This window comes from Leptotrichia sp. SK-5 (assembly GCF_055387215.1).
Genome location: NZ_AP028931.1, coordinates 1,499,460 through 1,614,802, shown reverse-complemented (window position 1 = coordinate 1,614,802; position 115,343 = coordinate 1,499,460). Strand labels below are relative to the sequence as shown.

Genomic DNA, 115,343 nt, shown 5'->3' with positions numbered 1-115,343 from the left:
GAAAGATTTTGTTCAGTTAAATGGAAAAGAATTGTCGTTTAATAATATCAGGGATATGGATATTGCCTGGAAAGTGGCAAATGAATTTGATGAAATTGCCTGCTGTGCTGTAAAACACTCGACTCCTTGCGGTGTGGCAGTTGCAGATGATGTTTTCACAGCTTACAAGAAAGCCCATGATTGTGATCCAGTATCAATTTTTGGTGGTATCGTTGCGATTAATAGAGAAATTGACGCAAAAACTGCACAGGAACTGAATAAAATTTTCCTAGAAATCGTAATTGCCTCAGCATTTACTGATGAAGCTCTGGAAATATTAAAATCCAAGAAAAATTTGAGAGTAATAAAATGCGAAGTTGCAAAACCGCAGGATAAAGTGGAATATGTAAAAGTTGACGGCGGAATATTAGTTCAGCAGACAAATCGAAAAATGATTGACAATATGGAAGTTGTAACGAAAAAACAGCCAACAGAGCAAGAATTAAAAGATATGGAACTTGGAATGAAAGTCGTAAAACACGTAAAATCAAATGCAATTGTAGTCGTAAAAGACGGAGCAGCAACAGGAGTTGGAACAGGACAGACAAACAGAATCTGGGCAACTCAGCACGCACTTGAACATGCCAAAGGGGACTTGGATTCACTAGAAGGAGCAGTTCTGGCATCAGACGCATTTTTCCCATTCAGAGACTGTGTAGACGAAGCTGCAAAATACGGTATCAAAGCATTAGTACAGCCAGGTGGCTCAATTAGAGACAAAGAATCAATCGAAGCCGCCGATGAACACGGAATGACAATGGTATTTACTGGAATCAGACATTTCAAACATTAAAATTAAACAAATACTTGTTTTTATAGATAAACTGTACTTAAAATATATGAAAAGGGGTAACCTATATCAAAATTTAAGAATAGAGGGACAATTAAAATTCAAAAAACTATATAATCCCAATTATATAATGGAGATATAGACCACTCCAATATCGAAGGTGACTGAAACAAAAGACACGAAAAGAAGTTCTTGAGATTGAGAAAGAACTTAATTCATTAACATAAATTATAAAGGAGATTTTTATTATGAGATTTATTTCATCTATATTTTCAATATATTTTTCTATTATGGAGTTTTCTATAATAACAAAAATTATAGTATTATTTGCTGTTGTATTATATATATATTCACTTATTAAATTGCTCCATTTTAAGTTTATTGAACTTATATATAGTTTTATTGGATTTACAGTTGGACTATTAGGAATAGTAATTGTAGGTTCTATATATAGAATTATATATCATATGTTAGTATTTATTATATTTGGTGCTAAACTTGAGGCTTTTTATACAATCCCTTTTGATGATATTGGTTGTGTGATTTTAACTGTGACGTTCCTTATGTTTAGTTATGCAGTTCTTGAAAGATTACTTGACGATGACAGAAATCCCATCGTTATTTCCAAGAACAAAGAATATAGTTCAAATCGGTATACTGGCGGAGGATTACTTGATGAATATAACAGGGGTCATTTTGAGTTTATAAGTTATAGCGAGTTTTTAGAAAGGCGACAAACTAAGTCATTTGATGAATTATATGAAGAAGAGCTTGATTTGATAAGTCGTCGTATTATCGAATTATATGAAGAAGAGATGAAAGAAAAAGAGGAACGTGAAAATTGAGTAACTGTTAATCGTGAATGGGATTATCATACAGGTGATTATGTTGAGGAAACACACTATAAATTTTAAATAAAATAATACTAGAGAGTGTTTATAATTTTGTGTAAACTCAAAATTATAATATATGGTACAGGATGGTAGTTTTATCGTCCTGTTTTTTTTATTCTTCCTTCAAAATAAATGCTTAACTGGGAGTATGTTTCTCCCCATACTTATATTCTTCATACTACAAACATTATAAATGTTTATAGTATTTGTAGTATGATTGCCTACTAATTCCCATGTATCTGCAAAACCCATTTACAGATATTTCCTTATTTTTAACTCGTTCCAACATCTCAGAATCCTCTTTAAATAAATTAATGGACTTAGCAGGCGTTCTACACAATTGCCCGTTTTTCTGCTAAATTTTCTACCTAAATCATTAACAGGCATATTTCTTATACCGTCATTAATTCTTTCAATAAGTGTAGTTCTTTCTCGTTCTGCCAAGTATATTAGAAGTGGAATGATAACTACATTTACAATTTCGTCTTTCTTATCATCAACTCTGTGATTTAAAAGTTCCTGATTAATTACAATGATATTAATGTTCATTTCTTTCAGTTTTGTATAAAGCTCTGTGACTTCTGTAAAGTTTCTTTCAAGTCTGTCAATATCAGTAACAATAAATGTATCATTTTCTCTAATTTTTGAAACAAGTTTTTTAAGTTCGGCACGTTCCATATTTTTTCCACTTTGCACATCGCTTTATATTTGTATGTTAGAATAAAAAGTGGAGAAGTTAAAGAGAGTAAATTTTAATAAAAAATGATATAATAAAAAACTATTAGGAGGATCAATGAAAAATCAAAATTTACTCAGGAATTTAAGGAAGATACTGTAAAATATTATCATTCATCAGGAAAATCAGTTAGAGAAGTTGCTGACGAGATGGGAATTGGGAAATCAACATTAGATGCCTGGATATCAAGGGCAAAGAAAAATGACGGCAAGATAGAAATGCGTGGGGCAGCAAACTATGCTTCAGATAAAGACAAGGAAATCGCAAGACTGAAAAAAGAACTGAAAGATACGCAGGATGAATTAGAAATATTAAAAAAAGCAATGGGCATACTGAGCAATTAATGAAACAGAAAATTTATGAATCAGTTGAAAGCTATGAGAAGGAACGCAAAGTTTCTGTTAACAGTGTGCTCCCAAAATTAGGTGTTTCATCATTGGGATATTATTCATGGAAAAATTGGGAAAATCGAGGCAGGAGATAAAGAGAGAAATAAAAAAAATATATGAAAGGTCAAAAAAAAGTTTACGGAGCCCTCAAGATAATGAAAGAGCTAGAAAAATTGGAGAAAAAGTGAGCCAGAAGACGGTAAGTAAATATATGAGGGAAAGCAATATGGGTAAAGAAATATAGGCTGGAAAAGTATGAAGAAATGGAAAAGGAATTGAAAAATGTATTAAGCAGGAAGTTCAGTCCGCCAGAGTCAAATATGGTCTGGGTAACGGATATAACATATGTCTATACATAGGCTTCGTATATTTATCGAGCATAATGGATCTTTATTCATGGAAAATAATATCATGGGAAGTGTCAGACAGCTTATCAGTAGAAATAGTGTTAAAAACAGTAGCCAAGGCAAAGAGTGCGAGAAAATTAGGAAAAGCATTAATAATCTACAGTGACAGGGGAAGCCAGTATACGAGCAAGGAGGATAAAAATGTGACAAGGCATCCGAAAATTGAAAGAAGCTACTCAAGGAAAGGGAATACATGGGACAATGCGGTAATAGAGTCATTTCATTCGATAATAAAGAGAGAATGGTTAAATCGTTACAGAATAAGGGGTTTACTGGAAGCGAAGTTTTTAATTTTGAATATATAGAAACATTTTACAACAGCAGAAGACCGCACTCCCATTGTAAAATGCTATCGCCGAATGAATTTGAAAAAAAATACTCTGCTTAACTTCTCCTTTTTCTTGACATAAGACCAAATAAGGAAAATGAAGGGCAATGCCAAAGAAAAGCCTAAAAAGCCGCATAAAAGAAAAAAGAAGGCTGAACAGGCGAAGTACCCTGGGGAAAGAGTGCAGATAGACATAAAATATGTTCCGGAAGAATGCATACAGTTTGGCACACGTGACCAGAAGTATTATCAAATAACGGCATTAGATGAATATACAAGAAAAAGAGTGTTGAGGATAGCAGATGAAAAAAGCACCTATCAGACTGCAAAGTTTCTAGAGAACTTGGAAAGGGAGCTGGGATTTGACATAAAGAAAGTTCAGACAGACAACCGGAAAGAGTTCACAAATTCTGAAAGTGATAAGAAAACGCTGTTTGAGGTGAAACTGGAGGAGAAGGGGATAGAGTACGTGACAATCCGTCCATATTCGCCATGGGAGAATGGAAAAGTGGAAAGAAGCCACAGGCTTGACAGCAAGTACTACGCAGACAAGAAATTTAAAAGCAAGGAAGAACTGTTAAGGGCAATAAGGAAATACAATACAAGATACAACAACATATCAAGAAAAGTACTGGGCTTTAAGAGTCCAAATGAAGTATTAAAAGAGTACAAGGAAAATCATTAGGTTAAAGATATATTAGGAAAGAAATATTTTTTTTAATATATTTTTGTAACAAATGTTTGACATCTATACAACTAAATATAAAAGAAATTAAATATTAAATTGACAAATTGAAAAAATTATGTTATTATATTCAAGGATTGTTAAATTAGCTATATAATGGGACTGTAGCTCAACTGGTCAGAGCAACCGACTCTTAATCGGTAGGTTGTGGGTTCGATCCCCACCAGTCCCACCATCATCTTCTATAAAATATTAGTGATAAGAGTTTTTTAGGCTCTTATTTTTTTGTTTTAATATTACAAATTCAGAAATAGAAGAAATATCAAAAAAAAAACAAAATAAAGCCCTTGAATAATTTCAAAAAGTGAAGTACAATTATAGTAAGAAAAAGTTTTTAGAAGATATAAAAATAAATTATAAAATTTAGGAGGTAATGTAATGGGAACACCGCATATTGGAGCAAATAGAGGAGATGTTGCAGAAACTATACTATTGCCAGGAGACCCGCTTAGAGCAAAATATATTGCAGAAACATTTTTGGAAGACGTTGTTCAGTATAATAATGTTAGAGGAATGCTAGGATTTACTGGAACTTATAAAGGGAAAAAAGTATCTGTGCAAGGAACTGGAATGGGAGTGCCTTCAATTGGGATTTATTCATATGAACTGATAACTGAGTTTGGAGTAAAGAATTTGATTAGAATTGGAACAGCTGGTTCTTATCAGGAAGATGTAAAAATTAGGGATGTTGTTATTGCAATGTCAGCTTCAACTGATTCAGCTATTAACAAATTAAGATTTAATGGAGCGGATTATGCGCCTACAGCAAGTTCAGATTTAGTTTTCAAGGCTTATGAAATTGCTAAGGCAAAAGGATTGAATGTAAAGGCTGGAAATGTATTTACAAGTGACACTTTTTATGGAGATGACCCTAACGCTTGGAAAAAATGGGCTGAATTTGGAGTATTATGTGTGGAAATGGAAACAGCACAACTTTATACAACTGCAGCAAAATTAGGGGTAAATGCCTTGACATTGCTTACAATTAGTGATTCATTCATTACTCATGAGGTAACAAGTGCTGAGGAAAGACAAACAACTTTCAATGAAATGATAGAAGTGGCTTTAGAAACGGCATTACAGTTGTAAAAATAATTAAGGAAAATAACTGAGGGAGAAAAAGTAGTGGAATTTTACAAAAGATTAGTTATAAAAATTTTAGAACGTAGTTCAGTTGGTTCTGAAAATAGAATTTTGAAAAAGTTAAAAAGCGGGTATGACTTGACACAGAGAGAAATGTCAGAACTTGAAGAATTACTGGAAAATATTTTATAAATAAAGATATTTAATAAATCTTTATCTTTGAGACAAGGGGATTATCCCCTTGTTGTTAATTTAAACTAAAAGAAAGGAAAATAAAATGAAAATAGAAAATTTATATCCTGAAAAAGTTTTTCACTATTTTAGTGAAATTTCAAAAATACCAAGAGGTTCAAGAAAAGAAAAAAAGATTAGTGACTGGATTGTAGAATTTGCGAAAGAAAGAAATCTGGAAGTTATTCAGGACAAGGCATTAAATGTATTAATAAGAAAGCCTGCAACAGCTGGATACGAGGAATATTCACCACTTATCCTGCAAGGACATATGGATATGGTTTGGGAAAAAAATAAAAATACACAATTTGATTTTGAAAAACAGGGAATTGAACTTGTTGTGGAAGATGGACACTTAAAGGCAAATGGAACAACACTTGGGGCAGATAATGGAATTGCTGTGGCTTATGCACTTGCCATACTTGATAGCAATGACTTGAAACATCCGGCACTTGAAATTATTATCACAACTGACGAAGAAGACGGAATGAGCGGAGTTAATAACCTTGACTTTGGAATTTTTTCTGGAAAGACACTTATAAATTTGGATACTGAAGAATACGGACAAGTTTATGTGAGTAGTGCAGGTGGGGCGAGAATTCTTAATGAGTTTAACTTTGATGCTGAAAAACTAGAAGAAGATGATACTGTAATAAGTGTTGATGTGAAAGGTCTTCTAGGTGGGCATTCAGGTGCTGAAATTCATTTAGGATTAGGAAATTCAAATAAAATTTTGGCAGAAGTTCTGAATCACTTAAATAAAAAATACACTCTTGCAATAATAGATATTGACGGTGGGGAAAAGACTAATGCAATACCGAGAGAGGCTGTGGCATTACTGGCTGTGAAACTTGAGGATGAGAAAGTCAGCGATTTTGAAAAATTAGCAAACCTTGCTTTTGAAAATATAATAAAGGATTTTAAAATTATTGATAAAAATCCAGTTATTGAAGTGAAGGAAGTTAAGAAAGAGGAACTAAAAAATCAAGGGAAATTATCAATTTCCAATACAAATGCCGTTATTTCATTTTTCCACGAATTTCCAAATGGAGTTATCTCAATGAGTAAAGATATCGAGGGACTTGTAGAAACTTCAATAAATCTTGGAGTTATAAAAACTGAAAATAAAGATGGAAAAATTGTTATAAAAATTCAGGCATTACCAAGAAGTTCAGTAAATAAATCACTTGAAAAATTACTAAATGATGTGAAGGAACTTTCAGAAAAATATGGAGTGGCAGTAAAAATAAATTCTCCGTATCCATCTTGGGAATACCGAAAAGGTTCAAAGATTCGTGATATTGTAGTAAATTCATTTAAGAAAATAACAGGAAAAGATCCTGAAATTAAAGCAATTCACGCTGGACTTGAATGCGGAATTTTTGATAACAATATGGAAAATATTGATATTGTTTCAATTGGGCCTAATATTTACGGTGCACACACTCCTGAAGAAAGAATGGAAATAGATTCAGTTGGAAAAACTTGGGAATTATTGCTAAAAGTTATGGAAGATTATAACATTAAATAAAAAATAAAAACAAAAGGAATATTAAATGAAAAAAGAGCCAAATAAACAAAAAGAAAAACTAAAAATAAATGAAATTATAGTGGTTGAAGGGCGAGATGACATAACAGCCATAAAACGAGTTGTAGATGCACATATTATCGCCTTAAACGGTTTCTCCGCATTATCTAAAAAAACAATAAATAAAATGGTTGAGCTATCAAAAAATAACGATTTAATTTTATTTACAGATCCTGATTTTGCAGGAAAAAAAATTCGTGATACATTAAAAAGATATATTCCAAATATAAAGCATGCTTTTGTAAGTCAAAAGGATGCAACTAAAAATGATAATATAGGAGTTGAAAATGCCAATGACAAAGCAATTTTAGAGGCATTAAAAAATGTTATTACAGCTAGTCAAAATATTGAAGATAGATTTAATATCAGCGACTTGATTGATAATGGATTTGTTTCTGGAAGTAATGCAAAAAAACGTAGAATAATGCTCGGAGATATTTTAAAAATTGGCTATTATAATGCAAAACAGCTTTTAAAGGCTCTAAATTCATTTAATATTTCAAAAGAACAGTTTGAGGAAGCTGTTGAAGAGATAAATAAGGCTGGTGTAGAATAAAAAATTTAAAAAAGGCTGTGTTTGAAGTTGTAATTTGTTAATTGAAAAAATACAAGTTAAAAAAAGGATATAAAAAATGTTTAAGATTAATGATGAACTATATGGAGAATGTTATGTAGACGATGTTATCTATGAAATAATAAATACAAGAATTTTTAAAAGATTAAAAAATATCTATCAGTCTGGTGGTGGATATCTGGTTAATGAATTATGGAATGTAAACAGATACGAACATTCAATAGGAACAATGATATTGTCTTTAAAATTTAATGGAAATATTGAAGAACAAATAAAAGCCCTTTTACATGATATTTCACATACAGCTTTTTCCCATGTAATTGATTATGTCTTAAAAAATAAAAGTGAAGATTATCATGAGAAAATTCAAGAAGATTTTCTAAATGATGAAGAACTGTTAAGCATTTTAGAAAAATATAATTTAAATATAAAAAGAATAATGTCAAAAAATTATAGTTTTTTAGATGACGAGTTACCTGAATTATCCTTTGACAGAATAGATTACACTTTGAGAGATCTGTTTAGGCAGAAAAAAATTTCACATAAAGACGTAAGGGAAATAGTTAATAATCTAGCGGTATATCAAAATAAATTATGCTTTAATTCTTTAGAAATTGGAAAATGGTTTCAGAAATTATATTTTCAGGAAGTGGTAGAGTATTTTCAAGATCCGTTAAATATGTATATAAACACGATGTTATGCAATTTACTGACTTCAGCTTTGAATGAAGAAATTATTCAGCTTCAGGATTTTAATTTTACAGATGAATATATAATAAAAAAAATAAATTCTTCGTCCAAAAAGAAAGAATTGGAAGATATAATAAATAAGAAAAAATTTGATGAATTTTTATTATTGAAAGAAAAAATAAAAGTAAAAAAAAGATGTATAGATCCTTATATACTCGTAAATAACGAAATAAAAAGGATCTCTGAAATCAAATAAAATATAAAATTTATTTTACAAAATTTTATAAATAATTATTTAGATGATTTTTTATAAGGACAACTAATTAAATGGTCATCAACTATTCCGATTGCCTGTAAGAAAGAATAAACGATTGTAGATCCAACAAATTTAAAGCCACGTTTTTTCAAATCTTTACTAATTTTATCAGATAACTCTGTAGTAGCAGGTGCTTCTGATATCTCTTTCCAGTTATTGATAATTTGCTTGTTGTCTGTAAAATTCCAAATGTACTTGTCAAATGAACCAAATTCCTTTTGTACTTCCATAAATGCAAGGGCGTTTTTAACAGAAGCGGCTATTTTTAATTTACTTCTCACAATTCCTTCATTTTGAGCCAGTTCAGCCAACTTAGTTTCATCATATTTTGCAATTTTTTTATAATCGAAATTGTCAAAAGCTTTTCTAAAATTTTCTCTTTTATTCAAAATAAGATTCCAGCTAAGTCCTGCTTGAAAGCCTTCTAAAATTAGCATTTCAAAAAGATAATTATCATCGTGGGAAGGTACGCCCCATTCAGTATCATGATACACAATGTCATTTTCAGATTTTGCCCATGGACATCTAGTTTTTTTCATATTCTAATCCTTTCAATTTTTTAGTTATTATAAGTAAAATTATTTTAAATTTTAAACATGTTATTAGGATTTAGCGTATTTTAAATATTCATTTATAAACAAGTCAATGTCTCCATCCATAACCTTTTCAACGTTTCCCTCTTCTGCCTTTGTTCTGTGATCTTTTACCATTTTATAAGGCTGGAAGACATACGAACGGATTTGGCTTCCCCATTCGATTTTTGATTCTGTTCCTTTTAATTCTGCCATTTCTTTCTCACGTTTTTCTAGTTCCAGCTCGAATAATTTAGATTTTAATATTTTCATTGCAGTTTCACGGTTTTTTAGCTGTGAACGCTCGTTTTGGCATGTAACTACGATATTTGTTGGTAGATGAGTAATTCTAACAGCTGAGTCTGTTGTATTTACGTGCTGTCCTCCTGCACCGCTTGCCCTGTAAGTATCAATTTTCAAGTCTTCTGTACGAATATCAATTTCAACATCGTCTTCTATTTCTGGAGTAACATTTACTGCGGCAAATGAAGTATGCCGTCTGGCATTAGAGTCAAATGGAGAAATTCTGACAAGCCTGTGAACGCCTTTTTCCCCTTTTAAATATCCATAAGCGTAATTTCCTTTTATATTTAATGTTACACTTTTTATTCCAGCTTCTTCTCCAGCGAGACTGTCAAGGATTTCAACTTTAAAATCATGCCGATTTGCCCACCTGTCATACATTCTGTAAAGCATTTCAGCCCAGTCACATGCCTCAGTTCCACCAGCCCCCGAATTTATCGTAAGAATTGCATTATTCATGTCGTATTCCTCATCCAGAAGCAATTTTGTCTTAAAATTATCAATTTCGTTCTTCAAATCCTGTGCTTTTTGCTCAAGTTCATTTTCAAACGAATTGTCCCCCATCTCAATAAACTCAATAATGGTAGAAACATCTTCAAAAAGCCCGTTTAAACTGCTGTATTCCTCAAGGAGCTTTTTCTTTGCACTAATAGTCTTTAATATTTCCTGACTGTTCTCGCTATTCCAGAAATCTGCCTCAAACGTCTTTTTCTCCAAATTGTCAATTTCATTTTTTAAATTTTCAATGTCAAAGATGCCTCCTGATTTCTTCAATATTAATTTCATTTATTTCGTTTTGTTTTTTTATTTCAAATAAATCCATATTTTTAAACCTTTCTTTATATTATTTTGCTAACTTTTTTGATTCTAAAGTAAATTTTTTTTTAGAAAAAAAGAAAATAACTATTAAATAAGTTTTCAATACAAAAAATCTTTTAAATTTAGATTTTGTATTTTTTTGGAAAATATTAAAAGAAGCTGCTTTTTAAAACAGCCTCTCATAAGTTTTTAGAAAATAAAAATTTTTTTATATTTTAGGTTATAATTATTTTCTCAAACCTTCAACAACTTTACCAGTTTCTTCGTTGTACCAAACTTCGTTTGTTAATGGTTCTTCTTTTACGTAAGATAAAATATTGTTAAATGTTGCTTCAGCAATATTATCTAATGCTTCTTTTGTTAAGAAGGCCTGGTGAGAAGTCAAAACAACGTTGTTAAATGATAATAATCTAGCTAGTAAATCATCTTCCAGCACGCTTGCTGATTCATCTTCGAAGAAATAGCTGCTTTCATTTTCATAAACATCAAGTCCTGCTCCGCCGATTTTTTTGTCTTTTAATCCTTCAACGAGAGCCTCGGTATCAATTAATCCACCTCTGGCGGCATTGACGATGATAACCCCATCTTTCATTTTAGCAATAGTTTCTTTGTTAATTATATGTCTTGTTTCAGGGAATAATGGGCAATGTAATGAAATCACATCAGAATTTGCAAATATTTCATCTAATGTTACATAAGTGAAGTTTTCTTCTTTTGCGGCTTGTTCATTAGGAAATTTATCATAACCAATAACTTTCATTCCTAGTCCATTTAAAATTTTTATAAAAATTCTTGCGATTCTACCAGTTCCTATAATTCCAGCAGTTTTTCCGTTTAAATCCATTCCAGTTAGTCCTGCTAAACTAAAGTTTCCTTCCCTTGTTCTGTTGTAGGCTTTGTGAGTTTTTCTGTTTACTGACATAAGAAGAGCTAGTGAATGTTCAGCAACGGCAAATGGCGAATAGGCAGGTACTCTTAAAACAGTGATTCTGTTTTCACGTGCAGCTTTTAAGTCAATATTGTTATAACCAGCACATCTTGCAGCAACAACCCTAACTCCATTTTTTGCAAGGATGTTTAATACCTTTGCATTTAAATCATCATTTACAAATGTGCAGACTACATCCTGATATTTTGTAAGCATTACATTTTTTAGACTTAATTTTTCTTCAAAATATGTAATGTTTGCCCCAAATGTTTCATTCCATTTATCAAAAAATTCAATATCATAAGGTTTTGCATCGAAAACTACAATTTTCATTTTACATTCCTCCTAAAATTTATTATCATATTATATTCATTATAGCAAAAAAAATTAGGCTAAGTCAAATGATTTTACAAGATTTTTATTATTTTTAAAAAGTTTTCTATAAAGTGATTCTAAAAAAGTAAAGAAGTAAAAAAATTCAAATTAATTTTTTAAAATAAAAATTTTTTGTAAAATAAAGTAAATAAAATATGTTAAAATGTTTTATGAGAGAGTAAAAATGAAAGGAGAGGTTATCTTTATATGATAAAAAATTGAAAAAAGATAACAAAAATCATGAAAGATTTAATTGAATTATTTTTTGTATTTGCAAAAATAGGATTATTTACCTTTGGTGGTGGATATGCAATGTTACCTATGCTACAAAAAGAAATAGTAGAAAAACATAAATGGGCTAAAGAAGATGAAATTATGGATTATTTCGCAATTGGACAAGTTACACCTGGCATAATAGCTGTAAACACAACTACGTTTGTCGGACATAAGACAAAGGGAATTATAGGAGGAATTGTTGCTACAGCGGGTATGGTGTTTCCGTCAATAATTATTATTACAGTAATTGCTGCATTTTTGAAAAACTTTGCGAATTATAAGCCAGTTCAGTATGCTTTTAATGGAGTTAGAGCCTGTGTTTGTGTATTAATTTTTGAAGCAGTGAGAAAAATGGCAAAAAATTCAGTAGTTGATAAGTTTTGCCTTGTAATTTTTATTATGGTAATTGTGTTATCAGTTACAAATTGGGTATCTCCAGCTTTAATTGTAGTTCTTGCTGGAATTTCTGGTATTTTTATAAAAAATTTTGTAAAAAAGGGGATTAAATAATGAAAATAGAACTAATTAAATTATTTGAGTTATCATATGAATTTTTTAAAACAGGTTTATTTGCAGTAGGTGGAGGACTTGCAACACTTCCATTTTTGTATGATATTGGAAAAAGAACTGGCTGGTACACAGCAGGCGATGTATCAAATATGATTGCAATTTCCCAATCCACTCCAGGTCCAATGGGAATAAATATGGCAACTTATGTTGGCTTTTCGGTATCAGGATTAATCGGTGCATTATTAGCTCCAACAGCAATAGTACTTCCATCAGTGATTATAATAATTGCAATTTCAAAAGCATTGACAAAATTTAAAGAAGCTGCATTAATGCAAAAAATCTTTTATGGATTACGTCCCGCATCAACAGGTCTTATTGTAGCCGCAGGTTTAGGAGTAGCTAAAATAACACTTTTAAATTTACCAAAATATAAAATTACTCAGAATTTAATTGATGTATTAAATTATAAGTCAATAATTCTAGCACTGATTATTTTTGGAATAATGAAAAAATTTGATTTACATCCGATTGTGTTAATTTTAATTGCAGCTATTATTGGAATAGCGTTTAAATTTTAATTAATAATTTTATTTCTATTTTCCTAGTAAAAAAATATAGCAAATTTGAGAAAAATATGATATAAGTATAAATGAAGAAGAAATTAAGTAAATTAAAAATTTAAGATTTAAGAGAGGATTGATTTGATGAACGCAGTAACAGTCAGTACAATTAACTATCAGCAGATGGCTTTTGGATTCCTAGGTGGATTAGGATTGTTCCTATTTTGTATAAAGTACATGGGGGACGGACTGCAAATGGCTGCTGGAGATAGACTTAGATATATTTTGGATAAATATACAACTTCTCCGTTTTTGGGAGTTCTAGTTGGAATTTTTGTAACGGCTTTGATACAGTCAAGTTCAGGAACATCAGTTATTACTATAGGTTTAGTTGGAGCAGGACTTCTAACTTTAAGACAGGCAATCGGAATTATTATGGGAGCAAATATTGGTACAACGATTACAACTTTCATAATTGGATTTAACATTACGCATTATGCATTACCGATATTGTTTTTAGGAGCAGCGTGCCTATTTTTCGTAAAACATAATTTCATAAATAATTTAGGTAGAATTTTATTTGGTTTTGGGGGAATATTTTTTGCATTGACATTGATGTCAAGTGCAATGGAGCCACTTAAACATTTACCAGCATTTACAGAATTAACAATAAAATTAAGTAACAGTCCAGTTTTAGGAGTATTCATCGGTACAATAATTACAATGCTAGTTCAGGCTTCAAGTGCCACAATTAGTATTTTACAAAATGTGTATCAAGAAAATCTTATAACGTTAAAAGCGGCATTGCCTGTACTTTTTGGGGATAATATCGGAACAACTATAACAGCAATAATTGCAGTAATTGGAGCAAATACTTCAGCAAAAAGACTTGCTTTGTCACACACAATGTTCAATATAATAGGAACAATTATTTTTATGATTTTCTTATCGCCATTTTCGATGTTTGTGGAAAAAATGGCTCAGTTTTTTCATTTGAATCCAAAAGTAACAATAGCATTCGCACATGGTTCGTTTAATGCTATGACAACAATTTTGCTGTTTCCGTTTATTGGAGTGCTGGAATACATTGTTGTAAAATTAATCAGAGAAAAAGAAGAGGACAAAGTTGAACATAAGCCAAGATATCTGGATGCTGCATTAATATACACTCCTTCAATCGCATTGGGACAAGTGAAACAGGAAATGCTTTCTATGATTTCAATTGCATTAAAAAGTTTGGAAAGATCAGTTGAATTTTTTCATGATCATAACGAGAAAACTGCAGAAAGAGTTGACAAAACAGAGGAAGCAATAAATAATATCGATCAGGAAATTACAAAATACTTAACTTCATTATCACAGGAACATATAACTGAAAAAGATGGGGAAGAAATCAGCATGTATCTTGATATGTGCCGTGATGTAGAACGTATAGGGGATCATGCAGCTGGAATCGTAAGAGATACCAGATATGAAATTAAGAAAAAATTGGTATTTACAGAGACAGCTCATGAGGAAATACAAAAATTATTCCTAATTTCAAAACAAATTATTGAGACTGCTGAAGAGGCGCTAAGAAATAATGACACAGAAAAAGCCTTCGCAGTAGTAGACTTGCACAACAAACTTTACACAAAGGAAAAAGAAGTGAGAAAAGCGCATATAAGCCGTGTAAGTAAACAGGAATGCGATGTAAAAGCAGGACTTTACTACATAGATGTTGTATCACATTTCACAAGAATTGGAGACCATGCCAGAAACTTAGTTGAAAAAATGATTGAAAATAAGGCAAATTAAGGCAAATTAAAGTATATGAGAATAGGCTAGCGATAGCCTATTTTTTTAAAAGGTTAAATTTTTGGGAAAAATTACAGGATTTTTTAAGGAAAAAGACTAAAATTTTACAAGATTAGAGTGTATAATATAATTGTGGAAGTGTTCAAAAATTATAAATTTAATTAAAATAGTTATGAAAAAGGAGGATGATTAACTATGAGAAAAATTGGAAATATAATACTTGGAGCTCTAATTATGTTAGTTGGACTCGTAATTTTGACAGAAAGTAATGATAATCATATTGATATAAAAATTTCAGATAACGAAAATTTGAGTGTAGATAACATAAAAAATGTAACAGCAGTAACTGAAAAAAAAGGTTCAGGAAAAAAAGTAAAGGCTGTAATTATTGAGTTTGATAAAACAATAAAAAATGAAAAATTATCAAAAAATGCAGTTACTGTTACTCAAAAGAGTATTGCCAAAAAAAATATAGACGATCCAGAGGATGAACCTTTAGCAAATACAACTGAAACAAAAGTAAATAGAGAAGTTTCCAAGATATATGCGAGTGATAAAATTGATGAAAATGGAAAAGAAGGAAATGGGAAATATCTTTACGTAGAATTGGCTGAAGATGGCGAAAATAATAATATTGTTGCACAAACAGACTTGGATAGTGTTAAAATATCTGTTTCGCAAGATAATAATAATTATTTTATAGGTAGTAAAAGCTTTAATGTGAATGGTAAATAAAATTAAGAGGGGAATGACAAGAATGGTAAAAATGAGAAAATTAGTAGTACTAATAAGTTTACTGATGGTAATAATCAGTTGTTCAAATAAAAACGACACACAAGTAAATAAATCTGATTTGACAGAAAATAAAGTTAAAAATGAAGTATCAACAGATACTGGATATTTAAAAAACATAACATATTCAAATTTAGCGGATAAAAAAGTACAAAACGAAGTACAGGAAATATTAAAAAATTCTGGAGTTAATTCTAGCAATATAAATCTTTTTTTTAAAAGTGTAAATTATTATAACGAAGCAACTCAAAATAAAGGGCTTCTAAAAGAAGGTTTTGTTAATTCTGAAAATATAAATCCAATTTATGATGAAGTGGCTATCCAGCAAATCTGGGATAAAAAAAATAAGAATTTTCCAGGCTTTAATTGCCGGATAACAGCATTTACATTTATGAAAGATTACGTAAAAGTAGAAAAACCAGTTGTAAAAACAGGAGAAATGCTTTTTATGGATATGGAGTCACTGAAAAATGTACCATTTGAATTATTTTCACAAAATGAAAAGGATAGATTTGTAAATTTATTTTCAGAAATTCCGACAAAGGCTACTAAAGATGTAAATATTCACGTTGAAAATGTTAAAAATGTGTGGAAAGAGCGAGGAGTTACATTTGATAAAAATAGTAAAATATCAATGATTTCTGTGTTTTTTCATTTTAATGATGAACCTGAAGAAAATATTTTATTTATTGGACATGTTGGAGTTCTTGTTCCAGAAAACAATGGAAAACTTATATTTATTGAAAAACTGGCTTTTCAACAGCCTTACCAAGTATTAAAATTTAATAATCGAACAGAACTGAATGATTATCTTATGAACAAATACGATACTGCATGGGGACAACAGACTGCGAAGCCATTTATTATGGAAAACGATGAATTGCTAAAGGGCTACAGAGGGAATCCAAATAATAATAAATAATTATTTAAAATATTTTAAGAGGAGTATCTAACAATGCTTTTTTTTACAAGAAAAAAATCATGGAAATTATTTGCTGGAATAAGTTTATTGGTAGTTTTTCAATTTGCTTGTAGTAATGAAGTGAAAAATAAGTCTAAAGAAATAAATTCAGAAAATAATATGAAATCTGAAAAATTAATAAATCCAGAGGAAATGACACTGCAAGCAAGATATGGTGTTCCGCAAGGATATAAAAGAGTAGTGGTAGAAAAAGGCAGTTTTGCTGAATTTTTAAGAAACCAGAAATTAAAGCCTTATGGAGAAAAAGTGCAGTATTTTAATGGAAATTATAAACGAAGTGAAGGGATTTATGATAGTGTATTTGATGTAGAAATAGGTGACAGAGATTTACATCAATGTGCTGATGCAATAATGCTTTTACGTGCGGAATATTTTTATGGTAAAAAAGAATATGATAAAATTAATTTTAACTTTGTAATAGGATTTAATGCACAGTATTCTAAATGGATGCAAGGTTATCGGATAAATCCTAGTGGGAAAGGAAGTTACTATAAAAAATCACCTTCATCTAATACATACAAGGATTTTAGAAACTTTATGAATATTGTTTTTGGATATGCAGGAACATTATCCCTTGAAAAGGAAATGACACCGCAAAAAATTGAAAATATGAAAATAGGAGATGTCTTTATTATGGGCGGCAGTCCAGGACACGCTGTTATTGTAGTGGATATGGCAGAAAACGAGAAAGGGGAAAAAATATTTATGCTTGCCCAATCGTACATGCCTGCACAGCAGACTCAAATTTTGATAAATCCTGATAATGATGGAGTATGGTATTCATTGAAAGGGAAAGATGTACTTGTAACACCTGAATGGAAATTTCCAGTAGAAAAATTAAGGAAATTTTAGTTATTATAAAATGCATAGTAAAACTATTTTAAAATGGAACTTAAAGGCTATGAGTATACTTTTAAAATTAAGATTAATTTGAATAAAATTGATAGAATAGTTTGAATATATAAAATAAAAAACTCAGAAGATAAATATTATTTTCCGAGTTTTTTTGTTTAAGAAATTAAATAATTAGATTATTTTTTTACTTTTCTTGTTTTTTTGTCTTTTTTTGTTTTTGAACCCTTTGATGATTTTTTTTCAGAAGATTTTTTTCTTCCTTTTTTATCTTTTCTTATGTCTGATTTTTTACCAGACTTTTCTCCGCTGTTTCTATTTCCAGTAGCTTCTTCAACAAGCGGTTTTGAATCTTTTTTAGAATTTAAGGCTCGCATTATGTATTGGGCTTCTTGTAATGGTACGGTTATGAAAGAGTATTTGTCCATAATTTTAACATCTTTTACTTTTCTTCCTGGTGTTTTTGCTTTTTTGTTTAATAAATCAAGCAATCTTCCCACATTATAACCATCTTTACTTCCAAGAGCAATAAATAATCTTGTTTTATCATCAATTTTAACTTTTACATCTTGAATTTCATTATAATTGTCAGGTAAGAATTCATCTTCATAAACATGTCTTAAAACAGATGCAAGGACTTGTTTTGCATCTCTTCCATCCATTAGTTTTTCAGCCAGTTCTTTATAGGCATCAAAATCATTTTCCTTAATGATTTCATCAACATAAGCCACCAATGCTTCTCTTTTTGCCTCAAGAATTTCTTCTACATTTGGAATGTTTTCCCGTTTTATGTCAGTTTTTGTGATACGTTTAATTTGAGCAAGTTTGCTAGCTTCTCTTGGAGTTACAAATGTTATTGCAACACCTTTTTGTCCAGCACGTCCTGTTCTTCCTATTCTGTGAACATAAGACTCGGCTTCTTGCGGAATAGAGTAATTGATAACGTGCGTCAGGTTGCTTACGTCAATTCCACGTGCAGCAACGTCTGTTGCAACTAATATTGTCAATATTTTTTTCTTGAATAAATCAAGTGCCTTTTGTCTAAGTGCTTGAGTAATATCTCCGTGAATACATTCAGCATCGTAGTTTCTAGCTTTTAATTTGTTTGTAACATCATCTACTTCAGATTTTGTACGGCAAAATACAATTCCATAAAAATCTTGTTCATAGTCAAGAACCCTACATAGAGCTTCAAATTTATCTTCCTGTTTTACTTCATAGTAAATTTGTTCAGTCAAATTAGTAGTAAGTTCTTTTTTTTCAACTTTTAATAATTTATGTTCTGGCATAAATCTTTTGGCAATAGCCATAATCGCTTTAGGAATTGTTGCTGAAAAGAATAACATTTTTTTCTCATCGTTAGTTTTTTCCAGAATAGCTTCAATATCTTCCAAAAATCCCATATTTAGCATTTCATCGGCTTCATCTAGTACAAAATAATCTAAATTGTCAACTTTTAGTACTTTTTTTCTCATTAAATCCATAACACGTCCTGGTGTTCCAACGACAATATCTACTCCAGATTTTAATTTTTTTATTTGATTTTCTATAGAAGCCCCACCATAAACAGCAAGTACTTTTAAATCCTTTGTTCCTTTCAAAGAATAAATTTCATCAGCAACTTGATTGGCAAGTTCTCTTGTTGGTGTTAATATTAAGGCTCTAACTGTTTTATCAGCTTCAATTGTTTCCAAAATTGGGATACCAAATGCTGCAGTTTTACCTGTTCCTGTCTGTGCTTGTCCTATCAAGTGAGTTCTTTCTTTTAATAATTCAGGGACTACCAGTTTTTGTATTTCACTTGGCTCCTCGAATCCTTTTTTGCTTAAAGCGTTAAGCATCTCTGTACTTAATCCAAAATCTTCAAATCTTTGCATTACTTTTTTATTTACCTTCTTTCGTTTTATAATTTAATTTATACTTATTTATTTAAAAAAATTTTTGTATATATTATTATACCACACTTTTGTTATTTTTGTACTTAAATTTATCTAAAAAAATATTTTTTTGTAAAAATATACCATAAAGGCTAAATATAACAAAAAAATACAGAAACAGTAAACGTTCCTGTATTGAAAATATTTTATCTATTAGGATGCCAAGTCGAAAGAACCTCTGCTAGCTCTGCTTGATATTTCGGATAACCTTCTTGAGTTAAAGAATAAAGTTTTCCATTGGCTTTAATAAAGTACATTGCTAATACTGTTCCATCATCAAAAGCAACAATTACTCTCTGTCCATTGTAACCATTTAAAGTAACATCATTCATCTCGATATTTTCTTCAGAGATTCCTGAATTAAGATACTTTGCTACTTTTGATATTGCCATTTGTTCAGGAGTGACACTTTGATTATCAACTATACCCAGAGTAATAATGTTTGTATTATCTATGGATACTTGTTTTGCGGTGGAGGGAGTAGCTGGATTAGAATCGACAAATTCATGCCAATTTGTTGGTACTGTAATAAATCCAACTATTTTGCTTCCAAATCTGATAGTTTCTTGTGAGTTTTCTCTTGCAAAAGAGAATAGTGAAATTGCCAAAAATAACACTAATAAAATTTTTTTTAAATTTTTCATTTTCTTTACCTTACCTTCTTTTTAATTAAATAATGTTTGTTAATCAACTTGTTTCCATTTTAAACATTGTCCAGTATAAGTGTTTTTAACAGCACAATAAGTTTTTAATTCATTATAAGTATGGTTACGTAGTTCGGCATCTGCTTTTTCACTTCCTGCGAGTGCCAGTAAACTTGTACAGCTGTTAAATGCTGACATTACTAAAATAACTGTTAAAAGTTTTAAAAAATTTTTCATAAATAATCATTCCTTTCTAATTTTAAAAACGGTAAATTATTTTCTTTTATTTTCAAAATAATTATACAACAAAAAATTCAAAAAGTCAATACGCTTATAATGAAAAATGTAAAAAAATAATAGTAAACAAAAAACTGTTTAATTTATATTTTAAAAGATAAAAAAGTAAGAAGATAAAAAATATTTAATTTGCAATTTAAAAAATGTGTGATATAATTAATAAAAATTGGGTTATTCTTAAAGTAAACTTGAAAATTTAATTGTAAAAAATATAGAATTAAAGTATTATTTTTAGAATAAAATGAATTATAAAATTTGAAAAATTGAAGATAAAAAGGTGAATGCTTTGAATAGACAAAAATTTAATCAATATGAGAAGATAAAATTGTATATTGCAACTTGTTTTTGGGTATTTTCGCTGTCAATTCTTGCTAATGGAAGTAAAAATTCAATTAATAAGAATAAAGTTGAGGACGAAGCTGTAAAAATTGATATTATTATTAATAAGGATGATATTAATGAGTTTGAAAAAGGTAGCAATGATACAAATGATACTGATGAAGATAAAGATTTGATTTTTTTGGATCAGATTAAGGATGACGAAGAAGAAATAAAACAGAAAAAGTTGGAAAAAACTAATAAGCTTGAACGTTTTATTCAAAAAATAGATGAAAAAGTTAATCCAATAATAAAATTCCAAATTTCAAAAAGCTATGGAACGTGGTACCTATTAAAAACAGAAGATAGTTTAGAAAAGGATTTACGAAATGTACGTTATGATTTTTTGCAGCAGGAAAACGGTTACTTAGTTGTTAAAAGTTATTTTGATTCTAAAACGAATAACTGGAATGAAGAAAGACATAGAGCTTGGATAGAAGAAAAAAAAGGACATGTCTATTTGGATGTTGAAAAAAAATATTTTAAGAATAATAAAAACGAAATTGTTTTTTTTGATAAAAATTACCGTTATATGATTATAAGATATAGTAATGGAGTTACAAAGGTATTTTCACGTTATCCAAATAATGATAAAATTTCTCTTGAAAATGAGGAATTGGAAGAATTTGAGCAAATCGTTGAAAGTAAAAGAAATTTAAAAAATGTTGTTTATGACGTAAAAATAAAAAATATTCGTGAAATAGAAAATGAAAATAGAAAAGCTGAATTAAAAGCTAGAACAGATGAATTGGAAAAACAATTAAGTGAAAACCCTGCGAGTGTATTTCAGATTGATACAATTGGTGCGAGAAAAGAGCTAGAACGAAGAAGAAAAAAAGAACAAATGTTAAAGTTTGAAACAAAAGACGGCACTAAAAACGTAGAAGTCATAGAAATTCAGGATAAAGACTTAAAAAATGAAAATGAAACTAAAAATAATGGTAATGACACAGAAACAAATAAGGAATATTAAGTATAATAATTAATTATCAAATTTTTATGTAATAAAATTTGTAAAGTCATTTTCAAAATAGTATTTAAAATAAAAAAAAGCAAATAACTTTTTTGAATACACTAAAATGACTACAAAATATAAAATACTGAATATTTAGGAGAATAAAATGAAGAATACACTAAGAGTTGTTTATGTTGTAATATTTTTGATATTATTTATGTGTCTAGCACTTTTTTATAATTTTTTTGCTGCAAAAAAAGAGTACAAAAATGTTAATATCAATGTAAAAAAAGGAACTACGTTTACACAAATTTATGATGACTTAAAACTAAATTATGGAATAATAGACAGAATTTATCTAAAATTGAATGGCGGAAATATAAAACTAAAAGTCGGAACTTATAAGTTTAATGGGAAATTTTCCAAATATGAAATTATAAAAAAAATTAAAAATAGTGAAACTAATGGAGTAAAATTGACAATACCAGAAGGATTTACTTCAAAACAATTATTTGCAAGAATGGAAGCATTGGAGTTGGGAACAACTGAAGAAATTAATAAAGTATTGAGTGAAGTTGATTTTCCGTATCCACATGAAAATAATAATTTTGAAGGATATTTTTATCCTGAAACTTATATATTTTCTGAAAATGTAACGACAAAACAAGTTATTCAAACAATTCTTGCTGAATTTTTAAAGAAATTTCCACCTGAAAAATATCCTGACAAACAAAAGTTTTATGATACTTTAAAATTGGCTTCAATTGTAGAGGCAGAAGTTCCAGATGCAGTAGATAAACCAAAAGTTGCAGGAATATTTTTAAAAAGGCTAGAAATTGGAATGAGATTAGAGTCAGATGCTACTTTAAAATATGAGTTAGGTAGACAAGCTACAAGAAATGAATTAAAACAGCAAAATACTCCATATAATTCATACAAAGTAAAAGGTCTTCCACCAACACCAATTGGAAATCCACCAATAGAAACTTTTAAAGCAGTATTAAATGCTGAAAAAACAGATAATTTATTTTTCTTTACACATAAGGGAAAGACCTATTATTCAAAAACACATGAGGAACATTTACAAAAGCGTCGTGAGAGCGGACAGTTAAAATAAATTTGGATGTCTAAAAATAAAAAATAGAATTTGGGAATAAATTTAATGGAAAAAACAAAAAAAATTGAAAAAAAAATATTAAAAAAAATGAAGGAAATATTTGAGAATAAACTGATCTTGGAAAAGGAAAGAATTCTTGTTGCATTTTCAGGAGGACCAGATTCAGTTTTTCTTTATCATTTCTTGAATAATCTAAAAAAGAAGTTTTTACTTGAAATTTCGATAGTTTATATTAATCATAATTTACGTTATGATGTTGAAAATGATTTAAAATTTGTAAAGAAATTCGCACTTGAAAATGATGTTGATTATTATGTTGAAAGTGTAGACGTAAAAAAGTATGCAAAAGAAAATAGGAAGTCGCTAGAACTTGCAGCACGAGAACTTAGATACGAGGCAATTGAACGTGTGAGAAAAAAAATAAACTATAATAAGATTGCAACTGGACATAATTTGGATGACAATGTAGAAACATTTGTTTTTAGGCTTTTGCGAGGAACTTCTTTAACTGGTCTCAAGGGAATTCCTAAAATTCGGGAAAATATAATAAGACCGATATTGGAATTTGAGAAAAAAGAAATTTTATACTTTTTAAAACAAAATAATTTAAAATATATAATTGATTATACAAATAACGAAAATGATTTCACAAGAAACTTTATCCGAAATAAAATTTTTCCTAATTTTGAAAAGGTAAATCCAAATTTTAAACAAAAAGTTTATACATTAATAGAAGAAATTAATGAGAGTGAAAATGAAAAACTTGAAATTTCTGAAGTACTTAAAACTAACAAAAAATTCAAGAGCAACTTAAAAGAAAAAGAAAGATTAGCTCAGTTTTTGAAACAAAATAATGTGGAAATTTCAAGAGATAAAATTAATCAAATTTTTGATAGTTTTTTTTATAAGAATGGAATTTTGAAAAATGAAGGGTCAAAAGAAATTTATTTGGGGAAAGATAAATTTTTACAAAATCAATATGGGAAATTGAAGATAATTGAAAACAGAAATGAAAAGTCCAAAATACAAAATATAAATAATTCATTTGAGAAACTGGAAATTTTAAAGAAAAATCAAAGGATTGAGTGGTATAATTATAAGATAGTGTTGTATGAAAACATTAGGGATTATAAAGCTCATTTTGTAAATGAAAGAGATGTGAATTATACATTTTTTAAATTTGCTGATGATATAGAAAAATACGACAGGATTATTGTTAGAAACCGAAGGGATGGGGATAAGATATTTGTAAAAAATTTGGGGCATAAAAAAGTTAAAAAAATATTGATTGATGCAAAAATTTCAAAATGGGAAAGGGATTTGATACCGATTATTGAAATGGAAACTTCTGAGAATCAAGATTATTTAGGAAATTTTGAAAATACAAAGATAGAAATTGAAAAATCAATTTTTGATTTTCAAAATGGAGCAAAAGAAATTAAAACTAAAGAAATTTTAACTGTTTCAGACATTAAATTTTCAAAATTTTTGGAAAAAATTTATAACAATGAAATTAAAGAACTAGAAAATAATAGTAAATTATTAATAATTGGGAGGAAAAATGGCAGATAGAGATAAAAATGACATAAGAAAGCGACTAGAAGAATTACGAAAAGATAATAATAGGCAAAATAATAGACAAAATAATAATAAGTCTCCTTTTTCAGGTTTTTTATTTTTTGTTTTTGTTTTTTTATTATTTGTGTTTACATTAATATTTCAGCGTGATATACAAACATATTTTTTGGAAAAAAGAGATATTCCGTATACGGAATTTGTAAGTAGAACACAAAAGGGAGATTTCCCAGAAATTAGCGAAAAGGATGATAAATTAATTGCACAAGTAAAAGAAAATGGCAAAGATGTTCTTTACTACACTAAAAAAATAACTGAACGTGTTGGAAATGAGCCTAAGATAATCAATGCAGTTGAACAAAAAAAAGTAAAATTAAATGCATTGCAACCATCAGGTGGAGGATTATTTTTGACACTACTAATTCAATTTTTACCAATGGTTATAATGATTGCACTTATGATTTACTTGGCTAGAAAAATGGTTGGTGGTTCGCAAGGTGGAGGACCTGGAAATATTTTTGGTTTTGGAAAATCGCGAGTTAATAAAATTGATAAAAAGCCAGATGTAAAATTTGATGATGTAGCAGGTGTTGATGGAGCGAAGGAAGAACTGCGAGAAGTTGTAGATTTCTTGAAAAATCCTGAAAAATATACAAAGGCTGGAGCAAGAGTGCCAAAAGGAGTGCTTTTATTAGGAAGACCAGGGACTGGAAAAACTTTACTTGCAAAAGCTGTAGCTGGAGAATCTGGAGCATCGTTTTTTAGTATTTCAGGTTCGGAATTTGTAGAAATGTTTGTTGGAGTTGGAGCATCGCGTGTAAGAGATTTATTTGAAAAAGCAAAGGAATCTAGTCCGTCAATTATCTTTATAGATGAAATTGATGCTATTGGTAGACGAAGAAGTGTTGGAAAAAATAGTGGAAGTAACGATGAAAGAGAACAAACTTTAAACCAATTACTTGTTGAAATGGATGGATTTGAAACTGATACAAAAGTTATTGTACTTGCAGCAACAAATAGAGAAGATGTACTTGATCCAGCATTGTTACGTGCAGGTCGTTTTGATAGACGTGTAACAGTTGATGCCCCTGATTTGCAAGGACGTATTGCTATATTAAAAGTGCATTCAAGAAATAAAAAACTTGCAAATGATGTAAGATTGGAAGATATTGCTAAGATAACACCAGGATTTGTTGGAGCTGATTTGGCAAACTTATTAAATGAAGCTGCAATTTTAGCAGCAAGAAGAGCAAGTGATACAATAAAAATGACTGATTTGGATGAGGCTGTAGATAAAATTGGGATGGGACTAGGGCAAAAAGGTAAAATTATCAAACCAGAAGAGAAAAAACTGTTGGCATATCACGAAGCTGGACATGCAATTATGACTGAATTGACACCAGGAGCTGATCCTGTTCATAAAGTTACAATAATCCCTAGAGGCGATGCAGGTGGATTTATGATGCCACTTCCCGAAGAAAAATTGGTAACTACAAGTAGACAAATGTTGGCTGAAATAAAAGTGTTATTTGGTGGACGTGCAGCTGAAGAAATTGGTTTGGATGATGTAAGTACAGGAGCGTATTCTGATATAAAACGTGCTACAAAAGTAGCAAGAGTCTATGTGGAAAGTGTTGGAATGAGTAAAAAACTAGGACCAATTAACTTTGAAAATTCAGATGATGAATACTCATTTGCTCCAAATAAAAGTGATGAAACAGTTAGGGAAATTGATCTTGAAATAAGAAAAATCTTAACTGAAGAGTATTTTAACACATTGAATACATTACAAGATAACTGGAGTAAATTAGAAGAAGTTGTAGACTTGTTACTGAAAAAGGAAACTATTACTGGAGATGAAGTTAGAAGAATTATTAAAGGTGAAACAGCTGAACATATTTTAAAAGAAAATGATAATTCAGAATCAGAAAATCAAACTGAGAAAACTTTTGAAACAGAGCAAGTTGAAAGAACGGAATCAGTAGAAGAAGTAAAAAAAGAAATAATGTTAGAAGAAAAAATAGAAGAGCAAATTGTAGAAGAAGATAAACAACTAGAAGAAAAAAGTAAAACTGAAAAGTTAGCTGAAGCTGTAAGGGAAATCACTGGAGAAACAGGTGGAATATTAGAAAAATCTACGGAAATAGAAGAAACAAAAGATGAATCTGAAAATGATAATCAGGATGAGAATGATAATAATTCCGATGACTCTTCTGAAAATAATGATAATTCAGATGAACATGATAAGGATTCGAAAGATGAATCTGAAAAAGGTAAAAAACGAAAAAGTAAGTTTAAATTACCTAGCTTTATGGAATAAAGTTTAATTCTATTCTAAAGATATTTAAAATCAAATTATGTTACTTAAAATGAATCAGGTAAAAGATACATCTAAATTTAATATTAATAAAATAGAGAGATAACATATAATTTTTATTATTTCTCTATTTTTATTTAAAACGGTTTTTAATTTACTGTAAAAAATACAAAAAATTATAAAAAAGCTATTGACAAATGAAAAAATATATTGTATACTTATTATGTAAAAAGAAAAGAAAATAATTTACCGTAAAAATACTGGTGTGATAAAATTTTTGAAATATATCAACTTAAAATAAAAAAATAATATTAATTATATTTTTTTAAGAAATTGTATGATATAATATTACAAAATAAACAAGGAGGAAGATTTATATGAAAAAAATGTTATTAATCGCATTATTACTAGTAGGAGCAATAAGTTATGGAGCAGGAGGACTTAATTTAAAATTCAATACAGATGGAAAATTGCATGAAGAAAAATTGTTGAACAGAAGTATAGTTTCTGAAGATACAGAATTAGAAATAAGAAAAATAGGAAAGGGGAAATATGAAATTGTCTATTCTCCTGAAGAGCCTGGGGCTAAAGAATATGTAAGCAAGGCAACTTTGAAAAAAAATACTATATGTGGAGAAAATACTTGTATTGGATATGATGTAAAATTAAAAAAAGCAGTATTTCTAGATCCTGAAGACATGAGAGTTATTTATCCTGAATGGTAAAATAGAGGTGTATTTAAGAAGGAGTGGGAAAATGAACAAGAAGAAAGTAGCAGTATTAACAGTAATAATTGGGGCATTATCGTATGCAGCTTATCAAACTGGAAAAAGCAAAGTTAATGAAAAAAATCAAAGAGCAGTTGAAGTTAATCTTACATCGTCTGTTAAAGATAATGGGAAATTTGATTATTATTCTGAAAATGAAATAAGAAATGAATTGCAAAAGGCGGGGGTGAACAAAAAATCAATAGAGGCATTTTTATCAGCTAATAAAATGGCCTTAAATGCAGATATACCGTTGAAACAGAAAAAAGAGATCTTCATGAAAGCTCTTGAAGAAGATAGTAACAATTATTTGGCAATAGCAGCTTTGGGAAAAATTGCTTATGCACAGGATGACCGTTCTACAGCGATAAATTATTACAAAAAATCAATAGAAGTAAATCCAAAATTCCAAAAAGGATATGAAAATCTCATAAGAAGATACAGAGATTATGAAGATTATGAAAATTTGAAAATAACAGCAGAGCAGTTGATAAAACTTTATCCTGAAAATCCTGTAAGCTATGATGGACTGTATCATTACTTCAAATACAAAAAAAATTACAAGAAAGCAATCGAAGCTGGGAAAAAGGCAATAGAGTTGTATTTGAAAGGGGAACCGAAATACTATAATTATGAATTTACAACTACAGATTTGATTCATAGGATAGCAAAAGATTTGGGACAAAAGCCTGAAGAAACTGAACTGACAAATGACTATGAAGGACGAAATTTTCAATTATATATTCTTGATGCTTATATTGAACAAGGTAATGACGAAGAAACTTTTGATTACTTTTTCAATAATTATCAAAAATTTAAAGATAATATTAAATATATGGGAGATATGGCTTATGAGTACAAAGGATGGATAGACGAATATGTCGTATCGTTGAAGCAATTAAACAATAAGTATAAAAATAAAGATAAGAAATTTTATGAGGAAAATTTGAAAAAGTTTGGGACATTAGGATATTAAGGAGAAGATTTATATGAAAAAAACAATGCTAATAGTAGCAGTATTGATTGCTGGAATTATAGGATGTTCAAAATCTGGACAAGATGATGTGTCTGAATCAAAGGTTGATAATAAACAGGAAGTCTCTAATATTTCTGAAAATAATATGCAAAATCATAATAGCAATGAAAATTACGAAACAAGCCTAAAAAAAAGAATAGAGGATATCCAAAAAGAGGTTCAGCCAGGACTGGATAGCGGTGTAACAGCAGATATGAATAATGCGGTTTCAAAACAGGAAGAACTTTTGGAAGCAGAAATGAAAAAAATTTACAGTTTGATTGAAGCAAAATTATCTGATAGTGAAAAAGAAAAATTGAAAAAAGAGCAGGAAGATTGGAAGAAAGAAGTAGAAAAGAATGCTGATGAAGCTGCCAAAGAAGCAGAAGGTGGAACAATATCAGGAGTTATGGGAGGAAACGCTTGGGTAAGTGAAATGGAGAAAAGAGTTTTGGAACTTGCAAAAAGATATGACCTATTAAATAAAAAGTAATAAAGTTAAAAATTCTCATTTTTCTTTAATAGAATTATGGTATATTAATATTGAGATAAAAAAGAATAGAAAATAGGAATAGGAGGAAACGAAAATGAAAAAAATTATTATGGCATTATTGCTATTAATAGGGATTGTTGGGTTTTCAGAAGAAGAATTTAGTTACAAAGGTTATGATTTGCCTTTTACAAGTGATGGAAAATTACATGAGGAAATATTGCTAAAAAGAACAATAACAGCTGATGATACTTCAATAGAAATTAAAAAATTGAAAAATGGAAAGTATCAGTTTTGGGATTATGCTATGTATGATGCAGACGATACTGAAGCTCCAAGAATAAGTGATGCTGTTGTAGAAAAAAACGTACTTTGTGATGAATATATCTGTGTGGGATATGATACAAAATTAAAAGATCCAGTAATTTTAAATAGAAAGACAAAAAGAATAATTAGTATCGTACGTAAAGAAGGTGATAATCAAATGGATGATCCTGAAACTTTGAGAAGATTCCCTGAGGATAATCCTGAAATGTATAAATTATATCGTGATTATTATAAATTGTACAAATAAATTGTGATTAAAAAATGAAAAAATATAAATATTAAATTTAAATAGAAAGAGCAGGTAAAAATTATGAAAAAAATATTATTTTTAATTATGGCATTAACTGCAATACCAGCGTTTGCAGTAAAGGTTACGACAGATGGAAAACATAATTTGGAGAAGGCAGCGGGTAAATACGAAAATGTTGAAATATTCCAAAAAAATGGAAAATGGTATGCAACACGAACATTTGGGGACTATGAAACAGATACAGCTCCAATACTTTTAGGGAAAAATGGAAAATTTTCAGCAGATTATCAAAATACTGATAAAGAAACTTATGCTTACGATACGAAAATGAAAACTTTGGTAATACTTGCTAAAAATGATACAGATCAGATACTTACTATTCAACTGCCTGAAGGGAAAAAAACAAAAGTGACAGTAGATACAGACTTTAATATGAATAAAGTGAAAGGATATTGGTGTGATCAACTGTTTGAAATTGTTCAAAAAAATGGAAAGTGGTATTTCCAAGGTGAAGATGATGGAGGATGGGAAGCACCTATAACTACTGTAACAAAAAATGGTTTTACTACTGGATCTGGAGATGCTGAACATATTAGAAGATATACATTTGATACAAGATTTCAGACATTAGTGGAATATGACAAGGATGGAAATATAGTTGATACATTTATATTAAAGGATTATTGTCCAACAGGATATAATTAATATCTGAATTTTATTTAAAATTAAGTTTACTAAAAAGGGGTTTGTGATTTAATATAAAAAACAAAAATAGGAGTTGATAAAAAATGAAAAAATTATTATTAATAGCAGGATTATTAGTTATAGGAGCTGTTACATTTGCAGGAAATTATGAAAATGAATTGACAGAAAGAATGAAAGTTTCAGAAGAAAAAGCACAAGCTGGATGGGATAGCGGAGTAAGAGCCGATATGGTTAATGCTTCACTGGATTTGGATACTGAATGGGAAAAAGAATTAAACGATGTGTATAATTTGATTTTGAAAAAATTGCCAGCAAAAGAAAAAACAAAATTTAAAGCTGAACAGAATAAATGGTTAAAGGACAGGGAAGTTAAAGTTCAGAAGGCGTATAATAAATATACAAAGGAAGAAGGAGCTAGAATGGCTGGAGAGCTAGCTGCTAGCGAAAGACTGAGCATAACAAAGGAAAGAGCTTTGGAGCTGGCAAAAAGATACGATAAAATTAATGTAAAAAAATAAAAAGATATTTTAATTTGCGGAGATTACTATGAAAAAAATATTATTATTAGGAATGCTTCTTGCAGGAGCGATTGTGTTTGCAGGGAAATATGAAGATGAAATGACAGAAAGAATGAAAGTTGTAGAAGAAAAAGTTCAGCCAGATTTGGAGTCTGGAAGTACAGATGGCATGCTAAATGCTAGCTATAAATTGACAGGCGAATGGGAAAAGGAATTAAACAAAGTTTATGATTTGATTTTGAAAAAGTTACCAGCAAAAGAAAAGTCAAAATTTAAAGCTGAACAGGAAAAATGGATAAAAAGTAGAAAAGCGGCTATAAAAAAGGCATTAGCTGATGAAGAGGACGGACCTAGAATGGCTTTGTTTGGAGCGGCTGGAACTGAATATGAGATGACAAAGGCAAGGGTTTTGGAACTGGCTAAAAAATATGATAAATTAAATAAGTAAAAATAATTATAGTTATGAAATAAATTAGTTTCATAACTATTTTTATTGACTGAGTTATGAAAGTGTAGAAAATATAAAATTAACTGATAGATACATACTCGAACTCGTTTAAAATAGAACTCCTAAAAATTTAAAAATCTAGGGTTTAAGTAAAATAGTTATAGCTTTTAATTTAGTATTAAGGCAGTTTTACTATAAAATACAATCGTATAACAAAAAACACCTTTCGTTTTAATAGGATTGCTAAATTAACATTAATAAAAGAAAGGTGCTATGTTTTGAGCAAATTCTAAAATATTTCTATTTTAAATCATTTATATATTTTTTCACAAAGTCCTGAATATCAGCCTTATCAATTACATTTGAAAATCTTATTTCTGAATTTCTCACTTCTGTTAATTTTTCTGGGAATTTTACACCAGTAATTTCGGATACTTCATCTAAAATTGCGTAAGGCTCTTTTGTTTCATCAAGTCCCAATGCTTTTGCAATTGGAGTTGGGAATTTAAATGGATGTGCTGTTGACATTATTACTGTGTGAATGTTTTTATCTAAGTTGTTGTTATCTAATTTTTCATAAACAGAATAAGCTACTGCTGTGTGCGGATCCATTAAATAATGATAATTTTCATACACACTCTTAATTGCATTTACAGTTTCATCATCGTTTGCAAATTCTCCATAAAATTCATTTTGAATATTTTTCAATTCTTCTTCATTTACAGACAACTCTCCTCCTGAAAGTAAGTTTGTAATCAATTCGTTTACTCTTTCAGAGTTTTCATTTAATGCGTAATACAGGTATCTTTCAAAGTTTGATGAAAGAAGAATATCCATTGATGGTGAGTTTGTTGCGTAAAAATCTCTATTTTTGTTGTATATTCCAGTTTGGAAGAAGTCAGCTAGAACTTTGTTCTTGTTTGAAGCTGAAATAAATTTTTTGATTGGTATACCAAGTTTTTTGGCAATAAATCCAGCCAAAATATTTCCAAAGTTCCCAGTTGGAACTACCACATTAAATTCCTCATCAGCCTTAATTGTTCCAGCCTTTACCAAATTTACGTAAGTTGATACGTAATATATGATTTGCGGGAATAATCTTCCGATGTTAATTGAATTTGCACTAGAAAACATTACATTATGGTCATTTGCATATTTTTTAAATTCTTCGCTGGAAAAAATGACTTTTATGGCACTTTGGGCATCGTCAAAGTTTCCGTTAATCGCAACTATTTCTACATTGTTTCCAAGCTGTTTTCGCATTTGTTCTTCCTGCATTGGGCTAACTCCATTTTTAGGATAAAAAACGACAATGTTAATTCCATCAACATCTTTAAATCCTTCAAGTGCAGCCTTTCCAGTATCTCCAGAAGTTGCAGCGAGAATCAATATTCTTTTATTCTCTTTTTGTTTTTCTTTACTTAAAAGCAGCAAATATGGAAATAATGAAAGAGCCAAATCTTTAAATGCCAATGTTCTTCCATGAAACAGTTCACCGAAGCTTACTTTTTCATTTAATTTATGTACAGGGACAATGTTTTTATCAGTAAAAGTAGTATCGTTATAAGCATTGTTCACAGCATTTTTTATTTCTTCGTCTGAAAATTCTGTAAAAAAAAGTTTTATAATTTTTTCGGAAAGTTCCTGATAAGACAAGTTCTTTAGTTCATCATAAGTCAATTTAACTTCTGGCAATTTTTCAGGGATATAAAGTCCGCCACCATTTGCAAGGCCATGTAATGTGGCAAAAGTTGAGTTTTGTGTTTCTCCGCCTCTTGTACTTTTATAATTCATAATTACACCTCTTCTTTGATTAATTTATTTATAAAACATTATAACATAAAAAAATACCCCAATCAATTGTAATAAAGTATTTTTCTCATTTTTCTTTAATGGCTATTTTGTATAATATAAGTGAGACATAAGAACTTTATTACAAATAATAAATAGAAGAAATATTCCTGAAAAATTTAAAAGAATATCGGCTTGGAAAAGAAGGTGTGAAAAATAAAGCATTTCAATCAATGGAAGGAAAAGTTCACACAGAGTTGCAAAATTTAATAATAGTTATAAAGAGTTTATAAATAAAATTATAGATAGGCAAGGAGATTATTTGCCCTCCTTGTTTTTTTATTGAATTAGTTTTTGAAAGAGAAAATTAACGGTAAATAATTTAATTTAAAATTCTCTCTTCTCTCTATTGACTTTTTTAAAATATATGGTATAATATTTACTGTAAAAAGGTTTAGTTGATTAAAATATGAAATAATTTTAGGAGGAATAGTTATGAAAAAAATAGGATTGGGATTATTTCTGATGATGTCAATGGCGGCATTTTCAGCACCAAATTTTGTAGATGTGAACAGGATACGTAAGGACGGTTACACGATATATCAAGATATAGACAGTACATTTGCATTTACGCAGGAAACAAACGAAATGAAAGTAGCAGTAACACTTTACTTTTCCAATGAAGGAAGTCCAAAGGCTGTAAAGGATATATTTAAAAAAGTTGCACCAAGTAATTTGAGATTATTAGGTGAAATGGAAAATAGTAGAGCCTATATTCAAAAATTTTATGAAAGTTCAACAGGAAAATATATGTATAATATAATAGCCAAAAGAGAAAAAGTTAAAGGATGCTATGTTACAGCACTGCTGACAGTAAATGGAGAAGTCTCAGAAAAGAAATTATCTAGAATAACTGATATAGTAATAACAAATGTTGAACAGTATTTAAGAAAATAATAGAGAATAAGAGGAGATTTTTATGAAAAAAATATTATTAAGATTATTTCTAGCATCGACAGTCTTGTAGTAGGAAAACATCCTAAAGTAAAAAATTGCTATGTTGTAATAGTGTATTCTACAAGTGAAAATTATACTAATAATTTAGAGCGTAAAGCAAACGAGCTTTTGAGTGAAGCAGAAAGTAATTTAAGATAAAAAATAAAATAATAAAAAATAGGAGGAATTATTATGAAAAAATTAATATTAGGACTATGTTTGGCATTTGGAATCGTAGCGTTTTCAGCACCTAGCTTTGTTAATACGAGGGAGATAGAAAGAAAAAATTATAATATCGTTCTTGATGAAGATGCAGCACTTGTTTATTATGGAAAACTTGGAAAAAATAAAGATGTAATAGTAACATATTTTTATGACGGTATTAGCGGAAAAACTGTTTCTAAACTTCTTGAGAGAGAAATTATAGATAAATTAGGAGTAAAATTACAAGGTAACTTTGAAAATAATAGATATTATGTTAGCAAATACTATGATTCGAATGAAAGAAAATATATTTATCATATAGTGGGGAAAAAATCTAAAACAAGAAACTGCTATATTTCTATTGCTTATCTTACAGATGCTAATCTTAATGAAAACCAGATAGTAAAAGATGCAAATACACTTTTAAATGACGCAGAAAGTAATTTGAGAGGATAAAAAATAATTACAAAGTAAAGGGAGTTTTGAAAGAAGAAATATATAAAATTGGCTATTTCCATTTGGGAATAGCTGTTTTTATTATTTTGCATTGTTTTGATTAAAATGATTTTAAAATCTAGGAAATTAAATAAACCTTGATTTAAAATTAAATAAACATAATAAAAAAATGTAGTTTAAAGCAGTATCAGAATAATAAAAAGAATTTAATTACTTGTATTTTTTTTCTGAAAATGGTATCATACTGATGAAAATATGTAAGGAGGGAAATTTTAAATTGAAAAATAGGGTTGAAGAAAAAAATGGTAGATTAAGGATGGAAAATATAAATTCAGAAAATCTAAAAAGTAAAAATAATGAAATAAATAAAAAAGATTTAAAAACAGAAAACTTGAATAAACAAAAAGAGGAAATACTGAAGAAAATATTAAAAGATATGGATGATGAAGTGAAAAGAGAAGAAATTATTCATATGCTTTTAGAACAAAAGGTTTCAAAAGTTATAAAAGAAGAAGAAATTGATAAAAAAAAGTTATCATATAAATTTTCAAATTTTGTTGGAAGTAGGGGATTTATTGTTTTTATGATAATGTTTATAGCAATATGGGTTGGGATAAATATTGTATTTCTTGTGATTAAGCAGTTTAATCCATATTCATATGTAATATTGAATGTTGTATTGTCTTGTTTTATGCTTATTTTCTGTTCACTTATAGTTTTTAATCAAAATAAAAAGAAAAAAATTGATGAAAAAAAGTCTGAAAATGATTATAAAGTGAATTTGAAAAATGAAATTATAATAGAAGATTTACATTATAAGCTAGATGATTTGATTGAAAAGCAAAATGAAATTGCAAAACGAGTTTCAGAGCTGGAAACTAAGAAGAAAGTACCACCAGTAAAGGAAAAGCGAGAATATAAGTTTATTGATATTTCAGAGCATGATGTTAAAAGAAAGTAAAAAAGAATAAATACAGAAAGAAAAGGGGAAAATGAATATTTTTGATTTGAAGGAATTATCTGAAAAAGAGGAAATTGTTAAAATTTTAGCTGAGAATGAAAATATCAAAATTGAGAAAATTATTTCGACTGGACAGACAACAGATTGGCAGGAATCTAAACAAAATGAATTTGTAATTTTAGTTCAAGGTGAGGCTGAAATTGAGTATTTTAAAGATAAAAAATTTGAAAAAAATGAAAATATAATAAAAAACCAAAGGAATACTAATAATAAGAAACTACAATTGACAAAAGGGGATACAGTATTAATTAATAGAGGTGAGAGACACAGAGTAAGCTATACAAGTAAAAATCCTTGCTGTATATGGATTTGTATCTTTTTTAAATAAAAATTGAAAATAAAAAAGTAGGTGAGAGTAATGTTGTTATTTTTAATATTTGCATTGGTTGTCGTTATTGCGACAGGTATACCATTTGTGAAAAAAGGGATTGAAAATAGAAATTTGATGAAGGAATATATCGAACAGGGCCTTGGAAAACATGAGGCGATTGGGAAAATAAAAGATACTAAAACGACAAATGATAAAGTAGTTGAAGGACTGTTTTACTTATCTTTTATAGCTTTGCTTGGTGGTGGATTTTACAACTTTTATTTGTACGAAAATGAAAATTCTGACAATATGACGGCTCAACAACAGTCAGAAAGAACAATGGCAAAAATTACAACAGATCAGAATCAAAATCCTCAAAATCAGCAAAATCAAGGAACACCAATTATTCAAAATAATATAATTACAGATTCTGGCGATACACAAGTTCAGGAAAACGTAAGAAAAGAGCAGGCAAGAATTGACAAAATGTTTGCTGACAGCCAAAAAAATACAGAAAGTTTATTTGAATCATTGAAAAAAAGTTTTGAAAAGCAAGATACTGATTCTGGAATAAAAAATGGTGAAAAAGCATTGGAAAAAGTAAAAAAATCTAACGATTTATTTAAAAAGGCCAAATGTAATCCAACTGGAGATGCCACTTTTGATAAGGAATGTCCAAAACTTCTTGAAAAAGGAAAAGAGCTGTATTCTGCAAAACAAATTGATGTTGAAAAAATGCTAGGTGTATTAAAAGAAATTGAAAAAGGTATAAATAACGTTAAGAACAGTGAAATAGGACAGCAAGCGATGGAAGAAGGCGGTAAATTGTGGGATAGCCTTATGAAAAAAGTGGATGAAATTCAGAAAAAATAAGAATTTTAAAATTTAGAGAATAAAAAATCGAATAATAAAAAGCAATAAAAAATTGGAAGAAAATCTAAAATATAAATACTTCCAATTTTTTTTGTTATAAGTTTTGTTTTATTTAGTTGGTTTCCAAGTTTCAATAACGTTTGCCATTTCCATCAATGTTTGTCTATTTTGAAGTCCTTCCATAGAGATAAAATAGACTTTACCCTCATGATCAATACAATTTACAATCATTATGGTACCATCATTATACTTTATTGTTAAACTTGTACCTTGATAGCCATTTATATCAACAGGATCTAAAGTAATATTTTCTTTAGGAATTCCTTCGTTAAGATATTTTTGCATAAGTACATAGGCACCTTTTTCTGAATTTGCTTTCCCATCTTTAGAAAGTATGTCTAAAGTTACAATGTTTACAGGATCAATACTTAACTGAACTGCAGTTGGAGACGAATTTGGATCTGTAAATTCAAGCCAATTTTCAGGTTTTGTTACATAACCAACAGTATCATTTCCGTATCTGATACCTTGTATAGTATTTTCAGTTTGACTTTTAGTTTCAGTATTGTTAGAGTTATTTTCTTGTTTTGTAGTTGTAGTATTAGCAGCTGTTGTTGTAGTGTTTTCATTGTCGCTGTTGTCACTTCCGCAAGAAAACAATAATGCCATTATAAATAAAAGTATAGCTAGTTTTTTTGAATTTTTCATTTCAATCCTCCTATTATATTTTGTTTAAATTAAAGGTAACTCATTTTCTGTTTTTTGCATAATAATTATACAATATAAAATTTTAAAAGTCAATGATTTTAATTTTCAACTACTTCAAATTTTTCTCTTTTCCACAGAACAACAATAAGAACCCCAGCAAAAGTACCTAAGTGACTGGCTTCGACATCTGAAAGTAAAAATAATTTTACAATAACTGCAAATATTGGAATTATTAAAAATACAGTAATTAACCTAAAAAAATCATATTTTATTTCTATTAAAATTTCTTTTTTATCTTCAAGATCTATTCCTAATCTTCTATTTTTAGCCATATTTTCTGAAAGGATTACATACTTTTCATCAGTTTCAAAAATAGTTTCAGAATTTGATTTTAATTTTATCTTTTCATTATCAATCCAAAGTATTTTTGGAAATATCCTAAATTTTAATTTATCACGAATTATTATTTTTGCCATTTATCTCTATTTTCCTTTTCAATTTTCTTCTGATTCTCTATATATTCTGTAATGTTTATAAAAATTCCTTTTAATTCAAATAATGTAATGCAATAAAGTGATAGAATGCTTAAACTGTTAATTTCAATATTAAAAATTAACATTAGCAGTAAAAATATTAAAACAGTAATTGAAACTATTGTCCATTCAATTTTAGAAAAAGGATTGATATTATTGTCATCCATTCCAACATCAGTTGTAATAAGAAGATGAAGGATATAAACGCCGATTAATTTTATTGATTGCCAAAAAAATGAAAGATTTTCTAGAATAATCTTGTTTCCAGCCAGATGAAATAAAATAATCATAAGAAATTCAATTATAAAAAATTTTTTCTCGTCATATAAATTTATAATTCCATTAATTAGTGACAAAACAAGCATTATTTCAATAATATGTATTGTAAATCCTTTTTTATCCAACTTTTGGATATCAATATAATCCATAAAAATTGAACTTAATAAAATCATTTTTATTATTTGATACATTTTGTTTCTCCTTTCATAAGCAAAGTGCATTATATAAGTTAAAATAACACACTTCACTTATAAAAAATTCAAAAAATTACATATTAAAATATTTACAGAACGGCTGTGAGAATACAATCGCACTTACCGTAGCTTCTGGATACATCATAAACTCCTCTGTTAGAGAGATTCCGTATCTTTCTGGTTTTAAAAGATTAAACAATTTTCTCTGGTCACTTAAATCTGGGCAGGCTGGGTACCCGAAAGAGTAACGGTTTCCTTGATACTGGGCACTTAAAATTTCGTTTAAAGTAATATCCTTGTCGATAATTCCTACATCCTGACGCATCATCTTGTGAATATATTCTGATGTTGCTTCAGCAAGTTCAAGTCCTACAGAGTTTACAATATGCCCTCTGTAAAATTCACCTTTTTCTTTAAGTTCATTTGAAACAAGTCTTGATTTTTCTCCTGCAGTTGCAACGAAGAATCCGATGTAGTCAATTCCATCTGGGCTTACATAGTCATTTAATGATAAATACTGTCCATATTTTTGTCTTGGGAAATCAAATGTTTCTAAAACAGTTGACAAGTCATCTGATAAAACTTCGATTTTGAAATCTTCCTTTCTTTCTCCAGCTTTTCGACGTACAGGGAAAAACTTGTAGATAGCTTTTATATCAAAGTATTCATCACCATTTTCGATAATATCCAAAATCTCATTGTATAATTTTATTGTTCTAGGGTCTTGCTTTTCAATTAGATTATTTACAATCCATTTCATTCCAAGATGTTTTCCAATTAGCATTTGTAAATTTATGAATGGGAATACATCTTTTGCTTTTATGTTTGTTATAATTTGTTTATTTAATGTTTGTGGCTTATAAATTTTTTCAAAGTCATATTTTGGAAGTTCAACTTTTGAAAAATCAAATGTTCCATCAGCATCCTTAATATCACTTACCGTTGGTTTAACTTTCAGCTGTTCAAGTTTTTTTGCATCTTTAATTGTTACAAGCTCTCTACGCTTTTGTAAATATTCCTTAAACTCTTCAAATTTTTTCTCATCAATCATTTTGTTTAAGTCAGCAAGAGCTGTCATTGCATCTCTTGAGTAAATTACAATATTATTTTTGTAGGCAGGCTCAATTTTATTTACAGTAAATTTTTCCGTAAGTGCAGCACCTCCTACAAATATTGGAATATCAATACCAGCTTCATGCAGAACGCCCATAGTATTTACCATTTCTGTGGCAGATTTTACAAGAAGTCCGGAAAGGCCCAAGAAGTCTGCTTTATGTTCAATAATTGCTTCACGGATTTTTTCAGCAGGCGTATTTATTCCTAAGTCAATTACTTCGTAACCATTATTTCCAATGATTATACCAACCAGATTTTTTCCAATGTCGTGAACATCCCCTTTTACTGTTGCCATAATTACTTTTCCTTTTACAGATGATTCATCTTTTTCCATAAATTGTTCCAGATGAGAAACTGAAGCTTTCATAACTTCTGCACTTTGCAACACTTCGGCAACAATTAAGTCATTGTTGTTAAACAGTCTTCCAACTTCATCCATTCCAGTCATCAGAGGACCGTTTATTATGTCAATTGGAGAATATTTCTGAAGTAACTCATCAAGATAGACAATCAGATCTTTCTTACTTCCTTCAACAACTAAATTTGAGACTTTTTCTTCGGTAGTTAAGTTGCTTGTGTCGACCACTTTTTGGATGGCTTTTTTCTCACGGTAGAAGTTTGCAAATTTTGATACATTTTCATCATTTGTATGGAATAACAGATTTTCTGCCAATTCCTTTTCTTCATCTGAAATTTCGTCCATTGGCATAACTTTTTCAGTATTTACTATTGCATAGTCAAGTCCAGCTTCATAGGCTTTTTGCATATAGTAAGTATTCAAAACTTCTCTTCCTGCGACAGGCAGTCCAAATGAAACATTACTTACTCCTAAAATCGTCTTTACATTTGGCATTTCAGCTTTAATTTGCCTAATTGCCTCGATTGTTGCTGTGGCAGAGCCGATATACTTCTGATCTCCTGTGGCAACTGGGAAAACAAGCGTATCAAAAATTATATCTCTTTCATCAATTCCGTATTTTTTCGTAAGAAGTTCGTAACTTCTTCTAGCAACTTTCAATTTTTTCTCAACTGAAACAGCCATTCCTTCCTCATCAATCAGTCCTACAACGACAGAAGCCCCAAAATCCTTAATAACTTTTGCCATATCAGCAAATTTCTTTTCCCCATCTTCAAGGTTAATTGAATTTATAATTCCCTTCCCTTGCAAGTAAGTAAGCCCTTCTTTAACAACATTTATATCAGTTGAGTCAATCATAAGAGGAACTTTAGCAAATTTTGCTACTTTATCTAAAAATGCCTTCATGTCGGCGATTTCATCTCTATCAGGATTCGCAAGACAAATATCAATTACATCTGCACGTCCCTTAATCTGCAATCTAGCAACTTCTGTCGCCTCGTCAAATTTCTCGCTTGCAATTAAGTTTTTAAAAATACGTGAACCAATTACATTTGTACGTTCCCCCACGTAAATTGGACGGTTTTTTGGAGTTTCTAAAGTAACTAGTCCTGATACATCATTAAAATCTTTGTTTTCGTCAATAACTCTTGGAGAATAGTTTACACTTTTTTCCTTAATTTTCTGGATATGTTCAGGCGTAGTTCCACAGCACCCTCCAACAATATTTAAATAATTATTTTGGAAAAACGGCTCAATTTTTGCCGACAATGTGTCTGGAGTTTCCTCGTATTCTCCATCTTCGTTAGGCAGTCCAGCATTTGGGTAAACTGAAATATATGTATTTGAAATATTATTTAATGTCTTTAAAAATTGTGTCATAAATTCAGGCCCCGTTGCACAGTTCAGTCCCACAGAAAATGGATTCATGTGGTTTACAGCGTAATAAAAGGCATCTGCAGTTTGTCCTGCAAGTGTAGTTCCTGTACTTTCAATTGTAAACGACAGCATTAATGGAACAGTATAATTTTCTTCCATAGCCTTTTTAAGCCCCAAATAAGCCGCTTTCAAATTTCTTGTATCTTGAATAGTTTCAAACAGAATTAAGTCAACTCCACCAGCCATAAGCCCAGAAACAGCTGTATAATAGCTATGGATAAGCTCTTCAAAAGTTACTCCCCCAGTAACACTGATAGATTTGTTGGAAGGTCCTAATGCTCCTGCAACATAAAGATTTCTCGTAACTTCAGGATGCTCGCTTCTATATTCAGCAATAGCTTCATTTACAAGCTCTGCCGCAGCTTTATTCATCTCAAAAGCTTTATCTTCCAAATCGTAATCCTTTAATACAATATCCAAAGCTCCAAAACTGTTAGTTTCAATAATATCACTCCCAGCTTCTAAATATCTTTTATGAATATTTTTAATAACGTCAGGTCTTTGCAATACAAGATAATCATTGCACCCTTCATATTTTTCTCCGCCAAAATCACTTGCAGTCAGTTTTTCCTGCTGAATCATAGTCCCCATCGCTCCATCCAGCAGTAATATTTTATTTTTCAAATCATTTTGTAATAAATTGTAAGAATTTTTGTATTTATTTTTTGTCATTTATTCAACTCCTATTTTAGTAAATTTATCCTATTATTTTATCATAAAAACCTTTATGTGTATATAAAAATATGAAATTAATTCAAAAATATGTTTAAAAGTACATATTATCAAGTTAAATTTAACGTCGATAATATTGTGAATATATACAGTTATTGAGAAATATAATGAAGGACAGGAGTTTTCTCATTCAGAATAATTCTTTCCTGTCTTTTTTTATTTTAATGATTGTGTTTATATTCCGAATCTCATTTCTTCATTTACTTTTATTGGAGAGTAAGTTGCATATTTGATGCAATTTTTAAATATAAAAGAATAAAAAAGCTATAAATTGGTGCTGATGTTTTTAGATTGTTTGTTAATAAAATTTAAATATTCAAATATAAACTTTTAAAAATTTTGTATCATCAGTAAAACAAAAAAATAAAGCTGTTATACAAACTATCATTTTTTCGGAATCCTTCTAAAATATAATAAATGACTGAATTTTAATATATAAAATATATAATTAATAAACCCCTTTATTCATCAACTTAAAAAACTGTTTAATCAAAAATTAAATATAATCTTATTGAAAAAATTTTAAAAATAAGATACACTACATATATGTTAAAAAATTCAAGCAAAACACAATATATTGTGTTTTTTATATAATATAGAAGGAGATAGAAAAAATGAAAAAAATAGTGAAATTTGAGAAAAATGATTGTAATCCGTGTGCAATGGTGTCGGATTTATTAGATAAAAAAGGTATAGAATATGAAAGAATAAATCCATTTGATAATCCAGAAATTGCTGTAAAATACAGAGTAAGAAGTGTTCCAACAGTAATTTTGTTTGAAGAAAACGAAGAAATAAAAAGAACAATTGGATTTAAGCCAGAAGAAATCAATGAAATCATCTCAATGATGTAATGAACAATTTAAAATACAATTTAAAATAATAAATTAATACTACTCAAAACGATTTTTATTAAAATATCTAGTTTTGAGTATATTTTATGCCTAAAATTTGGAAATATACTTAAATCCATTTAAAATTAAACTGTTAAAAATTATATAAATTAAGGATTTGAGTAAAATAGTTATAATTTTTGAGTTCGGTTGTAAAGAAATTTTACTATATATTTAAAATTACTTGAAATTTAAAGTTATAAAAGTTAAGAAAATTAGCATAATTAAGGATTTTTGATTTTAAAAAGTATTTGTAAAACAAAATTTTAGTAATAAAAAGGCATAATAAATATTAAAAAGCAAGGTGAAATTGATGTATATATATTACGATTCAAAAACAGGAAATGTTGAACGTTTCATACAAAAAATGCAATCCCAACGTCCAGACTGGCATTTTATAAAGATAAATCCAACTATGGTAATCGAAAATGAAGGACATTTTCTGACATTCACAACAAAAATTGGAGAAATTCCAGCAACAACAGACGAATTTCTACAAAACGAAAACAACAGCAAATTATTAAAATCAGTAAGTTCCAGCGGAAACAGAAACTGGGGACAATTTTTCGCACTAGCAGCCGATAAAATTCAGGAAAAATACGGAATTCCATTATTGATGAAATTTGAGCTATCGGGAACAAGTACGGAAGTGGAGAATTATATAGATTATTTGGAGAGTAATTAATTTTTAATTTTATAAAATTTATTGTTATTAATAGATATTTTTTATAATTTATATATTTTCCTTTTTTATAAAGTAGCAGGAACATTCGCCATTCCCTTTTGAAACCTGTTTTGTATAAGTATTTTTTTGAAATATTTCGAAATTTTATTTTGAAAAAGTAGTCTAAATATTTATATTTTGGGAAATTTAAACTGCTACGAATACGAAACTAAATGATCATTTTTATTTTAAAAAAATAACGATACTTTAAGTTTAAGTCTAATTATAACAATTAAAAGGTTTTTAAGTAAAATTTCGTTGAAAGAAAAATAACTGTTTGAGCTTTTGAAATAAACTTTAAATTGAATATAGGTTGTTTGTGTGTTAATAATTTATATTCAAAAGCGAGTTCTATTTTTCTTTTATAAGAAAGTTTTACGTTAAGCGAGAGTGCAGAGGTATGGCGTTTGATACCTCTGCATAAAAAAATGAATTTAGAAAAAATAAGAAAAATAGTTATTAATCAAAATAATCAATTATTTGAATTTTTGAGAGATGGGATATAATCAGATTATATAAAAAAATAAATAGGAGAGAAGATTATGGTAGATAAAAGAGCAAAAAAATGGATATATCTAAATAACGAGATAATGGTAAAACAAGGGGAGGATTTTCAGCTTGAGAAAGATAAGGAGGCTGTTTATTCGTATTTTGTAGATTATGTGAATAAAAATACGGTGTTTTTTCACAATCTTGAGGAAAAGATGAGATATTTGATAAAAAATGATTATTATATTGATTTTTATGAGATGTATAGCCACGATGAGATAAAGGAAGTGTTTAAGCTGGTTTATGATAAGAAGTTTAGATTTGCTTCGTTTATGAGTGCATCGAAATTTTATCAAAGTTATGCTTTGATGGATGATACTGGAGAGAAATTTTTGGAAAGATATGAAGATAGGATTGCGACAGTTTCGCTTTATTTGGCACAGGGAAATGCTGAAAAGGCAAAAGAGTATGCTTTGATGTTGATAAATCAAGAATACCAGCCTGCTACACCAACTTTTTTAAATTCTGGAAAAAAACGTTCTGGAGAGCTTGTTTCTTGTTTTCTTGATGAAATGGGAGATAATCTGAGCGGAATTGGGTACATTTTTGATTCTTCAATGAAACTTTCTTCAATTGGTGGAGGAGTTTCAATTAACCTTTCTAAAGTAAGAGCAAGAGGAGAGTCAATAAAAGGAGTTGAAGGAAGAGCTTCTGGAGTTTTGCCGATTATGAAGATTTTGGAGGATATTTTTTCGTATGCAAATCAGCTGGGGCAAAGAGCTGGAGCTGGAGCGGTTTATTTGAATGTTTTCCATTCTGATATTAATGAATTTTTGGATAGTAAAAAGATAAATGTAGATGAAAAAATCAGGATAAAATCATTGTCAATCGGAGTTATTGTTCCAGATAAATTTATGCAGTTGGCAATGGAAGATGAAGTTTGTTACACATTTAATCCACACACAGTATTCCTAGAATATGGGCAATATCTGGATGAAATGGATATGAACGAAATGTATGAAAAACTAGTTGATAATCCAAATGTTAAAAAGAAAAAAATAAACGCAAGGGAACTTCTTGTAAAAATTTCTCAAACGCAAAAAGAGAGTGGATACCCTTATTTATTCTTTAAAGATAACGCAAATAAGGAACACGCATTAAAAGAAATCGGAACAGTTAAGTTCTCAAATTTGTGTACTGAAATTATGCAATTATCAGAAGTTTCAGATATTAATGCATATTATGAGGAAGACACGATAAGACGTGGAATTTCATGTAATCTTGGTTCATTAAATATTGCTACAGTAATGGAAAACAAAAAAATAAAAGAAGCTACAAAAGCGGCAATTGATTCACTTACAATGGTATCAGACTTGACAAACATTGATATTGTTCCATCAATAAAAAAAGCAAACGACGAACTGCACTCAGTAGGGCTGGGAGCAATGAACCTGCATGGATACTTGGCTAAAAACTTTATTATGTACGAAAGCAAGGAAGCACTTGACTTCTGTAACGTATTCTTTATGATGGTAAACTTCTATTCGTTGGAACGTTCGATGGAAATTGCAAAGGAAAAAGGCGAAACTTTCAAGGACTTTGAAAAATCTGAATATGCCAGCGGAAACTACTTTGACAAATATATTACAAAAGAATACATGCCACAAACAGAAAAAATAAAACAGCTATTTGAAGGAATCTATATTCCAACAAAAGAAGACTGGGCAAACCTAAAAGAGCAAGTAATGAAACACGGAGTCTACAACGCCTACCGAATGGCAATCGCCCCAAACCAGTCAACATCCTACATAATGAACTCCACAGCCTCAGTAATGCCAGTAGTTGACACAATCGAAGTAAGAGAATACGGAGACAGTACGACATTTTACCCAATGCCGTATCTGACAAACGACAACTACTTCTTCTATAAATCGGCTTACGATATGGATCAAAAAAATATCTTGAAACTAATTTCTGTAATCCAAAGACACGTAGATCAAGGAATCTCGACTATTTTGTATACGAAGAGTACGGACAGCACTAGGGATTTAGCTAGACTTTATATTTATGCACATAGGCTGGGGTTGAAGTCGCTTTATTATACTCGGACTAGGAAGGCTACGATTGAGGAGTGTATTTCGTGTTCGGTTTAAATTTTGGAAATATAAAGTGAATATTAAACAAGTTAAGATATTTTACTTAAATATTTTGAAGAAATAAATAAGTATATTAAAAAAATTGATAAACTTCAAAAAATAATTAATAAAAAATTAGGAGAAATGTGCATGTTAGAAAAAGAAATGATGAATTTATTAGACAAATGTTATGATGGAGCATTAAAAGGAGTATTACCTGGAGAAAAAAATATCATGGAGTTAGCAGAAGATTATTTATCAAAAAGTAACAGTAAAGAAAAAGCGATAGATGACTTAATAAGAAATCAAATATTATTATGTGGAACAAACGGATTTGTAGCAGGATTAGGTGGATTACTAGTGTTACCAATAGCAATACCAGCAAATGTAGCAAGTGTGATTTATGTACAATTAAGAATGATAGCAGCAATAGCATATATGAATGGATACGATGTTTACAGTGATCAAGTAAGAACAATAGCATATGTATGTTTAACAGGAAGTTCAGCAACAAATATATTGAAAAATGTTGGAATAAAAATTGGTGAAAAAGTAGCAGTTAGTGCATTAAAAAAAATTCCAGCAGCAATATTAATAAAAATAAATCAACAAGTTGGATTTAGATTAGTAACAAAATTTGGGCAAAAAGGGGTAGTGAATATTGTGAAAATGGTACCATTAGTAGGTGGAGTAATTGGTGGGGGATTTGATGCAACAACAACAGGTACGATAGGTAAAATAACGAAAGAAGTCTTTTCAGAGAAATAAATTATACAGAATACATCAAAGAGTGTTTAGTTTATAATAAATCCTATAATAAAGCAAAATCTAAATAAATTATTGAAAGACGTTTTGAAAATAAAATTATTTAAATTTTTGACTTTGATTAATTTTTAAAAAATAAATAAAAGGGATGAGATAAAAAATGTTTAAAATATCTAAAATTGAAATTTTTAAAAACTTTTTAGAAAAAGAAAGACCCTTAAATAAAGGGATTTTGACAAAATTGGAAAATAATCTTAAAACAAATTTTATTTATAATTCAAATGCGATTGAAGGTAGTACTCTTACTTTGAAAGAAACGGATATTATTCTTCAATATGGGGTTACTGTGAAAGGGAAAAGTTTGAAGGAGCATGAAGAAGTAAAGGGGCAGGAATATGCTCTTAATTTTTTGAAGGAAGTTATAAAAACAAATGAATCTTTATCGCTGAGGTTGATAAGAGAATTTCATGCTCTTGTGTTGAATGATGATATTGAGAATAGAGGGAAGTTTAAGAAAAGTAATAATGAAATTTTGGGTGCTGGATTTGAAACGACACCTTATTATCTTGTTGAAGAGAAGTTGACGGAGTTGATTGAAAAATTCAATAGCAGTGAAAATAATGATTTGATAATGAAGGTTGCTTGTTTTCATGCTGATTTTGAAAAGATTCATCCGTTTATTGATGGTAATGGACGGACTGGGAGATTACTTTTGAATTTGGAGCTTATGAAAAATGGTTATCCGATTACAGTTATACGAAATGAAGATAGAGATGAATACTATACTGCTTTGGAAACGGCACAAGTTGAATCAAATTACGAGTTGCTTGCTGATTTTATAGAAAAGAGTGTTGAAAATACTTTTTGGATGTATTATAAATATTTTGATGAAGACACAAAAATGAAGTTTGAAGAATATTTAAAAAAGAATGGAATTAATCCGAAAAAAGTTTATCAAAAGAGGTTTGAGGATTATCCAGAAACAGAGAGGGATTTTCCAAGAGATTGGGATAAATAGTTAAATAAAGGCAGATGTTATTTTATAAAAAAAGCGAAGCAAAATAAAATTTTTTTACATTTGACAAATATCAAAATATAGAGTATAATAATTTTAGTGATCGTACTACAAGAATAACCCACTTAATTGTGCGTTGTTGTAGACTGTAAAAAAAGCTCTTTCAATTTTGATAGGGCTTTTTTGCATTTTTGAGATAAAAGGGGGAAAGGGAATGGATAAGCCATTTAAAACTTTTAAGGAACAAGTTGAGATTTTAAATGGAGGAGACGGAGGTAAATTACGGGTAAAAACTGATGAGAAAACAATTTATTGTTTAATGAGGTATAATTATTATTCCATCATAAATTTTTACAAAGAACCTTTTATAAAAGGGAAAGATTTAAACGGAAATGATATTTATAAATCGGGAGTTCATTTTAATCATTTGAAAGCATTGTATGATTTTGATAAAAGTTTGAGAATGTTGTTTTTTGATGTTTTGACACAATTGGAAAGAGCTTTTAAAACGGCAATTGCATATTATTATTCGGAATGTTATACAAATAAAGAAAGTTATTTGGAACTTAATAATTATTATGTTGGAGTTAGAAATGAAAATATACATCTTATTTCACATTTAGTAAAAAAACTAAATTTTTTAAGAAATAACAAAAGCAATAGTATAATAAAGCATTATAGTACAACAAAAGATAACATACCATTTTGGATAGTGATTAATTTTTTTACATTTGGAGAAATGAGCAGATTTTATTTGATTTTGGAAAATAGAGTACAAAATAAAATAATAAGCTATTTTAGAAATTTGTATAAAAATGAGTACACAAATTTACCTAAATTAAATAATAATTTTATAAAAACTTTTTTACGTGCAAGTTCATTATTTAGAAACATAGCAGCACATAATGAAAGAATGTATGATTTTTCATCAAAAAATATTGTAAATATAAATAATATTATGGGGATAACAAATAATAAGAAACAAAAATTATTTACGATATACGAGGGACTTAAATTATTTTTATCAAAAGAAGAATATGAAAGTCTAACAAAAAAATTACGAGAATTATTAAGTTTACTTGAATTCAAACTAAAAGATATTATAGATATAAATATAAATGATATTTTATATAAAATGGATTTTCCGAAAGATTGGCATAAATAAATATTATGATAAACTAATTGATTGACAAAAGATATACTTTGTATGTATAATAAATATAAAAGGAAGTGATATTTTATGGCAATAGTTAATACAAGTATAAAGATAGATGAGGAAACTAAAAAAGAAGCACAGAAATTATTTAAAGATTTAGGATTAAGCCTTAGTACAGCAATTAATATATTTTTGAAACAAGCTATAAGAGAAAAAGGCATACCATTTTATATAAATTCTTTACCTGAAAATTCAGAATTGGCTCAAGCATTTGAAGAAGCCAAACAAATTAAGAAAAATCCTTCAAATTATAAATCGTACAGTAGTCCAGAAGAAATGTTTAAAGATGTCTTGGGAGAAGATTATGAAGGGTAAAAAAGAAGAGTATAAATATTCTATTATTCTTACTGGGAAATTTAAAAAACATTTAAAAAATCTAAAAAAACAGAAAAAAGATTTAAAATTATTAGAAAGTATAATCTCAATATTAGCAAAGGGAGAAAAACTTCCTCCTAAAAACAAGGATCATAAATTAGTTAATAATTATGATGGGGCAAGAGAATGTCATATAACTCCAGATTGGTTATTAATCTATGAGATAATTGAAGATAAATTAATATTGATTTTATTAGCATCAGGTAGTCATAGTGAACTATTCTAAATTTTATATAAAATGTGGGAGTTGACTGAGATAACATAAATTGATAAAACAATTTATCAAGAAAGGAAAACAAAAAAATGGAGAAAAAAATATATGAGGCAGTAAACTGGAACACACCGGAAAATGATTATGTAGAGATGTTTTGGGAGCAGAATTTGAAGCAGTTTTGGATTGATACCGAGTATATTCCGTCGAAGGATATTGATAGCTGGAATTCGCTTGAGCCTGCGATGAAGTTGGCGTATTTGCACGTGTTGGGAGGATTGACACTTTTAGATACGTTGCAGAGCCATACGGGGATGCCGAAGATTATTGATCATATTGAGTCACTGCAAAATCGTTCGGTGCTTTCATATATGTGTATGATGGAAACGATTCACGCAAAGTCTTATTCGACAATATTTACAACGGTTGCGTCTACAAGGGAGATTAATGAAACATTCAGATGGGTTCAGGAAAATCCGCATTTGCAGTATAAAGCCAATAAAATTGATACATATTATCAGAAAATGAATAATCCTGAGGCTTCAAAAAGAGATATTGCGATGGCTCTGGCGGCTTCGGTTTATTTGGAAACATATTTATTTTACAGCGGATTCTTTTTACCGCTTTGGCTTGCAGGACAGGGAGAAATGGTTGCAAGTTGCGATATAATCAAGAAAATCATAGCTGATGAATCAATTCACGGAGTTTTTGTAGGATTATTGTTCCAAGAATTATACAATTCTTTCAGCGAAGAGGAAAAAGCTGATATGAGGGCTGAACTGAAAAAATTGATGTACGACTTGTATGAAAATGAAACAAAATATACTGATGAAATTTACGGTGATTTAGGGCTTACAGGCGATGTGAAGGAATACATCCGTTACAATGCAAACAAAGCCTTGATGAATCTAGGATTTGAAGAAGAATTTGAAGTGAAGAATGTAAATCCAATTGTGTTAAATGGATTAAATGTGGAAACAACACAGCACGATTTTTTCTCTAAAAAATCTACGAATTATGAGAAAGCACTGGAAGTGGTGCATTTGCATGATGACGACTTTAAGTTTGATGAAGAAGTGAATGCGGATGATTTAATTTAAGTTTGGAAACATACGAAAATGAGAGCTTTAATTACTGGTTCTCATTTTTTTTGAAAAAATATCCAAAAAGATTTTGAAAAAAGAGAAAAATGTGGTAAAATAAGTTTGTAGAAAAAATTCCTACCACTATAAGAGATGAAAAAATGGAAAGAAAATCAACTCAAAACCAATAAAAATGAGCGTTAGAAGTTACGGAAAATGCTAAAAAAACAGCAAAAAATGATAAAAATTAATTCAAAAATTGTAATTTTAATGTCTGAAAAAAAATCTGTAACACTGATAAATAAAGGGTTTTCGCAAAAGTACGGGTAAAAGTAGTATATCCATTAAAATAAGGATTGAAACAATTTTCCAACTAGATGCTCATATGCTCTAGAAGCCTTAGTAAAAGTAGTATATCCATTAAAATAAGGATTGAAACCAGAACGGTAACTTCCTATGAGGTCATCTCCTTCGTTAGTAAAAGTAGTATATCCATTAAAATGAGGATTGAAACTTCCTAATATAGATACCATATCATAAAGATATGCGTCTGTAAAAGTAGTATATCCATTAAAATAAGGATTGAAACATAGTAATGTAAATTCAGCTTTGTTCATAATTTCTGATGTAAAAGTAGTATATCCATTAAAATAAGGATTGAAACAAATTGGAAAGAAAATGGAAAAGATAAAGTTGTACAGTAAAAGTAGTATATCCATTAAAATAAGGATTGAAACCATATCAACAACACCACGTTTAGGTAATAAAAAGTACGTAAAAGTAGTATATCCATTAAAATAAGGATTGAAACTCGCTTGGTGTTTCTTCATCGTAATATTTCATAACACGTAAAAGTAGTATATCCATTAAAATAAGGATTGAAACCGCCTAGGCGTTTTCTTTCAAGATATTCTAATAACGTAAAAGTAGTATATCCATTAAAATAAGGATTGAAACAACATTTAAAAGAAGTATCAATCTTCTTTTTTTGCAAATGGTAAAAGTAGTATATCCATTAAAATAAGGATTGAAACACACAGAAATGACTTGAGAATTAGTCGTTATCTACTGGTGTAAAAGTAGTATATCCATTAAAACAAGGATTGAAACGTTATTATCTGTGTCATTATGTTTGCTTCTCTAAGATGTAAAAGTAGTATATCCAGTAGAATAAGGAATAAAAAATACTAATAATCATTGTAAAATGCAATGGTTATTTTTTTTTGATCATTTGAAAATAGGGGAAATAAGTTGAAAATTGTGGCTTGCTATTGACTTTGGGTGTTTTTTAGGTTATTCTTAGATAAAGTGTAAATGAGTTAAAAAATAAATGTTTAAATAAGGAGTGATAAAGGAAAGGATAAGATTGATATTAAAGAAAAAGGAGAAAAATAGAGATGGCAAAAGTATTAATAGCAGGAATTGGTGGAGGAAAGAAAGAAAAAGGTAAGGGATATAATTTAGCAGATTATTACATTGATAATGAAAATAATTTGTATGAAGATAGAACATTTATTACTTCGGTACTAGAGGAGCATTATAAAATAGATAAAACAATATATATTGGTACAGTTGGTTCGATGTGGGATGAATTGTATTTACATTATTCAACAGGTGAATTAAGTTTAGAAGACGAAAATTACATAGATGAATTGGAAAATATAATTGTAAATGCAACTAAAGATTCGGATGTTTCAGAAATTAATATAGAAAAATTTAATAAAAAGTTTGAAGGTAGGGTTAAGGCAATAGTAACAAAATTTGGAATTAATGAAAATGAAATTTTTGAAAATTTTAATTTAATAATGCAAATTGGAGAAATATTGAGTGATGGCGATGAAGTTTACATTGATATAACTCATTCATTTCGTTCAAGTGCTATGTGGATGTTTTTGATTATGAATTACATAACTGATGTTCTTGATAAAAAAATAAATATTGTAAAAATTACATATGGTATGTTTGAAGCAGGTAGAGATATTCCTAGAGAAAATGCTAGACCTAAAAAAAGAGCACCTATAGTTGACTTGAAGGCTTTTTATGATTTGATGAAATGGATAAAGGGAGCAAATGAATTTAAGAGTTATGGAAATAGTTATGGGTTATTAGAAATAATGGAAGATAAGGAAGTTAAGAATAGTATAAAAGATTTTTCTGATGGACTGAATTTGAATTATGTTGGAACTATAAAACAAAATATACAATCTTTAAGTAAATTACGCAATCAAATGAATACGATAGAAGGTCCAGGGAAATTAATAATACCAAATGTAGTTGAGAATTTTTTAAAACATTTTAAAAAATCAGAAAAAGATTACGAGATCCTTTTAGAACTAGGTAACTGGTATTTTAATCAAAAAAAATATGCTATGGTTGCAATTAATATAAATGAAAGTATAAGAAATTTTGTGATTGATATATTTATGTTAAATAGTAATGCTAAAGAAACAGCAAAAAAAGTGAGAAAGCATTTTAAATTTAGTAAAAAAAATTTAGAAAATATAAAAAATAAGGATATATTTGAAAAGAAAGAAGAAAAATTATGTACGATTTTTTTTAAATCTCAAGAAATAAGAAATGAAATTGCACATTCGTTAGGTAAAAAAACTAAAATAATAAATGACATAGGTTTTTTAAGAAATTCTATTAAAAAATTGAAAAAAATAATATACGATAGAAAATTTATTAGTTATTACGAAAATAAATATGCAAATGGACTTTTAAGAAAATAGAAATATTAAAATGAATTGAATAGGAGAAGATATGAAATGGAAAAAGGAAAATCAAGGAAAGTATTTTTAAGTTTTTTAGGATTAGGAAATTATGAAAAATGTGTTTATACATTTGAAAAAGAAAAGAGCAAAAATGTAAAATTTGTGCAAAATGCTATTGTAGAAATATGTAAAGATAAATTTGATAAAAAATTTGTACTATGTACACCAAGTGCTAAAAACACTCATTATAATTCTCTTGTAAATGAAATAGGCCATAGTTTTGAGGCAGTTAACATATCTGAAGATATGAGTGAAAAAGGAATATGGGAAATTTTTCAGCAAATATACGATATTTTAAATGAAAATGATGAGGTTGTTTTTGATATAACGCATAGTTTCAGATTTATGCCGATGCTTGGAATAACTTTACTACAAATGGCAAAATTTTTGAAAAATATAAAAGTAAAAAAAGTTTTTTATGGTGCATATGAACCAAATAAATTTAAAAATGGAATTACAGAATTTCCGTTAGTAGATCTTACAAGTTTTTCAATGTTGCAAGACTGGATATTGGCAGGATATACATTGGTAAACACAGGAAGAGCTGAAGAAATTGAAAAATTAGCTAAAAATGATTTAATACCGATATTAAAAGAGAGTAAAGGGAAAAACATAGAAGCAGCCAATCTAAGAAAAATTGCCGATAAAATACAAGATATGACATTAAATTTTAGAACTAACAGAGGAAATGAAATAATAGCAGCACTCGAAATGAAAAATATCAATGAAAGTGTAAAAAAAGTAAAAGAAAGTAGTCTTTTAAAACCATTTAAACTTTTAATAGAAAATATATATTCAGACACTAAAAAATTTAAGTATAGAAATGAGGAGAATATAATTTATAATATTCAGTGGTGTATAGATAAAGATTTGATACAGCAAGGAATGACTATGTTGCAAGAAGGTATAACTACATTAATATTAAAAGAAATAGGAGAAAGTGATAAGTATAAAGATATTAATGTAAGAGGAGAAATTTCTAAAATTTTACAGAAATTAAATAATCCTAAAAAAGAAGAGAATATAGAAAAAATAAAATCTGAACTAGAAAAGAAAATTTTAAATGTGAAAAAAATAAATGAATTATCTAAAATATTCGCTGATATTTCAGGTATTAGAAACGATATTAATCATGCAGGATTTAGACCTAGCCCATTGGATGCTAAAGATTTTAAAATTAAATTAGAGAAAGAATTTAAAAAATTTAAAGAAATATGGGAAAATAAAAATGATGTTACAGAATAGGAAATAAAAAATGGAACAGACACTTGATAGTATAAAAAAAGAAATTTTAAATATGGTTGATGAAAGTTATAAAACAAATAGAGAGTTACTGGACTTAATTTTGAAGTTGTATTTTTATGAAAATAATGAAATTACATCTGAAGAGAAATTATTATTGGAAAGGGATTATAAAAATATAATTCAAGAACAGGGAGAAAAATTTGCAAGAGAAGCTGATCTTGATAATTTTCGAATTACAAAAATTGTGTCAGCTGTAAGTTATTCGGAAAAAAAAGATATATTTTCTGAATTGCCGTTTGAAAAGGATTTAAGGATATTTAAAAATGTAAAAAAAATATATTTTTTGTATACTAAAGAAACTATAGAAAGTTTTAACAAAATTTCAGAAGATATGAAAGGGAGAAATATAAAATCATTGGGTATTCAAATAGTTGGAAATACAATTGAAGAAAGCTATAAGGAAATAAAAAAATTGATTTATTCAGGTAAAATATCAAAATTAGATACTATTTTTGATACTACATTGGGAATGAAAACATTATCTACAGCAATGTACAGAATTTCATCTGAAAGACAAATTAGAGCAATTAACTGGAATGAAAAGCAAATTTCAAGATATGTTGTAAATGATATAGGAATAAAGAAAGCTAATGGGAATATACATTTATATCCAACTATGACTTTAAATTTTATGAAAGAACCTATAAAAGAACATTTGAGCATATACACAATGATTAATGAAGCAATAGAAAAAATGGATTATCACAATGTAGCGAAGTTTTATAAGATAACAGGAAGAGATGATATGGCATTTTTTTATAGCGAAATAAGTAAAATTTTTGATCTTGATAAAATGTTGGATGATGATAGTTATAGTTTTTATGACAAATTAGAAGAGATATTGAAAAAAATTTTTAATTATGAGAGATCCTATGAAAAAGAAACACAAAATAAGTTAAAAAAAGTTATATGTTTTTTATTATTTTTAATTTTATATGAAGATTATGAAGATTTTGAAAAAAGAGAAATTGAGTGGTTTAAATTTAATGACAAAACTTTTGGTATAAAAGAAAAGGATTTTAAAAAATTTGAAGAAGAGTATTTTGAATTTGATAAGGATAAATACTATTACTATTTAATGGCGAAAGAATATTTCTTATCAGGCAAAAGAAATAAAATTTATTTAAATGAAGTAGTCAAAAAAATAAATGATGAAATTAAAGCTGATGGAATGGAAGAAGAATTTAATAATTTAGATGAAATAACAAACTATATATATGAAGACGAAGAGATTATTGATTTTGATTTTGAAAAAGAGCTGAAAGAGGAAACTCTAAAACTGACTTTTGGAGAAACTTTTATAAAAATTCCTTGTCTTGAAGCAAAAAATAATTTTTTGGAAATAAATGTGAATTTAAAAGCAAATAATATAAAATACATACCTATTTATAAATTGCTTGAAGTGGCTAATACTGAAAGAAAGTTAGGATCTGACGAAGTACGTAATATTTTAGAAAATAGAGATAGAAAATTAAGAAAGGAAGCTAAAAATCCATCTCCAATATCCAGAATCTTTAATGAAGTAAAATCAGTAATAAAAGAAATTAATAAATTAATAAAAGAAGAAATGAAAAAAAATAATCTTTTAGAAGAAGATTTTATACTGTTAAATTCACAAAAAGCAAATTACAGCATATTTATTTCAGATAAATTTCAATGGTAATAAAAAACCAGCGGAATAACCACTGGTTAGACGATAAAGACATCAATTAGTAATCATAGGAATAATATCAATAAGAAGAATATCACGAATATTAGTAACCATAAGAACACCTCCTAAAAATATAAACAATAAAGATACAAAAATTAAAGATCATTTAAAGCATCAGTAACCAGAGTAGTAATAATAGTGGCAATAGCACCAATAATAGCTGGATTCATGTTAAACACCTCCTTTGTGATATTATATATAAATTATAGACGGTAAAGATTACGAAACAAACAATTAACTTACGAATTAATGGTTATTTAAAGCATCAGTAATAATAACGGTAATAATTATACCAATAGCACCAATAATAACAGGATTCATATTGAACACCTCCTTTATAATTATGTATTAATTATAGTGTATACAGATTACGAAAAAAAATTGATTTTTACGAAAATGAAAGGAAAAAAGATAATAAATGAAAAATAAAAAGGCATTACTAGTATTTTCACATCAATTAACAGAAAATCAGGAAAAAGAATTAATTGAAGAATATGGAGTAAAAGAGATTGAAAGTTTGTCAGAAGAATTGCAAAATATATGGTCAAACGTTTCAATAAAGAAAGGTTATAAAGAAAATTTAGAAAAAATAAAAGAATTTGTTAAGGAAAATTTTAATAAAGGAGATATAATTTTAATACAAGGCAACTGGGGATATACTTATAATCTTGTGAAATGGTCAATAGAAAATGAATTAATCCCTGTGTACAGTTACACAGAAAGAAACGTTGAAGAAATAAAAGACGGTGAAACTGTAAAAAAAATCAGTTATTTCAAACATGTAAAATTTATTAAATACGAATAAAATCTACAAAATATCTAAAGTAATGTTAAAGAATTGTTTCAAAATTTTTGAAGCAATTTTTTTTTGAATTTCATAAATAGCAGTATAAAAATTATAACTACTATTGACTTTGGTTATTTTTTAGGCTATCCTTAGATAAAGTAATAAAAAGAGATAAAAATAAATATTTTAATAATTATTAACAAAGTAAATAATAAATTTTTAATTAATAAAATTAAAGAAAAATAAGAGTTTTTATATAATAATTAGTTAATTAAATATAAATGTTTTTGAAGAATTTTGAAAAATATAATAAGAAAGGATAAAAGACTATGGAACTATATATAACAGATTTAGGGACAATGGTGAAAAAAAGAGATGATTTGTTTGAGATAACGACGAGTGAGAAAAAAGTGGCTGTGGCTCCACAAAAAATAAAATCATTGGTGCTAGCAAAAGGGATATTTTTAACGACGGATGTAATAAAATTGGCAGTGGATAATAATATTGATATAGTGATTGTTGATGATTTTGGAAATCCATATGGAAGATTTTGGCAAAGTAAATTTGGATCGACGGCTAATATAAGAAGGAAACAACTGGAAATATTTGGTACTCAAAAAGGAGTTGAGATAGCAAAACAGATATTGATACAAAAGATTAAAAATTGTGCAGAACATTTGGAAGATTTGAAAATAAAAAGAGAATCGAAAAAGGAATTTTTAGATGAAAAAATAAAAGAAATGAAAAAATATATTTATCAAATTAAATTGGTGGAAGGGGATGTAAATGCAAAAAGAGGGACTTTGATGGGATATGAAGGGAATGCTGCGAAAATATACTATCAAACATTGTCAGAATTGATGCCAAAAGAATTTAAATTTGAAAAAAGAAGTATGCACCCTGCTCAAGATGAATTTAATGCAATGTTAAACTACGCTTTTGGAATATTATATAGTAAAGTTGAAAAAGCCTGTATAATAGCGGGCCTAGATCCTTATATTGGAATAATCCATACGGATAATTATGGAAAAAAATCGCTTGTTTTTGATATTATAGAAGGTTATAGACATTTAGCAAGTAGAACAGTATTTTCTTTGTTTACTCAAAAGAAAGTTCAGAAATATTTTTTTAAAAGAGAAGGAGAAGGAGTTACATTAGTAGGTGATGGGAAGAAAGTTTTGGTAGAAAGTTTTTATAACAGATTGGAAAAAAAGGTAAGGTATAATAACAGGAATATATCAAGTTTGGATAAATTACAATTTGAATGTCATGAATTGGCAAATCGTTTAATATCGAAATAAAATTATTAATAAATTATAATTGAATAAATTTAAAATACATTAAGTAGGTGATTGAAAATGATGACATGGTTTATATACGATATAACAGATGACAGAAATAGAAGCAGATTAATTAAGATAGCACAAAAGCATGGATTATACAGAGTTCAGAAGTCAGTATTTTTGGGAAATATAGAAAAGGACGAAATAGATCAGATTATAAAAGAAAGTAAAAAAGTTATCGATTTGCGAGAAGATTCGGTATACATTTTCCCAGTTTGTGAAGCGGATTATAAAAAGGCAACATTGCTAGGCTTGTCTTTTGAAGAGGACATTGTTAAAGATGAAAAGCCAGTATTATTTTTTTAAAAGAGGTGAATAAAGATGGAAGTTATTAAATCTCAAAAAATATCAACGTTTGAAGTTTTAGACTATATATATTGCCCTAGAATTATATATTATGAAGAAGTATTAAAAATATTTGGCAATAAAATGAATGACTTTAAAAAGGCGGAAGAAGAAAGAGTAGAAGAAAAAGGGAAAATAAATAGAAAGTGGATATGGGAAAGGTTAAAATTAAGAAAACAGGACATAAAAAACTTGGAACAATGGGAGAATAAAGAATTTAACAAAGAATTATATTCAGAAAAATATCATTTTTATGGAAAAATAGACGAAATACTTTATTTACAAGACGGAACAATAATCCCACTTTATTATCACAATTCCAAATATACCGCAAGAGAAGAAAACCGATATAAATATCTAATGGCAATGTTTTCTATGCTAATTGAAGAAAATTATAATATTAACTCTCAAAAAGGCTATATATTATTTTTAAATGGACATTCATTGAAAAAATTTGAATATACAAAAAAAGATTTTGAAAAAATAAAACAACAAATTTCCGAAATATTGGAACTAATAGAAACAGAACGATACCCGCTAGAAGTGGAAGGCGGAACAAAATGCAGAGACTGTTATTATAAAAAAATTTGTGGAAGGTAATCATTAAAAATATAAAAACAATGGGGAAAATAATCTTTTCAATAATATGAATTGTAACTAATTTTCTCTTTTTTATTTATAGTCGACTTTTGAGAATTAATAAATTAAAACGATATGTTTTTTAAAAGCAACATTTACAATTATAAATTTTTTTTAAAAAAACTTTGAAAAATCAAAAAAGTATGGTAAAATAAGTTTGTAGAAAAATTCCTACCACTACAGGAAATAAAAATGTTGAGAAAAATCCTCTCAAAACCAATAAAAATACATATTTGGAGTTACGGAAAATACTAAAAAAATAGCAAAAAACGATAAAAATTAATCAAAAAAATACGATTTTAATATCTGAAAAAATCTCTGTAGCACCTATAAATAAAGGATTTTCTTGAAAGTACGGGTTAAAGAAGTGAATCCATTAAAACAAGGATTGAAACAATTATTGAAATACTTCTGTTTTTTAATTCTATACTTAAGTTAAAGAAGTGAATCCATTAAAACAAGGATTGAAACATCATTTTCTACACTAGTTAAGATAATATCTGATAATATGTTAAAGAAGTGAATCCATTAAAACAAGGATTGAAACGTTTTTTATTTTGTAGAAGGTATTGTGGATAATCCACTTGTTAAAGAAGTGAATCCATTAAAACAAGGATTGAAACATACCCTTTATTGGGTCGTTATCCCAATAATAAGTATAAAGTTAAAGAAGTGAATCCATTAAAACAAGGATTGAAACTGACTAAAAAATATTATTATAGTAAACCGACATACAAATGTTAAAGAAGTGAATCCATTAAAACAAGGATTGAAACGTCCATGAATATACTAGATAACTTATTCTTAAGGTAAGTTAAAGAAGTGAATCCATTAAAACAAGGATTGAAACATTAAGACTTCTTGTAAATAGTAAATTTGCTACTGCGTTAAAGAAGTGAATCCATTAAAACAAGGATTGAAACCTGAAAATTATTCAAGATATCTGCTATAATTTTTTCAAGTTAAAGAAGTGAATCCATTAAAACAAGGATTGAAACCTGAAAATTATTCAAGATATCTGCTATAATTTTTTCAAGTTAAAGAAGTGAATCCATTAAAACAAGGAAAAAGATATTTAATCACAATTTATAGTTGTGATTTTTTTTTGAAAAAATTAAAAGATGTGGTATAATTACATTAATAATATTAGTTTAAATTAAAAAGAAATTAGTAATTCTATTTTTTAAAAATTAATAACACAGGAAATTAAATAGTGAAATGACAATAGAATATTCTTTTGTTGAAAAAATTAATAAATAAAAATGAGAGGAGAAAATAAATGAAAAATCCAAAATATATTTATGAGGTAGAATTAGAACAGATAACGCCTTATGTCAATGAAATAGATGGAGAAGGCAAGGATATTTTGAGACCAACAGAATTTAAACCTAGATTTGATAAATTTCTTATTAGAAAATATGAAGAAGCTAAAAAGGAAATTCCTAAAATTTTATTATTGAAGGTAAATGGAGAAAATAAAAAAGAAAATGAGAAAATATCATCGGAAAAAAAAGGAAAATCATTTGATTATAGTATGACCACTACAAGTGATGATCTAGAATATAAACAAAGAGAACCGTATAAAAAATTTATGACATCTGGCGGAGACGGATATCAGGTAAGAAAGAAAAATATAAAATTAAAAATGAGTTTCTTTTCTTTAAACTTAAAAATGATAGAAATAATAAAAGAAAATTTACCTGAATTTTTAGCAACAACGAATTTTGGAAAAAGAAAAAATAAATGTTTCGGTTCTTTCTATATCTCACAAGGAGATTCAAACTATAAAGATATAGATGAAATTGAAGTGTTGAAGGCTTATAAGTTTTTTAAAATTGGTACAGAAAATAAAGAATATCTAAAATTAAAAGAAGATAATATGGAAGAAATATTAAAAAATTTAGAATTTAAAGCAAAAACAAAAGAAAGAATTGTAAGTAAAGCGTTAATTCTTTTAAGAATAGATGGAGTAGGTAGAAATGAATCGTTAGGAGCAATGAAAATTTTAAAAACAAAAGATAATAAATACAGATTATACTTTATACCTAATTTCGAATTAATAAAAGAATTAATTGAAAAAGGTGAAATAAATAGAGGAAAAGTAACAAACACAGACATTGAAAGTGTTGGAAATCCAATTTATGAACCAGATGTATTTAGTTATGAAGAGTTTAATAAGTATATAAAAAGAATGAAAGGAGAGTAAAATCATGAAAATTGTAGGGATTACATTGGGTCCAATAGTGGAAACTATTTCAGAAAGTAGAAAAATTTATGAGATAGCAAATGCATCCGCCTTTTTTTCAACATTTATGTATGAATTTCTAAAAAAAATAAATGAGTCGAAAAAATATGAAATAATAACACCCTATTTTAGTTCTGAAGAAGAAAATAGTAAATTATATCCAGATCGAGCTATTTTAAAAGTGAAAATAGAAAAATCAGAAGAAGTTGAAGAAAAAGAAAAAAACAAAAGAATAATAAATGAAATCGAAGAATTTAAAGATGCAGCTTTTAATAAATTATTGAAAAAAATAAAAAATTCTGAAACTAAAAATAATGTTTTAAAAGATTTGGAAAATATAAATGAAATTGTAAAGAAAAATGAAAGTAAAGATTATAAGGATAATCGTGAAAAACAAATAGATTTACTAAAAGAATATATAAATTTCAATACTGTTTTAATGGATACTGAAAAAAATGAGGAAATAAAAAATATTTTTTCAAAATTAGATGGAATTGAATTAATTAAAAATTTTCCAATACAATATAATGAAAAAGAAATAAATGAAATTATAACAGACAGCTTATCAGAAAAAATCAAATTAAATGAGGAGAGTTTTTTAGTAAATGAAAATAATTACAGAGCAATTATTTTTCTTGATTTAGATAACATGGGAAACTTTTCTCAGGAAGAAATTGAAAAAATAAAAGATGTTTCATTTAAAATATATGAATATATTTCAAAATTAGAAAAATTTATAAAATCAAAAAAAGTGAATGGAAAATCACAAGGTTTGGTTTTATATTCAGCTGGTGACGATATTCTTACTATTTTGAATCCTAAATATATATTTGAATTTATTGAAAAAGCTTGTAGTTATTTGAAGGAATGTTTTGGAGATGAAAATAAGAAGTTAAGTGTATCTTTCGGAATATTTGTTTGTTATAAAAAGAATCCAATTAAAGAATCTATTGAAAGAGCTCATGATTTATTATTTTGTAATGCAAAAGAATTAAATAAAAAAAATTCAGCAGTCATATCAGTACAAAAACATAGTGGACAAAGTTTTGAATTTGTAATAAACGATTTAGTTAAAAATATGAAATTTAATGATAATAATATATTTTTTAATAAAATAAATAATTATTTAAAAAAATATACAGAGAATGGTAAAGTATACTCAAATGAGAAAGAGAAGTTATTAAATACAATTATTCAAAAAGTTTATATGAATAATTTTATTTTTAAAGAAATTATTAAAAATCCTGAGCAAATAGGATATTTTTTAGATAATTTATTCGATAGTAATAAAGAAAAAAGTACATTAATAAAAGATTTATATGAATTGTTGGTTTATATAGGAGAAGAAAATTTAGAAGAAAAATTTGAAATAAAATTAGAAAAAGTAAATTCATATTTTAAATTAATAAAATTTTATGAAGATAGAGGAGGAAAATAGAGTGGTGGAGTATTTTATAAAATTAAAACCATTAAATCCTTTTTATTTTGGAAGTACAAAAAGTTTTGATGATAATAAAGGTAGCAAAGATTACAAAAAACCATATTTTTTAAAAGGAAATTTGTATCCACAGCAAACTGCTATACTAGGAATGCTACGAAAAAAAATACTGGAAGATAATGGAATTTTAATAGAAAATGTGAAAAGAAATAATGAACAAAAAAATAGAGAAAAAGAATATATAGGAAAAATAACTAATGATTTATCGGAAAGTACATTTGGAAAAATAGAGAATATTAGTTCAGTACAGATTTATATTGAGGATAAACCGTATTATTATTATGAAGATAATAAAGAAGGAGAGGAAAGAGTTAAATTTTCCCAAAATAAAAATCTTACTAATAAAAATGGGGAAAAAAGATTATTAGAATACAGTCCAAAAAATTTCAGAGAGTACTTTAAAAATTTTGAAAGCAATAAGCGAAAAAGTAAAGACGAAGTATTTACAGAAGTTATAGAATTTGGAATAGATAAACAAAAAAAAGAAGGAGAAGATAACAGTTTATTTAAAAAACAAAGATGTTTATTTAAAGGAAAAGATGTTTATTTTGGATTTTATGCAGTTTTACAAGATGCTGGTATAAAAAATGGATTTGTTCAGTTAGGAGATAAGCACTCGATTTTCTATTTAGAAGTAGAAGAAAAAAAGAAAAAAGATATAGGAATTGCTGCAGATAAAGATAATAATCTGATGTTATTTACAAGTGATATGTATATAGAACAAGATGATTTGAATGAGTTGTTAAATTCAAGCGAAGGTATAATTCTTAAAAATAATAAATTTAAATTTATCAATGATAGCAATGAAAAATTTTATAAAAATAAGAAATCACAAAATTTAATAAAAAGAGGAAGTATTTTGATAAGTAATAAAAAAATTATTGATATTTTAGAAAATAAAAAATATGAAAATTATAAAAAAGTAGGATTTAATGATTATAAAATAATAAAAGGAGATGAATAATATGAAAACAAAATTATTTAAAATGCGTTTAGTTACAAATTTACATATGGGAAGTGGGGAAGCTAATTTTAATTTTATAGATAATCAGGTACAAAGAGACCCTATTACAGAGTATCCAAATATGCATTCTTCAGGTATAAAGGGTGCATTAAGGGAATTTTTTGGTGAAATTGAAAATAAGGACTATGTAAGGGAAATTTTTGGTTCAGAAAATGCTGAAAAAGAAGATAATAAACAAGGTAGCGTAAGTTTTATTGAAGGAAAGTTATTATCAATACCTGTAAGAAGTAATAAAAAATCGTATTTTATGGGAACAACTATAGAAATAATAAGAGAATATGTGGAATTCAGTAATTTATTTGGAAAAAATACTGAAAATTTGAAAGAAATAAAAGAAGAATTAGAAAAAATACATAAAAAACTAACTGAAGCAGGAAAAAAAGTTTGCGTATTAGGAAATGAAGAAAAAGGATTATTGATAGAAAGTTTTGAAAATAATGAAATAGATTTTTATGCTGAAAATGATGTATTAAGTAAAGTGTTGGGAATAAAAGATATTGTTGTAATAAAAGAAGAAAATTTTAAAGATGAAATTTCAAAAAGATTACCAGTAATAGCAAGAAATCAGCTAGAAAATGGTGTAAGTAAAAATTTATGGTATGAAGAAGTAGTGCCTAGGGAAACAGTATTTTATACAGGACTTGTTAATTCTCAAAATACAGATAAATTTGAAGATTTTTGTAAAAAATTAGAAGAAAATTTAGTTCAAATAGGAGCTAATGCTACAATTGGTTACGGTTTTACAAAATTTGAAGAGGTGAAATAGAATGAGTAGAAGAATAGAAAAATATTTTCCTGATATACTAAAAATGACAAAAAAAGAATTTGAAGAAGATATAAACAAAAATGGTATCCCTTCAGAATACAAAGGTTATATATCAACATTTGGGGCTATGGTTATTCAAAATGGATTAATACCGGCATTAGCTTATTTTGAAAAAACTGATGCAAATGAAAAAGGAAACAGAAAAAAGATAGCAAATATAGTAAAAGAATTCCTAAAAGTAAAAGGTGATATTAGAATAGATGATAAGAAAAAATTATGTCAATATTTAGCAGATGAAGTTCAAACTAAGAGAATGTCAAAGGATAAATTAAGAGAAATAGAAAATAAAGTAATAGATGTTGCAATTGCATTAAAATTAGCTTTGCGAACTTTCTTAGAAGAAAAATAGGAGGATATAATGGAGAAATATGGTATTAATTTAGGTTACTATTATATGAAATTAAGATTACAGGAATTTTATTTAAATAAAGAAAATAAACAGCAAACTCCTTTTAAAGTAGAAAAAAAAGTTGAAGATAATAGCCAAAAAAAATTAGAAGATTTAACAAATATTGATAAAATTTATCTTTCAGTAAACTATCCAGGATTATTAATTGGAACGGGTACAACTATTGAATACACACCATTTAATAAAGGTAAAAAAGGCAATGGTAACTATGATAATTTTAAAAATGGCCTTTCTTTTGATTATACAACTGGACTTCCATACATTCCAGGAAGTGGTATAAAAGGTGTAATTAGAGATTTTTTTCCAACTGAAATTGGAGATAAAAACGATTCAGAAGAAGAAAAATTAAAATATCAGGAACAAAATAATGCTAAAACAGAGCTAATAAATCAAATTTTAGAATCAAACTATACTTTAGAAGATATTGAGAGAATAGGGGAATCTATTTTTGAAGGAAGAAATTTTGAAAAGAAGGAAAATTTTGTAAAAGAAGAATATTTACCAATATTAAAAAGAGATAAATTTATTGAAGGGAGAATAATAGTCAATAATGACAAGCAAATAATTCTAGATAAAGATTATATTACACCACATAAAAAAATATTAGAAAATCCTGTTCCAATAAAGATTTTAAAAATAGTACCTAAAACAGAGATAGAAATTTTACTTCAATTAACCGAGACTAAGATATCTATTCCAGAGAAAAATGATATTGTTATAACAAAAGAACAAAAGAAAAAATTATTTACAGAAATTTTATTTTTAACAGGATTAGGTGCGAAGACAAATGTTGGTTATGGTCATTTTGATGAGGAAGAAAGTATTAAAATAACAAGAAAAAGAGAAGAAGAAGTTAAAAAGTTACTAGAAAAAGAAAAATTAGAAGTTCTAAAAAAAGAAAAAGAAGATATGAGTGATTTCAAAAAGTTTGTTTATGAATTTAAAAATGAATGGAATGATGAAACAAAAAAAGGAAAAGTTTCGGAAGTAGAGAAATTTGAAGGTGAGGAACAAAAAGAAATTGCAAATTTATTATTAGAAGTTCTAAAAAAAGAAAAAAAACATAGTAAAAAAACAGAAAAGAAAATAAAAAGATTAGAAGAAATTTTAAATTCCTAATACGGAGAAATAGGTATTTGTAAGTGAGGGGGAAAAAATGGAAAATCAAAAAGAAGAACAGCAAGAAAAATTGATATCAACTCATATTTTTATTTTACCTTTTAAGATATTAAATCTAGATAATATAAATAGAACAGAGTTACTTCTTAAAGAAAAAGAGAAATGGGAAGATTGTACAATTAATCCAGATGTAGAAAAATATTTAAATAAATATGCGAAGGAAGCACTATTTTCAAATTATGGGGATAGTGGTAATGATGACAAAGTAATAGAAAAAAGTTATAAAGATATTCAAAAGGGAATATATGAAATTTATTTTGAACATAATGATGAAAAGCTAGAAAAAAGTTTTAAAAAAGAATATTCACTAGAAATAGAAGATATAAAACTGAGATGTTTTGATACAAATATAGGCACATTATCATTTGTTTTAAATAATAGAAAGCATAATGAAATAGAAGATATTTTATATATAAATAATTTAGGAAGAAAATTATATAGAGCATACATAAAAGAAGAATGTCCAAAAATAAGTCTATATGATGCAAATAAAAGAGAAATAATAAGTCAGGATATTCATAATGCAGACATTATAAAGAAAACTGAAAAATTAAAAAATAATATAATTTCTTATTTTCTAAAAACAGAAAATATAGAAATCATACTAGATGATAGAATGTTTGTAATGTCTCATTATATTTCTGAAGTAAAAAAGGAAAAAGGAATAGAAGATTTTTTCTTTGAAGAAAAACCAATTGATGCATGGAGAAAATCTAAAAACTGGTATAAGTATATTTTTATAGATACTGGGGATCCAATGTGTCAAGATGAAAAAATGATGGAAGAGTTATTAGAAAAATCTACATATGTTCGTTGGAAGGATTATAAAACTTTATATGGAATTTCTAGATATTCATTTTCTGCTTGGTCAAGTAGCGATTTTATAAATGATCATATGAAAAATCATTACTTTCAACTGGTCTCTTTGGTAGTAGCTCAAAAAGCAACTATTATTTCTTTGAATGAAAAAATGAATAATTTAATCAATAGAATAATTAATGGAAAAGATGATGAAACTTATGAAAGTAATGAAGAAACAAAAGAATATTTAACTTATTTATCTAAAATGCATTTTTCTGAAATTACACAACAGGAGCAAGGGATAGAACTATATGATTTTTTTCAAAAACAAATGAGAATAAAGGAATTGTTAGAAGAATTAGATTTGAAGATAAAAACTTTAAATGAAAAGTTAGAGAGAGATAGTGATAAGAGAGATGAAGAAAGAGAAAAACAAAACCAAAATAAAATAGAAAAATATGGGATGATATTTGCAATAGTTGGTTTATTTGCTGGTGGAATTTTTGAGATTAATTTTGATAAAAAAATAAGTGAATGGATATTTGCTTTTTTACTAATAGTTTTTATAATAGTAGCAACAAAATTAATTAATACAGGTAATGCAGATAAAGCTATAGAAAAAATATCAGAATTTTTAAATGTTTTGAAAGGTAAGAAAAATGATAGAAAAAAGTAGATGGATTGAAAAATTTGAAAGTGAATTAGAAAGAAGGAAAGTTTTTTGCCTATATGGAAGCATAGATGATGACTATTTTTACAAGGAAAGTACTTGCAATATAAATGAGTTTTTTGAAAAAAAATTTGGAGATGATCTGTTTATTTTTTTTGGAACTGACTATTTTGAAAAAATAATAGAAAGTGAAGAACAGCAAGGTGAAGAAAATGATTTAACAGATGGAATATTTTTAAATACAAGAGTTGATTTTTTAAAAAATATTCAAAAATTAGAAAATTTAAGTGAAAAAAATATAATTATTAAAGATCCAAAATTATTTTTTGGAGATGCTTCATGTTATGATTATTCATATACTTTAAGATATTTTTTGGAATATATTAACTCGGAAGAAAATGATAAAAAAATAATATTTATATCTGAAACTTTAGGAGATTTTCCTGAAAAACTGACTGTTAATAATCCATATGTCTCAACAATTTATATAGATTATCCGGAAGAAGATGAAAGAGAAACATACATTAAAGATATTTTGAATTTCTTTTCTTTGAGAGAAAAAACAGGAGAAGATTCTGATTCTATAAAAGAAGATTTCAATATTTTTGTGAAAATAACTGGAAAAAGAAAATTAAAGGAAGTATCAAATATTTTCCAAAAAGCAGAGGAAACAAAAACAATTTTTGATTCTGAAAAAAGTATAAAAGATATAGTTAATGACTATGATTTTGGAGAAAAAAAATCTCCTTGGATAAATTTAAAAAATAGTACAATAAAAAGATTAGAAGAGAAGTTAAAAAAAAGAGTTAAAGGACAAAATGAAGCTATTGAATTTGTAAAAAAAGTAATTTACAGAGCAAAGCTAAATTTAAATGGTGTTATGCAACCATATAGTACGAAACCAACTGGAGTTATGTTTTTTACTGGTCCTTCAGGAGTTGGGAAAACTGAACTGGCAAAAACACTTACAGAGTGTATTTTTGGAGATGAAAGTTCTTTTAAAAGATTTGATATGAGTGAATATAAAAGTGCAGAAAGTATAAATAAATTAATTGGTTCTGATCCGGGATATGTTGGATACAATGAAGGAGGACAGTTAACTAACTGGATTATGTCAAACCCATATTCTGTAATTTTATTTGATGAAATAGATAAAGCAAATGTAAAAATATGGGATACATTTTTACAAATATTGGAGGATGGAAGGTTAACTGATAATAAAGGAAATACAGGATATTTCACAGAATCAATAATTATATTTACCTCTAATATAGGAAATGCAGAGTTTGATGAAATAGCTGAAAAAAATCCTAAAAAACACTATTTAGATGCTTTAAATAAATATTTTGAAAAAGAAGTTGGAAGAGTTGAAATTCTAAATAGATTTGGTGATAATAAAATAGTATTTAATCATATAAGTAACGATGTATTTGAAGAAATTATTGAAACTAAGCTTGAAATAGTAATAAAAAATATGAAAAAAAGAATAAAAAATTTAGAATTAGAAATAGAAAATATTGAAGAAATGAAACAATTTTTTATGAGAAAATTAGAAACTTCAAAAAAATTTGGTGCAAGATTAGTAAATACTCTAATAGAAAATTATTTTATAAATGAATTTTCTATATTTTATACTGAAAAAAATGATAATAAAAATAGAATTATAGCTTTTGTCAATGATGAAAAGGTTGAATTTAGATGTTAATAAATATTGCAAAAATAGATAAAAACTGTAAAGTTTTAGGTCCTGGAAAAAGATATATAATCTGGGTACAGGGCTGTTTTTTCAATTGTAAAGGATGTTATAATACAGAATACCAATCATTTGAAAAAAAAATATTAATTGATACAGAAAAAATAATAAATGATATTTTATCATTAAAATCAAATATAGAAGGAGTTACATTTTTAGGCGGAGAACCTTTATTACAAGCAAAGCAGCTTGCACTAATAGCTCAAAAATGTCAAGAGAATAACTTATCGGTTCTATGTTATACAGGTTTTGAATATGAAAATTTAAAAAAGGATAAAAATGAAAATGTAGAAGAACTTTTTAAATATATTGATGTTTTAATTGATGGACTTTATATAGAAAAATTAGCTATAAATAGAGAATTTAAAGGATCTTCCAATCAGAAAATTATTTATTTTACAAATAGATACAGCAAAAAAGATTTTGATGTTGAAAATTCATACGAAATAGAAATAAGTAAGAATAGTATACAGATAAAGGGGTTTTATAAATGATAAAAAAAGCTGAGAAAGATATTTATATCCAATATCTAGGTGGAGCTTCAGAAATTGGGGCTACATCTATATTTCTATATTGGAAAGGTGAAAAAATTCTAATAGATTCAGGAGCAAGACGAACAAAAGATAAATATCCTATTTTTGAAGAAATTAGTGATGATATAGATTTGTTTATACTTACACATTTACATTCAGATCATGTAGGTTCTTTAATGGAATGTGAAAATCAATTAAATTTAAAAAGAATGATAACAGTTCCAGATAACAAAGATATGTTGAAGATTGCTTTGGAAGATTCACAAATAATATTAAAAAGAAATTTAGAAAAAGAAAAAATAGAAAATAGAAAACAAGAAATAGAAAAAAAATTAGAAATATATTCTGATGAAAATATAGATAGAGTTGTAAAGAAAATGGAGACAAATGATTTTTATAAATCTATTTATATAGGAAAAATAAATTTAAAAATAACATTTTACAAAACATCTCATTTATTAGGTTCATTAGGAATTTTATTTGAAGATGGGAATTATACGTTATTTTTAACTTGTGATTTTACTGAATCTAAAAAATTTTTCCATCAAAAAACAGAATTTATTTCAAAACTTAAAGATAAAAAAATAGATACAATGATAACAGAAACAACTTATGGAAAAAATGATGAAAGCGATGAAGTACTTAAAGAGAAAACATTGACAGATTTATCGTATGGAATAAACAAAATATTTGAAAATGAAGGAAATGTTCTTATTCCTTGTTTTGCATTAGGAAGAATGCAGGAAGTAATTTCTGCAATTTTAAGATTAATTTTAGAAGGTAAAATACCAAGAGATACAAAAATTTACTTACATAATAGTTCAAATTCTTTAGGAATAAAATATACTGAAAAATATTTAGAGCAATCTTTAGATATTTTAGCAGAAGAGTTGACAATAGATGGAAAAGATTATTTTAAAATTTTAAATAAGGGACAAAATCAAAGTAAAAGTTTAATTGAAAATTTACAAAAAAAATTAAATTTAGAAAGATATAATCCAAAAGAAATTGCTAGTGAATTTACTAAAAAAGCTAATAAAGCAATTTTTCTTATTCAACCAGGGATGTTATCTTTTTTAAATGAAGAACCTAATGATAATACGAAATTGGCTTTAGATATAATGCATGGAAATAAACATGGTATAATTTTTGTAGGTTATCAGGCACCTAATACGGTAGGTGGAAAAATTCAGAATACAAACTATTTGGAGTCTATGACAATTGGAGGGAGAACTTATAAAAAAAATAATAGAAATATATATAAAGTTACATTTCCAGGACACGCAAGTGTAAGAGGTGTAATAGATTTAGTAAAAAAACTAAATCCAGAAAATGTTATGTTAGTTCATGGAGAGTTGGAAGCGAGTAAAAGTGTAGCAAAAGGGATAAAAGATAAAATGGTGTTTATTCCAGAAATTGATGAAAAAGTTTACTTAGTTGATAATGGAGTAAAAAAATTTTTTAGTATGCAGCATAAATTTTCTAGAATAATAATAGATACAGATAATGAATATAAATTGGATTCAGAAGAGGCTAATATTTTAGAAAACGAAAAATATGATAATTATCCTATTATAAAATTATTTAAAAGTAAAAATATAGGCAACATTCAAAGAGAATTATTGCATTTTGAATTTATTATATCTGAAAAAAATAAAGAATTTTTTGAAAAACTAGTACAGGAATTAAAAAACATGGAAATAAGTTCTAATATAAACTATTATAATAATAAAATAACAATGATGGAAGATTTAGCAATGCTAATTTCAGATACCAATGAAAAATCAAATATATATTTAATTAGTACACTTTTTGAATTTATTGAAAAAATTGTAGTTCTTTCACAAATGACAGGAACATATTTATATATGTATAATAGGAATACTTTCGATTTAATTCCAAATTTACCTTTTGATATTTTAGAAAGCGCAGAAGATAATTTAAGAGAAAAATATAGAACACCAGAGATAAGAGCATTAATTCGTAAATTAAAATATTATCATCAAGTAAATAAAAGAAAAAAAATAATAGAACAAAAACTTTCTGAAAGACCAAATTATGATGTTTCAAATGGAATTTATAAAAGAAATATCTTCTATCATTCAGATAATTCATTATGGGGAGATATAGATCATATTTATGAGATAAAGTCAAAAGAAGTTGTAAAAGATTTAGAGTTTATATATTCTAAATTGAATGAAAAAATTGAATCAATTCATATGTTGAATTATATATTTTCTTATAAAGAAAATAAAATTTATAGAGAAATTTTAGGTATTCAAAAAAATGAAATATTTGGAAAGTATTATTTGGAGAGTGGGATACAATATTTTAAGATAGTAGTAAAAAGAAATGAAAAAATGAAAGAAATTATAAACAAAATAGAAAAATATAAAGAATTATAAGGAAGTATAATAATGAAAATAGCAGTATATGATAAAAAAGTAGAAATAAAGAATGATAGCTATGATGTAGAGATTTATTTGGAAAGTCAAATAGAATATTTGAATAATGAAAAAATTGATAAAAATGAAATTTTAAAATTCTTAGATTATTTATATGTGAAAATAGATATATCTAAAAATACAGATGTATATTATTTTGGAGAAAATTTAAGAATGTGGTCCTCCTTACTTTTATTTTCTTATATTGACGAAAAAATTCGATTATTTCACCTAGATAGAGAAGTGAAAGAGAGTAATCTATTAAGGTTAAATTTAGAAAATATAGGCTTAGAGGAAGAAAATATAAAAAATATACTATCGAAAGAAGAGTATAACAGTTTACCAGAATTTATAAAAAATCTTTATTATGATAATGAAAATATGGAAGAATGTAAACTTTCAGAGATAGGAAAATTATATGTTGAAAATATTAAGAATAGAAGAAAATAAATATAGAAATATTTATGTAATTTCAGATATTCATTCTCATGGAAATTTATTAGAAAAATTATTAGAAAAAATAGAATATTCAAAGGAAGATTTGTTTTTAATTTTAGGTGATTCCTGTGACAGAGGAAACGAATTAGAAAAAACTTATGAAATATTATTTAAATTGCAAAAGAAAAGCAATTTGATACATTTGATAGGAAATCATGAGAAAATGCTAGAAGATTACTATATGGGAATTGAGAGAAAAACATATCTTATAAATGAAAATGGAAGTAAAAAAACGAGAGAAATTTTAGATAGTAATGAAGATTTAAAGGACAAAATATTAGATTTTATTTATGAGATGCCACATATTGTATACAGTGAAAATTATATATTTGTTCATGCTGGAATAGATAAAAAAATATCTCTTGAAAATCAAAATGAAAAATATATTTTATGGACAAGAGATAGATTTTGGTTGGATAAAGATAATGAAAATAAGAAAATAATTATTTTTGGACACAAAATACAGGAATATGGAAATATAAAAATAGATAATTTTTATAATTATATTGGAATAGATTGTGGAACTTATAAGTTTAACAGGTTAGGTTGTTATGAATTGAAGAGCAAAAAAATTTATATGAGTGAGGAAAATATATGAAAAATAATATAAAAAAATATTTTATTTTAAAAAAAGACTCAAATTCAGTTTTATGTAAAGATGGGGAAGAAGAAGTCAGACTTTTAAGAAATGTTTTTCTTGTGTATGACGATGTAGAAGAAGGAGATGTTTGGGAATTAAGATGGAATAAAAAAAGAGAACAATATGACCATTTCTCACAACTATTTGATGCACAGCATTATAGAAAAAATTTTTCAGAAGGAGTTACTTATAGAGGAAAAATATTTAGAACAGCAATGAATTTTTATTTGGTAAGAGTTGATAAGTATAAGTATGGGTTAGTTTATAAAACGGACACAGTTTCTAATGCTAATATTGGAGACGAAATAGAATTCATAATAACTTATACAAAAAAAGGTAGACATAATTTGAGTAGTTACAAAGTTAATGAAGATAAATATATTAAGTTAATAGAAAAATCAAAAGAAAAGTCTAAAAAATTACTTATTCATAGCGTAAAAGAAGAGATAACTAGAAAAAATGATAACAAAGAAGATATAGAATTAAAAGGTTGGAATTATTTAGTTGAAGATGTAGAAAATAACTTAAAATTTAAAATATTTATTTCTTCAAAAGTTGATACATATTATAATCAAAGAAATTATGAAATAATAGACACGCTAATAGTTGGAAATGAAAAAGTAGAAAGATATTTTAATTGTAAAATTAAAGATAAGAAAACAAGATATTGCCATTATAATCTTCAAGTAGATAAAGAGTTTAAAGAAAGAATCCAGTTAGAAAAAGATGAGTTTTTTGCAATGTTTAAGAAAAATGAATTAGATGTAGAAGATTTGACCTATTACATTGAGAGAGAAGATATAGGATTAGCAAAATTTAATATAAATTCCTATAGTTTAATAGAGTTAAGCTTATTGGATACTTTACATAATGATTGGGTTTGTCTTGAATTAAATCAGTATAGAATTCAGTTGAAACAAATTATGTATCCTAAAGAAGAAATAGAAAATTTTTATATTTCAAAAGTAATAAAAACATTTTCTGATAAAATCATATATCAGTTAAGTTCTCAAAATAAAGAAAGTACTCTAAATAACAGATTATTTATAGAAGCTTCGGATATAGATTATTTAGAAGATGTTGTAGAAGTTGGAGATGTATTAAAAAAATTAAAATATAAATATAAAGTAGGAGAAACTTTTTATTTTTATACACAACTTCCGTATTTAGAAAATCCATTAATTCAAATATTGAAGAATAAATTTTCAGGAGATACAATAATAGCGAGAGTATATGAAGTAACAAATAATGATATACAAGTTATTATTGAAAATAAGTATAAACTAGTTATTCCAAAAGAAAATTTGAAAAAATTAACAAAATTTGATATAAAAGATTACTATCAAAAAGATAAGCTATATGAATTTTATATTGATGATATTTCAAAAGAGACTGGTGAATTATCATTATTAGGTTATAATCCATTTAAAATTAAGAAAATAATGCAAAAAATTGAAAAAGATGATATTTTAGAGTGTACGGTAAAAAATACTTATCATGGCTTAGTAGGTATTTATGAAAAAGATGGAGAATACATAGAAATAAAAGTTCCAGGTGAGGAGATATCATATCTTTCTAAGGAATTAAATTTTGAAGAAAATAAAAAATATCAATTTAAAGTTTTGGAAAAAGAAGAAAATTTATTAATATTGTCCCGTAAAAGATTATCTCCAAATATACGATGTGAATTAGAAGAAAATTATCCTGTTGGTAGTGAGATAGAAGGAATTTACTTTACAGAAGACGAGGAAGGATTCTATTTTAATTTGACAAATCAAGGTTATTCTCTAAATTTAGGAGATTTAATAGGATATTTACCATATAACAAAATTTCTTTGTATCCTGATGTAGAAAATTTAAAACAACAATTTTTGAAGAATTCATATAAAAAGTATAAAATAGATAGTTATCCTAAAAATATAAATAGTTTAAATTTGAAAGATAGAGCTATTCAATTAAAGATGTTGGATGAATATTTTACAATAGAACAAATAATAGAAGAAATTAATTTTGATGAAATTGTTTTAGATATAAAAAATGTAACAAATAGAAAATTGATAGTAACTGATGAGGATAGATTATATTTTGAATCAATTATAAAAAATCAAAAAATTATTTTTTCGATAAAAAAAGATGAGTTTTTATTTGGAGAAGAAGTTTCAAAAGAAAACTATTCATCAAAATTAGAAAAATATTATGTTCATTTAAAAGAAAATAAAGATAACAATATTATATATAATGATTTATATTCAATATTTGATGGTAATTATGATAAAATTTATGTTTCATTGAAAAAAATTGAATTATTAAATAATACAATAGAAGTTTCTTTAAAACAAAAAATAAAAAAAGTTTTGACTGAAGGAAATTATTCTATTAAAGGAAATTTTGAAAATAGCTACCTTTTGGGTGATGAAGAATTAAATATAAAAATAAAATTAAATTCAAAAATTTCAGATTTAAATTATAAATATTATATTTCAGAATTTGAAAAAGATATATGCATACTAAGATTAAATATTTTTGATGAAGATATGAAAGAAAATGAAATAGAAGTTACAGTTAAAGAAAAAATTTCAGAAACAGAGTATATATGTAAAATTAATAAAGATGAAATTCTAGTAAAAACTAACACAAAATTATATTTAGGAGAGAAAATATATTGTAAAATTAATGAAATCATAGATAAAAAAGTAATTGGTGAGTTGAAAATTTATGAAAATGAAGATGAGATTATAAAAAATAGTTGTTATAATTTACAATTATATTTAGAAGAAAAAATTCAAGGACTTTCAATTGAAACTTTACAGAAATATATTTTAAAAAAGGGTAAGTATTATAAAAAAATACCAATATTCAATAAATACTGTTCATTGATTTTATCAGGAAATAAAAAGAATAAATATATCTTTAGCAAAGATGAATTTTCTAATGGAGCATTTGGAAAAATTTATTCAGGTTATAATCTAATAACTGATGAAAAAGTTATTTTGAAAAGATATAGTGCAGATAAAAAAATAGAAGAATATGAAAGTTTTTATCATGAGGCACAACTTTTAAATGAAATGGATTTAGAAGTATTAATGAAAGTATATGAGTATGATCAAAATGAATATGTAGGAGAATATATAGAAGGTAGAACATTTAGAAAATATTTAGAGGAAGAAGAGCATACACCTAAAGAAAAGATGGAGAAACTAATTGCAATATGCGATGCTTTAGATCTGATTCATAGTGAAGAAATTTATCATTTAGATATAAAACCTGATAATGTTATGATTGATAGAAATGAAAATATAAAGTTAATTGATTTTGGTTGTTCACAATCAAAATATGAAGAATATGGGAAATACGGAACTTTACTTTATTCCTCTCCTAAACAATGTCTTGCATACAATGAAAACGAGAAGTTAAAATATAGTGAAAAGGATGATATTTATTCATTTGGTATAATGATGTATCAATGTTTTGCAGGAAAAGTTCCTTATGGGAATAGTCTTGGAGAAGATGGTATAATAAAGGGACATAGAGAAGGAAGAATAGTTACGGAAGATATCGAATATAAGTATTACAGTCCAATTGAAGTAAATAAAAAGATAAATGTAAAATTATCAGAAATTATTGATAAATGTTTAGAAGTGAATGAAAATGATAGATATGACAATATTTGGGATGTAAAAGAAGAGTTAGAAAAAATTATTGAGGAGATTTAAATGGGATTTTTTAATGGTATGTTTGGAAGACGTCGTTCAGATGATGAAGAAATATTACGAAATCAACGAGAGCAACAAAGAACCCAAGAACAATTTAGAAAAGAAGTATTAAGACGGGAAGAAGAACACAAAAAAAATGTAGAAGAATTACATAATGTAATATTTCAATTGAAAGAAGAAATGAGAACTATAAAAAATGAACAAAGAAATTTAAAAAGAAGTAAAGATGCAGCAGATAAAATTAAATTAGATGAAAATAAGCTAAGAGAGGAGGTAACCCAAGAACAATTAGAAAAAAAAGAAAAAGAAGAAGAAGAATTAAAAAATAGAAATAAGATTTCTGAAAAAGAATATATGGAAGCAAAACAGATTACTGAAAAAATAAAAAAACAATTAGAAAAACATATAGAACATAAAAATAGTATTGAAATAGAGAAAATTGAAAAAAAATTGAAAGAGAACATTATAATTTTCAAAAATAGATTTGTAAATGGTAGAAGTAAAAGCATGAAAGAACTAGAGCTTGTAAAAGAAATCATTTATAATATCGCTAATTTTTACTATAATTCTGATGAATATCAAAAAGCTTTAGATCTTTTTTTAGAATATAAAGAATTTAGTACTTCAAAAGATGACAGAAATATAGAAAAAGGAATTATCAATTCTTCATTTAAATGTGGAAAATACAAAGATGTTGAAAAATACTTAGAAGATTATTATGAAAAAGAAAAAGAAGAAGAGTATATTTTAAAATTAACATTGTATTTAAAACTAAATAATGAGAAAAAAATGGAAGAATACATAGAAAAAACAGAAGAATTATTTTTAAATGATACAAACAATATAGGGAAGCTTTACTGGGAAAAATATGCTGAATTACTCGAAGAATATTGCTTGAATAAGAAAAATAATAAAAAATATATTAGCTATTTATTTTTTGTACTTTTATATAGAAAAAAATTTGCAAAAATTAAAGAATTACTAATAAAATTTGAATCATTTGAAGAAAAAGAATTTTTTGAAGGATTATTAGATTTAAGAAATAATGAAAATCAGTTAGCAGCTAAAAAAATGAAAAATTATACAAAAACATTGTATGGAAAATTGTACTATCTAGAAGCTGTTAAAAATAATCTGAATAAAGAAGATGTATGTATCTTAAATGAATTTTTAAAAATTAAATTTGAAAAAATAGAGAAGAATATGTTTTTTACTGATTTTATGCATATTCAGAATAAAAAATATGAGTTTATAGCAGCTAAATTGGAATATGTGGTAAAAGTAAATAAAAAAGAAGAAATATCAAAAATTTTAAATGAAATAACAGAAGTTTTGGAAGAAGACTCAAGGAAAAAACAGGAAAAAGGTAATGTGTCTTTATGGGTAACGTTAATAAAAAATAAAGAATATTTAGAAAAATTAAGTAGTCCATTGGCAGAAGAAATAGATAATATATTACAAAAATATTTATCAAAAGATGAGATTTTGAGATTAAAAGACGGGCTAGAAGAAATACCAGAAATAGATATTTCAGAAGAATATACTATGTTAGATTTAAAAAATAATATTTCCTGGTATAGAGATATAAAATGTAAAAATAATTTAACAGGAGATTTAAAAATTTATATTGAATTAACTGAAACTATGAATAATGAAAAAAGAAATGAAAAGCAAATAGCTCTTTCAAAAGATCAAGTATTAGGTAAAAATTCAGATTATTTTTTAAAAATAGATAACTATTATTTAGAAGATAATAAAATCCAGATTATAACAGAAAATTATACGAATTTGTATGAAGAATTTAAAGACAAATATACTGTTATGACGTATGAAGATAAATTAAAAGAATCATGTAAATTAATAGAGGCATTTAAAAAATTAGAGAAGGAAGGCATAGTTTTTAATCGACTTAATCCTGATAATTTAGTTATTGGAGATGAAAATTACAAATTTAGATTTTTAAACTACATAAAAACTAATTCAAATGGAAGTTTGAGTTCAACAAATAGTATTTTAAATAAAAAGAGTAACTTTTATCAATCTCCAGAGTATATAGAAAAAAATATAGGAAAAGAAAGTAATATTTATATATTGGGTTTAATCTTACATGAAGTATTTTATGGTTATCATGTTATAATGGGAATTGTAGATTCCAATTTGTCTTTAGAAATTAAAGAAAAAATAAAAGATGCATTCTATCTTGAGAAAGATATAGATAAATCAATTGTAAAAAATATATCTTCTGAAAGATTATATGGAGAAAATAGAGAAAAAAATACTGTTAAGATTAGAAAAATACAGCAAGTTTATTATGTTCCAAAATTAATAAGTAATTTGATAGAAGAAATTTTATCAAGTACAAAATCAGCTAGACCTTCATTAGAGGAAATATCTGAAAGATTAGAAGATATAGCAGATGATACACAAAATTATACAGGTTATATTCCGAACAACTTTAAAAAAGAAGATTTGATAAAAATTATAAATTTACTAAAAGAAAATATAAATAGAATAACTGTTAGAGATGAAAATTTACAAAAAATCATTTCAGAAGTAGAATGTGATAAAGATGCATCAGCTTTAATTGTATTAGAAATGAATGATAACAAAGTTTTTGAAATAAGTGAAATTGGAGAATTGTATAATCTTGTTGAACGAAAACAAAAAGAAGAATTAAATGTCTCAAAAGAAGAAATAAAAGAAAAAATTGAAAAGCTGTTATTAGAAGGGAATTACAAAGAGTTCTCAGAAAAAAATAAAATTTCAGAAACTAAATCAGAAGAATTTCTTTACGGTGTAAGAGAAATTTTAAATAAATATTTTGAAAATGGTATAATTGAATTGGAGAATGAAAGAGAGTATTTTGAAGAAATTTTAGGAAATACTAAAGAAGTTAGTCAATTATTTGCAACATCAGATTCAGTAATTCTATTTAAAATATTAGAAAAATTATTATATTAATAAGGAGAAAATAAAATGTCAGCAGGAATAGAATTTGAGATTTTTATAGATGGTGTTAAAGATTTTATTTTTAAAAGAAAAAACAATATGGATCAAATAAATTCTAGTATGAGAAAAGAGATAGAAAATTCTAAAATAGATTTAGAAAAATTACAAAATATGTCTTCTAGTAATATTGAAGAATATAAAAGCAAAAATATATCGACAATAACAGAATACATAAATTATTTTTTAAGTAAAAATGAATTAGAAGAAGTGAAGAAATATCGAGATTTACTAAAAAAAGTAGAGAAAACAACAAAATTTTCTGAAATTTTAGAAATTTATGATGAAGTAATAGAATATTATGATGAATATCAGTTTAGACTTGAAGAAAAAAATAATGAAAAACTTTTAAAAGAATATGTAATTTCAAAATTACAGGAAATGGGAAGAGAAATATATGTAGATGAAGATGGAAAAATTATTTCTCCTAAAGGAGAAAATGATTTAGTCATTGAAATTGAAAAAGATAATTTAAAATTAGATATTCCAGGAAAAGAAAGAAGTTGTGTTTCAACATTGATAGAATTTGAAAGAATAACACAAAATGAATTAAAAAAGAACAAAACAGAATGGCATACGTTAGAAAAAGAAAAAAAACTTAAAAAAAATATTACTAAGGTAAGAGAAAAGTTAAATTTTAATCAGATTTATGATAAAAAGTTAATGGAAAAAGAAAAATAGAAGGAAGTTCTGTAGATAGTTGGAGACTAGAATAATATTTCTTGTAAGTTATTAGTCTATAGGATGATAAAAGTGCAATTTTTTAAATGAGAAAGGAAAAGCAAATGAATAGTATAGTTTTAGAACTTTCTGCACTGGAAGATAAAGTAATAGATAATACAGGAATGTATAGTCTGGAAATTCATAAAAAAATATCTGAAATCTTAGAAATAGAAAATAAAAACGAATTGAGAGTATCTAATATTTTTGGAGAATTTTTTAATAAAACAATACGACTTGAAAAAAGTAAGAAATATAAAATTAGAGTAATTACTAAAACACAAGAAAAATTTTTAAAATTGAGAGATCAATTATTTCAAATAGCTATAAATAAGGAGAAGATAGTGATTGGAGGTGGTATCTTTCAATTAGCTGGGATTATAACAAAAAATGATACTTGGTGCGGAGAGTATGATTTTGAAAAAGAAATAAAAAGTTTGAATGTAGATGCACTTAATTTTTCTGCAAAAATAAACTTAAAAATTATAAATCCTATCCTAAAAGATGTAAAATCTATTTTTGGATTAGAAAAAATACTAGAAATTATTTTAAAAGATGTAAAAAATGATACAAATTTAGTAATAGAAGGAATAAAAGAAAATATTTTAAATTCTATTACAATAAAAAAGGAATTTTATAGAGAAAAAAGAGTAGACTTATTAAATAGTAAGGTTAAAAAAATATATTTAGGAGATATAGAAGCAGTATTACGAGGATATTATGGGAATCTCTTTTTGCTTCTTCTTAAACATGTAAAATATGCTGGTATAGGTGAATTTAGAGAATACGGATTTGGAGAAATGATAATTAATAATTAAATGTACTTAAATAAAACAATCAGATTTTAAAGATTTAGATAAAAATCGATTAAAAAAGTAAAAAAACAGCAAAATTAATAGAAATATTGAAAAGGAGTTCTACTAGTGAAATACTCAATATTAAAATTCAAACGAAATGAAACATATACAATGAGAGATTTGGAAAAGTTAAGAGGCTTTTTAGCGGATAAGTACAGAGAAAATACGGTTTTTCATAATCACTTGTCGGATGGCTATAATTACGCGTATCCTAAGTTGCAATATAAACTGATTAAAAATATGCTTTCTATAATGGGAATTGGTGAAGATGTTACTGAGATAAATAAGAAACTTTTTGAAGAAATTGATTATTTGAATATTGATGGGAATTTGATTTTTGATATTCAGAAAGAAATTGAAATTTTTGATGATGAAATAGAGTTTACGGGGGATAAGATGTATGAATATAGATTTGTGACGCCGTATTTACCATTAAATGACAAAAATTTTTCTAAATACTTGAGGAGAGAGTACACATTGGAACAAGCGATTACGAATAACATTTTAGAAGTATTAAAAGGTTTGGGAATTTGGCTTGAGAAAGAAAATAAAATTTATGTTTCGGCAGATTTGCAAATAACTTCAAGAGATTTGAAAAATGTAAATATGATAGCATTTATTGGAAATTTTTATACAAACATAAAATTTCCAGATTATTTTTCGCTTGGAAAAAGAAAAAGTTTAGGTTATGGAACGTTTGTGAAAGTTGAGAAATAAATTTTTATGAAATTATATGAAACTAAATATTTTTAATTGATAAAACTAAATAGATATGGTAAAATGAATGTGGTTATTATTACTATATCTTTATATTTTAATTGTAATTTCTTTTACTTGCAAAGTAGCTAAAATAAAGGAATTGGGAAATAAAAAAGTTACGGAAACAGGTGAAAAAACAATAAAAATCTTGTCATATATCTGTTAATTTTAATAGAGTTAGATTCTCAAAAAAACTCTATAAGAGTTGAAAATAAAGAGTCTGCTCTGTAGAACGGATAAAAGAAGAGAATCCAGTAGAATAAGGATTGAAACACATTTCCATTTCTAAACTCTACTTGAAGAATGTAAATAAAAGAAGAGAATCCAGTAGAATAAGGATTGAAACTTTATTAGTATCCAACTGATATATATTGCTTTCTTCCTATAAAAGAAGAGAATCCAGTAGAATAAGGATTGAAACTCACAAAATTGGTTGAATTCAAGAGGATATGTTCCTAATAAAAGAAGAGAATCCAGTAGAATAAGGATTGAAAAAAGAAAAGATTTGGAAATTTGGTTTGAAAAAAATAAAACGAAATATACTGATGAAATTTATGGAGATTTAATCTATGAAAATTATAATATCACCAAGCAAAACTAAAAAAATTAACAATTTGCCAATAAAAGACAGCGGCTCTTTGACTGAAAAAGAGCCTTTTTATCTAGAAATAACGAAGGAAATTATTGAAAAAATAAAAACCTTTTCTGTAGAAGAAATTGAGAAAAAGTTTAAATTAAAAAATGAAAAGGCACAAAAGTTATTGGAATTTTATAAAAATTATGAAAACGAGAAAAGTGGAAATGCTTTGACAAGCTATACTGGTGTTGCGTATAAGGCTATAAAGATTGAAACATTTGATAAAAATGATGTTGAATATTTGGAGTCGCATTTAGTTATTTTATCTGCTTTATACGGTATTTTGACTCCTTATACAAATGTGAAAGAGTATCGTCTTGATATGACAAATTCGATTTTTGAGAACAAGTCGCTTTATGAGGTTTGGAAATCAAGTGTAAATGAATATTTTGAAAAGGAAGAAATTATTTTAAATCTTGCCTCAAAGGAATATTCTAAACTTATAAACTCTGATAAATTGATTGATTTTGAGTTTTGGGAAGATTCAAATGGCAAATTAAAGCAAGTGAGTACAAACTCGAAAAAAATGAGAGGATTTACTTTAAATTATATTGTGAAAAATAAGATTAGTGATGTGAAAAAATTGAGAAATATTACTTTGGATGGGTATATTTTTGATGAGGGAATGTCAGATGGGAGAAAATATGTTTATGTGAAAGAGTGATAACAAGGGGAATGAAAAAATAAGTGTCAGATTTTGGTCTTTTATTAAAGTTATGAAGGGAAGATATATGAATAAATTAATCTTTATTTTTTTATTATTGGGAGTTTTAGGATTTTCAAAAGATAAAACTGTGATAAGAGATAAAAAAATATCTGAGGGGAAAAGAAAATTTTTATTAAAACTTTCAGAACAAGCACCATATAAGACAGAAACTGAAAATCTGGTAGATTATAGTTATATCTGCATTTTTAATAATTAAATAATTTAAAAAATAGAGAGTTTTAGATATATACTCTCTATTTTTATTTCTCTACGTTTATAGCAAAAAATCAATTAAAAATTTTCCCTTTCACAAATCCCCCAACCTTAACTAACGCCAACAAAATCGTAAGCAATACAATAATTGAAGGGCCTGACGGAATATTTAGCGTGTAGGAAAAATATAGTCCTGACAGTATTCCGATAAATGAGAAAATTATGGATAGAATTATGATTGCTGAGTATTTTCTTGCGAGTGAGGCTGCGATTGCCTGCGGGATTGTCAGGATTGAGATTATTAGGATGATTCCTATTGTTTTTATGTTTATTATTATTACGGATGATATTAGGATTATCATAAAGTAGTTTATGAAGGCTACTGGGACGCTGTGGATTTTGTAGAAGTTTTCATCAAAGCTGGTGTAGACGATACTTTTGTAGAAGATGATGAAAAATGTGATTGTGATGATGTCCAGTATTAGCAGTAAAATTATGTTCAGGGTGTTGGATAAAAGGATATTTCCGAATAAATAAGTTGACATATCGGACTGATAGCCTGGTGTCAGGAAGGCAAAAATAATTCCGATAGCCATTCCCATTGACATAACGATACCTATTCCCAAATCACCATCAACATGAAGAGTGTCTTTTAAAACCAAAATCAGCACACCTGACAGTATTGAGAAAATCAGTCCAAAAAATAATGGATCTTTTATTGGCAAGTTAAAGAAATAAATTAGATAGATTCCTATTCCGATACCGCCGTAAGAGGCATGGCTAATACTTGATGAAATAAAGACCATTTTTTTATTTACAATATAAGTTCCTATTATTCCGCAGCATATACTAGAAAGAAGCCCTACAATAAGGGCGTTTCTCATAAAAGCGTATTCAAAAATTTTTATAAATTCCATAATTCCCCAATCTTTAATAGTTTATCTTTTAATTTTGTAAATTTTATTTGTGTGAATGTAAATAAGGATTGCTGCACACGTAATCTTCCTTTTTCTCGTAAATTCGGATATTGCCTTCCACGACAAAAATGGAATCAATGTAATCGTAGATTTTTTCCAGTTCATGAGAAATTACAACGATTGTTGAATCTGACAGCTCCTTTATTTTTTCAAAAAGTTTAAATTCAAATTCCTTATCCAGAAATGATTCCGGCTCATCAAGAAAAATAAGTTCTGGCGAAGAAATTAAGGCACGTGCAATCAATGCCCTTTGAAGCTGTCCTCCAGATACTTCGTTTATTAATTTATTTTTTAAATGAAAAATATCAAATTCCTTCAAGAGTATTTCAGCACGTTTTTTTTCTTCGTTGTTGAATCTTCTGAAAAGATTATTTTTATTAGTCAATCCCGATATTATCAAGTCAAAAATATTAATGGGAAAGGAAGTGTCAAACTCCCTTATTTGTGGCAAATACCCAATTTTGTTTTCACTTGTAAAAAATTCAATACTGCCAGAATTTTTCCTCAAAAACCCAAGCATAACCTTTACCAAAGTCGATTTTCCACCACCATTTCTTCCCAGAATTGCAACATTTTTTCCTTTAAAAATATCTAAGTTTATATCGTTCAAAATATAATCATTGTTGTATTTAAAATTAAGATTTTGTACGCTCACAAGTTTTTTATTCTGTCCGTTAGCCATCAAATTTTTATCCTTTCGTTTTTCTTCTCGTTCTTTTTTTGAATAAAAATTTTTAATTTAAATAATCTACAAACTGTTTTAGATTTTCAAAGACATTTTCCTTGTCAACATTAAATTCAGCGACTTTTGAGTTAGGAATTTCTTTTGAAATAGCTTCGGCACTTTGTTTTGGAAATTGAGGCTGAACTAAGATTGTAGTTACATTGTGTTCTTTTGCTTCATCAATAATTTCTTTTATTTGCTGTGCTGATGGTTCTTTTCCTTCCTGCTCGATTGAAATTTCTTCAATGGCATAATTTTTTAGGAAATAGTTTAATGCAGGGTGATAAATCATAAATGATTTTTTAGTTTTTGAAGCCATTTTTTGCGAAAGTTCTGCTTTTACTTGATTAAGTTCTGTGATGAAAGCATTGTAATTTTTTTCAAAAGTTTCTTTTTTTTCTGGATAAAGTTTTGACAATTCATTTTTTATATTTTCAGCAACTTTAGGCATCATATCAAGCGAAAACCATACATGCGGATCAATCCCACCGTGTCCTTCATGTTCGTGATGATGTTCGTGTTCTTCTTCCTTTTTATCTGCATGTTCATGCTCATGTTCGTGATCATGATCTCCTTTGATAAATAAATTTTTATCAACACCATCCAAAACATTAACAATTTTATTTTTATCGCTTAGGCTGTTAGAAATTGTTTCTTCAAATCCCAACATATTGTAAGTGAAAAATACTTTTGAATTTTCCAAAATTTTTAAATCTGAAGGTTTTGGCTCAAATAGTTCGTGATTCATATTTGGCTGCACAATTGAAATAACTTCAAAATCATCTCCTGCAATTTTTTGAGTAAGCCATCTTAAAGGCGATACGCTTGTTACAATTTTTTCCTTTGCTCCTGCAGTAGTTCCTTGCTCTTTTTTAGTTTCTGATTTATTTCCGCAAGAAAAGATAAACAGAGCTGATAATAAAAATAATGATAATAATTTTTTCATTTTAATTCCTCCTAAATATGTATTTTGTAAATCATAAATTTTAATCACAATCGTTGCATTTTCCCTTAAAAATCGAAAGATGCGACAATAGTGAAAAGCCTCGTTTTTTTAATTCACTTTTTTCCTTTTCTGTTTCTTCATTTGAAAATTCTGGCACAGTTTCAATATGCTTGCAAGAATCACAAATAAAAAAATTGGCATTTTCTTCTTTAAAGTAATATTTTTCATTTTCAAAGTCAAACGAAAAAATATAATTATTTTTTTCTAAAAATTCCAAAGCCCGATAAACTGTCGACAAGTCAAAATCTACTTTTGATTTTAAAAATTTGGCATTTATTGGAGTGTCTGAAGACTGTATAAGATTAAGTATTTGCTGCCTTTTCTTAGTTAATTTCATAATAACATCTCCTAATAATAAAAAACGTTTTTTATTTTACAAATTTGCAAATCATTCGCAAAACATAACTTATTATATATAAAAAAATGTATTTTGTCAAATGAATTTATAACAATATTTCTTAATATAAAAGGATGTCAGAATTTTTTTAAATTAATTTATTTTGATGTAAAGAAGTGATGTTGTTGAATTGTACTGGAAATTATGGTAATATATTAATTAAATAAATGCGTTGATTAGAATTGAGGAGGAAAAATATATGTATAAAGTATTAGTTGGGGAATATATTGATGATGATGCGATTGCGGGACTGCAGGAAGCTAGAGATGTAAAAGTTGATGTGAAAGTTGGGATTTCACGTGAGGAAATTTTGGATATAATTGGCGAATATGACGCTCTGATTGTGAGAAGTGTTATAAAGGTGGATAAGGAACTGCTGGATAAGGCAAAAAATCTGAAAATAGTCGGACGTGCGGGAAACGGTACAGATAATATTAATATTCCTGAGGCAACTGCACATGGTGTAATTGTAGCGAATACTCCTGACAGCAATACGGTTTCGGCTTGTGAAATTGCGATTGGGCTAATGCTTGCCTCTGCGAGAAATATTATTGCGGCAAATAATTTTATAAAAAGTGGAAAATGGGAAAGAGAAATATTTGTAGGAAGCGAGATGTTTGAAAAAACATTGGGAATTATCGGACTTGGAAGAATTGGTGGTCTAGTTGCTACGAGAATGAAAGCGTTTGGAATGAAACTAGTTGCTTATGATCCGTATATTTCAGATGAGCGTTTTAAGAGATATGGCTGTGAAAAGGCTAAAACATTGGATGAATTGCTGGAAAAAGCAGATGTGATAACCATTCATACGCCTAAGACTAAAGAAACTGTGGATATGATAAACGCTGAAAATATTCACATGTTAAAAGACGGTGTAAGGCTTGTAAATGCGGCACGTGGAGGATTATTTAATGAGGAGGCTGTGGCTGAAGGATTAAGAAGCGGGAAAATTGCAAGTTTTGGATACGATGTTCATACGGTTGAGCCGCGTTCTGAATGTATTCTTTATGAATTTGAAAATGCAATTACAACGCCACATATTGGAGCGACAACTTATGAAGCACAGCGAAATGTAGGGACTCAGGTTGTAAAGCAGGTATTAAATGGACTTCGTGGGGAAATAGTTGAAACGGCTGTGAATCTGCCTGCGATTGGAAGAGAGGAATTTTTAATTGTAAAACCATTTATAAATCTGGCTGAAAAATTAGGAAAAATTTATTTTCAGATTGAAAAAACTCCAATTACAAATGTTGTGCTTAATTATTACGGAGAAATTGCCGAGCAGGAAACTGCACTTGTGGATTCGACAGCGATAAAAGGAATTTTGGAGCCAGTTTTAAAAGAGGAAGTTAATTATATTAACTCAAAGCCGCTTGCTGAAAAAAGAGGGATTAATATTTCAATAAATAAAAAGGAACATAAATATAAAAATTATTCTTCAGCAATAGAGTTTGTAATAACAAATGAAGAAGGCAAGAAAATATATGTTGTCGGAACAATTGGAATGAACAACGAGGAAAGAATTATCAGCATAAAGAATCACGATGTGGATATGGCAATTTCTGACAATATGATTTATTTAGGAAATGAAGATGTGCCAGGAGTTATCGGAGCTGTGGGGGCAACACTTGGAAAAGAAAATATAAATATTGCTACAATGAATGTAGGTAGACGTGAAAACAGTGCAATTATGCTGCTTACAGTTGACAGTGAAGTTGGAAGAAGATCATTGAAGGAACTTAGAGGATTAAGTCAGATAAAATGGGCTCATTACTTGGATTTGACAATATAGTGTTTTGTGAAAGTTGATAAATTGTAGATGAATGTAAATGAATATTTTAAGAAATTGAGAAATTTAATAAAGAAAATAGATTTTTTAGATTAAGTCTTGCGACATGGTTCTTCTTGTAGAAATTATGATGATAAAATGAAAGGAATAGATATGGGTTTAAAATTTAGAGTAAAAGTGCCGGGAACATCGGCTAATATTGGTGTGGGATATGATTGTCTGGGAGTTGCGTTGGATTACTTTCTGGAACTGGAAGTAGAGGAAAGCGATAAAATAGAATTTTTGGAAAATGGAGAGCCGTTTTCGATTCCGATTGAAGAGAATTTGATTTTTGAAGCGATAAAATATACGGAAAAACATTTGGTAAAAAACATTCCTAGTTATAAAGTGAATATTGTGAAAAATGATATTCCAATTTCACGTGGGCTTGGAAGCAGTTCATCTGCTATTGTTGCTGGGATTATGATTGCAAATAAATTTGCTGGTGATGTGCTGGATATTAATGAGGTGGCAAAATTGGCTGTGGAAATGGAAGGACATCCTGATAATGTAGTGCCTGCAATTTTCGGAGGAATGGTGCTTACTGCACATGATAAGGAAAATCTTGTCTACAGTTCGTTACTAAATTCTGATGATTTATGTTTCTACGTAATGATTCCAGATTTTAAATTATCGACAGAAAAAGCAAGAAGTGTGTTGCCCAAAACCTACTTAGTTTCTGACGCAATAAACAACATGTCGAAGTTAGGATTGCTTGTAAATGCTTTTAACAAAGGGCAATACGACAATTTACGTTTCCTTTTAGGCGATAAAATTCACCAGCCTTATAGATTCGCATTAATAAACGATTCAGAAAAAATCTTTGAAGCGTCTAAAAAACACGGTGCATTGGGAGAATATATAAGCGGGGCAGGTCCTACATTGATTTCCTTGAATTACGACAATGATGAATTTTTGGAAAATATGAAAAAAGAACTTGCAGAATTGTCGGATAACTGGACTATTGAGAAGAAGAAAATTAACTTGAAGGGTGCGGAAGTTTATTAATTTTTTTTAATTTAAAAAGGGAAGTTAATTTAAGTTAGTTAGTCAAAAAAGGGGAGAGGTTTTTTAAAAAAATTTTGAAAATTCAAAAAAATGTGGTATAATAAGTTTGTGGTAAAAATTCCTACCACTACTAAAAATTAAAAAAGCAGGGAAAAACCTATTCAAAGCCAATGAACATGCACGTTAGGAGTTACGGAAAATGTCAAAAAAACAGCAAAAAATGATAAAAATCAAGTCAAAAAATGCGATTTTAATGTCTGAAAAAAATTCTGTAATACTTATTAATAAAGGGTTTTCTCAAAAGTACAGGTTAAAGTAAGTTATCCATTAAAACAAGGATTGAAACTACATCTGTGTTTCCTTTATTAGTGATATAATCCCTGTCGTTAAAGTAAGTTATCCATTAAAACAAGGATTGAAACCAATGCTACTTTCTTTAGATTGTATACCGTTAATATTGGTTAAAGTAGGTTATCCATTAAAACAAGGATTGAAACCTTTCATATTTACCATTACCAGCATCTTTAATATTGTTAAAGTAGGTTATCCATTAAAACAAGGATTGAAACTTATTATTGAATTCCAGTGATCTTATACTGTTGATTGTTAAAGTAGGTTATCCATTAAAACAAGGATTGAAACCAATGCTACTTTCTTTAGATTGTATACCGTTAATATTGGTTAAAGTAGGTTATCCATTAAAACAAGGATTGAAACAATGCACTTGATTCAAAGTCAAGTCTTATAATGTCTTGTTAAAGTAAGTTATCCATTAAAATAAGGTTTAGAAAATAACAACTTTTGTATAAGGTTGTTTTTTTGTTTGAGAATAAAATTAGGGGGTTGAAAAAAAAGTAAAAATATGTTATTATAATTATAGAAAATAATTTTAGGTAGAGAGTGGGTTAGCCCACTCTTTAGTTTTAGATATGAGGTGTAATTTTATGGAACAGATTTTAAATGAGTTTGAGAAGAAAATCGAATCGCATTTAAAGGAAATGAATCTGGAGTTGGCAGATTTGGAATATGTGAGGGATGGGGGATATAATTATTTGAGAGTATATGTGGAGAAACTGGATGGGACTACTACACTTGATGATTGTATTGATTTTAGCCGTGAGATTGATGGGATTGCGGATGAATTGATTGAGGAGAAGTTTTTTCTAGAGGTTTCAACACCTGGAGTTGAGCGTAGATTGAGAAAACCTAAGGATTTTGTGAGATTTTTAGGGGAGAAAGTTAATGTTCAGGCTAAGAATAATATTGAGGGGGCTAAAAGATTTGTTGGAAAATTGGAAAAATTTGAAGATGATACGATTTTTCTTTTGGATGATAAATTGGGGAAAATAGTGGAAATACCACTTTCTAAATTAAAAAAGGCAAATTTAATATATGAATTACCGAATGGCATATTAAATAGTGAGGAGGAATGATGAAAGGGCGAGATCAAAAAATATTTTTGGAAGCACTTGATGAACTTGAAAAAGAAAAGGGAATTTTAAAGGAAGAATTACTGGAAACAATAGAAACTGCATTGCTTGCGGCGTATAAAAAAAATTATGGTGAAAAGGACAATGTAAAAGTAACGATTAACAGAAACAGCGGAGATGTGAAGGTTTATTCACAAAGGCTGATTGTAGAAAATGTAGAAAATCCTGAAGAGGAAATTAGTCTAGAAGATGCAATTTCTGTTAAAAAGCGTGCTAAGCTGGGAGATATTCTGGATTTGGAAATTAATGCGGAAAGTTTTAAGAGAAATGCAATTCAGAATGCAAAGCAGATTGTTGTACAAAAAGTTAGAGAGTGTGAAAAAAGAAATATCTTTAATAAATTTAAGGAAATTGAAAATTCAATTGTTTCTGCAAATGTTAGAAAAACTGATGAAAAAGGGAATCTGTATGTAGATATAAATGGACTTGAAGCAATTGTGCCGGCGAAGGAATTGTCACCAGTAGACATATTCAGACAAGGGGACAGAATTAAAATTTATATCGGCGCTGTGGAAGAGTCTACGAAATTTACAAAAACTTTTGTTTCAAGAAAATCTGAGGAATTGCTTCGAGGACTGCTTGAATTGGAAGTTCCTGAAATTTATGAGGAAATTATTGAAATCAGAAACATTGCAAGGGAAGCAGGAAGCCGTTCTAAAGTCGCTGTTTACTCAAATGATGAAAATCTGGACGTTAAAGGTGCATGTATTGGACGTAACGGAATGAGAATCCAAAATATCATTGATGAACTTTGCGGAGAAAAAATCGACATTGTTCTGTGGAATGAGGATATAACGGAATTTGTAAAAAATGCCTTGAATCCTGCAGAAGTTCTGTCAGTGGAAATCATTGAGGAAGGCGAAGAAAATATGAAAGTTGCAAGAGTGCTTGTAGCAGAAAATCAGTTATCGCTTGCAATTGGTAAGAAGGGTCAAAATTCAAGGCTTGCAGCAAGACTGTGCGGCGTGAAAATAGATATTCATACAGAGCCTGCTGAAATTGATGGATTTGAAGAGTACGAAGAAGATAGGGCTTTTAATGATTCATTTGAAGATGAAGTTGAGGAAAGCGCATTTGCTGGACTTCACGAGGAAGACTGAAATTTGTAAAAAAATTATAAATTATAAAAGATAAGTATCGAAAAAGTATCAAACAAGGAGATGATTAGAGAGTTTGGATACATTAATAAAAGAAAAGAAAGAAAATAACAAACCTGAAAGAATGTGTATTTGCTGCAGGAAAAAAGGTAAAAAGATGGATTTTTTCAGGATAACTGAGCAAGACGGAAAATATGTTTACGATAAGGAAATGAAGGTGCAGGCAAGAGGATTTTATGTCTGTAAAACGAATGAATGTATTGAAAGGCTGTCAAAACATAAGAAATATAATGTTGAAATAGAACAGCTTGTACGAATGCTTGAGGAAGTGAAAAAACAAAAGAAAAATATAATTGATATTTTAAAGCCGATGAAAAATTCTGAATATTTTGTCTTTGGAGTTGAGGAAACAATTAACGGAATAAAGCGTGAAAAAGTAAAGCTTGTTATTATTCCAAAAGATATAAGGACAAAATACATTGAGGAGTTTAAAAAATTAACTGAAAAATTTAATTTTAAAATTGTATTTGTTGAAAAGAAAATCGAATTAATAGAGCTTTTTTCAAGAGATGTGAATGTTGTCGGTATTTTTGACAAAAAAGTAATCAAAGGAATATTAAGCAAAGTGGAGGTGATGAATGGATGAAAGTGCATGAGTTAGCAAAAGAAAATGGTTTTACGGCAACTAAATTTATGGAGGAAATTAGAAAATTTGGGGTAGACAAAAAACATCATATGAATGTACTAAGTGATGAAGAAGTAAGCCTAATAAGGAAAAAACTTCAAAAAGGTGTCCAAAATAATCAAAATAACAGTAAAACTGAAAATCTGAATAAAAGTGAAAATAAAACAGAGAGTACAAAAGAAAATATTGCAAAAACAGTAAGTAACCATTCAGAGAGTCAAAAAAACAGCAATGCTGAACACAATAAGATTAGTGAATCTAAAAACATTAATAAAAATTACGAAAAATCAAAACAGCCATTGGAAAAAGATATTAAACTAAATGTAGAAAAAAAATCAGATGACAGCAATAATAAAAATAATCTGAAGACTACAAAAAATTTAGATAATAATAAAAATCAAAAATTTGAAAAATCAAATAAGTTTGATAAAAAAGAAAATAATAGGAAAATGGAGATGAAAGTTAATTTGAGTAGCCAAAATAATAAAGCGAATGAATTAAATAAAGAAAAGCAAAATTTTCAAAGTAGAGAAAACAGAGATAGTAGAGAAAATAACGGAAGAACTTTCCAAAATAGAGACAATCGAAATAGAGAAGACAGAAATAAAGACGGATTTAGAAAAGAAGGAAGAGATAATTTCAGAAGAGACAATCGTAACTTTAATAAAGACGGAAATAATCAAACAAGAGATAACCGTGACAACAGAGGTTTTCAAAATAGAGATAACAGAGAAAATAGGGAAAACAGCGGAAGAACTTTCCAAAATAGAGACAATCGGAATAGAGAAGACAGAAACAAGGACGGATTTAGAAAAGAAGGAAAAGAAAACTTCAGAAGAGAAAATCGAAGCTTTAATAAAGACGGAAATAATCAAACAAGAGATAACCGTGACAACAGAGGTTTCCAAAATAGAGATAGAGATAATCAAAGCACAGGAAGAAACTTTAGAGATAGACAGGATAATAGAGGATTCTCTGATAGAGGTGGATTTAATAAAGATAGAGATGACTTTAGAAGAGACAACCGAAATTTTTCTAACGCTAAAAAGGAGTCAGCTTCTGAAATTCCAGCAGCGACAGTGGCTGAAAAAGGAAAAGCTGGTGGAAAAGGAAAAGGAAAATTCGACAAGAAAAAATATGAAAAAAATAAAAGGGACAGAGAACATCAAGAAAAGGAACTTCGTTCAGACTTTAGAAAAGATGACAAAAAGAAAAAGAAAAACAAAAAACAGGAAAAAGTTGTCAAGGATGAAATTGTCAGAATTGAAGGAGAGAGCATAGGAATGATAACAATTGGAGAAGAAATTGTTATTAAAGATTTAGCTGAAAAACTAGGAATCAATGTTTCTGATATAATCAAAAAATTCTTTATGGAAGGAAAACTTCTTACTGCGAATGCTATTTTATCATTTGAGGAAGCTGAAGAAGTGGCACTTGAATATGAAGTAATTGTAGAAAAAGAAGTAGTAGAGGAAATTAGTTACGGTGAAAAATATCAGCTTGAACAGGAAGATACAGCTGAAGAACTTGTAACAAGAGCTCCAGTTATTACGATAATGGGACACGTTGATCACGGTAAAACATCACTGCTAGATGCACTTAGACATACAAATGTAATGGGTGATGAAGCTGGAGGAATCACGCAAAAAATAGGAGCTTATCAAGTAAACTGGAAAGGTCAAAGAATTACATTTATTGATACTCCAGGACATGAGGCGTTTACTGAAATGAGGGCAAGAGGTGCCAATATTACTGATATTTCGATTCTGATTGTAGCGGCTGATGATGGGGTAAAACCTCAGACTGTGGAAGCAATTTCGCATGCTAAGGAAGCGGGAGTTCCAATAATTGTTGCAATTAACAAAATTGATAAGCCAGGTGCAGATCCTATGAAGGTTAGAACTGAATTGACTGAATATGGACTGATGTCACCTGAATGGGGAGGAACTACTGAATTTGTTGAAATTTCTGCAAAACAGAAAATTAATTTGGAAGAACTTCTTGAAACAATACTAATTACAGCGGAACTTGAAGAATTGAAGGCCAATCCAAATAAACGTCCTAAAGCGGTTGTAGTAGAGTCAAGACTGGATCCAAAAATGGGAGCAGTTGCCGATGTACTTGTGCAGGAAGGGACACTTAAAATTGGAGATGTGTTCGTAGCAGGGGAAGCTCATGGTAGAGTCCGTTCAATGCTTGATGACAGAGGTAAAAAAATAAATAAAGCCATTGTTTCACAGCCAGTAGAAATTACAGGATTTAATGTTGTGCCAAATGCAGGTGATGTTTTATATGGTGTAGAAAGCGATAAGCAAGCTAAAAAAATTGTAGAAGACTTTATTAGAGAGAAAAAGGTAAACGAGCAGAACAAGAAAAAACATATTTCACTGGAAAGCTTGTCTCAAGAATTAGAAGAACAAGAATTAAAAGAATTGAAATGTATTATAAGAGCCGATTCAAAAGGGTCTGTTGAAGCACTAAGAGAATCGCTTGAAAAACTTAATACTGAAAAAGTTGTAATTAATGTAATTCAAGGAAGTGCAGGAGCTGTAACAGAAGGAGACGTAAAACTTGCAGAAGCATCAAATGCGATTATAATTGCATTTAATGTACGTCCAACAACACCAGCTAGAATCATTTCCGAAAAAATTGGAGTAGAAATTAGAAACTATAACGTAATCTACCATGCAACTGAAGAAATTGAGAAAGCAATGAAAGGAATGCTTGATCCTGAATTTAAAGAAGTTTACTATGGAAGAATAGAAGTTAAGCAAGTGTTTAAAGTATCAAATGTTGGAAATATCGCTGGAGCTATCGTTGTTGATGGAAAAGTTACGAAAGATTCAAAAATCCGTGTGATTCGTGATGGAATTATTATTTTTAATGGCGAATTAGGTTCGTTAAAACGATTTAAAGACGATGTTAAGGAAGTTGTAATGGGACAAGAATGTGGAATTGGTATTCAAGACTTTAATGATATTAAAGCTGGAGATATTATCGAATCGTATATTATGGAAGAAATCCCAAGATAACAGATAGATAGGTGATAATTGTATGAATGACAGAAGAAAAAGAGGGTTGGAAAAGGAAATATCAAGAATTATCGGAATGACACTTTTAACAGAGATAAAAAATGATAAAATAAAAAATCTCGTATCAATTCACAAGGTTGAGCTGACAAAAGACGGACGGTATCTTGATTTAACTTTTTCAATACTGGATTTGAAAGATAATGTAAATAAAGAAAAAATCGCTGAAGATTTGAATAAATTAAAAGGTTTTTTTAGGAAAAAAATTGGTTCACAACTGTCGATAAGATTTGTTCCAGAAGTGAGAATTCATATGGATGACAGTGTTGAATACGGAGTAAAAATTGCTTCGATACTGAATGAAATAAAAAAGGAAAATGACAATATCGAGTAACAGAAATACTGGACTGCTTTAAAAAAATATGAGGTAGTCCTGCAACTATACAAAAAAGGAAGCGATTAATCTTGTAATGAAATGGGAATTAAAAAGCTATAATGAAGATTATTTGACATCAAAAAGTTCTGAATTTGGTGAAAGCAAGTTAATTTCAAGGCTGCTTTTAAATCGGGAAATTAATACAAAAGAAAAGGTTTCTAAATTTTTAAATTCAGATAAGAAGGACATCCATAATCCATTTTTATTTGAAAATATGGAAGAAGTTGTAGAAAGAATAAAAAAAGCTGGAAGAAATAAGGAAAAAATTGTAATTTACGGAGATTATGACGTTGACGGAATCTCTGGAGTAGCGTATCTCGTAATAATGCTACGAAAATTGGGGCTTAATGTTGATTATTATATTCCAAATCGGGTTCACGAGGGAATAGGTATAAATAAAAATCTTTTGAATTTTTTGAAAAAACGGGATGCAAAGTTGTTTATAACAGTTGATATTTCAATAAATAACTGTGAAGAGATATTGATGTTAAAAAATAGCGGTATCGACATAATTATAACAGACCATCATAGACAGATTGGGGTTCTGGAGGATAGGGAGCAGGAAAAAGAATTGGGCATTCTTACAATAAATCCAAAGACCAGCAGTACTTATCCAAATAAGTCCTTGTCAGGCTCTGGAGTTGCCTTTAAACTTGCGGATGCCATTTATGAAAGATATGGTGCAAATAAAAAAATACTGTATGATTATATGGATATTATAATGATTGGAACAGTTGCAGATGTTGTACCAATGACTGATGAAAATAGGTTTATCATAAAAAAAGGTCTAAATAATTTAAAAAAAACCAAAATAAAAGGTTTGAAGTATATTATTAATTATTTGAAGATAAATCCTAGAAATATAACAACCAGTGATATAGGATTTTTCATTGCACCAATTTTCAACGCACTTGGGAGAATTGATAATTCAAAGATTGTTGTAAATTTCTTTATTCAGGAAGATGACTTTAAACTTTTCTCAATAATTGAAGAAATGAAACGCGCGAATAAAATCAGGCGTTATTTGGAAAATGAGATTTACAATGAGCTGGAAGAAAAAATACAACGCCTGGAACGTCCAAAATATATTTTTATGAAAAGCAGAAAATGGCATTCTGGCGTAATTGGTGTAGTCTGTTCAAGAATTTCCATCAAATACAACATACCAGTAATTTTGATTTCAATAAAAAATGGATATGGAAAGGCATCATGCAGAAGTATCGAAGGAATTAATATTTTCGATATTTTAAAAAGTGTATCAGACAAACTGGAGAGGTTTGGAGGGCATGACTTGGCGGCAGGATTTCTTGTTTCAGAAAAATATTTAGGTGAAATTGAAAAACATCTGCGGCAAAGACTTGCAAGAAAAAACAGGGAAAATGTGCAAAAAACTTTGTATGTTGACGCATGGTTGAATATTGAATATTTAAACAAAAGAAAATTGCACGAAATAAACAGGCTGTCACCTTTTGGGCTGGATAATCAGGAGCCAAATTTTATGGATTCAGATGTAAGTTTTCTTAATTTGACAAAATTTGGGATAAATAACCGGCACTTTAAGGGATTTATTAGAAAAAATAACCGTATTATTTCAGTAATTGGATATAATTTAGGACATAAATTGAAGGCAAATAATTTTTATAAGAAAAAATTTAAAATAGTTTATACTCCGATATTTAAGTCTGGGCATTCGGATTTATTTATCGAATTGAAAATAAAGGATTTTAAGTAAAAATAAATTAATAAAAAAATTATATATAACAAAAAATTTTAGGAGGAATTAAAGAAATGGCAGTAAAAAAATTAAATGAATCTACTTATGAAGTATCAGCAGTTAGAGAAGGAGAAGAGTTAAAACATTTAAAGGAACATGTTTTAGTACATTTTAAAGATGCAAAAGTCGACGGATTCCGTCCAGGACATGTACCTGCAAAAGTGATTGAAAAAAAATTCAAGAAAGAAATTGAAGGGGAAATCTTAAATCATATTATTTCTGATGAATATAGAAAAGCGGTTGCAGAAAATGAATTAAAACCAATTGCTGATATTAAACTTGAAAAATATGAACTTAACGATGATAAAGTTGAAGTAGTATTTACAATACCTGTATTGCCTTCATTTGAATTGGGACAATATAAAGGTGTGGAAGTAGAAAAAGAAAAAGTGGAAATTACTGATGAAAAAGTAAATGAAGAAATCGAAAGATTAAGAGAAAATGCAGCAAAATTAAAAGAAGTTGCAGAAAATGAAGAAGCTAAAAACGATGATGTTGTAAATATTAACTTTGAAGGATTTATAGATGGCAAGGCATTTGATGGCGGAAAAGCTGAAGGATATGACTTGACATTAGGTTCTCACAGTTTTATCGATACTTTTGAAGATCAAATTGCAGGGCATAAAAAAGGCGATGAATTTGAGGTAAATGTTACATTCCCTGAAGAATATCATGCTGAAAGCCTAAAAGGAAAACCAGCTTTATTCAAAGTAAAAGTAAATTCAATCAAGAGAAAAGAAGAAGCTGAATTAAATGATGATTTGGCAAAAGAATTAGGATTTGACTCTGTTGAAGATATGACAGCTAAAACTAGGGAAAATATTACAAAAAGAGAAGAAGCAAGAGCTGAAAATGAATTTAAGAACAAAGTTATTGACGCTGTAGTAAGTGGAACGGAAGTTGAAGTTCCAGAAGCATTGGTTCAAAGAGAAATTGACTATCAAATCAACAGATTTGCACAACAATTGCAAATGCAAGGAATTAATCTTAACCAATACTTCCAAATGACTGGACAAACAATGGAAGCAATGAGAGAAAGCTCAAAAGAAAATGCTGAAAAATCAGTAAAAACAGAATTAGTACTAGCTGAAATCGCAAAAGCTGAAGGAATTAAAGCAACTGATGAAGAAGTATCAAAAGAAATCGAAACATTAGCTGCGATGTATGGACTTGAAAAAGACGCATTAATTGCCGATGTAAGAAAAAATGGAAACTATGAAAGATTCATTGATGAAACAAACTACAGATTAGTAAATCAAAAAACAATTGATTTATTAGTAAAAGAAGCAAAAGTTAAATAATAATTTTGAGAAAATTGTTAAATAAAAAGAATATTTTGATTTTAGAAGAATTTTGTGATAAAATAGTTTATTGCGGAATTCTTTTTCTCTATATTTAAACTGCAAAATTTAAAAGCAATTTTACTATAGTTTTGTAATAAAGAGAAAATAAAAAATGAAAGAAAAATTGACAGAAATAGGAGGAAATAATATGTCAGCATATAGTCCAGTAGTTATTGAAAATGATGGGCGTGGGGAAAGAAGCTATGATATTTATTCAAGACTTTTGAAGGATAGAATAATTTTTGTAAGTGGAGAAGTTGAGGATGGAATGGCAAATGCGATTGTCGCTCAATTGTTATTTTTAGATGCACAGGATAATGAAAAAGATATTGTTATGTATATAAATAGTCCGGGAGGAGTAATTACCGCTGGACTTGCGATTTATGACACAATGCGTCACATTAAAAGCGATGTTTCTACAGTATGTGTAGGACAGGCGGCAAGCATGGGAGCAGTGTTATTGGCGGCTGGAGCAAAAGGAAAAAGATACTCATTACCAAATTCAAGAATAATGATTCACCAGCCACTAGGCGGAGCAAGAGGTCAAGCAACAGACATTCAGATTCAGGCAAAAGAAATTGAAAGAATGAAGGAAATTACAAGCAAAATTTTATCAGAAGCAACTGGAAAATCAGTAGAAGAAATCTACGCAGATACTGAAAGAGACAATTTTATGTCACCAGAAGAAGCTGTAAATTACGGATTAATTGATAAGATATTGTAATTATTTTCAAAAGGAACTATGATTGAATAATTTACTAAAAATGATTTTAATTATAAGTTTTTTAATTTACTTAATTAATAATAATTTTTATGTATTATTTATTTCTAGTTCATTTTAAGCAAGGGTATCAGACGCCATACCCTTGCATCCCCGCTTTACGCAAAACTTTCTTATAAAAGAAAAAGAAAACTCGCTTTTGAATATAGGTTATTTTGCTATAAATAAATGTATATGATTTAAAAATTTTTACAAAAGCTCAAACAGTTCTTTTTCTTTTAACGAAATTTTGCTTATTATAACGAAATAATAGATTTTTTTATTAAATATAGGTAAAAGTATAAATTTTAAAGAAAAAACGAGGTGAAAAATATTGGCAAATAAGAAAAAAAATTACTGTTCATTCTGTGGCAGGGAAGAGCATGAAGTGGAACGATTGATACAAAGTCCTGAAGAGGATGATGTGTTTATCTGTAATGAATGTATAGAAGACAGTGCTGAATTACTGGACAGTTTTAGAGAATATGACGAAAATGAACATAACAGGGAAATCACTCTATTAAAGCCAAAAGAGATAAAGGCAAAACTTGATGAATATATTATCGGACAGGAACAGCCTAAAAAGGTGTTATCTGTGGCGGTTTATAATCATTTTAAGAGAATAATGCACAAACAGAAAAATGTAGATAATGATGTGGAGCTTCAAAAATCAAATGTACTGCTAGTAGGGCCTACTGGAAGCGGAAAAACCTTGCTTGCACAGACACTGGCGAAAACATTGAATGTTCCTTTGGCAATTGCAGATGCAACGACATTGACAGAAGCTGGATATGTTGGGGATGATGTCGAGAATGTACTTTTAAAGCTGATAAAAGCGGCTGATTATGATATTGAAGCAGCAGAGCATGGAATAATTTATATTGATGAAATTGACAAAATCGCTAGAAAATCGGAAAATATGTCAATTACAAGGGATGTTTCTGGAGAAGGAGTACAGCAGGCATTACTTAAAATTATTGAAGGGACTGTTGCAAGTGTGCCGCCACAAGGTGGAAGAAAGCATCCAAATCAAGAAATGATTGAAATTAATACAAAGGATATTCTATTTATCGTTGGTGGAGCATTTGAAGGCTTGGAAGCGAAGGTTAAGGATAGAGTTAATGAAAAAAGAGTTGGATTTGGGCTGGAAACAAATAATACAAAACTGGATGATTTGACTTTATTTGAAAATGTACTGCCTGAAGATTTAATAAAATTTGGGCTGATTCCTGAATTAATTGGGCGGTTACCAGTAATCACAGCACTTCATGGACTTGATGAAGAGGCTATGATTAAGATACTAACAGAGCCTAAAAATTCGCTTGTTAAGCAATATAAAAAATATTTTGAGATGGAAAATGTTGATTTGGAATTTGAGAAGGATGCGATTACAGAAATTGCACAGCTGGCGCTTAAAAGAAAAATTGGAGCGAGAGGACTTCGTTCTATCATTGAGAGCGTTATGACTGATCTGATGTACGAAATTCCATCAAAAAACAATGTTAAGAAAGTAATAATTACTAAAGAAGCAGTTACAGATAAAGAGAAGGTAATTGTTGAATAATGTTTAATAATTAAAACAAAGTATGAAAGGGGAAATTATGCAAAATAAACCATTTATAGCTACAAGAGAATTAGTTGTCTTTCCAGGTGTTGTAACTCCGATTTTTATCGGTAGGCAGTCAAGCCTGAAAAGTCTTGAAGAAGCAATAGCAAGATATGACAGTAAACTAATTCTTTCAGCACAAAAAGATGCAAATGTAGAAGAGCCAAAATTTCCAGAAGATGTGTATGAAACAGGAGTACTGGTTCATGTAATACAGACTGTAAAAATGCCAAATGGAAATGTAAAAGTTCTAGTTGAGGCAAAACATAGGGTTTTAATCAATCAATTTCCAAAAGATGATAAAGGCATTGTTTATGCTGAATATGAAGAAATTTTTTCAAAACCAATTGACGAAAGTAAAGCTGAAGCACTAAAACGTAGGGTTATCGATGAATTTTCAAATTATGCACAAAAAACTAATAAAGTACTGCCTGATATTATTTACAATATAAAAGAAATAAGTAATATTGACAAAGTTTTTGATTTGATTTGTACGAACTTGATGGTTGCGGTGGAAACGAAACAGGAGTTGCTTGAAACACTTGATGTAGAAGCAAGAGCGTATAAAATTTTGGGTATTCTTGAGAGAGAAATTGAGATTTTTATGCTTGAGCGTGAAATTGAAAATCGTGTGAAGGAACAGATGGCAGAAGTTCAGAAAAACTATTATTTACGTGAAAAAATTAAGGTAATGCGTGAAGAAATGGGTGAAGGAACTGATTCTGACGAGGAACTGGAGGAACTTGACCAAAGAGTTAAAGATGCGAAAATTCCTCAGGAACTAAAGGATAAGCTAGTAAAAGAGCTTTCAAGAATGAAGAAAATGCCAGACTTTTCTGCAGAATCTTCAGTAATTAGAACATATCTTGAAACTGTACTTGAATTACCATGGGAAGTTTCTTCAAATGATGAAATTGATATTGAAAAAGCTGAAAAAATTCTAAATGAGGATCATTACGGACTGGAAGAAGTTAAGGAAAGAATATTGGAATTTTTGGCAATAAAAAAATTAAACAATACATTGAAAGGTTCAATTATCTGTCTTGTGGGACCTCCAGGTGTAGGGAAAACATCACTTGCACATTCAGTGGCACGTTCAATGAACAGAAAATTCACAAGAATTTCGCTTGGTGGAGTAAGAGATGAAGCTGAAATTCGTGGACATAGAAGAACTTATGTAGGAGCAATGCCAGGAAGAATTATAAATTCTTTAAAACAAGTTGGTGTAAATAATCCGGTAATGCTGTTTGATGAAATTGATAAAATGGCTTCTGACTTTAGAGGAGATCCCGCTTCAGCAATGCTGGAAGTTTTAGATCCTGCACAAAACAACTCATTTGAAGATCATTATATTGACCATACTTTTGACTTGTCAAACGTATTTTTCATTTGTACAGCAAATGATTTGGGCGGAATTCCAGGACCGCTTCGTGACAGAATGGAGATTATCTCAATCGAATCATACACAGAATTTGAAAAATTAAATATTGCAAAAAGATATTTAATACCTCAAACACAAGAAGAAAACGGATTAAAGGAATTCAAAATTTCATTTTCTGATAAAGCAATCATGAAGATTATAAATGAATATACAAGAGAAGCTGGAGTAAGAAATTTACGAAGAGAAATTGGTAAATTATTCAGAAAAATAGCAAAAGAAATACTTGTATCAAAATCTAAGAGCCAAAAAATCTCTGTTTCTGAAACAAAAATCAAGAAATATTTAGGAAATGCAAAATTCAGAGCAGATAAAGTCAAGGAAAAAGAAGGTAAAATTGGTGTTGTCAATGGACTTGCATGGACAGCAGTCGGAGGAACAACTTTAGAAGTGCAGGCAGTAAAAATGGAAGGAAAAGGTGTACTGCAGCTTACAGGAAAACTAGGAGATGTAATGCAGGAATCAGCTAGAGTGGCTTATTCTTACGTACGACATATAAAGAATGAACTTGGAATCAAGGAAAAATTTAACGAAACAACAGATGTTCATTTACATTTTCCAGAAGGAGCAGTGCCGAAAGATGGGCCATCAGCAGGAATTACAATTACAACAGCAATAATTTCAGTATTGACTGATAAGGAAGTTAGGCAGGATGTGGCAATGACTGGAGAGATTACGATTACTGGAGAGGTTCTGGCAGTTGGCGGAATAAAGGAAAAGGTAATTGGGGCTCACAGGGTTGGAATAAGAGATGTTGTACTTCCTTATGACAATAAAGTTGATACAGAGGAATTGCCAAAGGAAATTGCAGACCAGATGAAATTCTATTTTGCGAAAACTTATGACGATGTTAAAAAGATTGTTTTTGTGGATAAGAAAAATAAAGAAGTAAAGAAAAGCAAGGCTGTGAAAAAATAAATATATTGATTTAAATATTGGGAAATTCTATTTTATAGAGTTTTCCATTTTATTTTGAGAAAATAATAAAAGAGAAAGAAATATGAAATTATTTTATCCTAAATTTGAACAAAAAAAAAGGAGTAATATCTCTGTTAAGATATAACTCCTTATTCCAAAGTTTCTTAATTTTTCAAAATCTATTTGATTTTATAATTACTTGTTATACAAGAATTTATGTAAAGAATATATTTATTTATAAGAAATTAATTCACAGTTTAACTAAATGGATTAATTGCCCATCTAAATGTCTTGTTGTAATAATTACTGTCTAAACTAGAAACTGTTACTCTTCTACTTCCAGAAGAAGCGTGAATAAATTGTCTATTACCCATATAAATACCTACATGAGAAATACGACCTTTTCCAGTTGTTTCAAAAAATACCAAATCACCTTTCGTCATATTCATTGATGAAATTCTTGGTTTAAATGTTGCTTGTGAACTTGAAACTCTAGGCAAGTTTACATCAGCAGCTTTTTTGAATACATAACCAACGAAGCCAGAACAATCAAAACTGTTAGGACCAGTTGCTCCCCAAACGTACGGTGAACCTAATTTTGTTTGTGCAAAAGAGATAATTTGATCTCTTACTGCTGTAGAAGAACTTCCACTACTTTTCACCTCTTGTTTTGGTTTTGATACAACGGATAAATCTATAGTTTTATTACTATAATGATTTTTGATTGTATTTTGTAAATCTGCAAATGATAAAGCAGATATAACTAAAGCTCCAGCTAGCATCAATATTTTTTTCATTAGAACCTCCAATCTACCTTTGAACTTTGGTAAATATATTATAGCAACATTGTCTTTTATTTTAGTTTTTAAAAAATTAATTTTAGATTAATTAAATGATAGTATAACTTATAAAATTGTTTGAAACAACTAAATTAAAGTAAATTAAATTGAATTTATAGCATATTTAATAGTCCAAAATTAATTATTTTACTTCTACAATAACTTTTCCATTAGCACTATTCGTTTCTAAAAATTTATGTGCCAAAGAAATTTCATTTAATGTAAAAATTTTTGCAATTCTTGGCTTTATGCCATGTTTTTCAATAAAATCAAACATTTCTTTATATTGTATCTTTTTTGACAATTGTGCTGTTAAATGAAGTTAGGTAGGATTCTGAAGGAATTTCGTCAAGCGGCTCAAAATTTTTAATTACCCATCCTCCAAGACAGCCTGTCATGCAGACTATTCCACCTTGTTTCACAGATTTTAAAGAATTTTTCAAAGTGGGAGTGCCGATTAAATCAAGAACTTTGTCAACTCCGTATGGAAAATATTCTTGTAACTGAGTGTCAAAAGTTTCATCTTGAATTAGGACAAAATCTGCTCCTATTTCTTTTAAAAATTCAACTTTAGTCTTACTTCTTGATGTTGCAATCACGGTGTTCCCAAAACTTTTGGCAAGCTGGATTGAAGCAAGGGCAACTGAACTTGTTCCGCCACGAATCAACAGAGTGTCAGTGTTTTTTAACTGCAGGCTTTTGAATAAAGAGCCGTAAGCTGTGTAGTATAATTCAGGATATGCTGCAAGCTTTGACAGTCTGTTTCTGAAAGACTTATCGGATAAACTTGAGAAGACGGTACAAGCACATATTCTGCGTAACTTCCGTTAAATTCACGCCCCAAGCCATTCATCATTGTAAAAACTCTATCTCCTTTCTGAAAATGGCTATCAGAAGCATCTTCAATAACGCCAGCACATTCAATTCCAATCACACGTGGCAATTTCACAGAAGGAGAAAATCCATCTCTAGTAAATATTTCAGCCCGATTTATTCCAAAAGCCTTAATTTTTATAAGAACCCAGCCATTTTTTACTTTCGGAATTTCAATATTTTGAATTTTTAAATCATCAGCAGTACAAGGTTTTTCAAGAACAACAGCTTTCATAGCATTTTTTTTATTTGACATAGTAAAATTCCTTTCTTACTTTTAAATTTTAATTGACAAAAATAATTCTTTGTAGTATTATACTATATAGAAGTAAAAGTCAAGAAAATTTTGTTTAGGTTAGGAGGCTATGATGAATAAAAAAGTAAATTTGGGAATATATATAAGCAAAATTAAGCAGACGCACGATAGAATCTTAAATTATATTCTTTCAAAAAGAGAAATTACCGTTTTTAATGGTGAACGTGGGAAAATCTTGCATATACTCTGGGAGAAGGATAATATAACGTGCAAGGAATTGTCGGAAAAAACGGGGCTTGCGATAAATACGCTTACGCCAATGCTGGATAGGATTGAAAAGGCTGGTCTGATAGAAAGAGCGCCACATCCTGATGATAGACGGAAAGTGCTGATAAGACTTACAGAATACGCACAAGGCTTTAAAAAAGAATATGAGGAAATTTCTGAAACTATGACAAATTATGTTTATGAAGGTTTCTCGCAAAAGGAAATTGAGATGTGTGAAGGGTTTTTTAAAAGAATTTCACAAAATTTAGAGAAAGTTGAAAAGGAAAGAAGCAAGAAATAACGGGAAGGAGAGAATATGAATAAAATTATAGAATTTCAGAATGTGAATAAAGTGTATCCAAATGGAAATGAAGCTGTAAAGGATATGAATTTTTCGATAAATGAAGGAGAATTTATTGTGTTTATCGGAACTTCGGGAAGCGGAAAAACTACAGCTTTGAAAATGATAAATAGGCTGGAGGATGCGACTTCTGGGAAAATAGAAATAAAAGGGAAAAATATTTTTGAATATAATATTCATAAAATGCGTTGGAATATGGGTTATGTTCTACAGCAAGTGGCTTTATTTCCACATCTGACAGTAGAAGAAAATATAAGTATCGTGCCTGAACTGAAAGGGTGGAAGAAAGAGGAGATTAAGGCAAGGACAGAGGAACTTCTGGAAATGATTGGGCTAGAAAGTGAGAAATATTTAAAAAGAATGCCGTCTGAATTGTCTGGCGGGGAAGCACAGAGAATCGGAATTGCAAGAGCATTAGCAGGGAATCCTGAAATTATACTTATGGATGAGCCTTTTAGCGCGTTAGATCCAATTACAAGGAAAAGTTTACAGAAAGACATAAAAGAATTGCAGCAGAAAATTAATAAAACGATTGTTTTTGTAACGCATGATATTGAAGAAGCCTTTTATCTGGGAGATAGGATTTTTATAATTAAGGATGGGAAAATCCTTCAATCTGGGACAAAATCAGAATTAATTAATAATCCGAAAGATGAATTTGTAAGGGAATTTATTAGTTTGGAGCAAAATAAGAATATTGAAAATGAAATTGATAAAAAAATTATTGAGAAATTGAAGGAAAATGGGGAATATGAGAAAATGATTTTAGAAATAAAAAAAATATAAATAAAAATGAAAAAAATTTTTAAAAGATTATTATTTTAATAGTTTTCAGACATGCCTTAATAAAGAAGTAATTTTAATAATTTTTGAAAATAAATTATTAATAAGACAAATATGAAAAATTTGAAAGAAAGAAGGAAAATAAAAATGAAAAAAACATTAGTGGTTTTGGCACATCCTGATATGGAAAATTCAAGAGCAAATAAAGCCTTTAAAAAAGAAGCTGAAAAATTATCAAATGTAGAGCTTTATAATGTTTATGAAAAATATCCCGATGGAAAAATTGACGTTGAAAAAGAATTAAAATTATTATCTGAAACAGGGACTTTAATATTGCAGTTTCCTTTATACTGGTTTAATTGTCCATCTTTGCTAAAAGAATGGATAGATACAGTGTTTATGGCAGCTCATTATGGTGAAAATAAAGTGCTTAAAGGTAAAAAAATCGGAGTTGCAGTGACAACTGGAGGAATTGCATCAAGATACGATGGAACAAATGGATTGACAATAAAAGAAGTGTTAAAGCCATTTTTATTAAGCATAGCTCATGTTGAAGGAATTGAACTGCCAATTTATTCATTATTTGGAGTAATGCCAGATTTAAGCGATGAAAAAATTGCTGAAAGTGCAAAAAAATATGCAGAATATATAAAAAATAATTCACAAGATTAAATTCAAAATAAACAGTTATAATTAGGCATGCTGAAAACTATTAAAATGATGATTTTTTGAAAATTTTTTAAGTCAAAAATAACAGTATTAGTTTTATAACAATTCATAAACAAAATACAACATAGATTTTGAATTTTTTAGACACTCCCTGATTTAACTTTAAATGAGTAAATTTTATAAATAAAAGGAGAAAAATAATGAATAATAACTTTTTTCAAGTATTTTATGAGCGTAAAGAGGAGTTTTTCAAGGCTGTTCTTGAGCATATCCAGATTTCATTTTATGCACTTGTAATTGCTTTACTTATTGCAATTCCACTTGGAATTTATTTGACATATAAAAAGAAAATAGCAGAAATAATTATCGGACTCACAGCAATAATGCAAACTATCCCTTCACTTGCATTACTCGGATTATTGATTCCAGTTATGGGAATTGGTAGAAAACCTGCAATTACGGCACTTGTAATTTATGCCTTGCTTCCACTTTTACGAAATACATATACGGGAATAAATGGCGTTGATCCAGTGTATATGGTGGCTTCAAGGGCTATGGGAATGAATAAGATGCAACAGCTTTTTAAAGTTCAGTTACCACTTGCGATGCCTGTAATTATGGCAGGAATCCGTACAGCGACAGTGCTTATCATTGGAACGGCAACACTTGCTTCGTTAATTGGTGCAGGAGGGCTTGGAAAACTAATTTTGCTTGGACTTGACAGAAACAATATGAACTTAATTTTGCTTGGAGCAATTCCGTCAGCATTGTTAGCAGTTTTATTTGATTTTGTACTGAAAAAACTGGAAAATAAAAACTGGAAAGTGATTGTAATTTCATTTATGAGTCTATTTATAATATTTTTTGCTGGAAATTTAGTTATGAATAAGCAAAGCAAAAAAGATAAAATTGTAATTTCGGGGAAATTGGGAACAGAGCCGGAAATATTGATAAATATGTATAAACTTCTGATTGAGGATGAAATGAATGTGGATGTGGAACTAAAAGCAGGATTTGGAAACACATCATTTAACTTTAATGCCTTGAAATCAGGAAATGTTGATATTTATCCTGAATTTACAGGAACTGTAGTATTTACATTCCTTAACGAAACGCCAGTTAGCAATATAAAAGAGCAAGTTTATGAGCAGGCTAGAAATGGGATCTTGAAAAAATATGATATGGTACTATTAAAGCCGATGGCTTACAATAACACTTATGCAGTTGGAGTTACGCAAAAATTTGCAAGTGAAAATAATCTTACAAAAATATCGGATTTGGCACGAGTGAAAGATAAAGCAAAAGTTGGTTTCACAAGAGAGTTTGTTGACAGGGAAGATGGATACAAGGGGATGAAGAAACTATATAACTTTGAATTTTCAAGCGTAAAGGAATTTGAACCGAAATTACGTTATGTGGCGGTGCAAAGTGGAGATATAAATGTGATTGACGCTTATTCTACGGATAGTGAGCTGGAGCAGTATAAAATTACAGTTCTGGAAGACGATAAGAATTTATTCCCGCCTTATCAGGGAGCTCCTTTAATGAAAAGAGAAACTTTGAAAAAATATCCGAAATTAGAGCAAATTTTGAATAAATTACATGATAAAGTTACAGATGATGAAATGCGTAAAATGAACTTTGAAGTAGGAGTCAATGGAAAAAAAGCTTATGATGTGGCAAAGGAATATTTGATAAAAAATGGAATGATAAAAAAATAAAAACAAAAAATGACAGTATATCAATTTTTATCACTGTCATTTTTTTCTTGAATAATGAATATGGAGAGAGAATTAGAATAATTCACTATTCAAGATATGAATTATTAAAAATATATTTATTAGCATTATTATTAGTACGATTTTATTAACCAAGTTAATTTTTAGGAATATCATTAGATCTTGATCCTCTATGACGGTTATTTAGCATTTCTATTAATTTACTAGCTTCATCTTTTGAAACTTTTCCGCTGTTTAATGAATTTATTAATGTTTGAATTTCTGTATCAGTTAATCTTTTTGGAGCATCTTTTGGTATGCATTTATCATTTGGTTTCCCATGAGGTCCTTTTCTTTCCAACATTTTTGCAATTTCAGCACCTTCATCTTTTGTAATTTTTCCATTAGTTAGTTTTTTCTTTAACTCTTCTATTTTAGCAGGATCAGGTTTTTTTATGATATTTCCATTTTCATCCAGAAGATTTCCGTTGCTGTCTTTTTGTAATTTATGTGGTGGTTTACATTCATCGTTAGGCATACTATTAGCAGCAGTAGTAGCTCTGTTACTATTATTTGCCGTAATTGTTGTTCCTGCAAATATTGATAATGATGTTAGTAAAGCGATTCCTAAAATTTTCTTTTTACCTATTTTTTTCATAGTAATTCCTCCAATTGTTTATTTATAATTTTATTTTTTTCGTCTTTCTTACCGACAAGAGTATAATATCACTAAATTTTGACAAAAAAATGAAGAATTTGTGTCTTTTTTGTGAAATTTTAATTTTATTGTTAAATTGAGTATCAAATGAATTCGAATTCATTATAATTTTGTTTATCAAAATATTATCATTACAAATATAAAATAATTATTTTTTACTGTGGACTTTTTTAAATATATATGTAATAATTTAATATAAGAATTCTTTCACAAATAAATTTGATAGGAAAGGAGAATGTAATAAAATATAGAGATTTTATTATAATGTAAAGAATGAGAAATAAAGAAACTTTAGAATCAGTAACAAATGCCGCGAAAAGTAAAATTGGACTTTTAAAAGAAGGTAAAGGAAAGTACTTCCTGTCTGCATTTTTGGCTGGAATGTTTATTGGGATAGGAATTTTATTAACTTTCACAGTAGGAGGAGTTAGCAGTGGATTGCCGACTAACAAAATTCTTATGGGAGTTAGTTTTGGGATAGCGCTTAGCCTTGTAGTTGTTTTTGGAACTGAGCTTTTCACAGGAAATAATATGATTGGAGTAGCAGGGTTTTTAAACAAGGGAATAAGTTTTAAGGATATGATTCTTATGTGGGCAGCATCTTATGTGGGAAACATCGTAGGGTCAATTATGCTTGCAATAGCGTATGTATTTTCAAATTCTGCTTCAAAACCTATTGTAGAATTTATTGTAAAGGTTTCAAAGGCAAAAATTGCTGCACTGCCTCACGAACTGTTTTTTAAAGGAATTTTATGTAATATTCTTGTGTGTCTTGCGGTTCTGGCTGGAATAAAATTAAAAGAGGAAACTGCTAAGCTAATAATGGTATTTTGGTGTTTATTTGCATTTATAACTGCTGGATTTGAGCACAGTGTTGCTAATATGACTCTTTTAATGATGGGAATAATATACAATGGAGCAAAAGAAATAACATTAAATGGTTATTTTTATAATTTATTATTTGTAACATTGGGGAATATTGTTGGTGGAGCATTTGTTGGTTTTGCTTGCTATTATTTAGCAAAAAAGGATAAATAATAATTTAAATAAAAAAATAATTTTTAAATGGAGAGATAAAGTAAAATTTAGGAGGGAAAATGAAAATCAGTTTAAATCGTGAAAATTTTAATCTGGCACTTGAAAAGCTGAAAAAAGAATACAAAATATATGCTCCAATTGAGATACCATTTCGTGGTACATTTTCAGATACTTCTGTAATCAGATATTCTGAAATTGAAAAAATTGATGAAATATGTTTTGACAAAAAATCTCATTTTTCAGCAAAAGAAATAATGTTGCCAATAACACAAACAATGTTTTATTTTACAGAAGAAGGATGCAAGATGCCCAAAGAACAGGAGCAAAAATATCTTATATTTCTTAGAAGCTGTGATTTACATGGTGTCAAAAGAGTTGATGATATTTACTTGAATAATAAATTTTTGGATATTTACTACAAAAGAGTTAGAGATAAAGTTAAATTTGTAGTGTTTGGATGTCCAAATTCATTTGAGAACTGTTTTTGTGTAGATATGGGCACTAACAAGACTGATGAATATAATATTGGAATAAAAGTTACAGAAGAGGAAATATTTGCTGATATAAAAGATGATGAGCTGAAGGTTTATTTTAAAGAACTTATCGCTGAGAAAAACAATGGAAGTAATGATGAACATAAAATAAATGAAATGTACATGGATGTAAAAGATGAAAAAATGAAAAAATATCTTGAAGAGATAATTGCTGAAAATAATAGCAATAAAATAAAGGAAAATGTTGAATTTGAAATGGAATTTGTAGAAGATAATGAAATTCATGTGGATATTCCTGACAATATTGAGCTTGAAGATATAATAAATTTAGATTTATGGCGTGAATACGACAGCCGTTGCATAGCCTGCGGAAAATGTAACTTTGTTTGTCCAACTTGTACCTGTACCACTACACAAGACGTTTTTTACAGCGAAAATGAAAAAAATGGAGAAAGACGGCGTGTATGGGCTTCATGTCACGTAAATGGCTTTTCAGATATGGCTGGGGGTCATTCATTCAGACAAAGACATGGAGATAGAATGAGATTTAAGGTAATGCACAAAATATCTGATTTTAAAAAAAGATTTGGATATCAGATGTGTACAGGATGTGGAAGATGTGATGATGCATGTCCTGAATATATTTCGTTCTCAAATTGTATAAACAAGCTAAGTGCCGAACTAAAAAGAATCTCGGCTGAAAAAAGAGGTGAAAAATCAGAATGAGTACAATTAACACATTAAATACAATAAATATGGATGAACAAGCTATAATGGATATGAATGTATATTTACCGACTGTTCACAAACTTTTGTTCATCGAGAAAGTTACCGAGCTGGAATGGCTATTTCGGGTGGAATATAAAAAGGGAAATGTAGAAGCCGGACAGTTTATGCAGGTTTCATTGCCAGGAGTTGGAGAAGCCCCTATTTCTATTGCGAATTTTGACTTGGAGGAAGGTTATCTTGATTTTCTGATTAGAAAAGTTGGAAAAGTTACAGACAAGATTTTTGAACTGAAGGCAGGAGATAGAATTTTTTTGAGAGGACCTTATGGACACGGTTTTCCAATTGAACAATACAAAAATAAGCATATTGTAATGATTGTTGGAGGAAGTGGAATTGCTCCAGTTCGTCCAATTATCGAATATTTTACAAAACATCCTGATCAAATGAAGTCCTTTAAAATCATTGTTGGATATAAAAATTATGAAAGTATTATTTTTGAAGAGGAATTTTCACGTTGGAGAGAAAATATTGAAATACTTGTAACATTGGATAATGTAGAAACAGCAAGAAATATTGGAAAAACAGAAGATGAAATTCACGAAGGAATGGTTACCAAATATATTCCAGATTTAAAGATTCCTGAAAATATGGATGAAGTTGAATACATTGTTGTAGGCCCTCCAGTAATGATGCATTTTTCTTGTATTGAAATTCTAAAAACAGGTATTCCAACTGAAAAAATATGGGTTTCATTTGAAAGAAAGATGTCCTGTGCCGTTGGGAAATGCGGACATTGTAAAATCGATGAAACATATATTT

General features: G+C 28.2%; 107 protein-coding genes, 1 tRNA gene, 1 pseudogene and 3 CRISPR repeat arrays (2 of these 112 cut by a window edge). Of the genes and pseudogenes, 88 read left to right on the top strand and 21 right to left on the bottom strand.

All coding sequences use genetic code 11. The annotated features are described in order from the left end of the window. Both purH and ACZ5B9_RS08140 read left to right on the top strand, forming a co-directional pair. Positions 1–832, top strand: the 3' portion of a protein-coding gene (purH, locus tag ACZ5B9_RS08145) for a bifunctional phosphoribosylaminoimidazolecarboxamide formyltransferase/IMP cyclohydrolase (protein ID WP_464422152.1). Its footprint begins 689 nt before the window's first position; 832 of the gene's 1,521 nt are visible here — the last part of the coding sequence; the start codon falls outside the window, past its left edge; it ends in the stop codon at positions 830–832. A gap of 464 nt (positions 833–1,296) precedes the next feature. Continuing rightward, on the top strand, positions 1,297–1,674 hold the full coding sequence (locus ACZ5B9_RS08140; protein ID WP_464422151.1) for a hypothetical protein: 378 nt from the start codon (positions 1,297–1,299) through the stop codon (positions 1,672–1,674). A gap of 300 nt (positions 1,675–1,974) precedes the next feature. Here ACZ5B9_RS08140 and ACZ5B9_RS08135 read toward each other — a convergent pair whose 3' ends face one another. Beyond that, positions 1,975–2,400: a recombinase family protein gene (locus ACZ5B9_RS08135; protein WP_464422150.1), complete on the bottom strand. Its 426-nt coding sequence runs from the start codon at positions 2,398–2,400 to the stop codon at positions 1,975–1,977. Between the two features lie 102 nt (positions 2,401–2,502). Between ACZ5B9_RS08135 and ACZ5B9_RS08130 the strand changes: the two genes are divergently transcribed. The 10 genes and pseudogenes from ACZ5B9_RS08130 to ACZ5B9_RS08085 all read left to right on the top strand — a co-directional run bounded on the left by ACZ5B9_RS08130 (position 2,503) and on the right by ACZ5B9_RS08085 (position 8,749). Next, entirely contained in the window at positions 2,503–2,802 is a 300-nt protein-coding gene (locus tag ACZ5B9_RS08130) for a transposase (RefSeq protein WP_464423941.1), read from the top strand. Positions 2,803–2,908: 106 nt separating this feature from the next. After that, entirely contained in the window at positions 2,909–3,091 is a 183-nt protein-coding gene (locus ACZ5B9_RS08125; RefSeq protein WP_464422149.1) for a hypothetical protein, read from the top strand. A gap of 138 nt (positions 3,092–3,229) precedes the next feature. Then, a complete protein-coding gene (locus tag ACZ5B9_RS08120; protein ID WP_464422148.1) occupies positions 3,230–3,559 on the top strand; it encodes a transposase in 330 nt (109 codons plus the stop codon). Between the two features lie 111 nt (positions 3,560–3,670). Beyond that, positions 3,671–4,267: pseudogene (locus ACZ5B9_RS08115) on the top strand (DDE-type integrase/transposase/recombinase); the annotation flags it as partial. 158 nt (positions 4,268–4,425) lie between these two features. Beyond that, positions 4,426–4,502: transfer RNA gene (locus tag ACZ5B9_RS08110), tRNA-Lys, on the top strand. 203 nt (positions 4,503–4,705) lie between these two features. Next, positions 4,706–5,416 carry a purine-nucleoside phosphorylase gene (gene deoD / locus ACZ5B9_RS08105; RefSeq protein ID WP_464422147.1) on the top strand — a complete coding sequence of 237 codons (711 nt, stop codon included), beginning with the start codon at positions 4,706–4,708 and terminating at the stop codon, positions 5,414–5,416. Positions 5,417–5,452: 36 nt separating this feature from the next. Then, entirely contained in the window at positions 5,453–5,602 is a 150-nt protein-coding gene (locus ACZ5B9_RS08100) for a hypothetical protein (protein ID WP_006803764.1), read from the top strand. Positions 5,603–5,687: 85 nt separating this feature from the next. Beyond that, on the top strand, positions 5,688–7,172 hold the full coding sequence (locus ACZ5B9_RS08095; RefSeq protein ID WP_464422146.1) for an aminoacyl-histidine dipeptidase: 1,485 nt from the start codon (positions 5,688–5,690) through the stop codon (positions 7,170–7,172). A 25-nt stretch (positions 7,173–7,197) separates the two neighbouring features. After that, complete coding sequence (rnmV, locus tag ACZ5B9_RS08090) at positions 7,198–7,785, top strand: ribonuclease M5 (RefSeq protein WP_464422145.1); 588 nt, start codon at positions 7,198–7,200, stop codon at positions 7,783–7,785. Between the two features lie 76 nt (positions 7,786–7,861). Further along, positions 7,862–8,749, top strand: coding sequence for an HD domain-containing protein (locus tag ACZ5B9_RS08085; RefSeq protein ID WP_464422144.1), 888 nt, complete (start codon positions 7,862–7,864; stop codon positions 8,747–8,749). 35 nt (positions 8,750–8,784) lie between these two features. Here the strand turns inward: ACZ5B9_RS08085 and ACZ5B9_RS08080 are convergent, their stop codons facing one another. The 3 genes from ACZ5B9_RS08080 to ACZ5B9_RS08070 form a co-directional block, all read right to left on the bottom strand. Continuing rightward, entirely contained in the window at positions 8,785–9,348 is a 564-nt protein-coding gene (locus ACZ5B9_RS08080) for a DNA-3-methyladenine glycosylase I (RefSeq protein ID WP_464422143.1), read from the bottom strand. Positions 9,349–9,411: 63 nt separating this feature from the next. Next, a protein-coding gene (gene prfB, locus ACZ5B9_RS08075) for a peptide chain release factor 2 (RefSeq protein ID WP_464422142.1) occupies positions 9,412–10,507 on the bottom strand; the annotation gives its coding sequence in 2 pieces (ribosomal slippage) (positions 9,412–10,434 and positions 10,436–10,507; 1,095 coding nt in all). A 222-nt stretch (positions 10,508–10,729) separates the two neighbouring features. Then, positions 10,730–11,764, bottom strand: coding sequence for a 2-hydroxyacid dehydrogenase (locus ACZ5B9_RS08070; protein ID WP_315289066.1), 1,035 nt, complete (start codon positions 11,762–11,764; stop codon positions 10,730–10,732). Between the two features lie 282 nt (positions 11,765–12,046). Between ACZ5B9_RS08070 and ACZ5B9_RS08065 the strand changes: the two genes are divergently transcribed. The 6 genes from ACZ5B9_RS08065 to ACZ5B9_RS08040 all read left to right on the top strand — a co-directional run bounded on the left by ACZ5B9_RS08065 (position 12,047) and on the right by ACZ5B9_RS08040 (position 17,575). Further along, positions 12,047–12,592, top strand: a complete 546-nt coding sequence (locus ACZ5B9_RS08065; protein ID WP_464422141.1) for a chromate transporter — start codon at positions 12,047–12,049, stop codon at positions 12,590–12,592. Then, entirely contained in the window at positions 12,592–13,170 is a 579-nt protein-coding gene (locus tag ACZ5B9_RS08060) for a chromate transporter (protein ID WP_464422140.1), read from the top strand. The genes ACZ5B9_RS08065 and ACZ5B9_RS08060 overlap by 1 nt, the downstream gene beginning before the upstream one ends. 126 nt (positions 13,171–13,296) lie before the next feature. Then, a complete protein-coding gene (locus tag ACZ5B9_RS08055) occupies positions 13,297–14,949 on the top strand; it encodes a Na/Pi cotransporter family protein (RefSeq protein ID WP_464422139.1) in 1,653 nt (550 codons plus the stop codon). A gap of 195 nt (positions 14,950–15,144) precedes the next feature. Continuing rightward, complete coding sequence (locus ACZ5B9_RS08050; protein ID WP_464422138.1) at positions 15,145–15,684, top strand: hypothetical protein; 540 nt, start codon at positions 15,145–15,147, stop codon at positions 15,682–15,684. Positions 15,685–15,706: 22 nt separating this feature from the next. After that, positions 15,707–16,663: a DUF4300 family protein gene (locus tag ACZ5B9_RS08045; RefSeq protein WP_464422137.1), complete on the top strand. Its 957-nt coding sequence runs from the start codon at positions 15,707–15,709 to the stop codon at positions 16,661–16,663. A gap of 159 nt (positions 16,664–16,822) precedes the next feature. Next, the gene (locus ACZ5B9_RS08040) at positions 16,823–17,575 is read left to right on the top strand and encodes a DUF4846 domain-containing protein (RefSeq protein ID WP_464423939.1); all 753 of its coding nucleotides are present in this window, start codon (positions 16,823–16,825) and stop codon (positions 17,573–17,575) included. Positions 17,576–17,754: 179 nt separating this feature from the next. Here the strand turns inward: ACZ5B9_RS08040 and ACZ5B9_RS08035 are convergent, their stop codons facing one another. The 3 genes from ACZ5B9_RS08035 to ACZ5B9_RS08025 all read right to left on the bottom strand — a co-directional run bounded on the left by ACZ5B9_RS08035 (position 17,755) and on the right by ACZ5B9_RS08025 (position 20,393). Next, a complete protein-coding gene (locus ACZ5B9_RS08035) occupies positions 17,755–19,452 on the bottom strand; it encodes a DEAD/DEAH box helicase (protein WP_464422136.1) in 1,698 nt (565 codons plus the stop codon). 206 nt (positions 19,453–19,658) lie between these two features. After that, complete coding sequence (locus tag ACZ5B9_RS08030) at positions 19,659–20,156, bottom strand: hypothetical protein (protein ID WP_464422135.1); 498 nt, start codon at positions 20,154–20,156, stop codon at positions 19,659–19,661. A 39-nt stretch (positions 20,157–20,195) separates the two neighbouring features. Continuing rightward, entirely contained in the window at positions 20,196–20,393 is a 198-nt protein-coding gene (locus tag ACZ5B9_RS08025; protein ID WP_464422134.1) for a hypothetical protein, read from the bottom strand. A 337-nt stretch (positions 20,394–20,730) separates the two neighbouring features. On the opposite strand from ACZ5B9_RS08025, the gene ACZ5B9_RS08020 reads away from it, so the two are divergent. From ACZ5B9_RS08020 to ACZ5B9_RS07970, 11 genes are all read left to right on the top strand, one after another. Beyond that, a complete protein-coding gene (locus ACZ5B9_RS08020; protein ID WP_464422133.1) occupies positions 20,731–21,804 on the top strand; it encodes a hypothetical protein in 1,074 nt (357 codons plus the stop codon). A gap of 148 nt (positions 21,805–21,952) precedes the next feature. Then, positions 21,953–22,903 (top strand): endolytic transglycosylase MltG, encoded by a 951-nt coding sequence (gene mltG / locus ACZ5B9_RS08015; protein WP_464422132.1) that lies wholly within the window; start codon positions 21,953–21,955, stop codon positions 22,901–22,903. A gap of 45 nt (positions 22,904–22,948) precedes the next feature. Beyond that, entirely contained in the window at positions 22,949–24,475 is a 1,527-nt protein-coding gene (gene tilS / locus ACZ5B9_RS08010; protein WP_464422131.1) for a tRNA lysidine(34) synthetase TilS, read from the top strand. Next, positions 24,465–26,798, top strand: coding sequence for an ATP-dependent zinc metalloprotease FtsH (ftsH, locus tag ACZ5B9_RS08005; protein ID WP_464422130.1), 2,334 nt, complete (start codon positions 24,465–24,467; stop codon positions 26,796–26,798). The genes tilS and ftsH overlap by 11 nt, the downstream gene beginning before the upstream one ends. Before the next feature lie 374 nt (positions 26,799–27,172). Beyond that, positions 27,173–27,520 (top strand): hypothetical protein, encoded by a 348-nt coding sequence (locus ACZ5B9_RS08000; RefSeq protein WP_464422129.1) that lies wholly within the window; start codon positions 27,173–27,175, stop codon positions 27,518–27,520. 31 nt (positions 27,521–27,551) lie between these two features. Further along, positions 27,552–28,538 carry a tetratricopeptide repeat protein gene (locus ACZ5B9_RS07995; protein WP_464422128.1) on the top strand — a complete coding sequence of 329 codons (987 nt, stop codon included), beginning with the start codon at positions 27,552–27,554 and terminating at the stop codon, positions 28,536–28,538. Between the two features lie 13 nt (positions 28,539–28,551). Next, the gene (locus ACZ5B9_RS07990) at positions 28,552–29,070 is read left to right on the top strand and encodes a lysozyme inhibitor LprI family protein (protein ID WP_464422127.1); all 519 of its coding nucleotides are present in this window, start codon (positions 28,552–28,554) and stop codon (positions 29,068–29,070) included. 94 nt (positions 29,071–29,164) lie between these two features. After that, positions 29,165–29,641, top strand: coding sequence for a hypothetical protein (locus ACZ5B9_RS07985; protein WP_464422126.1), 477 nt, complete (start codon positions 29,165–29,167; stop codon positions 29,639–29,641). A gap of 63 nt (positions 29,642–29,704) precedes the next feature. Next, complete coding sequence (locus ACZ5B9_RS07980; protein WP_464422125.1) at positions 29,705–30,349, top strand: hypothetical protein; 645 nt, start codon at positions 29,705–29,707, stop codon at positions 30,347–30,349. 83 nt (positions 30,350–30,432) lie between these two features. Further along, entirely contained in the window at positions 30,433–30,867 is a 435-nt protein-coding gene (locus ACZ5B9_RS07975) for a lysozyme inhibitor LprI family protein (RefSeq protein ID WP_464422124.1), read from the top strand. 28 nt (positions 30,868–30,895) lie between these two features. After that, positions 30,896–31,315: a lysozyme inhibitor LprI family protein gene (locus ACZ5B9_RS07970; RefSeq protein ID WP_021770073.1), complete on the top strand. Its 420-nt coding sequence runs from the start codon at positions 30,896–30,898 to the stop codon at positions 31,313–31,315. A gap of 300 nt (positions 31,316–31,615) precedes the next feature. Here ACZ5B9_RS07970 and thrC read toward each other — a convergent pair whose 3' ends face one another. Beyond that, a complete protein-coding gene (thrC, locus tag ACZ5B9_RS07965; protein WP_464422123.1) occupies positions 31,616–33,109 on the bottom strand; it encodes a threonine synthase in 1,494 nt (497 codons plus the stop codon). A 492-nt stretch (positions 33,110–33,601) separates the two neighbouring features. On the opposite strand from thrC, the gene ACZ5B9_RS07960 reads away from it, so the two are divergent. The 5 genes from ACZ5B9_RS07960 to ACZ5B9_RS07940 all read left to right on the top strand — a co-directional run bounded on the left by ACZ5B9_RS07960 (position 33,602) and on the right by ACZ5B9_RS07940 (position 36,966). After that, positions 33,602–34,063: a hypothetical protein gene (locus tag ACZ5B9_RS07960; RefSeq protein WP_464422122.1), complete on the top strand. Its 462-nt coding sequence runs from the start codon at positions 33,602–33,604 to the stop codon at positions 34,061–34,063. 231 nt (positions 34,064–34,294) lie between these two features. After that, complete coding sequence (locus ACZ5B9_RS07955) at positions 34,295–34,762, top strand: hypothetical protein (protein ID WP_021770070.1); 468 nt, start codon at positions 34,295–34,297, stop codon at positions 34,760–34,762. A gap of 277 nt (positions 34,763–35,039) precedes the next feature. Beyond that, positions 35,040–35,723 carry a DUF1003 domain-containing protein gene (locus ACZ5B9_RS07950; protein ID WP_464422121.1) on the top strand — a complete coding sequence of 228 codons (684 nt, stop codon included), beginning with the start codon at positions 35,040–35,042 and terminating at the stop codon, positions 35,721–35,723. Positions 35,724–35,754: 31 nt separating this feature from the next. After that, positions 35,755–36,111 (top strand): cupin domain-containing protein, encoded by a 357-nt coding sequence (locus ACZ5B9_RS07945; protein ID WP_464422120.1) that lies wholly within the window; start codon positions 35,755–35,757, stop codon positions 36,109–36,111. Positions 36,112–36,141: 30 nt separating this feature from the next. Continuing rightward, entirely contained in the window at positions 36,142–36,966 is an 825-nt protein-coding gene (locus ACZ5B9_RS07940) for a hypothetical protein (protein WP_464422119.1), read from the top strand. A gap of 108 nt (positions 36,967–37,074) precedes the next feature. Here the strand turns inward: ACZ5B9_RS07940 and ACZ5B9_RS07935 are convergent, their stop codons facing one another. The 4 genes from ACZ5B9_RS07935 to metH form a co-directional block, all read right to left on the bottom strand. After that, positions 37,075–37,674, bottom strand: coding sequence for a hypothetical protein (locus tag ACZ5B9_RS07935; protein ID WP_464422118.1), 600 nt, complete (start codon positions 37,672–37,674; stop codon positions 37,075–37,077). Positions 37,675–37,772: 98 nt separating this feature from the next. Next, positions 37,773–38,150, bottom strand: coding sequence for an antibiotic resistance protein VanZ (locus ACZ5B9_RS07930; RefSeq protein WP_464422117.1), 378 nt, complete (start codon positions 38,148–38,150; stop codon positions 37,773–37,775). After that, positions 38,138–38,677, bottom strand: a complete 540-nt coding sequence (locus tag ACZ5B9_RS07925; RefSeq protein WP_464422116.1) for a hypothetical protein — start codon at positions 38,675–38,677, stop codon at positions 38,138–38,140. The genes ACZ5B9_RS07930 and ACZ5B9_RS07925 overlap by 13 nt, the downstream gene beginning before the upstream one ends. Before the next feature lie 76 nt (positions 38,678–38,753). Beyond that, positions 38,754–42,263, bottom strand: a complete 3,510-nt coding sequence (gene metH, locus ACZ5B9_RS07920) for a methionine synthase (RefSeq protein ID WP_464422115.1) — start codon at positions 42,261–42,263, stop codon at positions 38,754–38,756. A gap of 674 nt (positions 42,264–42,937) precedes the next feature. Here metH and ACZ5B9_RS07915 point away from each other — a divergent pair. From ACZ5B9_RS07915 to ACZ5B9_RS07745, 35 genes are all read left to right on the top strand, one after another. Then, a complete protein-coding gene (locus tag ACZ5B9_RS07915) occupies positions 42,938–43,177 on the top strand; it encodes a thioredoxin domain-containing protein (RefSeq protein ID WP_006804246.1) in 240 nt (79 codons plus the stop codon). Positions 43,178–43,529: 352 nt separating this feature from the next. Further along, positions 43,530–43,901, top strand: a complete 372-nt coding sequence (gene nrdI, locus ACZ5B9_RS07910) for a class Ib ribonucleoside-diphosphate reductase assembly flavoprotein NrdI (protein ID WP_464422114.1) — start codon at positions 43,530–43,532, stop codon at positions 43,899–43,901. Positions 43,902–44,482: 581 nt separating this feature from the next. Beyond that, positions 44,483–46,582, top strand: coding sequence for a class 1b ribonucleoside-diphosphate reductase subunit alpha (nrdE, locus tag ACZ5B9_RS07905; protein ID WP_464422113.1), 2,100 nt, complete (start codon positions 44,483–44,485; stop codon positions 46,580–46,582). A gap of 132 nt (positions 46,583–46,714) precedes the next feature. After that, complete coding sequence (locus tag ACZ5B9_RS07900; protein ID WP_464422112.1) at positions 46,715–47,332, top strand: EcsC family protein; 618 nt, start codon at positions 46,715–46,717, stop codon at positions 47,330–47,332. Between the two features lie 157 nt (positions 47,333–47,489). Beyond that, on the top strand, positions 47,490–48,347 hold the full coding sequence (locus ACZ5B9_RS07895; protein ID WP_464422111.1) for a Fic family protein: 858 nt from the start codon (positions 47,490–47,492) through the stop codon (positions 48,345–48,347). 211 nt (positions 48,348–48,558) lie between these two features. After that, complete coding sequence (locus tag ACZ5B9_RS07890) at positions 48,559–49,509, top strand: Abi family protein (RefSeq protein ID WP_464422110.1); 951 nt, start codon at positions 48,559–48,561, stop codon at positions 49,507–49,509. Positions 49,510–49,584: 75 nt separating this feature from the next. After that, on the top strand, positions 49,585–49,875 hold the full coding sequence (locus ACZ5B9_RS07885) for a type II toxin-antitoxin system RelB/DinJ family antitoxin (protein ID WP_464422109.1): 291 nt from the start codon (positions 49,585–49,587) through the stop codon (positions 49,873–49,875). Further along, positions 49,865–50,161 (top strand): type II toxin-antitoxin system YafQ family toxin, encoded by a 297-nt coding sequence (locus tag ACZ5B9_RS07880; RefSeq protein WP_464422108.1) that lies wholly within the window; start codon positions 49,865–49,867, stop codon positions 50,159–50,161. Before ACZ5B9_RS07885 ends, ACZ5B9_RS07880 begins: the two co-directional genes overlap by 11 nt. A gap of 77 nt (positions 50,162–50,238) precedes the next feature. Continuing rightward, on the top strand, positions 50,239–51,246 hold the full coding sequence (nrdF, locus tag ACZ5B9_RS07875) for a class 1b ribonucleoside-diphosphate reductase subunit beta (RefSeq protein WP_464422107.1): 1,008 nt from the start codon (positions 50,239–50,241) through the stop codon (positions 51,244–51,246). Between the two features lie 308 nt (positions 51,247–51,554). Beyond that, positions 51,555–52,412: a CRISPR direct-repeat array (repeat unit 37 nt; unit sequence GTAAAAGTAGTATATCCATTAAAATAAGGATTGAAAC). Between the two features lie 213 nt (positions 52,413–52,625). Then, positions 52,626–53,960, top strand: a complete 1,335-nt coding sequence (gene csx2, locus ACZ5B9_RS07870) for a TIGR02221 family CRISPR-associated protein (RefSeq protein WP_464422106.1) — start codon at positions 52,626–52,628, stop codon at positions 53,958–53,960. Positions 53,961–53,996: 36 nt separating this feature from the next. Continuing rightward, positions 53,997–55,247: a TIGR02221 family CRISPR-associated protein gene (csx2, locus tag ACZ5B9_RS07865; RefSeq protein WP_464422105.1), complete on the top strand. Its 1,251-nt coding sequence runs from the start codon at positions 53,997–53,999 to the stop codon at positions 55,245–55,247. Between the two features lie 10 nt (positions 55,248–55,257). After that, on the top strand, positions 55,258–56,970 hold the full coding sequence (locus tag ACZ5B9_RS07860) for a hypothetical protein (protein ID WP_464422104.1): 1,713 nt from the start codon (positions 55,258–55,260) through the stop codon (positions 56,968–56,970). A 466-nt stretch (positions 56,971–57,436) separates the two neighbouring features. Continuing rightward, complete coding sequence (gene csx20, locus ACZ5B9_RS07855) at positions 57,437–57,823, top strand: CRISPR-associated protein Csx20 (protein WP_464422103.1); 387 nt, start codon at positions 57,437–57,439, stop codon at positions 57,821–57,823. Positions 57,824–58,134: 311 nt separating this feature from the next. After that, positions 58,135–59,106 carry a CRISPR-associated endonuclease Cas1 gene (cas1, locus tag ACZ5B9_RS07850; RefSeq protein ID WP_464422102.1) on the top strand — a complete coding sequence of 324 codons (972 nt, stop codon included), beginning with the start codon at positions 58,135–58,137 and terminating at the stop codon, positions 59,104–59,106. Positions 59,107–59,163: 57 nt separating this feature from the next. Next, a complete protein-coding gene (gene cas2 / locus ACZ5B9_RS07845) occupies positions 59,164–59,454 on the top strand; it encodes a CRISPR-associated endonuclease Cas2 (RefSeq protein ID WP_464422101.1) in 291 nt (96 codons plus the stop codon). Between the two features lie 15 nt (positions 59,455–59,469). Next, positions 59,470–60,093 carry a CRISPR-associated protein Cas4 gene (gene cas4 / locus ACZ5B9_RS07840; protein WP_464422100.1) on the top strand — a complete coding sequence of 208 codons (624 nt, stop codon included), beginning with the start codon at positions 59,470–59,472 and terminating at the stop codon, positions 60,091–60,093. 397 nt (positions 60,094–60,490) lie between these two features. Further along, positions 60,491–61,205: a CRISPR direct-repeat array (repeat unit 37 nt; unit sequence GTTAAAGAAGTGAATCCATTAAAACAAGGATTGAAAC). Between the two features lie 206 nt (positions 61,206–61,411). After that, the gene (locus ACZ5B9_RS07835; RefSeq protein WP_464422099.1) at positions 61,412–62,338 is read left to right on the top strand and encodes a hypothetical protein; all 927 of its coding nucleotides are present in this window, start codon (positions 61,412–61,414) and stop codon (positions 62,336–62,338) included. A gap of 4 nt (positions 62,339–62,342) precedes the next feature. After that, positions 62,343–63,815: a Cas10/Cmr2 second palm domain-containing protein gene (locus tag ACZ5B9_RS07830; RefSeq protein WP_464422098.1), complete on the top strand. Its 1,473-nt coding sequence runs from the start codon at positions 62,343–62,345 to the stop codon at positions 63,813–63,815. Position 63,816: 1 nt separating this feature from the next. Then, on the top strand, positions 63,817–64,839 hold the full coding sequence (locus ACZ5B9_RS07825) for a hypothetical protein (protein WP_464422097.1): 1,023 nt from the start codon (positions 63,817–63,819) through the stop codon (positions 64,837–64,839). A 1-nt stretch (position 64,840) separates the two neighbouring features. Next, on the top strand, positions 64,841–65,665 hold the full coding sequence (gene cmr4 / locus ACZ5B9_RS07820; protein WP_464422096.1) for a type III-B CRISPR module RAMP protein Cmr4: 825 nt from the start codon (positions 64,841–64,843) through the stop codon (positions 65,663–65,665). A 1-nt stretch (position 65,666) separates the two neighbouring features. Then, entirely contained in the window at positions 65,667–66,074 is a 408-nt protein-coding gene (gene cmr5 / locus ACZ5B9_RS07815) for a type III-B CRISPR module-associated protein Cmr5 (RefSeq protein WP_464422095.1), read from the top strand. Positions 66,075–66,083: 9 nt separating this feature from the next. Then, on the top strand, positions 66,084–67,253 hold the full coding sequence (gene cmr6, locus ACZ5B9_RS07810; protein ID WP_464422094.1) for a type III-B CRISPR module RAMP protein Cmr6: 1,170 nt from the start codon (positions 66,084–66,086) through the stop codon (positions 67,251–67,253). 37 nt (positions 67,254–67,290) lie between these two features. Continuing rightward, complete coding sequence (locus ACZ5B9_RS07805; protein ID WP_464422093.1) at positions 67,291–68,790, top strand: hypothetical protein; 1,500 nt, start codon at positions 67,291–67,293, stop codon at positions 68,788–68,790. Next, the gene (locus tag ACZ5B9_RS07800; protein ID WP_464422092.1) at positions 68,774–70,489 is read left to right on the top strand and encodes an AAA family ATPase; all 1,716 of its coding nucleotides are present in this window, start codon (positions 68,774–68,776) and stop codon (positions 70,487–70,489) included. Before ACZ5B9_RS07805 ends, ACZ5B9_RS07800 begins: the two co-directional genes overlap by 17 nt. Beyond that, positions 70,483–71,031, top strand: coding sequence for a 4Fe-4S single cluster domain-containing protein (locus tag ACZ5B9_RS07795; RefSeq protein ID WP_464422091.1), 549 nt, complete (start codon positions 70,483–70,485; stop codon positions 71,029–71,031). Before ACZ5B9_RS07800 ends, ACZ5B9_RS07795 begins: the two co-directional genes overlap by 7 nt. After that, positions 71,028–73,475 carry an MBL fold metallo-hydrolase gene (locus tag ACZ5B9_RS07790; RefSeq protein WP_464422090.1) on the top strand — a complete coding sequence of 816 codons (2,448 nt, stop codon included), beginning with the start codon at positions 71,028–71,030 and terminating at the stop codon, positions 73,473–73,475. The genes ACZ5B9_RS07795 and ACZ5B9_RS07790 overlap by 4 nt, the downstream gene beginning before the upstream one ends. A 12-nt stretch (positions 73,476–73,487) precedes the next feature. Further along, complete coding sequence (locus ACZ5B9_RS07785) at positions 73,488–73,964, top strand: hypothetical protein (protein WP_464422089.1); 477 nt, start codon at positions 73,488–73,490, stop codon at positions 73,962–73,964. Beyond that, complete coding sequence (locus ACZ5B9_RS07780; protein WP_464422088.1) at positions 73,933–74,610, top strand: metallophosphoesterase; 678 nt, start codon at positions 73,933–73,935, stop codon at positions 74,608–74,610. Before ACZ5B9_RS07785 ends, ACZ5B9_RS07780 begins: the two co-directional genes overlap by 32 nt. After that, positions 74,607–78,365 (top strand): serine/threonine-protein kinase, encoded by a 3,759-nt coding sequence (locus ACZ5B9_RS07775; RefSeq protein ID WP_464422087.1) that lies wholly within the window; start codon positions 74,607–74,609, stop codon positions 78,363–78,365. Before ACZ5B9_RS07780 ends, ACZ5B9_RS07775 begins: the two co-directional genes overlap by 4 nt. Next, positions 78,366–81,326 carry a hypothetical protein gene (locus tag ACZ5B9_RS07770; protein ID WP_464422086.1) on the top strand — a complete coding sequence of 987 codons (2,961 nt, stop codon included), beginning with the start codon at positions 78,366–78,368 and terminating at the stop codon, positions 81,324–81,326. Positions 81,327–81,341: 15 nt separating this feature from the next. Next, positions 81,342–82,052 (top strand): hypothetical protein, encoded by a 711-nt coding sequence (locus tag ACZ5B9_RS07765; RefSeq protein WP_464422085.1) that lies wholly within the window; start codon positions 81,342–81,344, stop codon positions 82,050–82,052. A 104-nt stretch (positions 82,053–82,156) separates the two neighbouring features. Next, on the top strand, positions 82,157–82,909 hold the full coding sequence (locus ACZ5B9_RS07760) for a hypothetical protein (protein WP_464422084.1): 753 nt from the start codon (positions 82,157–82,159) through the stop codon (positions 82,907–82,909). A 105-nt stretch (positions 82,910–83,014) separates the two neighbouring features. Next, entirely contained in the window at positions 83,015–83,665 is a 651-nt protein-coding gene (locus ACZ5B9_RS07755) for a CRISPR-associated endonuclease Cas6 (RefSeq protein WP_464422083.1), read from the top strand. Positions 83,666–84,276: 611 nt separating this feature from the next. Then, positions 84,277–85,008: a YaaA family protein gene (locus ACZ5B9_RS07750; protein ID WP_464422082.1), complete on the top strand. Its 732-nt coding sequence runs from the start codon at positions 84,277–84,279 to the stop codon at positions 85,006–85,008. A 67-nt stretch (positions 85,009–85,075) separates the two neighbouring features. Beyond that, positions 85,076–85,267: a hypothetical protein gene (locus tag ACZ5B9_RS07745; protein ID WP_464422081.1), complete on the top strand. Its 192-nt coding sequence runs from the start codon at positions 85,076–85,078 to the stop codon at positions 85,265–85,267. A 70-nt stretch (positions 85,268–85,337) separates the two neighbouring features. On the opposite strand, the gene ACZ5B9_RS07740 is transcribed toward ACZ5B9_RS07745, so the two are convergent. The 4 genes from ACZ5B9_RS07740 to ACZ5B9_RS07725 are packed head-to-tail and all read right to left on the bottom strand — an operon-like array spanning position 85,338 to position 88,307. Continuing rightward, the gene (locus tag ACZ5B9_RS07740; protein WP_464422080.1) at positions 85,338–86,180 is read right to left on the bottom strand and encodes a metal ABC transporter permease; all 843 of its coding nucleotides are present in this window, start codon (positions 86,178–86,180) and stop codon (positions 85,338–85,340) included. Between the two features lie 43 nt (positions 86,181–86,223). Continuing rightward, positions 86,224–86,922, bottom strand: coding sequence for a metal ABC transporter ATP-binding protein (locus ACZ5B9_RS07735; protein ID WP_464422079.1), 699 nt, complete (start codon positions 86,920–86,922; stop codon positions 86,224–86,226). Between the two features lie 52 nt (positions 86,923–86,974). Continuing rightward, positions 86,975–87,910 carry a metal ABC transporter substrate-binding protein gene (locus ACZ5B9_RS07730; protein ID WP_464422078.1) on the bottom strand — a complete coding sequence of 312 codons (936 nt, stop codon included), beginning with the start codon at positions 87,908–87,910 and terminating at the stop codon, positions 86,975–86,977. A 40-nt stretch (positions 87,911–87,950) separates the two neighbouring features. Beyond that, positions 87,951–88,307 carry a Fur family transcriptional regulator gene (locus ACZ5B9_RS07725; protein WP_021744564.1) on the bottom strand — a complete coding sequence of 119 codons (357 nt, stop codon included), beginning with the start codon at positions 88,305–88,307 and terminating at the stop codon, positions 87,951–87,953. A 259-nt stretch (positions 88,308–88,566) separates the two neighbouring features. On the opposite strand from ACZ5B9_RS07725, the gene serA reads away from it, so the two are divergent. The 12 genes from serA to lon all read left to right on the top strand — a co-directional run bounded on the left by serA (position 88,567) and on the right by lon (position 105,779). Continuing rightward, complete coding sequence (serA, locus tag ACZ5B9_RS07720; RefSeq protein WP_464422077.1) at positions 88,567–90,159, top strand: phosphoglycerate dehydrogenase; 1,593 nt, start codon at positions 88,567–88,569, stop codon at positions 90,157–90,159. Between the two features lie 150 nt (positions 90,160–90,309). Further along, positions 90,310–91,203, top strand: coding sequence for a homoserine kinase (gene thrB / locus ACZ5B9_RS07715; protein WP_464422076.1), 894 nt, complete (start codon positions 90,310–90,312; stop codon positions 91,201–91,203). Positions 91,204–91,512: 309 nt separating this feature from the next. Further along, a CRISPR array of direct repeats spans positions 91,513–91,994; the repeat unit is 37 nt; unit sequence GTTAAAGTAGGTTATCCATTAAAACAAGGATTGAAAC. 153 nt (positions 91,995–92,147) lie between these two features. Further along, positions 92,148–92,636, top strand: coding sequence for a ribosome maturation factor RimP (locus ACZ5B9_RS07710; RefSeq protein WP_464422075.1), 489 nt, complete (start codon positions 92,148–92,150; stop codon positions 92,634–92,636). After that, positions 92,636–93,793: a transcription termination factor NusA gene (gene nusA, locus ACZ5B9_RS07705; RefSeq protein ID WP_464422074.1), complete on the top strand. Its 1,158-nt coding sequence runs from the start codon at positions 92,636–92,638 to the stop codon at positions 93,791–93,793. The genes ACZ5B9_RS07710 and nusA overlap by 1 nt, the downstream gene beginning before the upstream one ends. A 73-nt stretch (positions 93,794–93,866) precedes the next feature. Beyond that, positions 93,867–94,436: a DUF448 domain-containing protein gene (locus ACZ5B9_RS07700; RefSeq protein ID WP_464422073.1), complete on the top strand. Its 570-nt coding sequence runs from the start codon at positions 93,867–93,869 to the stop codon at positions 94,434–94,436. Continuing rightward, complete coding sequence (infB, locus tag ACZ5B9_RS07695; RefSeq protein ID WP_464422072.1) at positions 94,433–97,507, top strand: translation initiation factor IF-2; 3,075 nt, start codon at positions 94,433–94,435, stop codon at positions 97,505–97,507. The genes ACZ5B9_RS07700 and infB overlap by 4 nt, the downstream gene beginning before the upstream one ends. A gap of 22 nt (positions 97,508–97,529) precedes the next feature. Continuing rightward, positions 97,530–97,898, top strand: coding sequence for a 30S ribosome-binding factor RbfA (gene rbfA, locus ACZ5B9_RS07690; protein WP_464422071.1), 369 nt, complete (start codon positions 97,530–97,532; stop codon positions 97,896–97,898). Positions 97,899–97,974: 76 nt separating this feature from the next. Further along, positions 97,975–99,672: a single-stranded-DNA-specific exonuclease RecJ gene (gene recJ / locus ACZ5B9_RS07685; RefSeq protein ID WP_464422070.1), complete on the top strand. Its 1,698-nt coding sequence runs from the start codon at positions 97,975–97,977 to the stop codon at positions 99,670–99,672. Positions 99,673–99,728: 56 nt separating this feature from the next. Further along, positions 99,729–101,015 carry a trigger factor gene (tig, locus tag ACZ5B9_RS07680; RefSeq protein ID WP_464422069.1) on the top strand — a complete coding sequence of 429 codons (1,287 nt, stop codon included), beginning with the start codon at positions 99,729–99,731 and terminating at the stop codon, positions 101,013–101,015. Positions 101,016–101,205: 190 nt separating this feature from the next. Next, positions 101,206–101,781, top strand: coding sequence for an ATP-dependent Clp endopeptidase proteolytic subunit ClpP (gene clpP / locus ACZ5B9_RS07675; RefSeq protein ID WP_026746415.1), 576 nt, complete (start codon positions 101,206–101,208; stop codon positions 101,779–101,781). A gap of 370 nt (positions 101,782–102,151) precedes the next feature. Next, on the top strand, positions 102,152–103,381 hold the full coding sequence (gene clpX / locus ACZ5B9_RS07670) for an ATP-dependent Clp protease ATP-binding subunit ClpX (RefSeq protein WP_021769173.1): 1,230 nt from the start codon (positions 102,152–102,154) through the stop codon (positions 103,379–103,381). Between the two features lie 37 nt (positions 103,382–103,418). Then, positions 103,419–105,779: an endopeptidase La gene (gene lon, locus ACZ5B9_RS07665; protein ID WP_464422068.1), complete on the top strand. Its 2,361-nt coding sequence runs from the start codon at positions 103,419–103,421 to the stop codon at positions 105,777–105,779. 257 nt (positions 105,780–106,036) lie between these two features. Here the strand turns inward: lon and ACZ5B9_RS07660 are convergent, their stop codons facing one another. The 4 genes from ACZ5B9_RS07660 to ACZ5B9_RS07645 form a co-directional block, all read right to left on the bottom strand. Next, positions 106,037–106,576, bottom strand: a complete 540-nt coding sequence (locus ACZ5B9_RS07660) for a C40 family peptidase (RefSeq protein WP_021769175.1) — start codon at positions 106,574–106,576, stop codon at positions 106,037–106,039. Between the two features lie 184 nt (positions 106,577–106,760). Further along, a complete protein-coding gene (locus ACZ5B9_RS07655) occupies positions 106,761–106,895 on the bottom strand; it encodes a zinc-binding dehydrogenase (protein WP_464422067.1) in 135 nt (44 codons plus the stop codon). Positions 106,896–106,899: 4 nt separating this feature from the next. Continuing rightward, a complete protein-coding gene (locus tag ACZ5B9_RS07650; protein ID WP_464422066.1) occupies positions 106,900–107,286 on the bottom strand; it encodes a zinc-binding dehydrogenase in 387 nt (128 codons plus the stop codon). 17 nt (positions 107,287–107,303) lie between these two features. Further along, positions 107,304–107,747, bottom strand: coding sequence for an alcohol dehydrogenase catalytic domain-containing protein (locus tag ACZ5B9_RS07645; RefSeq protein ID WP_464422065.1), 444 nt, complete (start codon positions 107,745–107,747; stop codon positions 107,304–107,306). Between the two features lie 112 nt (positions 107,748–107,859). On the opposite strand from ACZ5B9_RS07645, the gene ACZ5B9_RS07640 reads away from it, so the two are divergent. From ACZ5B9_RS07640 to ACZ5B9_RS07625, 4 genes are all read left to right on the top strand, one after another. Continuing rightward, on the top strand, positions 107,860–108,315 hold the full coding sequence (locus ACZ5B9_RS07640; RefSeq protein ID WP_464422064.1) for a MarR family winged helix-turn-helix transcriptional regulator: 456 nt from the start codon (positions 107,860–107,862) through the stop codon (positions 108,313–108,315). Between the two features lie 15 nt (positions 108,316–108,330). Then, positions 108,331–109,161: an ABC transporter ATP-binding protein gene (locus tag ACZ5B9_RS07635; protein WP_464422063.1), complete on the top strand. Its 831-nt coding sequence runs from the start codon at positions 108,331–108,333 to the stop codon at positions 109,159–109,161. Positions 109,162–109,305: 144 nt separating this feature from the next. Next, on the top strand, positions 109,306–109,830 hold the full coding sequence (locus ACZ5B9_RS07630; protein WP_464422062.1) for an NAD(P)H-dependent oxidoreductase: 525 nt from the start codon (positions 109,306–109,308) through the stop codon (positions 109,828–109,830). A gap of 197 nt (positions 109,831–110,027) precedes the next feature. Continuing rightward, positions 110,028–111,548, top strand: a complete 1,521-nt coding sequence (locus ACZ5B9_RS07625; RefSeq protein WP_464422061.1) for an ABC transporter permease/substrate-binding protein — start codon at positions 110,028–110,030, stop codon at positions 111,546–111,548. Positions 111,549–111,702: 154 nt separating this feature from the next. On the opposite strand, the gene ACZ5B9_RS07620 is transcribed toward ACZ5B9_RS07625, so the two are convergent. Further along, a complete protein-coding gene (locus ACZ5B9_RS07620; protein WP_464422060.1) occupies positions 111,703–112,203 on the bottom strand; it encodes a PLC family EF-hand domain-containing protein in 501 nt (166 codons plus the stop codon). 333 nt (positions 112,204–112,536) lie between these two features. Between ACZ5B9_RS07620 and ACZ5B9_RS07615 the strand changes: the two genes are divergently transcribed. The 3 genes in view from ACZ5B9_RS07615 to asrB are tightly spaced (at most 59 nt apart) and all read left to right on the top strand, a layout consistent with a single transcriptional unit that may run on beyond the window. Then, positions 112,537–113,301, top strand: coding sequence for a formate/nitrite transporter family protein (locus ACZ5B9_RS07615; RefSeq protein ID WP_464422059.1), 765 nt, complete (start codon positions 112,537–112,539; stop codon positions 113,299–113,301). Between the two features lie 59 nt (positions 113,302–113,360). Then, positions 113,361–114,521 (top strand): 4Fe-4S dicluster domain-containing protein, encoded by a 1,161-nt coding sequence (locus ACZ5B9_RS07610; protein ID WP_464422058.1) that lies wholly within the window; start codon positions 113,361–113,363, stop codon positions 114,519–114,521. After that, positions 114,518–115,343: the 5' portion of an anaerobic sulfite reductase subunit AsrB gene (gene asrB / locus ACZ5B9_RS07605; RefSeq protein WP_464422057.1), read on the top strand. 53 nt of this gene lie beyond the right edge of the window; only the first 826 of its 879 coding nucleotides appear in the window; the start codon lies at positions 114,518–114,520; its stop codon lies off the right edge, out of view. Before ACZ5B9_RS07610 ends, asrB begins: the two co-directional genes overlap by 4 nt.

Excerpts from the sequence above, each read along its gene's own strand:
- ACZ5B9_RS08035 (WP_464422136.1), bottom strand. The coding sequence starts at position 19,452 with ATGCAAAGATTTGAAGATTTTGGATTAAGTACAGAGATGCTTAACGCT.
- cmr5 (WP_464422095.1), top strand. The coding sequence starts at position 65,667 with ATGAGTAGAAGAATAGAAAAATATTTTCCTGATATACTAAAAATGACA.
- infB (WP_464422072.1), top strand. The coding sequence starts at position 94,433 with ATGAAAGTGCATGAGTTAGCAAAAGAAAATGGTTTTACGGCAACTAAA.
- ACZ5B9_RS07885 (WP_464422109.1), top strand. The coding sequence starts at position 49,585 with ATGGCAATAGTTAATACAAGTATAAAGATAGATGAGGAAACTAAAAAA.
- ACZ5B9_RS07635 (WP_464422063.1), top strand. The coding sequence starts at position 108,331 with ATGAATAAAATTATAGAATTTCAGAATGTGAATAAAGTGTATCCAAAT.
- cas2 (WP_464422101.1), top strand. The coding sequence starts at position 59,164 with ATGATGACATGGTTTATATACGATATAACAGATGACAGAAATAGAAGC.
- ACZ5B9_RS07805 (WP_464422093.1), top strand. The coding sequence starts at position 67,291 with ATGGAAAATCAAAAAGAAGAACAGCAAGAAAAATTGATATCAACTCAT.
- ACZ5B9_RS08060 (WP_464422140.1), top strand. The coding sequence starts at position 12,592 with ATGAAAATAGAACTAATTAAATTATTTGAGTTATCATATGAATTTTTT.
- ACZ5B9_RS07890 (WP_464422110.1), top strand. The coding sequence starts at position 48,559 with ATGGATAAGCCATTTAAAACTTTTAAGGAACAAGTTGAGATTTTAAAT.
- ACZ5B9_RS07615 (WP_464422059.1), top strand. The coding sequence starts at position 112,537 with ATGAGAAATAAAGAAACTTTAGAATCAGTAACAAATGCCGCGAAAAGT.
- ACZ5B9_RS07900 (WP_464422112.1), top strand. The coding sequence starts at position 46,715 with ATGTTAGAAAAAGAAATGATGAATTTATTAGACAAATGTTATGATGGA.
- ACZ5B9_RS07745 (WP_464422081.1), top strand. The coding sequence starts at position 85,076 with ATGAATAAATTAATCTTTATTTTTTTATTATTGGGAGTTTTAGGATTT.
- ACZ5B9_RS08135 (WP_464422150.1), bottom strand. The coding sequence starts at position 2,400 with ATGGAACGTGCCGAACTTAAAAAACTTGTTTCAAAAATTAGAGAAAAT.
- serA (WP_464422077.1), top strand. The coding sequence starts at position 88,567 with ATGTATAAAGTATTAGTTGGGGAATATATTGATGATGATGCGATTGCG.
- ACZ5B9_RS08025 (WP_464422134.1), bottom strand. The coding sequence starts at position 20,393 with ATGAAAAATTTTTTAAAACTTTTAACAGTTATTTTAGTAATGTCAGCA.
- ACZ5B9_RS07780 (WP_464422088.1), top strand. The coding sequence starts at position 73,933 with ATGTTGAAAATATTAAGAATAGAAGAAAATAAATATAGAAATATTTAT.
- ACZ5B9_RS07640 (WP_464422064.1), top strand. The coding sequence starts at position 107,860 with ATGAATAAAAAAGTAAATTTGGGAATATATATAAGCAAAATTAAGCAG.
- cas1 (WP_464422102.1), top strand. The coding sequence starts at position 58,135 with ATGGAACTATATATAACAGATTTAGGGACAATGGTGAAAAAAAGAGAT.
- nrdF (WP_464422107.1), top strand. The coding sequence starts at position 50,239 with ATGGAGAAAAAAATATATGAGGCAGTAAACTGGAACACACCGGAAAAT.
- ACZ5B9_RS07620 (WP_464422060.1), bottom strand. The coding sequence starts at position 112,203 with ATGAAAAAAATAGGTAAAAAGAAAATTTTAGGAATCGCTTTACTAACA.
- ACZ5B9_RS07770 (WP_464422086.1), top strand. The coding sequence starts at position 78,366 with ATGGGATTTTTTAATGGTATGTTTGGAAGACGTCGTTCAGATGATGAA.
- ACZ5B9_RS07990 (WP_464422127.1), top strand. The coding sequence starts at position 28,552 with ATGAAAAAAACAATGCTAATAGTAGCAGTATTGATTGCTGGAATTATA.
- ACZ5B9_RS07790 (WP_464422090.1), top strand. The coding sequence starts at position 71,028 with ATGATAAAAAAAGCTGAGAAAGATATTTATATCCAATATCTAGGTGGA.
- csx2 (WP_464422106.1), top strand. The coding sequence starts at position 52,626 with ATGGCAAAAGTATTAATAGCAGGAATTGGTGGAGGAAAGAAAGAAAAA.
- ftsH (WP_464422130.1), top strand. The coding sequence starts at position 24,465 with ATGGCAGATAGAGATAAAAATGACATAAGAAAGCGACTAGAAGAATTA.
- thrC (WP_464422123.1), bottom strand. The coding sequence starts at position 33,109 with ATGAATTATAAAAGTACAAGAGGCGGAGAAACACAAAACTCAACTTTT.
- ACZ5B9_RS07800 (WP_464422092.1), top strand. The coding sequence starts at position 68,774 with ATGATAGAAAAAAGTAGATGGATTGAAAAATTTGAAAGTGAATTAGAA.
- ACZ5B9_RS08000 (WP_464422129.1), top strand. The coding sequence starts at position 27,173 with ATGAAAAAAATGTTATTAATCGCATTATTACTAGTAGGAGCAATAAGT.
- ACZ5B9_RS07630 (WP_464422062.1), top strand. The coding sequence starts at position 109,306 with ATGAAAAAAACATTAGTGGTTTTGGCACATCCTGATATGGAAAATTCA.
- ACZ5B9_RS07645 (WP_464422065.1), bottom strand. The coding sequence starts at position 107,747 with ATGTCAAATAAAAAAAATGCTATGAAAGCTGTTGTTCTTGAAAAACCT.
- ACZ5B9_RS08065 (WP_464422141.1), top strand. The coding sequence starts at position 12,047 with ATGAAAGATTTAATTGAATTATTTTTTGTATTTGCAAAAATAGGATTA.
- cmr4 (WP_464422096.1), top strand. The coding sequence starts at position 64,841 with ATGAAAACAAAATTATTTAAAATGCGTTTAGTTACAAATTTACATATG.
- ACZ5B9_RS07975 (WP_464422124.1), top strand. The coding sequence starts at position 30,433 with ATGAAAAAATTATTATTAATAGCAGGATTATTAGTTATAGGAGCTGTT.
- ACZ5B9_RS07765 (WP_464422085.1), top strand. The coding sequence starts at position 81,342 with ATGTCAGCAGGAATAGAATTTGAGATTTTTATAGATGGTGTTAAAGAT.
- ACZ5B9_RS07915 (WP_006804246.1), top strand. The coding sequence starts at position 42,938 with ATGAAAAAAATAGTGAAATTTGAGAAAAATGATTGTAATCCGTGTGCA.
- ACZ5B9_RS07625 (WP_464422061.1), top strand. The coding sequence starts at position 110,028 with ATGAATAATAACTTTTTTCAAGTATTTTATGAGCGTAAAGAGGAGTTT.
- ACZ5B9_RS08120 (WP_464422148.1), top strand. The coding sequence starts at position 3,230 with ATGGATCTTTATTCATGGAAAATAATATCATGGGAAGTGTCAGACAGC.
- ACZ5B9_RS07960 (WP_464422122.1), top strand. The coding sequence starts at position 33,602 with ATGAAAAAAATAGGATTGGGATTATTTCTGATGATGTCAATGGCGGCA.
- ACZ5B9_RS08095 (WP_464422146.1), top strand. The coding sequence starts at position 5,688 with ATGAAAATAGAAAATTTATATCCTGAAAAAGTTTTTCACTATTTTAGT.
- ACZ5B9_RS07660 (WP_021769175.1), bottom strand. The coding sequence starts at position 106,576 with ATGAAAAAAATATTGATGCTAGCTGGAGCTTTAGTTATATCTGCTTTA.
- ACZ5B9_RS07610 (WP_464422058.1), top strand. The coding sequence starts at position 113,361 with ATGAAAATCAGTTTAAATCGTGAAAATTTTAATCTGGCACTTGAAAAG.
- cas4 (WP_464422100.1), top strand. The coding sequence starts at position 59,470 with ATGGAAGTTATTAAATCTCAAAAAATATCAACGTTTGAAGTTTTAGAC.
- ACZ5B9_RS07935 (WP_464422118.1), bottom strand. The coding sequence starts at position 37,674 with ATGAAAAATTCAAAAAAACTAGCTATACTTTTATTTATAATGGCATTA.
- ACZ5B9_RS07970 (WP_021770073.1), top strand. The coding sequence starts at position 30,896 with ATGAAAAAAATATTATTATTAGGAATGCTTCTTGCAGGAGCGATTGTG.
- ACZ5B9_RS08040 (WP_464423939.1), top strand. The coding sequence starts at position 16,823 with ATGAAATCTGAAAAATTAATAAATCCAGAGGAAATGACACTGCAAGCA.
- ACZ5B9_RS07735 (WP_464422079.1), bottom strand. The coding sequence starts at position 86,922 with ATGGCTAACGGACAGAATAAAAAACTTGTGAGCGTACAAAATCTTAAT.
- recJ (WP_464422070.1), top strand. The coding sequence starts at position 97,975 with ATGAAATGGGAATTAAAAAGCTATAATGAAGATTATTTGACATCAAAA.
- ACZ5B9_RS07830 (WP_464422098.1), top strand. The coding sequence starts at position 62,343 with ATGAAAATTGTAGGGATTACATTGGGTCCAATAGTGGAAACTATTTCA.
- ACZ5B9_RS07760 (WP_464422084.1), top strand. The coding sequence starts at position 82,157 with ATGAATAGTATAGTTTTAGAACTTTCTGCACTGGAAGATAAAGTAATA.
- rnmV (WP_464422145.1), top strand. The coding sequence starts at position 7,198 with ATGAAAAAAGAGCCAAATAAACAAAAAGAAAAACTAAAAATAAATGAA.
- lon (WP_464422068.1), top strand. The coding sequence starts at position 103,419 with ATGCAAAATAAACCATTTATAGCTACAAGAGAATTAGTTGTCTTTCCA.
- ACZ5B9_RS07750 (WP_464422082.1), top strand. The coding sequence starts at position 84,277 with ATGAAAATTATAATATCACCAAGCAAAACTAAAAAAATTAACAATTTG.
- ACZ5B9_RS08030 (WP_464422135.1), bottom strand. The coding sequence starts at position 20,156 with ATGAAAAATTTAAAAAAAATTTTATTAGTGTTATTTTTGGCAATTTCA.
- ACZ5B9_RS07995 (WP_464422128.1), top strand. The coding sequence starts at position 27,552 with ATGAACAAGAAGAAAGTAGCAGTATTAACAGTAATAATTGGGGCATTA.
- ACZ5B9_RS07785 (WP_464422089.1), top strand. The coding sequence starts at position 73,488 with ATGAAAATAGCAGTATATGATAAAAAAGTAGAAATAAAGAATGATAGC.
- ACZ5B9_RS07930 (WP_464422117.1), bottom strand. The coding sequence starts at position 38,150 with ATGGCAAAAATAATAATTCGTGATAAATTAAAATTTAGGATATTTCCA.
- clpP (WP_026746415.1), top strand. The coding sequence starts at position 101,206 with ATGTCAGCATATAGTCCAGTAGTTATTGAAAATGATGGGCGTGGGGAA.
- rbfA (WP_464422071.1), top strand. The coding sequence starts at position 97,530 with ATGAATGACAGAAGAAAAAGAGGGTTGGAAAAGGAAATATCAAGAATT.
- ACZ5B9_RS07730 (WP_464422078.1), bottom strand. The coding sequence starts at position 87,910 with ATGAAAAAATTATTATCATTATTTTTATTATCAGCTCTGTTTATCTTT.
- ACZ5B9_RS07655 (WP_464422067.1), bottom strand. The coding sequence starts at position 106,895 with ATGTTTGATTTTATTGAAAAACATGGCATAAAGCCAAGAATTGCAAAA.
- ACZ5B9_RS08070 (WP_315289066.1), bottom strand. The coding sequence starts at position 11,764 with ATGAAAATTGTAGTTTTCGATGCAAAACCTTATGATATTGAATTTTTT.
- ACZ5B9_RS07775 (WP_464422087.1), top strand. The coding sequence starts at position 74,607 with ATGAAAAATAATATAAAAAAATATTTTATTTTAAAAAAAGACTCAAAT.
- ACZ5B9_RS07740 (WP_464422080.1), bottom strand. The coding sequence starts at position 86,180 with ATGGAATTTATAAAAATTTTTGAATACGCTTTTATGAGAAACGCCCTT.
- ACZ5B9_RS07860 (WP_464422104.1), top strand. The coding sequence starts at position 55,258 with ATGGAACAGACACTTGATAGTATAAAAAAAGAAATTTTAAATATGGTT.
- ACZ5B9_RS07710 (WP_464422075.1), top strand. The coding sequence starts at position 92,148 with ATGGAACAGATTTTAAATGAGTTTGAGAAGAAAATCGAATCGCATTTA.
- deoD (WP_464422147.1), top strand. The coding sequence starts at position 4,706 with ATGGGAACACCGCATATTGGAGCAAATAGAGGAGATGTTGCAGAAACT.
- ACZ5B9_RS07835 (WP_464422099.1), top strand. The coding sequence starts at position 61,412 with ATGAAAAATCCAAAATATATTTATGAGGTAGAATTAGAACAGATAACG.
- ACZ5B9_RS08045 (WP_464422137.1), top strand. The coding sequence starts at position 15,707 with ATGGTAAAAATGAGAAAATTAGTAGTACTAATAAGTTTACTGATGGTA.
- ACZ5B9_RS07980 (WP_464422125.1), top strand. The coding sequence starts at position 29,705 with ATGAAAAAAATATTATTTTTAATTATGGCATTAACTGCAATACCAGCG.
- ACZ5B9_RS07940 (WP_464422119.1), top strand. The coding sequence starts at position 36,142 with ATGTTGTTATTTTTAATATTTGCATTGGTTGTCGTTATTGCGACAGGT.
- ACZ5B9_RS08080 (WP_464422143.1), bottom strand. The coding sequence starts at position 9,348 with ATGAAAAAAACTAGATGTCCATGGGCAAAATCTGAAAATGACATTGTG.
- ACZ5B9_RS07795 (WP_464422091.1), top strand. The coding sequence starts at position 70,483 with ATGTTAATAAATATTGCAAAAATAGATAAAAACTGTAAAGTTTTAGGT.
- ACZ5B9_RS08140 (WP_464422151.1), top strand. The coding sequence starts at position 1,297 with ATGTTAGTATTTATTATATTTGGTGCTAAACTTGAGGCTTTTTATACA.
- ACZ5B9_RS07925 (WP_464422116.1), bottom strand. The coding sequence starts at position 38,677 with ATGTATCAAATAATAAAAATGATTTTATTAAGTTCAATTTTTATGGAT.
- csx2 (WP_464422105.1), top strand. The coding sequence starts at position 53,997 with ATGGAAAAAGGAAAATCAAGGAAAGTATTTTTAAGTTTTTTAGGATTA.
- ACZ5B9_RS07725 (WP_021744564.1), bottom strand. The coding sequence starts at position 88,307 with ATGAAATTAACTAAGAAAAGGCAGCAAATACTTAATCTTATACAGTCT.
- ACZ5B9_RS07880 (WP_464422108.1), top strand. The coding sequence starts at position 49,865 with ATGAAGGGTAAAAAAGAAGAGTATAAATATTCTATTATTCTTACTGGG.
- ACZ5B9_RS07985 (WP_464422126.1), top strand. The coding sequence starts at position 29,165 with ATGAAAAAAATTATTATGGCATTATTGCTATTAATAGGGATTGTTGGG.
- metH (WP_464422115.1), bottom strand. The coding sequence starts at position 42,263 with ATGACAAAAAATAAATACAAAAATTCTTACAATTTATTACAAAATGAT.
- csx20 (WP_464422103.1), top strand. The coding sequence starts at position 57,437 with ATGAAAAATAAAAAGGCATTACTAGTATTTTCACATCAATTAACAGAA.
- nrdE (WP_464422113.1), top strand. The coding sequence starts at position 44,483 with ATGGTAGATAAAAGAGCAAAAAAATGGATATATCTAAATAACGAGATA.
- tilS (WP_464422131.1), top strand. The coding sequence starts at position 22,949 with ATGGAAAAAACAAAAAAAATTGAAAAAAAAATATTAAAAAAAATGAAG.
- nusA (WP_464422074.1), top strand. The coding sequence starts at position 92,636 with ATGAAAGGGCGAGATCAAAAAATATTTTTGGAAGCACTTGATGAACTT.
- cmr6 (WP_464422094.1), top strand. The coding sequence starts at position 66,084 with ATGGAGAAATATGGTATTAATTTAGGTTACTATTATATGAAATTAAGA.
- ACZ5B9_RS07895 (WP_464422111.1), top strand. The coding sequence starts at position 47,490 with ATGTTTAAAATATCTAAAATTGAAATTTTTAAAAACTTTTTAGAAAAA.
- thrB (WP_464422076.1), top strand. The coding sequence starts at position 90,310 with ATGGGTTTAAAATTTAGAGTAAAAGTGCCGGGAACATCGGCTAATATT.
- ACZ5B9_RS07945 (WP_464422120.1), top strand. The coding sequence starts at position 35,755 with ATGAATATTTTTGATTTGAAGGAATTATCTGAAAAAGAGGAAATTGTT.
- ACZ5B9_RS07955 (WP_021770070.1), top strand. The coding sequence starts at position 34,295 with ATGAAAAAATTAATATTAGGACTATGTTTGGCATTTGGAATCGTAGCG.
- tig (WP_464422069.1), top strand. The coding sequence starts at position 99,729 with ATGGCAGTAAAAAAATTAAATGAATCTACTTATGAAGTATCAGCAGTT.
- nrdI (WP_464422114.1), top strand. The coding sequence starts at position 43,530 with ATGTATATATATTACGATTCAAAAACAGGAAATGTTGAACGTTTCATA.
- ACZ5B9_RS08085 (WP_464422144.1), top strand. The coding sequence starts at position 7,862 with ATGTTTAAGATTAATGATGAACTATATGGAGAATGTTATGTAGACGAT.
- ACZ5B9_RS08050 (WP_464422138.1), top strand. The coding sequence starts at position 15,145 with ATGAGAAAAATTGGAAATATAATACTTGGAGCTCTAATTATGTTAGTT.
- ACZ5B9_RS08125 (WP_464422149.1), top strand. The coding sequence starts at position 2,909 with ATGGAAAAATTGGGAAAATCGAGGCAGGAGATAAAGAGAGAAATAAAA.
- ACZ5B9_RS08055 (WP_464422139.1), top strand. The coding sequence starts at position 13,297 with ATGAACGCAGTAACAGTCAGTACAATTAACTATCAGCAGATGGCTTTT.
- mltG (WP_464422132.1), top strand. The coding sequence starts at position 21,953 with ATGAAGAATACACTAAGAGTTGTTTATGTTGTAATATTTTTGATATTA.